The following is a 115,343-nucleotide window of genomic DNA, read 5'->3' on the forward strand; positions in this document are numbered from 1 at the left end:
CAAAGCCCTGGGCTATGGCGGCATGGTGCATGACTTCAAGAACCTCGTGCTGCGTCAGGACCTCGAGCTGATCGGTGAGGTGCAGAACGAAATCGGCGCCGCTCGCAGCGCTTTGAGTCGTTATCAGAATCTTGGGCTGACCCAGGGGGAGGAAAATGCGGTGGCGGGCCTGCGTGCCACCATCAGCCGCTATGAGCTGATGGTGCCCAGAATACGCACGATGATCGAGCAGGGGCGTTCGAGTGCCGATATCGACAAGCTGGTTCAGATCGATGATTTCCAGGCTGTCTCGGGGCTGGATACCCTGCGCCGTATCTCCATCGCGGAGCTGCGTGACAATGACAATCCGCTCGAGAACGGCATGGGCAAGGCTCGCCTGGTGGCCAACCTGCGCCGTGATCTCGGCTACGGCGAGATGATTCACCACTTCAAGAATTACGTGCTGCGCAGCGACGCCATCTACGGTCAGCAGGCGGCGCAGGACATTGAATCGCTGCGCGCCACCTTGGCGGCTTATCGTACGCTGGGGATGAACACCGCCGAGCAACGTGCCATCCGCGATATCGCCGATGTCGTCCAGTCCTACGGTGACCGCTTGAACAAGGTCAACCAGCTGCATGACGAGCAGGCAGACCTTTCACCGCGTGAGATCGATCAGCTGGTCAAGGTCAATGATGCGCCGGCGCTTGACGCACTGGCGGTGCTGGATCATGAAAGCCGCATGCGGATCGCGGCCACCTCTGCTGCGGTCGGCAAGACGCTCAAGCTGCTGGCCACGGTGGCCCCGGTGGTCAATGGCCTGGCGCTGGCGATGATCGTGGTGCTGATCGGCATCTCGATGTGGTTGTTCGGGCGTTATGTGCTGGTACCGATCCGTCGTCTGACCCAGACCATGAATACCCTGGCCAATGACGATGTCAGCGTGGTGATCGACAGCACCCAGCACACCAATGAAGTGGGCCAGATGGCGCGGGCGCTGCAGAAGTTCAAGTACAACATCATCGAGAGCAACAACTACAAGAAGCGCATCACCCAACTGGCGATGCATGATTCTCTGACGGGGCTGCCCAATCGACAGCATTTCTATGAGCGGGTCGAGCATTGGCTCGAAAGCGTCAGTGGCGAAGGCGGGCAGCTGGCGTGTCTGATGCTGGACATCGACAAGTTCAAGCCCATCAATGACACCCATGGCCATGCCGCCGGAGATGTGGCGCTCAAGGTGATCGCGGAGCGACTCAATCAGGTGGTGCGCAAGGGCGATTTCGTCGCGCGTCTGGGAGGCGATGAGTTCGTGGTGCTGGTCCACAATGCCGACATCCAGGCGAATCTGGGTCGCCATGGGGAGCTGGCCCAGCTGGCCCAGCGCATCATCGACAGTCTGGGCAAGCCCTTCCTGTATGAAGAGCACAAGCTGGAAGTGGGCTGCAGCATCGGGATTGCCATCGCCCCTCAGCATGGCAGCGACCGTGAACAGCTATCACACAATGCGGACATGGCGCTCTACGCTGCCAAGCACGAGGGACGCAATTGCGCGGTGCAGTTCAGCCGCCATGATGAGCTGGGCCAGATTGTCGCGATCGCCAGCAAGAAGCGTGAGGGGCAGAAACAGCAGTGACGGAAGCCCAGGGCTTCAAGCACTAGAGCAGAAGCCGCCTTTACGGCAACGGAAAGGCAGCGGCAACGCAAGCAAGGCCAGATGCCGCATGAGCAGCCAAACAGACGGCGCCCCTCGGGGCGCCGTCTTGCGTCTGGTGGGGACAAATCATCAGCGGGCGGTGGGCAAGGGCGAGAGTTGCCCGGTACTGGTACTGGCCTGCACGCTCACCGATACGGGGCTTTGGATAATTCTACGTTATCCATACGCTTCACGAGAATAATTTATGGTTTGCGACATCCATAACGGTTTGTTATGGTTTATAGCGAATTCGCCAACTGCGAAATATTTTATGAAAACCATGACAATGACTTCCACGATTCAGGGCCTGGCCCACCACACCCACGATGCCGTGATCAACCGCGCCAGCGCGCCGTTGTTCATCCGTCAGCCGACTACCGATGATGGCTGGGGCATCTACGAGCTGGTCAAGGCCTGCCCGCCGCTGGACCTCAATTCAGGGTATTCGTACGTTTTGCTGGCCACGCAGTTCCGTGACAGCTGCGCCATCGCGACAGATGAGGAAGGTGAGGTCGTCGGCTTCGTTTCCGGTTACACCCGCAACGACGCCCCGCAGACCTTCTTCCTGTGGCAGATCGCCGTCGGTGAGAAGGCGCGTGGTACTGGCCTGGCACGTCGCTTGATCGAAGCCGTGATGAAGCGTCCCGAAATGGCGCACGTGCGTCATCTCGAGACCACCATCACGCCGGACAACGAGGCGTCCTGGGCATTGTTCACTCGCCTCGCCGAGCGCTGGCAGGTGCCGCTGCACTCGCGTGAATACTTCTCTTCAGACCAGCTGGGTGGCGAGCACCTTGCCGAAAACCTGGTGCGCATCGGCCCGTTTCTGCCGAGCGACATCTGAGTGCTCGACGCGCTCAAGGCTCTTATGCAGCCAGAGCCCATGTGCAGCACGGGCGAATAGCAATCCGCAAGAAGTCCCGGACGGGACGCCGTCATGATTCTTGTGTCGGTCGTCGAGAAGAATCACGTCCCGTCCGGCAGATGTTCACGACAGGAAGGTTGTGACATCTCCTGCTGACCCCATGTGTGAGTGAGGTAGGGTCAGTGTCATTCGTTGGATCGTCTTTACATTCTGGTATGGCCATTTCAGTAGTCGGCCATCCATCACCAGGGAGGTGACAGCATGAATACGCAGATTCTCGAACAGATGGAATCCGAGGTACGCACTTATTCGCGTTCTTTCCCGACCGTTTTCACCAAGGCGCAGAATGCCCACCTGTTCACCGAGGACGGCAAGCGCTACATCGATTTCCTCGCCGGTGCCGGTGTGCTCAACTATGGGCATAACCATCCGGTACTCAAGAAGGCACTGGTCGATTACATCAGCAATGATGGCATCATCCACGGCCTCGATATGTGGACTTCCGCCAAGCGCGATTTCCTCGAAGCGCTGGAGGAAGTGATCCTCAAGCCGCGTGGTCTGGACTACAAGGTCCACTTCCCGGGGCCGACCGGCACCAACGCGGTCGAAGCTGCCATTCGTCTGGCGCGCAAGGTTTCCGGCCGCCACAACATCGTGTCGTTCACCAACGGCTTCCATGGTGTGACCATGGGTGCGCTGGCCACCACCGGTAACGCCAAGTTCCGTGATGCGGCGGGCCTGCCGGCGCAGGGTGCGCAATTCGTGCCTTACGATGGCTACATGGGTGAGGGCATCGACACCGTTGCCTACCTCGACAAGCTGCTCAAGGATTCCTCCAGCGGTCTGGATCGCCCGGCAGCAGTGCTGGTCGAGACCGTGCAGGGTGAGGGCGGTATCAACCCGGCCTCCATCGAATGGCTCCAGCGTCTGGATGCCTTGTGCAAGGAGCACAAGATCCTGCTGATCGTCGATGATATCCAGGCGGGTTGTGGTCGTACCGGCAAGTTCTTCAGCTTCGAGCACGCCAACATCGTGCCGGACATCGTCTGCAACTCGAAGTCGCTGTCTGCCTCCGGTGTGCCGTTCGCGATGGTGATGATGCGTCCCGAGCTGGACCAGTGGAAGCCGAGCCAGTACAACGGCACCTTCCGTGGCCACGCCCTGGCCTTCGTGACCGGCGCCGCCGCGCTGCGCCACTTCTGGAGCGATGACAAGTTCGAGCGTGATATCCAGCGCAAGGGCCGTATCGTCGAAGACCGCTTCCAGAAGATTGCCGCCAAGGCCCGCGAGAACGGCTTCGAAGCGCACGAGAAGGGCCGTGGCCTGATGCGCGGTATCGATGTCCGTGACGGTGAGCTGGCCGATGCCATCACCTCACGCTGCTTCGAGCAGGGCTTGATCATCGAGACCAGTGGTCACTCCGGTCAGGTCGTCAAGTGCCTGTGCCCGCTGACCATCCGCGACGAAGACCTGCTGGAAGCCCTCGATATCATCGAGGAAAACGCTGCCGCAGTGCTGTCCAAGTAACGCTGTCTTCCCGCGGGGCGCCCGGTCATCGGCGCCCCGCGGGTCGTTGGTGAGCCTCTGGCTTGCCATCCCCGCCGATTGCCCATCCAGGTCACCCCTTCGTTACGGTAATCGCCATCTGTCAGCTGTCGATGTCAGGCAGCCTAGTGAGGAAAACACATGATCGTTCGCAATCTCGAAGAAGCCCGCAGCACCGATCGTCTGGTCAAGGCCGAGAATGGCAACTGGGATAGCACGCGCCTGCTGCTTGATGAAGATGGTGGCAAGTGTTCGTTCCACATCACTCGCATCTTTGAAGGTACCGAGACCCACATCCATTACAAGCATCACTATGAAGTGGTGTATTGCATGGAAGGTGAGGGTGAAGTCGAAACCCTGGCTGATGGCAAGATCTGGCCAATCAAGCCGGGCGACATCTATATCCTCAACGAGCATGATGATCACCTGCTGCGTGCCACCAAGACCATGCACCTGGCCTGTGTGTTCACCCCGGGCCTGACCGGCAAGGAAGTCCATCGTGAAGATGGCTCCTATGCACCTGCCGAAGCCTGATACTCTGTCTCGTCGTGAGTGAGGCGCGAAGCGTCTGACCTCAAAGGGACAAGCGTCATCCAGAAAGCCCCGTAGCCTTGCTGCGGGGCTTTCTGCGTCGTGGTGGTGAGAAACCGCTCCGTGAGGTTGCCGCGCAGCAGTGCGCGCAGGGGTTTCCACGCTCAATTATCGTTAGTGGTGCGCAGCTTGCCGGCTCTGCCAGTCAACAGTCGAGACGAGTATGCTCAAGTACGAACATGCGGTTATATCTCCTGGAAATTCCAACGAGGCAGTAGGCCATGGCAGATTCCACCCCAAAGACAACCCTCGCGCCAAGTGGCCGGCCCGGCTTCAGGCCGGCAGCACCTCATCCGCGCGAAGAAGAGCGTCTCAATAGCCTGCATTCTCTGCATGTATTGGATAGTGATCATGAAAAGCGCTATGACGATCTGACGCGCCTGGTCGCCGATATCTTTGATGTGCCCATCTGCCTCGTATCGCTGGTGGATGAAGACCGCCAGTGGTTCAAGGCCCATTGCGGGCTGGATGCACGGCAGACGGGCAGGGATCTCGCCTTCTGCGCCCACGCGCTGCATGAAGAGCGCTTTCTGGTCATCAATGATGCGCGCCAGGATGAGCGCTTCTTTGATAACGCCCTGGTGTCGGGGCCACCGCATGTCTGCTTCTACGCGGGTGCCGTGCTGCGCGACAGCAGCGGGCTGCCGCTGGGGACTCTGTGCCTGATCGACCACAAGCCCCGTCAACTGGATACGGCCCAGCTGGAGCGGCTGGAGCGCTGTGCACTGCTGGTCGAGAACGAGCTCATCCAGCGTGATGCACTGCTGGCAGAACGTGCACGCGCCACCCTGCAAGCCAATATCGACCCGATCACCGGCTACAGTCTGCGTCGCCGCTACCTGCAGCGAATGACGGCCTGGTTGCAGGAGCGCGCCAGCCAGGGGGAGCTGCAGGTCATTCTGGTCAAGCTGCAGAACGCCGAAAGGCTGCGCAAGCAGCAGGGCGTCGACTTCTACGAAGGCGTGCTGCAATCCCTGTCCCACCAGCTCAATGAAAACTTCGATGATGAGGGCCTGCTCAAGGGGCGCATCAGTCACGACACTCTGATGATCCTGTTGCCGCGTGACCAGGCATTGCACGGCATGCGCTGGCATCGCTTCGTGGAGCAACCCTGGCTGCTGCATCTCTCCGCCAACAGCCGGCCTGATCTGTTGATCGGGGCGGGCACCTTCGTAAGCGACAGCATGTCAGCAGCGGAGCTGGTCGAGGTGGTGGAAGAGGAGCTTGTCTGTGCCAGTGAATGGGCGCCAAAAGAGAAGGGCGTCCAGTTCGCGGATCTCACGGACAACCTCAATCTGCGCCTCGAGATGAACAACCGCTTTGCCCAGGCGCTGCGCGACAATGAGCTGTGCATCCACCTGCAGCCCATCGTCACTGCGGGCAGCCAAGGCCTCAGCGGCCAGGAAGTGCTGCTGCGCTGGCAGGACAAGAACCGCTGGATCACACCCCATCAGATGTTGCGCATCGCCAGACACGCGGGGCTGGATGAGGAGCTCGATATCTGGGTGCTGCGCAGAAGCTGCGCCTTGCTGAGCCAATGGCTGGCGACCAGGAAGGGCAACGACAGTCTGTTGCCGCTATCGCTGAACATCACGGCGTCGCGCCTGATCGAAACCGAATACATGGATGCCCTGCGCCGTGTCCTGCGCCTTTACCGGCTCAAGGGGGATTGCCTGCGCCTTGATGTCAGCGGTGTCGAGAGTTTTTCCGCGACGCCCGAGCCATTGGTGCTGGCGATGAAATCGCTGGCCAATGACGGCATCAGCTTCTGTGTCGACCGTTTCGGCCCTGAGCATGACAGCCTGCGCCTGTTGAGCATGCTGCCCATCACCAGCGTGAAACTGCATCCGCGCTGGATCAGTCTGCTGCAGACGGATCCACGTCAGGCGCGCCTGTTGAAAGCCTGGACGGCGGCCTTGCATGCGTTGGAGATCTCCGCCGTGGCAGTGGGTATCGAGCACTCACGCCAGCGCCAGAGCATGATGGATCTGGGCTTTGACCAGTTGCAGGGATACGCCTTCGGAGAGCCCATGGCGCCAGAAGAGGATTACGGCAAGTGGCTGTCCAAGGTGGAGACATCGCTCGAGCAGCATGCTGGTGACTCCGCCGCCTCATGAGGGTTGGGCTGTCAGGCGCTGGAACCGACAAAGGCTGGCGCTATCAAGGGGGGAAGCCATCAAACAAGGCTTGAAGCCATCAGCGGCTTACGTCATTGCCGCGCACGAGCTGTCATTTCGGCTCAGCTGCCGGTGGATCACAGGGACAGCGCTGAAATGCCAGGGTGATATTGGCGGCTTCGAGGCCCAGTTTGCGCATCGAGGTCCGGTTCAGGATGCGACCATCCGGTTGCAGATACATCCAGTCATCCATGCTGAACTCCCAGGTACTGTCGTCGATTGGTACCTGAAGCACGTAGTTCATGCGCAAGGCGTTACCGCGGGTCGTCGCTGTCGCTTCGCCCGTCACATCCGCCGCTCGACCAGTCCATTGGCGCTCACCCGCCGGGGTAAAGGTCCAGCGGCGGTGTTGCGTCTCGCCATCGGCATAGACGAAGTCTTCCTCCAGAATCAGCTGGTTGCCTTGCATGCTGCCGATGACATCGACCACGAACCGCCGCGTCACCTTGCCACGGTAATCCTGCACCATGCCCCAGCCACGTGTGTGGCCCAGGAAGTAGTCATCGATGCGAAGCTCAGGGCCGCTGCCCGCATAATCCTCTATCTGAGGTCCGCTACAGGCTGACAATCCCGCTGCCATGATCAACACGGCTGCGCGGCCGCTGATGCGCCGAAGGCGTCGAATGCCGTTGTGCATGAATCCAGCGCTAGCTGACATACAGGATGGGAAGGAGGGCATCGCTGACTCCGGTTCGCGCCGACCCGTGAGTCATCACGGCGCGCGGCAAGGTTGAGTGACAAGGTGTGCGGTGTGGGTCACGTGTGGTCCGAATTATTCTACAACACTTGTGCATGAGTGCTATCAAGGATAAGTTTGTTCGCGTTCCTGGGCAACGGGCAGTTTGGCACCTGGATCGTGAAACAGGCCATCGCTGATGCAAGCCGACAGGTTCAACTCGCTGGACTTGGCCCGACGACTCGACCTGATTGACCTGACCTGATGGACCTGACCTGATGGATCAAGGCAACTGACTCTACGGGCGCCCAGGATCACTGATGAAACCTGCATACCCTTTGGTTCGTATAATATATATTATGTTAAATACGGTAGTTCGTGAGCGTGCTCAAGCTGCATACGTCGGTGCCTTGTTCATCCGGGCTGTGTTCATCCGGGCTTTGTACGTCAATGCTTGAGCGTCGATCTTCAGGCACCTGACTTCAGGCACCTGACCTCCTCCGCGCGAATGACAGCATCTGCATGCCTGCTTGTGAACCTCAGGTTCTGCTCGTCAATGAAGTCAGTCGATAAAGTCAGCCGATGGAGTCAGTCGACGTTCCCGCCTATCTTTTGCTGAGTGGCCTGCATTTGATCAGTTTGGCGACAGTCTGACTCGCTGTGCCGGCGGGCTCGCATCCGAGATCGTGTCGTTGCCATGTTGTGATCCCGCGCTGATGATGCAGTGACATCCTGAACAATGCGCAAACAGTGAGGTCTGGCTGTGCAAACTGCCGCGAAGGCTGCTCCTGTCCGGAGGCTGGGTTCCATCGAGGTTTTCGTCACCTGAAGGCGACGCAAGCCAAGCTGGCGTTATATCTCCAGCCGGCTGACAGCGGCCCTGACCCACGCCTGGCGGGATCTCGTGTGGTCTGTCCTCGACTGGCGACAGAAAGTGATCGCTACGTTGGTGAATCGCAGGAAATGGCTCGGCGTCAGGTGCTGAAACATGGACAGTCACCATTCGGGCTACGTATGATCGCCCCCAGTAACGCTTCGGTGCTAGAACGCCCAAGCTATACAAGGGAATACCCAGGCATCGTCGGATCAGTGTGCTGACTGACTGACGATGGACAAGAATTATGTCTGCCGTTCACACAGGTTGTAGAGCGGCAGCAAGGCTGAACAGGAACCTTCTCCCCTATGCTGATCCGCAAGCTGCTATTGCCTGTTACCTTGACCAGTGTCGTCGTCATGGCCGGCTGCGTCCCGGCACAACCGCAACCGCAGAAACCGGTATTGACGCCAGATGCCTTTTCACAGCGCATCGATGCCCTGCAGGAACAGCTGGCAGGCCAATGCAACGTCCAACAGCAGCAACTTGCCGACCAGCAGGCGCTGAGCCGCTCTCTGCGTCGTGACGTGCGAGAAGTCGGCAGTCAGCTGCGTCAGATCCATGCCGAGATGGAACAGCCCGCACAGCCGCAGGCCGTGGAAGCCTGCAAGGCCGTGACCGACAATCCCATCCTCGACAAGACCCTGCTTGGGCGCGTCGAGTGGGTCGGCTTCCCGACCATCAGCAGCTACTTCAAGGCACGCATCGATACCGGTGCCAATACCTCTTCGCTGTCGGCGCGTGATATCACCGAATTCGAGCGCGACGGCGCCAAGTGGGTCAAGTTCAAGCTCGCGCTGCGGGATGACGGCAAGTATTTCGTGTCAGGCGATCGTGACAAGTGGGTCGAAGCCCAGGTCAGCCGCACGGTGACCATCATCCAGGCCTCCGGCCGCGAAGAGCGTCCCGTCGTCAGCCTGCTGATGACACTGGGTGACATCAAGCAGAAGGTCGAGTTCACCCTCAATGATCGTCGTGATCTCACCTATCCGGTATTGCTGGGCCGTCGCTTCATGATGGACATCGCTGCGGTGGACGTCAGCCGTACCTTCATCAATGCACGTCCGGAGTACCCGGGCAGTGCACCCAGTAACGAAGCGGCCAAGGACGAGGACCCGAACGAAGGCAACCGCGACTGAGTGGCAAGCGCCCTCCTGTCTCCTCTGCCCGGCTTCGCTGCCTGACATGGCTCGGTGCGCCACCGAGCCATCATGACTGCTCCAGACATTTCAAGGACTCCCATGTCGCGTTTTGCTTTCTATCTTCTGGTCGGCCTGTTGATGCTGATCGGTGTGGGCCTGACCGCCTATCGCCATATTTCGTTTGATGTGCCCTGGGTGCCCGGTGCACAGCAGAAAGTGTGGGATATCGAAGCCCAGGTGGCCTTCACGGCCACTGGCGGCCCGGTCAAGGCGTCGCTGGCGCTGCCGGAAAACCAGAAAGGCTACAGCGTCCTGACCGAGAACACGGCGTCCTCGGGCTTCGGGCTGTCCTATCTGGATGACCTGCCGGGCCGTCGTGCCGAATGGTCGATCCGTGAAGCGGCAGGCTCGCAGCTGCTGTATTACACCGTGACCATGCTGGAGTCCGACAACGCGACGCCTGCGGCCATCAAGCGCCTGCCGGCCCCTCAGGAAGTCTCCTGGGAGCGTCCCTACGATACCGCCGCGGCTCAGGTCATCGATCAGGCCCGTGAGCGCAGTGCCGATTCGTTCACCTTCGCACGTGAGTTGATCAAGCAGTTCGACAATCAGCGTCAGGGCGAGAATGCGCGCCTGCTGCTGACCCAGTTCGAGCGTCCCGAGTTGATGCTGCGCCTGCTCAATGAGTCCGGTGTCAGTGCTCGTCTGGTCAGCGGCCTGAGTCTGGAAGACGGCCGTCGCCGCCAGACGGTCTCGTCTTGGTTGCAGGTCTTCGCCGAAACGCCGCAAGGCAACGAAGCAGTGGATGTCGAGGCCGCCGACGCTGAAGACATAAACACCGACTGGGTGCTGATCAACCCGGAAACCGGCAAGCAAGGTGAGCCGGACAACCTGCTGCTGTGGGAAGGTCGTGGCGCGCCGATGCTGGAAGTCGAAGGCGGTGTGAACTCCCGTGTCAGCTTCTCGATGATCCGTCACAACGAGCCGGCGGCCGTCGCGGTTCGCAACAAGCTGGCCAATGACGAGCTGCTCAACTTCTCGATCCACTCCTTGCCGTTGGAAGAGCAGGCGCTGTTCAAGACCATCCTGCTGATCCCGATCGGCGCGTTGGTCGTGGTGCTGCTGCGTGTGCTGGTTGGTCTCAAGACCTCCGGTACCTTCATGCCGGTATTGATCGCCCTCGCCTTCATCCAGACAAGTCTGGTGACCGGCTTGATCGGCTTCCTGCTGATCGTCGCGACGGGCCTGGTGATCCGCAGTTACCTGTCGCGGCTCAATCTGCTGCTGGTGGCGAGGGTCTCGGTGGTGATCATCACGGTGATCGCGATCATCTCCATCTTCTCGGTACTCGCCTATCGCTTCGGTCTGAACGCCGGCCTGACCATCACCTTCTTCCCGATGATCATCCTGTCGTGGACCGTCGAGCGCATGTCGATCCTGTGGGAAGAAGAAGGTCCCAAGGAAGTGCTCAAGCAAGGTGGTGGTAGCCTTCTGACCGCTGTGCTGGCCTATCTGGCGATGAACAATCCGTGGGTGCGTCACCTGACCTTCAACTTCCTCGGTCTGCAACTGGTGCTGATGGCCTTCATCCTGCTGCTCGGCAACTACACCGGCTATCGTCTGCTGGAATTGCGCCGCTTCAAGCCGCTGACGGAGGATTGAGATGCTCTCGTCATGGCTGAATCGCTGGTCACGCAACTGGACCACGCCGGGCGCCTTGCGCGCCCGGGGGGTTGTCGGCATGAATCGCCGCAACATCGGGTATATCTCGAAATACAACGACCGCCGTCTCTATCCGCTGGTCGATGACAAGCTGCAGACCAAGCTGTTGTGTCAGAAGTACGGCCTGGCCTCGCCGGAGATGATCGGCAAGGTCGCCAGTCAGTTCGAGGTCGAGCGCGTCGTCGACATGGTGCGTGATCACGCGGGTTTCGTGATCAAGCCGGCCAAGGGCTCAGGCGGCAAGGGGATCCTCGTCATCGAGCACCATGATGGCGAAGAGTATGTGAAGCCCAGCGGCGCGCGCATCACGCGTGCCGACATGGAGCGCCACGTCTCCAATATCCTGTCAGGGCTCTATTCGCTGGGCGGCTCGCCGGATGTGGCGCTGGTCGAAGGCTTGATCTCCTTCGATCAGGCCTTCGCCGAGTTCACCTATGAGGGTGTGCCGGACATTCGTGTCATCGTCTTCAAGGGCTATCCCGTGATGGCGATGATGCGCCTGTCGACGGCGGCCTCGGATGGCAAGGCCAACCTGCACCAGGGCGCGGTCGGTGTCGGGCTGGATATCGGCAGTGGTTGGGCGGTGCGCGGCGTGCAGTACGATCGTCCGCAGTTCGCGCACCCCGATACCGGGCACGATATCTTCTCGCTCAAGGTGCCGCAGTGGGACACCCTGCTCGAGCTGGCTGCCGGCTGTTACGAGATGACGGGACTGGGGTATCTGGGCACCGACATGGTGCTGGATCGTCGCCATGGCCCGATGCTGCTGGAGCTCAACGCCCGACCGGGGCTCGCCATCCAGATGGCCAATGGCGAGGGCCTGCGCAAGCGGCTCGAGCTGATCGAGCGTCAGCCCGACGGCGTGCCGGTCGCCGAGCGTGTCGCCTTTGCGCGCAAGCATTTCTCGCGCAGCAAGGAAGATGTCGCCAATGTCGGCATGGCGCCCATCGCGGACTGATATCGGTCCTGAAGGTCTGCTGAATGAATGATCAAGCAGCCTGACAACCCGCAAACAGAAACACCCCGCCTTGGCGGGGTGTTTCTGTTTGGTGAGTCGCAAGCGAAGCCTCGGCTCAGCCGGGGTCCATGCTCAACATCAGGCGACTGCCATTGGGCACCACCGGTGAGCGATGGATTAGCCCTCGCCCTTCATTGCCCGGCCAGCACTCGCCCTTGAGCAACGCCAGGCTGCCCGGGCGCAGCTCATGTATCTCGCCGGGGGACAGGCAGATGTCCTGATGGCCGGGTTGGCCGTGGCCCAGCGCCAGTCTGTCGGCGGCATGTTCCGGCAGCCACTGGGTGCCCGGGCCGTCGTAGGTCGTCACCAATCTGACCGGGATGCGATCGACATGAAAGCGCGGGCACATGGCGCTCTGGGTCATCTCCAGTCGCATGCCGATATCCTTGACCTCGAAGAGCTCGCCCATGGCTTCACCCAGCACACAGACATCCTCTATCAGCGCAGCCCCGGCATCCGGTGCGGGAAGGTAGCGCTCCAGCGCCTCACGCAGATCACTGATCGGGCCGCGCCAGCGCATGCGCAGCGGGTAGGCACCCGAGGATTGAGCCTTCACCGCCATCTTCAATGCCGCATCGATGCGGCGTTGCATCACGGCCAGGCTGATGTCGGGGTCGAAGATCGCCCCCAGGTCATGTGCCTCGTGACCGATATGCCAATGGGTTGTGGGCCTTGGCGCCGACGCGAGGGTCGAAGGTGACGAACTGGCTGCCAGGCGTGGCTTGGGCCGTGTGTGAAGGGGTGGGTGCAGCGCCTCGAACTGGGCCATGAATTCCTCCTGTCAGGGATGGTCGCGGGTCTATCACCGCGACCAAAAAGCGATAATTGTTATGTTATATCATATTGGTCGCTTGTCCACGCTTTCATGTCGGCTCCGCACCGTGCGTTGCCTTTGAGTGACTCACGCAGCCCCGATGCCTTTGTCGGTGGCCCGTCATGGCCCATTTGCCCTAGAATAAGCATCTGGTCATTCAGGCTGCGCGCTGACGCACTTGCCCTCATCGCGCTTGACGCCTTTTGACATCCGGGATTCACGACACTCAGGATTCTTCATGCCAGAGCCACTTTCGCTGATCGACCAGGCCGAACGTCAATGTCTGGCGCGCGGTGTGCGATTTACGCCGATTCGGCGACGTGTACTGGAAATGATCGCGACCAGTCATGGCGCACTCAAGGCGTATGACCTGCTGGATCAGCTCGCCAAGGAACATGGCGCTGCCCGCCCCCCCACGATCTATCGTGCGCTGGATTTCCTGCTCGAACAGGGCCTTGTCCATCGCATCGAATCACTCAATGCCTACCTTGCCTGCCACTGCCCGGAACATCAGCACGGCTTTCAGCTGTTGATCTGCCGCGGCTGCGGTCGTGTCGAGGAAATGCATGATGACGATCTCGGCACTCGGCTTGTCGCCAGCGCCGATCGCCATGGTTTCTCGATCGAACGCCAGACCATCGAACTCGAGGGGCGTTGCCAGGATTGCACCTCTCAAGCAGCTGCCATGGCAGAAAACGCTCAGTGAACGGCGCTTGCGAGCGCTTTTGATACGATATAACATTTGCTTCCCACGGAGGACGTCACATGCTGGACATCCGCATCTCACAGGCGCAAGTCGTCAATGAAGGCACCATTTCCACTCAGGATGTGGGCATCAAGGACGGGCGTATTCACGCCATCGGCAGCGACCTGTCTCACCTCGATGCACGTGAAGTGATTGATGCCGCCGGCCGCCATCTGCTGCCGGGCATGATCGATGATCAGGTGCACTTCCGTGAGCCAGGCCTGACCGCCAAGGGCAACATCGCCACCGAGTCTGCTGCTGCCGTGGCCGGGGGGATCACCACCTTCTTCGACATGCCCAACGTCAAGCCGGCGACCCTGGACAGCGATGCACTGGAAGCCAAGTTTGCCGTGGCGGCCGGCCGTGCCCATGCCAACCACGCCTTCTATCTGGGTGCCAGCAACGACAACCTGGAAGCGATCAAGACGCTGGATCCGAACCAGACCTGCGGCATCAAGATCTTCATGGGCGCCTCTACCGGCAACATGCTGGTCGATGACCCGGAGATTCTCGAAGGCATCTTCAAGCATGCACCGACGCCCATCGTCACGCATTGCGAAGACACGCCGATGATTCTCGAGAACGAGGCGCGCTGGCGTGAGCGCTTCGGGGAAGACGTGCCCTTCTCCGAACACGGCCTGATCCGCTCGCGCGAAGCCTGTATCAAGAGCTCGCGTCTGGCGATCGATCTGGCGACCCGCAACGGTACCCAGCTGCATGTCCTGCACCTGACCACTGCCGAGGAAATGGCGCTGTTCAAGGCTGGCCCGATGAAGGGCAAGCAGATTACCGCCGAAGTCTGCGCGCACCACCTGTGGTTCAGCGACGCCGATTACGACACCCGTGGCAGCCTGATCAAGTGCAACCCGGCAGTGAAGACCGCCGCAGACCGCGCCGCCCTGCGCGCTGCCGTGATGGATGGCCGTATCGACATCATCGCCACCGATCACGCACCGCATACCTGGGAAGAGAAGCAGAACCCGTACTTCAAGGCGCCTTCCGGCCTGCCGCTGGTACAGCATGCCCTGCTGTCACTGCTCGATCAGGTCCAGGATGGCATCTACGACCTGGCGACCCTGGTGCAGAAGACCAGCCACAACGTGGCGGATCGCTTCTCCATCGTCGATCGCGGCTACATCCGTGAAGGGGCCTTTGCTGACCTGGTGCTGGTCGACCTCAATGGCGAGACCAGCGTCACGCGTGACAACGTGCTCTACAAGTGTGGCTGGAGCCCCTTCGATGGCGTGACCTTCAAGGCACGTATCGATGCGACCTTCGTCAACGGCGTGAAAGCCTATGACGGCAAGACCGTCAATCCGGTGGCCAACGGCCAGCGACTCTCGTTCAACCGCGGCTGATGGCGGTCCTGGCGTGCCGGTTCTCGGCACGCCCTGCCCGCATCATGCCGTGATCACTAGCAAAGGAAGTGGTGTCATGAGTATGCATGCGGGCTCTCCCCTGGCGTCTCGCCAAGTGTTGTGTGAAAAGCTGCTGTCCCGGGTCCAGCGCACGCTGGGTCCGCGGGCTGCGCGTGCCCTGCCGCTGAGTGTGCTGGGCGCGCTTGCCGCGTTCGCGACGCCTGCCGCCCACGCCCAGGACGGCGCTCCTTTGCATGTGGCCGTCAGCGTGCCGCCCATCGCGTGGATGGTCGATCAGCTGGCCGGTGAGCATGTCGAGATCACCACGCTGGTCAAGCCGGGCGACAGCCCGCACGCCTACGATCCGACCCCGCGCCAGGTGGCCGAGCTGTCGACAGTCCCGCTCTATCTCGCCATCGGTGTGCCCTTCGAGCAGGTGTGGTTGCCGCGCCTGGTGAAGAACAACGCCGAGATGCAGGTCGTGCATCTGGAAGAGGGTCTCAACACACGCCACTTCGGCAGTGGTGAGGCGCATGACCACGGCCATGATGAAGCGCATGCTCATGAGCAGGACGCGCATCACGATCATGATGAGCACGACGAGCATCATGACGAGCATGCTGATCATGAGGCCCACGAAGAGCATCACGGCGAGCATGAAGGTCACGAAGAACATCATGACGAGCACCATGATGAGCATGCTGATCATCAGGCGTATGGTGCCCAGCATGACGAGGATGAGGACCTCGGCGAAGCCGACCCCCACCTCTGGCTGGACCCGCAGCGCATGCAGACCGTCGTCGAGCGTGCCGCCGTGGTGCTCGAGGCCCGCCTGCCGCAGCATGCCGGCGAGATCGATGCCAATGAGCAGCGTCTGCTCAAGACCCTGAGCGAGCTGGATGAGCAGATCGCTCAGACGCTGGCGCCCTACAAGGGCCGCAACTTCCTGATCTTCCATCCCAGCTTCGGCTACTTCGCGGACCGCTACTCGCTCGAGCAGCATGCCATTGAAGTCAGTGGTCGTGAGCCCACGCCGCGCGAGATGGCCACGCTGATCACGCGTGCCAAGGATGAGAATATCGGCACCATCTTCGTCTCGGGGCAGTTCTCCCAGACGGCGGCCAAGCGGATCGCGAGCTCCCTGGGGGCCGAAGTGGCCGTGCTGGACCCGCTGGCAGAGGACTATCTCGACAATCTGAAGCACGCCACCGAAGCGCTGAAGGCGGGTTTTAAGTTGACTGACAGCCAGTAATTGCCGGCCGGGGTATTGCGCATATCGCTTGATCTTGCACAATGCCCTGCCCCATCGAAAAGTCAGACGGGCGCTCATGCGCCCGTCTGCGTTGCAACGAGGTACCTTACGTCATGGTCAGCCCCATCTCCGTCGCGCGCCCGCGCACGGACAGCCATCCGGAGGCGTCAGCCACTGGGCGCAGTGTCGGACCGGTCTTTCGCCCGGTGCCGGCAGATGCACCGGATGCCATTGATATTCGCGGCGTGACCTTCCGGTATGGCGAGCAGGTCATTCTCGACGATGTCGACTTTCAGGTCGGCGCGCGCGAGATCGTGGGACTGATCGGGCCCAACGGTGGTGGCAAGAGCACGCTGCTCAAGCTGATACTCGGTCTTCACAAGCCGGCGGCTGGCTGTGTCCGCGTGCTGGGGCGCACGCCCAAGGCCGCCGCGCGCCATATCGGCTATGTGCCGCAGTTTGCCAACTTCGTGAAGCGCTTCCCCATCCGCGTGGAAGACGTCGTGCTGATGGGGCGCCAGGGGCGTCGTCGTCAGTGGGGCCCCTGGCCACGCGCGGACCGTGAGGCGATTGGTGCGGTGCTGGAAGAAGTCGGTATCAGTCATCTTCGCCGTCGGCACATCGATGCTCTTTCCGGCGGTCAGCTGCAGCGTGTGCTGATCGCCCGCGCCCTGGCGGCCGAGCCTCAGTTGCTGCTGCTGGATGAGCCCACCGCGAGTGTCGACAGCGATGGCGAGCGCTCCCTGTTCGAGCTGTTCAATCGCCTGGCCAATCGCATGAGCGTGGTGGTGATCAGTCACGATCTCGGTTTCATCAGCGATTACGTCGATCGGGTCGCCTGCCTCAACCGCAAGATGATCGTCCATGACACCGAGACGCTCACCGCTGAATCGATCGAGCGGCTCTATGGTGAAAACGTCCAGATGATCCATCACCATCACTGATGCCGCGGCCGGTGACTGTCCGTCTGGCCTGTTTCACTTCCTTCACGTCGCCCGCTCTGCGCTCTAGGCTTACATTACATGAATTTCATCACCGCCCTGGGCAGCCAGGATTTTCTCCAGAACGCCCTCTTCGCCGGCCTGCTGGCCAGTCTTGCGGCCGGTCTGGTCGGCCCCTATGTCGTGGTACGCCGCATCGGATATCTGGCCGGGGGGATCGCTCATACCGTGCTTGCCGGCATGGGGATCGCGTACTTCATGGGCGCAAGCCCGCTGGTCGGCGCCTTCATCAGCGCCATTCTCGCCGCCCTGCTGATCGGTTACATCAGTCTCAAGGGCTTTGATCAGGAAGACACCGTCATCGGTGCGCTGTGGGCCATCGGCATGGCTACCGGCATCCTGTTCATCAGTCAGACCCCGGGTTACAAGGTCGACCTGATGAGCTACCTGTTCGGCAACCTGCTGCTGGTGCCTGCGGATGCCATCGGTACCCTCGCCTGGATGGTGGGAGGCCTGGCACTGGTGTTGCTGCTGGTGCATCGCCCGCTGACTGCGGTGATCTTCGATGAAGAGTTCGCGCGTCTGCGGGGCGTGCCGGTCAAGACGCTCTACCTGCTGCTGCTGGTGATGGTGGCGATTACCGTCGTGCTGCTGTTGCAGGCCGTGGGCTTGATCATGGTGCTGGCCCTGCTGTCCTTGCCTGCCGCGCTTGCCGGCCATCATGCGCGCTCACTGGGCATGATGATCGTGATCGCGAGTCTGGCGGCCATGGCCTTCACCACCGGCGGCCTGGCGCTCTCCTGGCAGTTCGACCTGCCCGCCGGCGCGACCATCGTGCTGGTGGCCGGTGTCGCCTACCTGCTGTCGCTCATCTGGCGCAGCGCCCGTGGCGGACTGCGTCGCTGATTCGCGGCTTGTGATACTGATACTGCGTGAGCCCCTGCCAGCGTGACATCACGCTGGCAGGGGCTTCGATATGAACTCTGCAAGGAACCCCCTCAATGGCACAGGATGGACTGCTCAAGTCGCTGGAGAATGCCGATATCGGTGAGAAGGTCGCGCTGGAGGCGCTGATCGCCGCCTTGCCCTGGAATGGTGACGGCCTGATTCCCGCCATCGCGCAACAGCATGACAGCGGCGAGGTATTGATGATGGCGTGGATGAACGCCGAAGCCCTGCGCGAGACGCTCTCCACCGGTCGCGTGTGCTACTTCTCGCGCTCGCGCAGCAAGCTGTGGCGCAAGGGCGAAAGCTCGGGCCAACAGCAGAAGCTGGTCAGTACGCATCTGGACTGCGATGGCGACACCCTGCTGGTCAAGGTCGATCAGACAGGCCCTGCCTGCCATACCGGCCGCAAGAGCTGCTTCTACTGGCGCCTGGATGCTGAAGGTGCCGAGATTACCGATGCACCGATCATTGACCCGAACACCCTGTATGGCAACGCCTGAACGTCGCCACTCCCTCAAGCGCGGCGTGACGTCGTTCATGACGCGCCTGCTGACCGGCTTGCTGCGCGGCTATCAGTTGGTGCTCAGCCCGCTTCTGGGACCGCGCTGTCGCTTCTACCCTTCCTGCTCCAGTTACGGACTGGAGGCCATCAAGGTGCATGGGCCCCTCAAGGGGTGCTGGCTCACGGCGAGGCGTCTGTCACGCTGCCACCCGCTGGGCGGGCCGGGTGGCGTGGACCCCGTGCCACCGCGCAAGGGGCACGCCTCGTCTGCCAGTTGCTGTGATGCGCATGATGAGGACGACGCCCCCAGGCCTTGAGGGCGTATACCTTGCGAGTGACTAGGTCGTGTGCTTTGTGAACGGCTAAGCCTTGCGGATGGCTGTGCGCATGTGAAGTGTTTGTGTGTTATCATTCACATGTGTATGGCGTCAGTTGTGACGCCATCGTCAGTCAGCAGGAGAATGTCATGTCCACCGCAGCCGCCCTCGATCGTGTGTCCCCGACCAGCCCCAGTGCGGGCCGCGTTGCCCTCAAGTCCTTCTTCAACATCATGGAGAAGTGGCAGTGCAGCGCGGCGGATCAGCGCGTGCTGTTGGGGGGCATCGGTACCACTACCTATCACAAGTATCGCAAGTTGCCGGAAGTGCGCCTGCCCAACGACACCCTGGAGCGTATCTCCTACGTGATGGGGATTCACAAGGCCCTGCGCATCCTGTTCAGCAATACGCCCGAGATGGCCCATGAATGGGTGCGTCGCCCCAATCGTGCGGCGCCCTTCAATGGCCAGAGTGCGCTGGACTACATGCTGGCCGGACAGGTGGTTTCGCTGGCCGACACTCGCCGTTATCTCGACGGAGTGCGTGGATGAGCGAATGGACGAGCGAAGGCAAGCATGCCGATGACTCCGCCCTGCCCGCGCTGACGCTGCCGGACTGGCAGAACGCCTGGCGCGTGATCTCCAGTGCCTTCCCGCCCATTTCGGTATTCGAGGACATTCTCGAGCCTGATGAGCTGGAGATGGCGTTTGCCATCGAGGCGCTGACCAATGACCGCCTGCGTGAAGAAGCCGGCGAGCTGAGTCGCGTCGCGCCGCAAGATCGCATCAGCGGGCCGAGTTCCACGCCGGTGATGGCGGCCTTCACGCACATAGGGCGTGCCTCGCGCTTTACTGATGGCAGTTTCGGGGTCTATTACTGCGCGAGTACGCTGGATACCGCGATTAGCGAGACCCGCTTCCACATGGCACGCTTTCTGGCCGATACCGCGCAGCCCAGTCAGGAAATGACCATGCGCAGTTACGTCAATCGCGTGACGCAGCCACTGCATGACATTCGCGAGGGCCATGACGCCCTCTGTCAGCCAGACATGGCCAGCTACCCAGCCGGCCAAGCCTTTGCCGCCAGGTTGCGAGAAGCTGGCAGCTTCGGTTTGCTCTACCCCAGCGTGCGCCACGCTCAGGTGGATGCAAGCGCCGAGTGCGCGGCTATCCTGCGTCCGCCGGCGGTCAGTATTCCCATTCAGGGGCCGCATCTGCGGTATGTCTGGGATGGTCAGCATCAGGCCATGACGCATGTTCTGGAGGTGAAGGAACATCGGAAAGGGTGAGCCCGGTGCCAGTTTATCTCCTGAGAATTCGCGTTATCACGCGCCAATGGCATCCTGCGCCTCGAGGCGATGATTCCTGAGTGGGCACCTTGTGACTGAAACGTTGTCAGACGCATTTGCGTCACGATTCATGCAGCAAGGCCCCGCGACACCAGCTTGCCAAGTTGATGCATGCACCGACCAATGATTCAAAGCCGGAGTCATACATGAAGTTTCGTTCCCTACTTTTCGCCGTTGTCACGGCTGTCGTCGCCTGGGTGCCTGTCGCCCAGGCTGGGGCCATCACGATCAACGACGGTAGCCACGACGTCACCATTCCCGAGACTCCTGAGCGCGTGGTCGTGCTGGAATTCTCCTTCGCGGACTCCCTCGCCTCCATCGGTGTTCCCGCCGTAGGCGTCGCGGACGACAATGACCCGAAGCGGTTGCCAGCGGAAGTGCGCAATGTGCTGGGGGACTTCGCTTCCGTGGGTAAGCGTGCCCAGCCAAGTATCGAGGCTATTGCAGCGCTCAAGCCGGATTTGATCATCGCGGATGTCAATCGTCACACCAAGATGTATGACCAGCTGGCAGCTATCGCACCGACCTTGCTACTGCCATCGCGTGGTGAGGATTATGCCGAAAGCCTGGAATCGGCCCGCATCGTGGCCAAATCGGTCGGCAAGCGCGATGCCATGCAGGCGCGCCTTGAAAAGCATGCCGACATCATGGCGAGCTATGCCGAGAAGGTTCCCGATGGCGCCAGTGCCGTGTTTGCGGTAGCGCGCGAAGACAGCCTGTCTCTGCACGGCCCGGACTCCTATGACGGCTCTGTCCTCGAGGCTCTAGGCCTGGAGGTGCCGGATGCGGGGTCTGATTCCCAGAACTTCGTCGGGCTGGAGCAGTTCCTGTCCGTCAATCCGCAATACTTCATGGTGGGCGATTATCGTCATCCCTCCATTGTGGACAAATGGCAGAAAGAGCCACTCTGGCAAATGCTGACGGCCGTCAAACAGCAGCATGTCTATCATGTTGCCCCCAATGCCTGGGCCCGAAATCGCGGCATCATGGCCGCTGAGAAGATCGCTGCCGATGTTGCTGCGATGTTTGATGACCGTTATCAGGATGTCCAAAGCCGATAATGTCGCCCATATCACGTACCTCGAGCAGCCCCGCGCCTCGCGGGGTGTCTTCAGCCCTCTATGCCTTGCTGTCACTGATGGCACTGCTTGTGTTGAGCTGGTGGTCCTTATGGGCCTTCTCGACCTTTACTCTGACACCAGCCAACATCTGGCACTTTCTCCTGCAACGCCAAACTGGGGGCATGACCTCACAGATCATCGGTCAGATCCGTCTGCCGCGAACCCTGGCAACAATCCTGATCGGCGCTCTGCTGGGCATGGCAGGACTCTTGATGCAGGGCATCTCACGCAACAATCTCGCCTCTCCCAGCATGTTGGGCGTAACAGGTGGCGCAAGCCTTGGGCTGGCATTGGTCTCCAGCGGCGTGCTGCCCTTCTCTCTCCCGCTTGGTAATGCGCTGATTTCCGTGATTGGTGGCGGCGCTGCCTGGTTGATCGTCTTCATGCTGGGCGCTGCATGGTCGGCACAGGCCTCACGTGCGCGATTGGTGCTGGCAGGCATCACCGTGGCAGCACTTTGCGCCAGCATGACGAGACTCGTGGTACTGCTGGCGGAAGAGCGTGCCATGGGCGTATTGAACTGGCTGGCCGGCTCGATGGTAGGAGTGCGATGGCCAGAAGTATGGCTGCTGTGCGTCGTGTTCGTGCCAGCCTTCCTGCTGTGCATCGTGCTGGCCAAGCCGCTCAATTTGTTGAACCTCGGGGATGAGAATGCCCAATCACTGGGCGTGTCCCTGACGCGCCTGCGCGTTCTTGCCTTCACCGCTGGCACGATCATGGTAGGCGTCACGGTAGCCGTGGTTGGACCTATCGGCTTCATCGGCTTGATGGCACCCAATATCGCGCGACGCCTGATTGGTGTGGACTATCGCCCGCTGGTGCTGGGCAGCTCGCTGTGTGGTGCCATCCTTCTGCTCGTCTCCGATATCATTGGTCGCTGGGTCGCGTTCCCTTCCGAGACACCTGCAGGCGCGATTACCGCCTTGATCGGCGCGCCTTTCTTCCTCCTGATGGCGAGGAAGCTGTGATGACTGCCACATGGAAACTGAGCCTCCTGTCTGTCACATCGGCGATGATGCTGCTGCTGGCACTGATGCTGGGAGAGCATACCGTCAGCCTGCCCGACATCACGCGAATGCTGCTGCAGCACGATGCGCAGGATTTCGTGGTCTGGAACCACCGTTTGCCGAGAAGCCTGATCGCACTGCTGACTGGCGCGGCGATGGGAGTTTCCGGCGCACTGGTTCAAGGCATCATCCGCAACCCATTGGCATCACCGGATATCTTGGGCGTGACGCAAGGTGCTGGCTTGGCACTCAGCATTGCCCTGCTCATCTTTCCTACCACACCTCCCGAACTTCTCCCGCTGGTGGCAGGCATTGGCGGCTTCTGCGGCGCCGCACTGTTGATGTCCTACCATATCGATGATTTCGAGCCGGTCCGCTTTGCGTTGACTGGCATCGCGATCTCGGTAACGTTCTCCGGGATCACCGAGTTCCTGTTACTGACCCACCCTACCGAGGTCAACACCGCTCTGCTGTCACTCACGGGCAGCCTCTGGGCACGTGGCTGGGAGCAGATCTGGCCTGCGGCGTCTCTGGTGCCGATGCTGATCGCCTCGTTGCTGCTAGCCAAGCCTCTGGATCTGACGGCACTAGGTGATCAGTCCGCCGCCGCACTGGGCGTGCGGATGAGCTGTCTTCGCTGGTGTGCTCTAGGGCTTGCGGTGATGATGGTCTCGGTCTCGGTATCCATCGTCGGGCCGATCACTTTCGTGGGGCTGGTCTCGCCACATATCGCACGCAGGATCGTGGGTGGCAGACACCTTCAGGTACTGCCTGCCGCGGCGATCATTGGTGCGATGATTCTGCTGCTGTCGGACACCGTGGGGCGAGCACTGATGCCACCTTCAGAAATCCCCGCTGGAGTACTTACCGCCATCGTCGGTGCGCCGTACTTCCTGTGGTTGCTTTACAAGGTCAAATAGATGACAAGCGCGACGATTCTCGAGATCAACGACCTCAAGCTGGGCTATGGCAATAGCGTTATCATCGATGGACTGGATGTCGAGATCCCCAAGGGTAAGTTCACTGCACTGGTTGGCCCGAATGGCTGCGGCAAGTCCACACTGCTCAAGAGTCTCGCACGGACTCTGCCACCGTCTCGCGGCACCATCACATTGAAGGGCAAGTCGATTCACAAGACATCGGCCAAGGCATTGGCGCGCGAGATCGCCTTCCTGCCGCAGGTGCTGACCATTCCAGAGGGGATCAGCGTACGCGAGCTGGTGGGGTATGGACGAAGCCCTTACAACGACCTCTGGGGCCGACTGAAAGCCAGCGACCGCAGGATCGTCGATGAGGCAATCGAACGCGTTCAGATAGGCGAGCTGGCCGATCGATGGCTGCACGATCTGTCCGGTGGCCAACGACAGCGCGCATGGCTGGCAATGGTGCTCGCACAGCGTGCGCCCCTGGTACTGCTGGATGAGCCGACAACTTATCTGGACATCAATCACCAGGTGGAGTTAATGGACATGATCCGTGACATGGTCGCGCAGGGACAGACGGTCATCGCCGTGCTGCATGACTTGAACCAGGCCTTTCGTCATGCCGATCACATCATCATGCTCAAGGAGGGGCGTTTGGCGATCAGCGCCTCTCCCGAAGAAGCCGCGACGTCAGAGTTGATGCAGCAGGTCTTCTCGGTGGAAGCGGAGATTCATCCCGACCCGCTGGCAGGTTCGCCAATGGTCATCGTTCGACAATCGCCCTGTGAACGGCAGCCGTCCCCCGCAGCCTGACACCTCGAGACTCTGATGACACAACGCCCGCGCTGCCAATGGAAATCTGTGTGGCAGCGCGGGCGTTGTGTCTCTATCTTTCAGCTCAGCGCTCAGTGGGCAAAATTACGCGTTGGCATGCAGCTCGGCCACACCGTAGATGCGCTTGAGCATCGCATGCAGGCCGTTGGAACGTGTCGGCGAGAGGTGCTTGTCGAGGCCGAGCTCATTGAGGAAGGTCGGCTGGGTGGCGACGATTTCCTGCGGCGTCCGGTCGTTGTAGATGCGCAGTACCACGGCGATCAGGCCTGCCACAATGGCGGCGTCCGAGGTCGCCTGGAAATGCAGGCGCTGCTCGCTGCCTTCGCCACGCACTTCAGGATGAATCCAGACGTTGGACTGGCAGCCGTCGATCTTGGTCTCAGGGCCTTTCAGTGCTTCCGGGTATTCCGGCAGCGCCTTGCCCATGTCGATGATGTACTGATAGCGGTCCATCCAGTTGTCGAAGAAGCTGAATTCCTCGACCAGTTCCGCCTGCGCTTGTTGCGCGTCGCTCATGCTGACTCCCGATGATGTCACTGCAAATGTCTGAAGATACGCTGTCGCCATGATAACGCCTGACCTCGCCGGACGCACGGCGCCTTCGGGCCTGAGCGTGTGTGACAACGCTCATTGGTCGTGCTCTGGCGCCTCAGGCGGATGGCCTGGCGTCGCCAGCGAATGTCTGGTCATCTGCTGCTGCCACTCGCTGTCCTCGGCGTGCAGGTAGCGAGATGTTGTATCCAGTCGCGAGTGTCTGGCGGAGCGCGACAGAAAGCGCAGCTCTACCCCGGCCTGTGCCTGATGGGTGATCGCGGTGTGGCGCAGCCAGTGAGGGCTTGCCTGATCGAGGGTGCGTGCCATCAGCTCGCTGGCATCGCCGGGGCTCTGGATTCGCTGGCGCATGTCGTTGGCGGCCTGGGAAAAAGCCTGCTTGATCAAGCGGTAGAGCTGGTTGTCGCCGAGCGGTGTCGTGCCATCCAGACGTGCCAGCAACGGCAGCGACTCATCGGTGGGCAGTGCCTGCGGCAGATCACTGAGCCCGCGCAGGCGTCGCCAGCGAACCAACGCCTCGAGCATCGGCGGCGGCAACGGAATCTCGGCTAGCTTGGCGCCCTTGCCTATCACCCGCCACCACCACTGACCTTCCCGCTTGACGATATCGCCCATCCTCGCGGCGGCCATTTCCGCGATGCGGGGCGCCATCAGATAGGCGAATGCGAACAGAAAGCGCTGGCGCTCGGCCATGAAGCGCTCGCGGGACACTCCGTCCTCAGGTGAAGCGCCGACCGGTGTCAGCTCCTCGCAATGCGCTTCGATACGCCCCCACAGCCAGTCCCACAAGGGGCGCTCGAGATAGCGTTCGATGCGCAGCGTGCGGTTGTCCATCCGGCGCTTGTCGCGCATCAGGCGGAACGGGTTGCGTGACAGGTAGCCAGCCTCGATCAGCCAGGCATACATGCCCTGTAGAATCACCAGGCTCTGACGGCGGCTGGCGGGGGCCAGCGGGCCGCGAAAGGGTCGCCACTGCGGATGCTTGCGGGCGCGCACGCTGCCGATCCAGACCTCTGCAGGCTGAGGGTCGGCCAGAAACGCCTCGAAGTGCTCAAGGCGTTCGCGATCCAGACTGGTCAGGGCAGATCCTCTGCCCTGCTCTCCCTCGGCCTTGAGCCATAGCAGCAGGCGCTCCGCTTCCTTGCGATAGGCACGAAGCGTCTGAGCGCTGTGGCGATATTCGTTGAGCCAAGAGGCCACGGCCTCGACATCCGTCCGGGCGCGAATCAGTGAGCGATCATCAGTGGTCGTTAGCTGGGCATGCTGCTGCGCTCTGGATAGCTCGCCCTCCAGATGCCCGACCAGCGCCGTGATGCCGTCATGTGTGCTTTCTTCCACCGATCAACTCCCGTTGCTGCCTCTCGGCTGTATATCGCCCGTCGGCGTGTCATAACAGGCGTGCGCCGCTCTGTGGCGCCCCTGTCCTTCTCTTGTCTGCCCTTTCCTGCTCTGTCCTTCTCTGTTCTATCCAGGCTTGCCCTGTCCTCGGGGCTGATTGTGACGTTATGGCCATGATAATTCAAGATAAGGCGCGTAATCATGAATTTATAAGTCCTCCTGTATCGTAAATTACGCATTACGTAATATGTAATTATCTTTATCTTGTCAAAAAACATCGCTAAGATGGGCACCAGGCTGGGGGTGGACTGATGGCAGAAGAAGGCGAGCGGCATCCAAGGTATTGCTCTCGTCAGATGGTGTGGTCCATCCGCTGCCTTTACGTGTACGAGAGCGCGTGCTGGAGAGTGGTAGTTGGCCGCGCTTCGTGGCGTAATGGCGGTCAAGCAGCAACGACTGACGACGTATCAATGACGGACTACGGACGGAGATTCCCATGGCGCGCACTGGCGTCCAGTACGAGGATGTACAACGAGCCATCGAGTCACTGATGGCACGGGGCGAGGCCCCGAGCGTGCAGAAGATTCGTGAAGTGCTGGGGACCGGCAGCTTCACCACCATCAGCGATCACCTGCGTGACTGGCGCCAGCGGCGCGCCGAGAAACGTGACGAACCGCTGAGTCAGGCCATGCCTGACAGTCTCACCGAGACCCTGGCCACGGTCTGGAAGGAGGCGCAGTCACTGGCCAATGAAAGCCTGGTGCACTATCGCCAGGAAGCGGACAAGCAGACCGTCGAGGCGCGTGAGGCCGAAGCGCAGGCACAGCGCCGCGCGGAAGATGCCGAACAGCGTCTCAGCGCCCTGTCCGAGCAATTGGCCCAGGTGCAGGCGCGCCTTGAAGAGCGTGTGCAGGCCTTGGCGACGTTGACCAATGAGCAGGAGCATTGGCAGCAGCTGCAGGACAAGCTCGAAAAGCGTCTGTCCCTGGCCCAGGAAGACATCGCGGCCATGGAGCGCACGCGCGAAGTGGACCACGAGCGCCATCAGCAGGCGATTCAGGCGCAGGAAAGCGAGTGGAAGGAGCGCCTCGCACAGGAAGAGGCGCGCCATGAGGCCAGTGAAACGCGCCTGATGAAGATGCTGGATGATGCGCGCCTCGAGAAGAGCGAGCTCGACAAGCAGCATCGACGCCGTCAGGAGCAGCTCGAGAAGCGCGTCGAGCGTCTCGATGCCCAGGCAGCCGAGCAACGCAAGCAGCTGCAGGAAGAAGAGCGTCGCCGCTTTGAGGAGAGCTCGGCTCGCCAGCAGCGCGAGACGGAGCTCAAGGACATGCGCGCGCAGCTGGAGCACTCCTCGGCGGAATACTCACGCCTGGAGGCCCAGCTGGGGCAGCTGACGCATGAGAACAAGCTGCTCAAGGAACGCCTGGCCTTTGCGCCCTTGCCGCCCTTCGTATGCTGAAAGCCTTGCCGAGTGATCGCCACGCACTTGCGGCGTGATGATCTCCATGACTGACGTGATGCAATGCACACGAAAACGCCGCCCTGATGGGCGGCGTTTTTTGTCAGTGCTGTTGAGATATCAAAACCGTCAGTGTCGTGATGGCGACGCCATCGGGTGAACCAGGTTGTCAAAAGTGTGGCGAACATCTCACAGCAGCTCTTCCGCGACCAGCGCCAGACGTGAGCGCTCGACACACTTGAGTGTCACGTGACTGGCATGCGGCCACGAGCTGAAGCGCTGCACTGCCACCGCCAGGCCGCAGGTGTTGGCGGTCAGATAGGGAGTGTCTATCTGGCCCACATTGCCCAGCAGTACCACCTTGGTGTTGGCGCCCGCCCGTGTCAGCAGGCCCTTGAGCTGCTTGGGCGTCAGGTTCTGGGCTTCATCGATGATCAGGAAGGTATCGCTCAGCGTGCGGCCACGCATGAAGGATGGTGAACGAATCTGGACACGATTGCCGATCCAGGCGCGCGTGGCCTCCTCGTTCCAGGCGCTGGTGCCTTCTCCCTCCTTGCGCAGCAGGTTGTCCATGTTGTCATGGAAGGCTCCCATCCACGGCGACATCTTCTCTTCTTCGGTGCCGGGCAGAAAGCCGATCTCTTCGCCCATCGCGATCGGCGCGCGGGTGAAGATGATGCGCTCGAAACGCTTCTTCTCCAGTGTCTGCTCGAACGCGGCAGCCAGCGTCATGTAAGTCTTGCCGGTGCCTGCACTGCCCGCGATCGACACCATGTCGACGCTGTCGTCCATCAGCAGGTTGAGGGCGAAGTTCTGGCGACTGTCATGGGCATTCACCCCCCAGGCGCTGCGCTCGTTGCGATAGTTCTGCAGCACTTCCAGGCGTGCATAGTCGTGCTCCAGCTCGCGCACGATGGCCTCGAAGCTGGCGCCATCATCCCCATCACAATCCGCGATCAGCATGCCCGGGTACCAGTCCTTGGGCATCTGGCCTGACAGCTCATAGAAGGTGCGATGGTGCTCGCGCGTGACGGTGACATCGACCTGCATGTCGTCCCAGACGCCCTGGCCGTCGTGGCCGGCCTCATGAAAGAGCTTGACGCCCTCGATCATGGCGTCGCTGTCGGTGAAGGCGCGATCCGTTAGATAGTCTTCCACCGCCATGCCCAGGGCGGCGGCCTTGATGCGTAGGTTGATGTCCTTGGTCACCAGGATGACCGAGGCGTCCTGACAGCGTGCAGACAGGCTGCGAGTCTCGGCGAGAATACGATTGTCGGCGCAGGCGTCGCTCTGATCGACATGGCCGGAGAGGAAGTGAAGGTTGCCCGCGCCATTCATGGAAGGCGGGAGCGGAATTCCACGCAGGATTTCCTGAGGTGTGACATCCGCGGTGAGATCGGACAGCGTGCGGCTGATCTGGCGGGCGGTATGGGCAATCTCCTTGTTGCCATTCTTGTGCTTGTCCAGCTCCTCCAGCACCGTCATCGGGATGACGACATCATGCTCGTCAAACTGGAACAGGGCTGAGGGGTCGTGAATCAGCACGTTGGTATCGAGGACGTACAGACGACGGGACTGCTTCTCGACTCTTACCATTGGCGACATGCCTTCCGTTGGAGTGTGCCCCTTGAAGCTAGCATGATGAATATGTCGATCGTGTTGCAAAAACGCGTTCATATTTCACGCTAGCCTTGCAGACAGGTCACGCAAGGCAGGCGCATACTGTTGCTCCCTCATGAAATGCCCTCTTGCCTGGCGCCTGACAGCATCATGCTGAGCAGCGCCAACCTGTAGCAGAGAGAGCCAGCCGCGCCGCACGCAAAGTCAGCGCCTCAGGTATAAGACAGCGCCGCAGGCATGAAAAAGCCGCCCACCGAGCATCTCGGGGGCGGCTTTTGTTTATCCCCTCACGGCATCCGCCGTGAGGGTTGGCGCTGAAACGCTATCTTGTCGAGCGGATAGCGCTGCGGCGTCAGGCAACAGCGGGGTGCTGACGACGTCGACGTACCTGCAGGAAGCCGATCAGCCACAGCAATGCCAGTGCCGGCAGCATGGCGATTTCCTTCGGCGGACGCTCAGCCGTCTGCTGGATGCCATCGATGGTGTAGTCGAAATCGATGCCGGCCTGCTGTGCCACGCTGCCGTACTCGATCATGCTGACCAGTACCTGCTCGTCGCTGATATCCAGCGTCAGGCCGACATCGGTCAGACGGGCTTCGCCACTCTCGGCGTCAGAGACCGGCAGCAACACGGTCTTGGAGACCTCGTCGCCGTCCAGATTGATGCCCGAGACGTGAATCGGCAGCTTGCTGTCCACCGGCGCTTCGGCGATCAGCGTCTCGATCTGCTGCGGCGCGGCCATGGTGGTCGGCGGATAGATCATGTCCCACCAGTAGCCCGGACGGAACAACGTGAAGGTGATCAGCAGCAGACCGATGGTCTCGTACCAGCGCGTACGCGTCAGCCAGTAGCCTTGCGTCGCCGCCGCGAAGACCAGCATCGCCGCGACGGCCGAGGCCACCGTGATCGCCAGGTGCCAGTAGCTGTCGATGTTCATCAGCAACAGGTTGGTATTGAAGATGAACATGAACGGCAGGATCGCGGTGCGGATATCGTAGGTGAAACCCTGGATACCGGTCTTGATCGGGTCTGCCTTGGCGATCGCGGCCGCCGCGAAGGCGGCTAGCCCCACCGGTGGCGTGTCATCGGCCAATATCCCGAAGTAGAACACGAACAGGTGCACGGCGATCAGCGGCACGATCAGGCCGTTTTCCGCGCCCAGATTGACGATGACAGGTGCCATCAGCGTCGAGACGACGATGTAGTTGGCAGTCGTCGGCAGGCCCATGCCCAGGATAAGGCTGATCACGGCGGTGAAGATCAGGATCAGCATCAGGTTGCCGGCCGAGATGAACTCGACGAAGGCGGTCATCTTGAGGCCCAGCCCGGTCAGGGTCACGGTGCCCACGACGATACCTGCCGCCGCGGTGGCCACACCGATGCCGATCATGTTCTTGGCACCGATCACTAGGCCATGGAAGAGGTCTTCGCCACCGCGTTGTGCGGCGCCGCCGACATTGCCTTCCTTGCGGAAGATGGCCACCAGCGGACGCTGGGTCACGGTGATGAAGATCATGAACAGCACGGCCCAGAAGGCCGATAGCCCCGGTGACATGCGTTCGACGGTCAGGCACCACACCAGTACCACGACCGGCAACAGGAAGTAGAGACCGACCTTGACGGTCGGGCCGACCGGCGGCAGTTCATCGATGTCGCCTTCCCCAAGCTCCGGGAAGCGTGCCGAATAGGCGATCAGTGCCACATAGGAAGCCAGCAGCAGCGGCAGCACGATCCAGACCGCGCCATCCCCCGCCAGGGTCTTGATCCAGCCGATGCCGTAGTAGACGACCAGCGTGAGTATCCCCATGCCAATGAAGACGGTCAGGAAGGTCAGCAAGGTCGCGATCATGCTGGTCTTCTGGGTGCGCTTGAGGCCTTCCATGCCGGCCTTGCACGCTTCCAGGTGCACGATGTAGATCAGGGCGATGTAGGAGATCAATGCCGGCAGCAAGGCATGCTTGATGACGTCAAGGTAAGGAATGCCGACATATTCGACCATCAGGAAGGCCGCGGCGCCCATGATCGGCGGCGTCAGCTGGCCATTGGTGGACGCAGCCACTTCCACGGCGCCCGCCTTGGTGGCCGGGAAGCCGACCTTCTTCATCAGCGGGATGGTGAAGGTGCCGGTGGTGACGACGTTGGCGATGGAGGAGCCGGAGATGATGCCGGACAGGCCAGAGGCGACGACGGCGGCCTTGGCCGGTCCGCCCCGCATGTGGCCGAGCATGGAGAAGGCCATGCGGATGAAGTAGTTGCCGGCGCCAGCACGTTCCAGCAAGGCACCGAACAGCACGAACAGGAACACGAAGTCGGTGGAAACGCCGAGCGCGACCCCGAATACCCCTTCCGTGGTCAGCCACTGGTGGCCGAGCAGCTTGTTGAGGCTGGCCCCGGCATGCGCGATGACATCGGGCATGTAGGCGCCGAACAGGCTGTAGAGTAGAAAGACGCTGGCGACGACCGCAAGGGGCGGCCCGAGTGCGCGACGCGTGGCTTCCAGCAGCAGGACCAGGCCGATTCCCGAGAACACCAGGTCCACGGTGGTATAGGCGCCAGCGCGACGTGCCAGTTCATCACTGAAGATCAGCACATAGGCGACACCCGCCACGGCGAAGATCGCCAGGGCCCAGTCATAGAGGGGAATGCGATTGGCGGGAGCACCCTTGTAGGCCGGGTACGCCACGAAGGCCAACGAGATAGCAAAACAGAGATGCACGGCGCGCGCGGTGTCGGAATTGAGCAGTGACAGCGGCGAGGCGTGATAAAGCTGGAACAACGACCATGCCAGTGGAATCAGCCACATGAAGTGGCGGCCCACGAAGCCCACGGGATGACGGCCGCCGGTTTCCGACTCCAGCATCTCGAGGACTTCAGCATCATGATGCGTCTCGGCGTCTGGCGCCTGAGACGTTGCTGCAGTTTGGGTTTTGGTCATTTTTTGTGATCCGGTACGCGAGTCAGGCGATGGCTGACAGGTCACCTTCTTGCTCGACCAGAAGGCCCTGCTCAACCACATGCTTATCAAGCTGGTTACGTCTTCAGTATGTCCGGCCTGACAGATGTTTCCATTGATTCACCCGTTCAGGGCGTAAATTTCCTGAACGATTCCTTGAACGGGCAGCGAGCTAGGCTCGTGACGAGCGTGAGACCTTGCCTGGTCACGCTTGTCCATGCTGCGGCTGCCGTCACGCCACTTGCCACTCGCAGGCAAGTCCTGGCGGCGCGCTGACGGCGGGTGTCTCTGCTGTGCTTTCCCTGCTCGGCCTTTTCCTGGTTGGCCTTTTCCTGCTCGACCTGAGTGGCCGCCCGGGAATGCAGACTTTCCACAAGCACGGAGACCGCAACGAGTGCGGTCTCCGGGAATTCCCTGTGCTCCCTGTGCTCGGATCCCTGAGCGCAGGGTGAGCGTTCATGCACGGCGCCTCGCAGGCGAGGCGCGCAGGGCATATCACTCGCTCAGCAGGCCAGCTTCCTTGTAGTACTGCTTGGCGCCATCGTGCAGCGGCGCCGTCAGGGAAGCATTGACCATCTCTTCCTTCTTCAGGACCTGGAACGCCGGGTGCAGGCGCTGGAACTGATCGAAGTTGTCGAACACGGCCTTGACCACTTCGTAGGCGACGCGGTCTTCGACTTCGGCACTGGAGACGATGGTTGCGCGGACACCGAAGGTGGTCACGTCGTCATCGTTGCCGCGGTACATGCCACCCGGGATGGTCGCGACGGAGAAGTAAGGCTTCTCTTCGACCAGCTTGGTGACGGCGTCGCCGGTGACATTGACGATATTCGCGTCACAGGTGGTGGTCGCTTCCTTGATGGAGCCGGACGGGTGACCCACGACGTAGACGTAACCGTCGATCTTGTTGTCACACAGTGCGGAAGACATCTCGGAGGCCTTGAGCTCGGAGGCCACGGAATACACGCTGGTGTCCTTGTCCTGCGAGGACAGCAGAGTGTCGATGGTCGAGCGCTGACCGGAACCCGGGTTGCCGATGTTCATGCGCTTGCCTTCCAGCTGGTCGAACTCGGTCACGCCGCTGTCCTTGCGAGCGACGACGGTGAACGGTTCCGGGTGCAGGGAGAACAGTGAACGCAGGTCCTTGTTCGGGCCGAAGTCTTCGAAATCGCCCTTGCCTTCATAGGCATTGTAATGCGCGTCAGACTGGGCAACGCCCATGTCCAGCTCGCCGGTACGGATGCTGTTCAGGTTGTAGCCCGAACCGCCCGTGGACTCGACGCTGCAGCGAATGCCGTGTTCGGCCTTGCCACGGTTGACCAAGCGGCAGATTGCACCACCAGCCGGATAGTAAACGCCTGTTACACCGCCGGTGCCGATGGTTACGAAGGTCTGCTCGGCGGCGCTGGCGCCTCCGGAGATCCCCATCAGGCCAAGACCTGCGGTCGCGACCGCCGCTGTCAGCGACTTCTTGATCATGGTCATGTTGAAACTCCCTTTGCTGGCTTGTTATTGGTCTTGCCGTCGTGCACCTCGATACCTGCCAGACCCTTGCTTGTATCGCGTGTGAAACAGGCCGATTTTCAGGCTTATCCACTGCCACATGGCTGATATTTCAGTAATTTGAGGTGCATAACGCTGCACTGAGACTAGCATAGCTGAAGTGCGCGAGTACCAGCTTGTCATGCTTTATGCTACGAAAGGTGTAGGTGTTGGCAGTGAACTGCGCAGACAGCGACTTGTCCCTCGCCTATCGAGGATTGCCACTTCCTCATTGCGTGCAACTTTCAGCGCGGATTGAGATAGTCGCTGCTGCTGACTGTGTAACCTGCACCGTTACTCAGTAACCATGGCTCCCCTTTCGCAGTTGATTTGCGCCTGGGAGCACGCAGAAGACGCATGCAAAAACGCCCCACGGCAAGGCCGTGGGGCGTTCTGTTTTCGATGTTCTGTTTCGACGTTCAGTCTTTTCGAAGCTCAGTCATTTCGACGAACCGTCTTTGCGACTGGCTTGTCAGGTGCGCGTGACACTGCGCATGGTGACGAACTCTTCCGCTGCCGTCGGGTGAATGCCCACGGTCAGGTCGAAGTCGGCCTTGGTCAGGCCGGCACGCACGGCGATGCCGATGCCCTGCATGATCTCACCCGCTTCATCACCGACCATGTGCACGCCGACGACCTTGTCGCTGGCGTCATCGACGATCAGCTTCATCAGGCTGCGCTCATCGCTGCCGGACAGGGTGTGCTTGAGCGGACGGAAGTCAGCGGTGTAGACGCGGATGCTGTCGAACTTCTCGCGCGCCGCTTCCTCGCTGAGGCCGACGGTACCGATGTTCGGATGACAGAATACCGCTGTCGCGATGCTGTCGTAGTCCAGACCACCCACGACGCCGTCGCCGAAGTGCGCACGTACCAGGTGCATGGCTTCTTCAAGTGCCACCGGCGTCAGTTCCGGACCGCCGATGATGTCGCCCAGCGCGAGGATGGACGGGGTGGTGGTCTCGAAGCGCTCGTTGACGCGCACGGTGCCATCGACATTCAGCGCCACATCGACATTCTCCAGCCCCAGGCCTTCGATGTTCGGCTTGCGACCGGTGGCAGCGAGGATGCAGTCCACTTCCAGCACCTGGCCATCGCTCAGGCGCACGCTGTAGACGTCGCCCTGCTTGTCGATGGACTCGACCGTGGTGTTGAAGTGCAGGTTGACGCCCTTCTTGGCCATCTCGTCACGCGTGAACTCGCGCACTTCGTTGTCGAAGCCGCGCAGGAACAGGTCGCCGCGATAGCTCAGATGCGTCTCGGCACCCAGACCATTGAAGATGCTGGCGAACTCGACGGCGATATAGCCACCACCGATGACGAAGAAGCGCTTCGGGAAGCTTTCCAGATCGAAGATGCGGTTGGAATCCAGCGCATGTTCACGACCCGGGAAGTCCGGCAGGAACGGCCAGCCACCGGTGGCGACCAGAATCTTGGCCGCAGTGTGACGCTCGCCATTGACGACGACGGTGTTGGCATCGGCGATGCTGGCACGGCCTTCGATCAGCGTGGCGCCGGAATTGTTGAGCAGATTGCGATAGATGCCGTTCAGACGAGAGATCTCGGCGGTCTTGCGATCACGCAGGGTCGCCCAGTCAAAGCGCGGGGCGTCGCCCAGATCCCAACCGAAGCCGGCGCTGTCCTTGAAGGAGTCATGATAGTGGGCAGCGTAGGAGTAGAGCTTCTTGGGCACGCAACCGACATTGACACAGGTACCGCCGAGGTAGCGGTCTTCTGCCACGGCAACGCGGGCGCCGGTCGCGGCGGCGGTCCGGGCAGCGCGAACGCCGCCGGAGCCGGCACCAATGACGAACAGGTCGAAGTCAAACTGGCCTGTCGCAGGCTGATGGGTCTGATCGGTCACGGGAATCTCCTTGATGAATTGGCCACATGGTATCAGGACTCGCGCGGCCTCGGGAGTCCCGTGTCGCTGGGCACGGTTACCCGCGTATCGGCCTTCAGGTTGACCCTGTGGCCTCTGACACGGTAAATATGTCCAACAAGCATGTTAGACAAAAGTTACAACGTGCTGGCACAGGGGCTAGCACCGTCATTGGCGAAGCGCTCTGCGGGCGCGTAACATTGTTGCTCGTAACACTGTCGCTCGTAGCATTAGCGCTCTGACGTCTTGCCTGACGCTGCCGTGAATGCCTGCCTCATGGGCCTGAGCCAAGAGGCTCTGCGCCCGAGAGGCACCACGGCCAACGCCCCTGTGCGACAACCGTCCCCTGCCCCCGTCATTTGAAAAGTGGTCTCCCTGCCATGAGCAATATCGAAAAGCTGCTTGAGCAAAACAAGGTCTGGGCTGAATCCATGACCGAGCGCGACCCTGAGTTCTTCAAGCGCCTATCGGACCAGCAGAATCCTGACTTTCTGTGGATCGGCTGCTCGGATTCCCGCGTACCGGCCAACCAGATCATCGACCTGCCGCCCGGCGAAGTCTTCGTTCATCGCAATGTCGCCAACCTGATCCACTACAACGACATGAACGCGTTGTCGGTGATCCAGTACGCTGTCGATGTCCTGAAGGTCGAGCACATCATGATCGTCGGCCATTACGGTTGTGGTGGCGTGCGTGCCTCGATCACCGGCGGTGACAATGGCATGGTCGACTACTGGCTGCACACCCTGCGTGAGCTCTACAACCTGCACTATGACGAGCTCAAGGACCTGCCGCTGGATGAGCAGGTCGACCGCATGTGCGAACTCAATGTCCGCTCTCAGGTGCAGAACCTGGCCAGAACCAAGATCCTGCAGCGTGCCTGGGAGCGCGGTCAGAAGCTGGAAGTGCACGGCTGGGTCTACGGCCTGTCCGATGGTCGAGTGAACAACCTCGATTGCACCATCAGCAACCTGTCACAGGTGCCGCAGCTGTATCGTGTGGACCGCATCGAGCCTTTGCCGCAGCAGGACTGATCAGGCCGACCTGATCCAGCTGCCGGTGCCGCAGGATGCCGGTAGCAACATCAGCGCCCTCCGACGCGCCTCCCACCCGGGAGGCGCGTCGCGTTTCAGGCCTCGCGTGCGCGATCGCGCCTAACTGGGTCTGCTTTCTGCTCTTTGTCTCCCTCCCTGTTACTGTCCCTTTTTGCAATATCCTTGCTTGCCTCCTCGGCAACCCTTCGTCGGTTCTGATCACCTAGGGTTTGGCGTCCATTGAATGGAATCAGACCTGGCAGTCACCGGCGCTGGAAAGTCTTTCACGTGTTTTCAGCGCAGCGTTTGGGGATTTTACAGCGCAGTATCGACTCTGCAGGCCCTCGTGGAGGGCCTCTGAGGCGCAACTTTGGTCGCAGAACGCTAGGCGCACCAATCAAGTGCAGAGACTGCACGCAGTGAAGAATCACCGCCTATCCTGTCGGCTTTTCTACTGCTGATGGTGTCTGTTTATCGCTAGGTGGCGTGAAGCCGGATTGGCGGTATTCAGCGTACGCAATGTCTCTCAACCAGGCGCTGTCGGCTGATGGAACTGATATACACCACCGCCACACCGCCTCCCAAAAACTTGCAAGAACTCGATTATCACATCTATCTCAGGTGATTGATTCTATTGGGATCTTCTTGTCATGAAGGCTTGCAGCGTGAACGAGGCAGACCAGTGTCACGGTGGCTTGCCCAGCATATGGCAGGGCTGAATCGCTCCGTATTGCCCTGAGAGGAAGCGCGCGCAGTTTGCGGGGTTATTGAGGTGACAAATGGTGACGCTGTGTGACATCCGGGGTGTCGCTTCGTCGATCTCGCGCCCTGCACCAGCCTGGATGACGTTGCGTGGTCAGGAAAAGGCTATTCACCACCTGCATCCGGCTACTCAACATTTCGATTGTCCCGCGACCAAGTGACTCTCTACTGTTAGAACGCATCCTGCGTGTCTGCCTCGACAGCCGCGCAGGATCGCCACAACAACAATCAAACTACACAAGCAAAGGGATGCTCATGACCCGTCAGAATGCCCTCCAGTCTTTCTTGCCCAAGAAGACCCTGTGTGCGCTGATCGGCAGCGCGACATTGGCCATGGCGGCTCCGGCAATGGCCGAAGACGTCACCCTGCGCATGGCCTACGACGCTGACCCCGTGACCCTCGATATCCACGAGCAGCTTTCCGGCGGCACCCTGCAGCTGTCGCACATGGTCTACGACCCGCTGATTCGCTGGAACAAGGACCTCGGCTTCGATGGCCGCCTGGCCAAGAGCTGGGAGCGTGTCGATGACAACACCATGCGCTTCCATCTGCGCGAAGGCGTCAAGTTCCACTCCGGCAATGACTTCTCCGCCAAGGATGTGGTCTGGACCATCGAGCGCCTCAAGAAGAGTGCTGACTTCAAGGCCATCTTCGCACCCTTCACCGACGTCAAGGCCGTCGATGACTACACCGTGGACCTGGTAACCGACAAGCCGTTCCCGCTGGTGCTGAATGCCGCCACCTATATCTTCCCGATGGACAGCGCGTTCTATTCCGGTGAGACCGAAGACGGCAAGGCCAAGGATGAGATCGCCAAGGCGGCCAACACCTTCGCCTCACGTAACGAGTCCGGCACCGGCCCCTACAAGGTCGCGGACCGTCAGCAGGGCGTGAAGATCAGTTTCGAGCGCTTCGAGGATTACTGGGATACCGAATCGCCGGGTAACGTCGATGACATCGTGCTGACGCCGATCAAGGAAAACGCCACGCGTGTCGCGGCGCTGCTGTCGGGTGACATGGACTTCATCGCGCCGGTACCGCCGACCGACCTGGAACGTATTCGCAAGCAGGACGGCGTGCACCTGGTCGAGATGGGCGGCACCCGCATCATCACCTTCCAGATGAACCAGGAGCGTGTCGAAGCCTTCAAGGACAAGCGTGTCCGTCAGGCCGTCAACTACGCCATCAATCAGGAAGGCATCGCCCAGAAGCTGATGAAAGGCTTTGCGACCCCCGCCGCCCAGATGTCGCCGGATGGCTATCAGGGCCACAATCCTGAGCTGACGCCGCGCTATGACGTGGCCAAGGCCAAGGAGCTGATGAAGGAAGCCGGATACGAGGATGGCTTCGAGATCAGCATGATGGCGCCCAACAACCGCTATGTGAACGACGCCAAGATCGCCCAGGCCGTGGCCTCGATGCTGGCCAGGATCAACATCACGGTCGACCTGAAGACCCTGCCCAAGGCCCAGTACTGGCCGGAATATGATGCGCGCGCCGCCGACATGATGATGATCGGTTGGCACTCGGACACCGAAGACAGTGCCAACTTCTTCGAATTCCTGACCTTCTGCCCGGATGCCGACAGCGGTGTCGGTCAGTACAACTCCGGCAACTACTGCAATCCGGACGTCGACAAGATGGTCACCGAGGCCAACCTGGAAACCGACACCGAGAAGCGCGCCAAGATGTTGCAGGCCGCCGAGAAAGCCGTCTACGACGATGCCGGTTTCGTGCCGCTGCACTGGCAGAACCTGGCCTGGGGCGCGCGTGATGGCGTCAACATCGAGCCGGTGCTGAACGTGATGAACTTCCCGTACCTGGGGGATCTGGTCATCGACCAGAAGTGATCCCGCCGCGTGAGTGAGAGACAGGCACTGAACCGCCTTGCATCGTTCAGCGCCATGTTCCTGGCCACGCACCCCTCGCGACAGGCAAGTCAGGCAACCGGAGACAGCCTAAGCGAACTCTCTGGTTGCCCTGCTGACCTGAACGCGACGACTTACCCCCGCCTGTTCTTCCCCCTTGGTCATCGCCTCTCGGTGATGGGTTGGGGAGCCTGTGCCCGATGGCAGGCCAGCGACTGGCGGGATACCTGACACCCAGCGTGATCGGCCAGCATGGATAAGGCCGACGCGCGCGAGACCGTGATGTTCACGAGGAAGGTGGCGATCCATGATTGCCTTTCTGATCAAACGCCTGATGCACGCCGTACTGGTCATGTTCGTGATCAGCATCATCAGCTTCGCCATCCAGGACAACCTGGGCGACCCGCTGCGCGAGATGACCGGCCAGGCCGTGTCGGAAGCCCAGCGTGAAGTCATGCGCGATGAAATGGGCCTCAACGACCCCTTCATCACCCAATATCTGCGTTTTGCCGGCAATGCCCTGCAGGGCGATCTCGGCAACTCGTACTTCTACAAGCAGCCAGCGACCGAGGTGATTCTCAAGCACCTGCCCGCCACGCTGGAGCTGGTGATGGCCTCGAGCCTGATCATCATCCTGCTCTCGGCGCCCATCGGGGTGTTCGCGGCGATTCGCCCGCGCAACTGGCTGTCACGCCTGTTCATGGGTACCTCGATCATCGGTATCTCGGTGCCGGTCTTCCTGACCGCCATCGTGTTGATCCAGCTGTTCGCGATCGGCGTGACAGTGGACTGGTTCCCCAGCGACACCACCTGGGGCAGTGTCCTGAACGGCATGCTGTCCACCGATGGCGGCATGCCCTCCTACGGACGTGGTGAGCTGGTGCACGTCGCGGGCACCTGGTCGAGCGGCTTCTTCACCGCCGACGGCCTCTGGCACCTGGTGCTGCCGGCCATCTCGCTGGCCTCGATCATGCTGCCGCTGTTCATCCGCCTGATTCGTGCCGAGATGATGGAAGTGCTGCAGTCGGACTACATCAAGTTCGCGCGCGCCAAGGGTATCGGCCTCAAGCGTATCTACTTCCTGCACGCACTGAAGAACACCATGCTGCCGGTGATCACCGTCGGCGGAGTGCAGATCGGCACCATGGTCGCCTACACCATCCTGACCGAGACCGTCTTCCAGTGGCCGGGCATGGGCCTGATGTTCCTCGAGGCCATCACCCGCTCCGACATCCCGCTGATCGTGGCCTACCTGATGATGGTCGGCGTGATCTTCGTGATCACCAACACCCTCGTCGATCTGATCTACGGACTGGTCAACCCCACCGTCAAGCTTGCGGGGAAACCGGCATGAGCCAATCCAATACCCAATCGAGCAACGCGCCCGTCACCCCGAAGACCAGCTCCATCGTGGTCCCTGGCCGTTGGCAGCGTTTCCGCGAGTCCTACCTGGTCTACAGCTTCAAACGTGACTGGATGGCTCAGGCCTGTCTGCTGGTGTTCATCGCCATGGTGCTCGGGGCCTTCCTCGCGCCGTGGATTGCCCCGGCTGACCCCTATGACCTGGCCAGTATCGACATCATGAACTCGGAGCTGCCGCCGGCGTGGATGGCGGGCGGTGATCCGGCCTTCCTGCTGGGCACCGATGCCCAGGGGCGTGATCTGCTCTCCACCATCCTCTACGGCACGCGCGTGTCGCTGTTGATCGGCTTCGGCGCGGTCATCCTGCAGGCACTGCTCGGCGTGACCTTCGGGCTGCTGGCGGGCTATCTGGGCGGGCGCATCGATGCCTTCCTGATGCGCATGGCCGATATCCAGCTGTCATTCTCGACCCTGATGGTGGCCATCGTGGTGGGCGCCATCATCAAGGCGACCTTCGGCGGCGCCGCCTTCTCGGATTACGCGCTGATCCTGTTGATCCTGATCATCGGGCTGGCGGAATGGCCGCAGTATGCGCGTACCGTTCGCGCCTCGGTGCTGGCGGAGAAGAACAAGGAATACGTCGATGCCGCGCGGGTAATGGGCTTCCGCTCCCGTCGCATCATGTTCCGTCACATCCTGCCCAACACCCTGTCGCCGATCTTCGTCATCTCCACGGTGCAGATCGCCAACGCGATCATCTCGGAGGCGGCGCTGTCCTTCCTCGGTCTCGGCATGCCGGAGACCCAGCCGTCGCTGGGGTCACTGATCAAGTCCGGCTTCGACTACCTGCAGTCAGGCAGCTGGTGGATCACGCTGATCCCCGGTGGCGTGCTGATCGTGCTGGTCCTGGTCATCAACCTGCTGGGCGACTGGCTGCGTGATGTCATGAACCCGCGTCTCTACAAGGGCTGAAGCCGAGAGGAGTCAAGACAATGGCACTACTTGAAGTCAACAACCTCGACGTCCGCTTCGCCATGCGAGGCGGTGAGGTGCGCGCCCTGCGCGACGTCAGTTTCACTCTGGAACGCGGTGAGCGCCTGGGGATCGTCGGTGAATCGGGGGCCGGCAAGTCGGTCGCGGCCTTCACCATCCTGAATCTGATCGCCAAGCCCGGCTACATCGCCGGCGGCGAGATCAAGTTCGATGGTGAAGTGCTCAACACCCTCAAGCCCAAGGCGATGCAGTCGATTCGCGGCAACCGCATCTCGATGATCTTCCAGGACCCGATGATGACGCTCAATCCGGTGCTGACCATCGGCGAGCAGATGATCGAGTGCCTGAAGGCGCACCGCCGCATCTCGCGCAAGGATGCGCGCGCCATCGCCCTGCACAAGCTCAATCAGGTCTTCATTCCCTCACCGGAAAAGCGCCTGGATCAGTACCCCCATGAGCTGTCCGGCGGCATGCGTCAGCGCATCATCATCGCCATCGCGCTGCTGCTGGACCCGGACATCATCGTCGCCGATGAGCCGACCACCGCGCTGGATGTGACCATCCAGGCCGAGATCATGGAGCTGTTGCTGCTGCTGTGCGAGAAGCACAACGTCGGGCTGATCCTGATCACCCACGACCTGGGCGTGGTCAGCCAGGTCACCCAGCGCACCCTGGTGATGTATGCCGGGCGCGTCATCGAACAGGGGCCGACCCGCGAGATCATCAATGATGCTCAGCACCCCTACACCCAGGGGCTGATCAACGCCCTGCCCCAGATGGCCACTCCGGGCAGCCGTCTGAACCAGATTCGTGGCTCGATGCCGACCCTGACCAAGATTCCGGCCGGTTGCGCCTTCAATCCGCGCTGTGACTTCGCGGCGAATATCTGCCTCGAGAAGGTGCCGGCCTTTGCCCATTCCGGCAACTGCAAGGTGGCCTGTCATATGGTCGATGCCATGGTGGCCGGCGAGCGCTGGACCCCGATCATCACCGATGCCAACGGCAATGGCGCCACTCCCACTGACAGCCACCGCACGGAGGTGAACGCATGAGCGCGGCAATTCTGAAGGACGCTCAGTCCTCCTCCCAGGCCTCCACCCGTGTAGATAGCGCCGAGCTTGGCGAAACCCTGGTGGAAATCCGTGATCTCGAGAAGCGCTTCTCGTTGTCCGGCGACTTTCTCGAACAGCTGACCTTCGAGAAGGGACGCCTGAGTCGCAAGCAGGAATACGTGCACGCCATCAATGGCGTCACACTGGACGTCAAACGCGGTGAGGCGCTGTGCGTGGTCGGGGAATCCGGCTGTGGCAAGTCGACGGTCGCGCGCACGGTGATGGGGCTGCTCAAGCCCAGTGGTGGCGAGGTTCGTTTTGACGGCACCCGCATCGACAATATGGCCCCGCGGGACCTGCTGCCCTACCGCCGTCGCATGCAGATGATCTTCCAGAATCCCTATGCGTCGCTGAATCCGCGCATGACCATCCAGCAGACGCTGGAGGAGCCGCTGCGCTTCCATCAGCCGACGCTCAAGGATGGCGAGGTGCGCGACAAGATCGAGGAGGTGATGCGCTCGGTGGGCATCGACCCGGACTGGGGCAAGCGCTTCGCCCACGAATTCTCCGGCGGTCAGCGTCAGCGAATCTCCATCGCCCGCGCGCTGGCGGTGGACCCGGAGTTCATCGTCGCCGATGAGCCGATCTCGGCGCTGGACGTGTCGATCCAGGCGCAGGTGCTCAACCTGATGATGGAGGCGCAGGAGCAACGCAACCTGACGTATCTGTTCATCACCCACGACCTGGCCGTGGTCGAGCACTTCGGCACCCGTGTCGCGGTGATGTATCTGGGCACGCTGTGCGAGCTGGCGGACACCCGTTCACTGTTCGCCCGCCCGCGTCACCCCTACACCCAGGCATTGATGTCGGCGATCCCGCGGCTGCACGATGACAAGCCCAATCACATTCGCCTCGAGGGCGAGGTGCCGACACCGGTCAATCTGCCTTCGGGCTGTGTCTTCCATGGCCGTTGTCCGCATGCCAATCAGCGTTGCCGCACGGAGATTCCGCGCCTGATCGCCACGGACACCGGTCAGGTCGCCTGCCACGCCGTGGAAGAAGGCCGCATCGACTGATGTGATGGCAGTGACGAAAGTGATGACGGCGATGTGATGGGCGCCATCGATCATTGTGTTTCCGGCCCCAAGCAAGGAAAGACCGCGCAAGGTTGCCATTGTCATCGGCAACCTTGCGTCTTGCGCTCATTGACGATTGCATCTCGCGTTTTGTGTGGGCAAGATTTCGCACATCCGCTACTGACCAACAGGTCAATTGGCGCCATTGCCCACGATGCTTAGAAGAAAATTCAGCGTGGCACCGGGCCCCGATGACGCATCCCCAAGATACTCTGGTGTGACACGTCCGAAGAGATGTGCGCCCGACCTCCTGACATGGCCTGTTCCCAGGCCGACGAGGCACTCCGATTACATGGAAATTCGCTGGCTCGAAGATTTCATCGTTCTGGCTCAGACCCGACATTTCTCGCGGGCAGCCGATGCACAGAATGTCTCTCAGCCCACCTTTTCCCGCCGCATCAAGTTGCTGGAAGAGGAGATGGGCACCACCTTGATCAATCGTCAGACCCTGCCGCTGTCGCTGACTCCCGCCGGAGACGAGTTTCTCCAGCTGTGCGAGCAGATCACCGAGCGCGTGCGCATCACACGCGAACGCCTGCAGGACATGGCCCAGCAGCAAGCCAGCAAGATATCGCTGGGGGCACCGCAGTCTCTGGTATCCCACTTCTTGCCCGATTGGCTCGATCAGCTTCAGCTGCGTGAACAGGTGCTGCCCTATCTGCGTGCCACCGGCTGGCTGGCGGCCGACTATTTCCACGGTCTGGATCGCGGCGAATGTGATCTGGCGCTGTGCTATTGGCCTCAGGCACGTGTGGACCTGGGCTTTGAGCTGGACAGTTACCAATACCTGGTGGTCGGCGAAGAAACCTTCATTCCGCTGTGCGCGCCCGGCGCGGATGGCAATCCTCGCCATCAGTTGCCGGGCACGCGGCGCAATCCGCTGCCGTTCATCAGCCCGCATCCGCGCGCCGTCATCGCCACCTCGCTGATGGCCCATCTCGCTCAGGTCCCGATTCAGGCGCATCTGGTCACCATGAACGAGAATATCCAGGCGGCCAACATCAAGGCACTGGTGTTGCAGGGCTATGGCATCGGCTGGTTGCCGCAGCGTCTGGCCGCAGAGGAAATCGCCAGCGGCAAGCTGGTACGTGCCGGTGACTCGCGCTGGGACCTGAGTCTTCATATCCGCCTGTATCGCCCGCGCGTGCCGCGCCACGACAGTGTCAGTGAACTCTGGCACCAGCTGGAAGCCCATTTCTCGTGAGTCACCCGGGCAGGAGGGTCGACGGCGCCGACTCAGCGGCGCTTTACCCTTCATTCCTACATTCTCCATCACCTCACGCCATTGACGTTCACTCCTCCAGGTCAGGCGTGCCGACCGTTTTCAAGGAAACATGATGTCTGACAGCCAGCTCAACGACCCGACTATCACCCACGCCGCGGCACATCGTGCGCATCTGGCGGCGCTGCAATCCGGCTACGAAGTTGCCATGCAGCAGCATGATATGGACGCCATCGTGCTGCACAGTGGCAAACCGAAGCGGCATTTCGCCGACGATCAGGATGCCAGCTTCAAATCCCATGCCCATTTCCTGCACTGGGTGCCGATGGCGGGTCTCAGCGATAGCTGGCTGGTGATTCGCCCGAGCGAGCGCCCGACACTTTACCTCTATGCCCCCGATGACTTCTGGCATCTGTCACCTAGTCTGCCGACGCCGGACACTGCGCCCTGGGCCGAGCAGTTCGAGATCGTCCATCTGCGCAAGCCGACACTGCCACAGCGTCCCGAGGGCCGCGTGGCGCTGCTGGGCGAGATCGCCGAGCTTCAGCCGCAGGTGGTCAGCGAACTTGAGGCACTGCCCAACCCGGTCGGCCTGGTGCGCCAGCTCGACGAGGGACGCGTCTGCAAGAGCGAATTCGAGATCGCCTGTCTTAAAGAAGCCAGCCTGCGCGCCGCGCGTGGCCATCTGGCTGCCCGGCGCACTTTCATGGAGGGCGGCGCGGAGCTCGATATCCAGCTGGCCTATCTTGGCGCGTCGCGCCAACGGGAATCGGATGTGCCTTACGGCAACATCGTCGGTCTCAACGCGCATGCCGCGGTTTTGCATTACCAGCATTATGCTTTGCGGGCCCCCGCCGCCCGTCACAGCCTGCTGGTGGATGCCGGCGCCAGCGTGCACGGCTATGCCTCTGACATCACGCGCAGCTGGGCGGGCGATGATGCGCTGCCGCTCTATCGCGCGCTGATCGAGGGCGTGGAGGCGCTGCAGAAGCGTCTGATCGCAAGGCTCGCGCCCGGGGTGGACTACGTCGACCTGCACCTCGAGATGCATCGCGAGCTGGGTGAGCTGCTGCGAGAACTGGGCGTGGTGTCCCTGCCCGCCGAGGAACAGGTCGCACAAGGCATCACGGCAGCCTTCTGCCCGCATGGCCTCGGGCACCTGCTGGGACTGCAAGTCCATGATGTGGCGGGTCGCATTCCTGATCACACCACCGGCGACATCCGTCAGCCGCCGCAAGGTCACCCGATGCTGCGCCTGACGCGTGTGCTCGAGACCGGCATGGCCATCACCATCGAACCGGGCTGCTACATCATTCCCATGCTGCTGGAGCCGCTGCGCAACGATGCACGCGGTGAGCATATCGACTGGAAGCTGGTCGAGGCGCTGGCACCGCATGGTGGTGTGCGTATCGAGGACAATCTGGTCATCACTGCAGACGGCGCTCTCAATCTGACGCGCAGCCTGGCGACTGGCCTGTAATCAGGCCTGTCACAACACTGTCTGGGCCTTTTCGCTGTGACGCTTGCCGTCACACGCCTGATTCAAGCCGCCATGGGCCCTGTGCCGATGGCGGCTTTTTGTCGCGTATCCCGGGGCGGCGTATTCGAGCACCAGGCCAATAATGTGATCCAGGGTCGAGCTATCACCGTTGGCGTCGATGCGTATGCTGCACTGCGACTAGCGATTGGCGTCGCCAAGTGAAATGATGCCAACGATATCCGTGCAGAAATTCCTGTCAGATCTTGCTGTAGGCCACCGCCATCAAGGGCATGTCCATCACCCGACCACCAACGTCATCGCCCTGGCCTGCCACTGGAGCTACCTCACATGCCGCACTCCATCTTCACGTCAGAGTTTCGCCCTGCCCTTGGCCTGCGCAATCGCCATGTCCAGACCTTGTTGCCGCGATTTCTGCCCCGCGCGCCCCTGAGTCGTCGCACCGAGATTCTCAATCTCCCCGATGGTGACTTCGTCGAGCTCGCCTGGGTCATCAGTGACGGTCATGAAAAGCGGGAGCGTACGACGGCCCTGAGCGACGATGCGCCCCTGTTCGTGCTGTTTCATGGCCTTGAGGGTGACTTGAGCTCGCCCTACGCCCGTGAGCTGCTCAATGCAGCCGCCCGGATGGGCTGGCGACCGGTGATGATGCATTTCCGTGGCTGCGGGCAATCTCCCAACCGCCTGCCACGCGCCTATCACAGCGGAGATACCGCAGACGCCTATTGGGTGCTCGGCGAGCTGGGGCGACGCTATCCGCACGCCATCAAGGTCGCCTGTGGCGTATCGCTGGGCGCCAACATGCTGCTCAAGCTGGTGGCTGAGCAAGGCGGTGATGGTCTGGACCTGGCCGGCGCGATCGCCATCAGCGCCCCGCTGGACCTAGCGGCCAGCGCGGACGTGCTCAATCAGGGCTTCTCGCGCCTCTACCAGCGCCATCTGCTCAAGGGCTTGAAGGCCAAGGTGGCGGCGAAGCTTGCCAATGGCCCGCTACCCATCTCGATCGGAGCGCATCAGCTTACGCAGCTCAACAGTTTCTGGGCCTATGACAATGAAGTTACCGCACCCCTGCATGGCTTCACCTCGGCGAGTGATTACTACACGCGCTCCTCGGCGGGCCGTCTGCTGAGCGAGATCGAACTGCCGACGCTGATACTGCAATCACTGGATGACCCCTTCATGCCACGCGATCTGTTCGCACGCTTCCACCAACCTTCCGAGGCCGTGCGTATCGAGCTCAGTGAGCGCGGTGGGCATGTCGGCTTCGTCGAATGGCGCCGTGGGCGACTGAGCTCCTGGCTGGCTCGCCGTGTCAGTCAGCAGCTGGATGCCTGGAGCGGGCTGCCCAAGCCGCAAGCGCAGGCCGAGGTGCAGAGCGAAGCGCACTGAGCTGCCTGCATCGAACTGGCGGCATTGTTCGCCACTCAGGCGCCAACACGCTTCCCCTCTTTGGCTTTCTTGTCCTTGGCTTTCCTCGCCTCTTTTCGTCTCTCCCACCCTTGCTTGCCTTCCCACCCTCAGATCAGGTGGGAAGCCCTGAGCCCTGACTACGACCGTATGCGTTTTGGGATAGCTTAATTTAGAGCATTAAAAATGATAACGGTATAAAGGATGTATGGTGTGAAGGGTGACACGGATCACTGTCACGATTCAGGGAGAATGGTAGACTGCGCGCCCATCCTACGTTCAAGACTCTACTGGCCTGATAATGAACCTGATTTTTCGCCTGGTGCTCGGCATCGTGGCTGGCATACTGCTGGGACAATGGGCTCCCGAATCCCTGATACGCGCCCTGCTGACCTTCAAGGTACTGTTCGGTGAGCTGATGGAATACGCCATTCCGCTGATCATCCTGTTCTTCATCATGAGCGGGATCGCACGTCTCGAGCGCTCCTCGGGCCGTCTGCTGACCCTGACCATCGTGCTGGCCTATGCCTCGACGACGCTGGCAGGACTGTTGGCGGGCATCGTCGGGCTGGAGGTCGTGCCGCATATCGTGCAACAGGACCAGCTGCCGGTCAGTCATGCCATCAAGCACTTGAGCCCCTACTTCACGCTGGATATTCCGCCGCTGACCGATATCAGCACCGCCCTGGTGACGGCCTTCCTGTTCGGCATCGGTATTTCCGCCACCGAGCATGACGGCATGCGTCAGCTGGCCGACGGCGGCCGCGACATCGTCGAGCGCTTCATCGCCAAGGCGTTGATTCCTGCCCTGCCGTTCTATATCGCCGGCCTGTTCTGCGAGATGACGATCGCCGGCACGGTGGCCAATACCCTCAAGAGCTTCGGCATGATCCTGCTGCTGGCGCTGACCCTGCACTGGCTGTGGCTGAGCTTGCTCTACGTCACCAGCGGCACCAGCACCGGCCGCTCGCCCATGAAGGCGCTGGCCCACATGCTGCCCGCCTACTTCACCGCCGCCGGTACCATGTCTTCCGCGGCCACGATTCCGGTCACCGTGCGCCAGATGCACCTCAATCACATCTCGCCGTCCGTGGCGAGCTTTGCGGTGCCGTTGCTGGCCACCATCCACATGTGCGGCAGTGCCATCACGCTGACCGTGTGCGCCATTGGCGTGATGCTGGTCACTCCCTCACTGGCAACGCCCGAGCTCACCACCCTTCTGCCGTTCATCGCCGCGCTGGGCGTGACCATCATTGCCGCGCCCGGCTCGCCCGGCGGGGCCGCGATGACCTCGGTGGGCGTATTGCAGAGCCTGCTGGGCTTCGATGCCGCCGCCGTCGGCCTGATGATGGCGCTCTATCTGGCGCAGGACAGCTTCGGCACCGCGTGCAACGTCACCGGCGATGGTGCCCTGGTGCAGTGGATCGATCGCTTTGCAGAAGCCGAGCAGGATCGACAGCGCTACCGCTGACACTGTGCTTCGCCACATCTGACCGATAGCGGTTTCTTACAAAAGCTGTTTCTGAAAGAACAAAGCCTCATGGCGGCCGTGTACTGCGCGGCGACCATGAGGCTTTCGTGTCTCTCAGCGGCAATCTGTCACCAACAGGCTCATGACGGCATGCCCTGCCTGTCATGACTGCCGAGCTGTCAGCCGATGGGGCAACTGATTCCCGTGCCTTTCAGGCCGCAGTAGCCGCCCGGATTCTTGGCCAGATACTGCTGGTGATATTCCTCGGCGTAGTAGAACTCGCGCAGCGGTGCGACCTCGGTGGTGATGCGGCCGAGACCGGACTGGTCCAGCGCCTGCTGGTAGTCGGCCATGCTTTTCTCGACGATGGCGCGCTGGTCTTCGCGGGTGTAATAGATCGCGCTGCGGTACTGGTTGCCGATGTCATTGCCCTGACGCATGCCCTGGGTCGGGTCATGGGCCTCGAAGCTGGCCCGCAGGATCTCCGGCAGGCCGATCACCGTCGGATCAAAGATCACACGCACGACCTCGGTGTGGCCTGTCTTGCCGGTGCAGGTCTCTTCATAGCTCGGATTCGGCGTATGGCCGCCGGCATAACCGACCGCCGTCACCTTGACGCCTGGCAGCTGCCAGAAGAGGCGCTCGGCTCCCCAGAAGCAGCCCAGTCCCAGCACGATCTCCTCACACTCACTGTCGAACGGCGGTACAATCGAGCGGCCATTGACGTGATGAACGCCGCTGATGCGAACCGCTTCACTGCGCCCTGGCAAGCTGTCCTGCGCTGAAGGAATGGTCTGCTTATCTTCCGTTATCCACATGGCGGACTCTCTCCTGTGTCGCGTCGTGCAATCGTGTATAGGTTCAATGATGTCATCTCTGCCCCCCAAGATCTGCCCCTGTCAGCCCAACAGCGCCCAGGCGCGACGCTACGTCGATTGCTGTCAGCCGATTCATGCTGACATCACCCGCGCCGAACGCCCCGAGCAATTGATGCGCGCCCGCTACAGTGCCTTCTGCCTGTCGCTCGCCGACTTTCTGATCGACAGCTGGGACCCGGCCCATTGCCCGGCACGCGCCGATCTCGAAGGTGCTGGCCCGCAGTGGCTGGCATTGGAGATTCTGGACAGCGGACAAGACGCCGATACCGGCATGGTACGCTTTCATGCCACCTTCTTCGAGCAGGGAAAGTTCCAACAATTGCAGGAACTTAGCCGCTTTCATCACGATGGCCATCACTGGCGTTATGTCGACGGTGATGCCGAGTGGCATACACTGACGCCGGGGCGCAACAGCCTGTGTCCCTGTGGCAGCGGCAAGAAGATCAAGCGTTGCTGCACTGCGTGACCGTCAGCGTCTTGTGCTGACGCGCGTGCGCTTGAGCTCTCAAGCATAAGCGAAACTAGCACCTCTGAAATGCCCCCTCCATAACGAGACAGCCCCCACCTAACCTGTCGATGGGGGCTGAGTTTGTGGCAATCAATTGGCCTGACGTGTCATCTGTCCTTGCCGACTCTGGGCGCCAGCTCGCTGCGACCCAGCGAGAAGCTGTAGAGCAGATCCACGGCCTGCGCCGTGCCGGACACCGCTTCGGCATACAGATTGCGGAACAGCTTGTAGCGCAGCGTCAGTTCCGCGATCGGCGAGAACAGCCCGACGCCGTAACTGAGCTTCAGGTCCGGGGCGATATAGCCGCTGACCACCACCTGGCTGTCATCCCCGCTGCCGGAGCTGTCCAGACTCAGGTCACGCACGCCGAAGGTTTCCCCGATCTGGCCGACCACTTGGCCACTTTGCGCCAGTGACATGCCGATCAAGGCGGACGTGACCGCACTGTCACTGCTGGTGTCGCTGTCCAGGCCTTCGCCGCGCAGCAGATAACTCAGTGCCGAGGACTCATCCATCGACGGGTCCGAGAAGATCTCGACGCTGGGTGACGAGGCAAGTCCCGTCACACGCACCCCTGCGGTCACGTCGTCCTCGGTGTTGTCAGGATCACGGATCGCCTCGATATTCAGACGCGGGCTCGAGGGCGGTCCGGCCAGCAAGACCTGCCCCTTGCTGATCTGCAGGTCCTGTCCGAAGCTCTTGTAGGTTCCGTCGACCAGATTGACCTCACCGAAGACCTGCACGCCGCCCTTGGACTGACGCACATCGAGATCGCCTCTGAGCTTGGTCTTCAGCCCCATCGCCTCCAGGCGTGCATCCGGTCCGATATGGATGCCGATACGCACATCCAACGCCATGCCGGCCTCATTGAGCGCCTTGGCAGTATCGCTGCCATCGGCAAGCTCGGCCGGGTTGGAGGTGTCCTCATCACTGGGACGCTCGATGATGATGGTGTCACTGGAGGGTGACACGGCAGACGGCGGCACCTGGTCCACTTCGATGCGTGTCCACGGCACCTTGACGTCACCCCGCAGCTTGAGAAGCGTGGGGCTGGCATTGATCTCGAGATCCGGCGCGACGCGCATGCGGCCGATCCCGGCGATATGCAGTTCGAGCGGATTCTTCGCACCGTCGAGGTTCAATGACGCCGTCCAGTCCTCAAGCGTCGGCCAGGCCGCCTCGCCATCGATGCCCCAGCGCGCATCATTGCCCACCAGATAGCCATCGATATCGGCACTATTGCCATCGAAGTCGACGGTGAACTGGGCATCCGACAGCGACACCGGCAGGCCTTCGCCCTGGACCTTGACGCCGGTCAGCGCGATCGGGCCGGTCAACGACGGCAGGCTGAGATTGCCGCCGACCTCGACATCACCCGCCAGCTTGCCTTCCAGTTGGGTCATGCCCGCCACCAGCGGACGATACGGCGAGAGGTCGATGTCGCGGATGGCAAGCGAGCCATCCAGCTGACCTGCGCCCGCCGGGTCGAGGACCGACGCGGTGAGACCGATGCCGCCAGCGCTGTCGAGGCGAATCTGGGTATCGAGATCGGCCTTGTCGGGTGTGGCCTCCAGCGCCAGTTGCAGGGTGGTCTCGGGCAGTGACCAGGCATTGCCGTCGGCGTCTTCGCCGGCCAGCGTCAACTTGCCCGCCAGCTCCGCGTCAGCATTCCAGCGTTGGCCACCCTGCTTCCAGCTTGCCGTGATCTTGCCGCCCGTGGCACCGCCGATGGTCCAGCTCTCCGGCATGGCGCTCTGGGCCATGTCCAGCGGAATCCCCTCAAGAGTCACCACGGCCTGACCGTCATTGCCCGCGCTCAAGGGCTCGGCGACACAGATCTGGCCGCCCTGTTCGCGACTCAGGCAGAACGGCTGCACCAGCACGCTGCCCTTGGCGAGATTGGCATCGAAGCTCGCCGGCGTGTCGAAGTTGAAGTCCCCGAAGTCGGTATTCGCCGTCAGCGGAGACAGTGCACCACGATAATGCTCACGCGCCTTGTCGAGCCCCCCCTTGAGGGTCAGTCCCAGACGAGAAAGCGGCATCTCACCGGCCATCTCGGTATCGAACTGCAGGGTGTGATCGCTCAGGAAGCCTCCCAGCGTCAGCGCAACCGTCGCGATCTGCTGTCCGCCAGCTCTGACATCATCGGCATTCAGGGCGATATCCAGTGCCGGGTCATCAATGCCCCGCTTGCGAGCATCGACCCCGGCCGACAGCGCCATGTCGGAGATACGGTTCTCACCGATCTGCAGGCGTCGTGCGCTGAAGTTGCTGGCCAGCTGGGGCTTGTCGAGCGTGCCCGAGGCATCGATCTTGCCCTTGAGCTCACCCGCGATATCCGGCATCAGGGTCGAGAGCGCCGGGAAATCGATGTTGGCCGCCAGAGTGATGGTCTTGGCAATCTTGCCATTGGCGCTCAGACGGTTCTGGCCCTGGCGCAGCTCCAGCGCATTGACGTCCCACTGCATGTCGGCATTGCCTGAAAGCTTGCCGGTCAGCGTGAGCGGACGCTCGAGCAAGGTGCCGTGGATATCCAGCTTGCTGACATCGACGGCCCACGGTCCTTGCTGCGGCTGTTGGAAGCTGGCCACGAGATTGCCGCTCAGCTCACCACGCACGGCTTTCTGACCGCCCCCGGTCGGGGCCGGCAGCAAGTCTTCGGGATGCAGCTTGTCGAGGGCCAGCTCGGCGGCGACCTGGATACCTTCCTGCCAGTGAATCTCGCCACGGGTGGTCGCGGAGCCACGCTTGAGCGCGATCTTGAGCGGCTGCCAGCGGTAATGCGCGAGATCGCCGTCGCCTGCCAATGACAAGGTGGCGCGCGGAATGTCACGCCCCTCGATGATGGCGTCCAGCGTGGTCGTATACCCCGACAGTGAGCCCTTGGCGACCAGCGCTAGATTCTCGACGCTATAGTCAGGCGTGAAGGAGGCAGCGGCAGCGGTGCCGGACGTATTCTTGCCATCCTTGGCTTGGGTCGCTGTCTGAGCGCCTTTCTGCGCATCAGCGGAGGTGTCATCAGAGGCATCAGTGACGGCAGCAAAGGGCCAGGTGATCCGCTCGGAGCTCAGGCGCGCCTCGAAGGGCAGATCGTTGTCCAGTACATCCGCGCTCGCCACCAGCTCAGCGGCCAGCGGACCGTCGGCCTTGAGAGAGGCTTCAAGATCCGCCAGCGAACCCTCCAGAGTCAGGCGGAGCTTTTCATGACGCACGGGATCAATCAGGGTCTCGGCATTGAGCGTGGCGCTCAGGGGATACTCGTCCTTCAAGGTGACCTGCGCCACGAGATCGGCGTTCACGTCACGGGAATCGACCTCGAGACGCGAGAGCGTGATGTCATGTCCTTCCGCCTTGAGCGCCAGCGACAGGCGACTGACCTCATACGGGCTTGGCCCCTCGAGCGCAAAGTCTTCAATGGCGAGATCGGGAACCTCGATGGTCAGCGGAATATAGACTTCCGGCAAGGCGATGCGTCCGGCCTGTGCTGTCTGATCCGTGGTTTCAGCGGCAGTCTTGCCAGACACTTCTGCGGCGTCATCAGTGACGGTCTTATTCGAGATGGCCTTGGCGGCGCTCTCGGCTTGAGACGCCACGACTTGAGCATTGACCACTGCACTTGCCGCTTGCTGAGCCTCAGGCGTGATGCTCACTCCCTCGAGACTGACGGCATCTGACGCCGTTTGAGCCGCGGCGGCATCGGCCGGAATGAAACGACTGGTGATCAGGCGTGTCTCGCCCAGCGTCAGCGTACTCACTGACAGCGCAGCCGAGGTATGGAAATGATCAAAGGTGACGCGACTGCCATCCGCCAGCGCCAGGGCGAAGTCATCAATGGCGACCTTGCGCACCTCGATGGGAATCGGCACCACGATGGGCACGTTGAGGCTCTCACCGCTCTCCGCTTCCGGCTCAGTGCTGGCACCGTTTTCGCTCAGGGTGATCGCGAGACCACTGGACTCCAGCGACTCGAGACACAGCTTGCCCTTGAGCAGACAGTCCTCGCCCCAGGCCAACGACAGCGAGTCGGCATTGACGGCCAGCCCCGGCAGATCCAGCGAGACGTCCTTGAGCGACAGTGCTTCCAGCGGTGAGCCGGAGGCCTGGGAATAATCGATGAAGCCACGCGAGCGCGCCTGATCGAGCACCAGCCCGGTGCCCCACGGGGACAGCACGCCCCCGACCAGCAGCATCGTCAGCCCGATCAGGAACACGAGCAGCCATATCAGCAACCGGATGACCAGGCCGCCCCGACGTACATAGGGATTAGACAATTCCAACATCTCCATATCTTTTTTATCAGCTCACTCGCTCAGCTGATGGTCCTTTGCTGGCGCTTGATCCGCACGACACTCGTTTTAGAGACGCGGCCCGCTCAGAATTCCGGCCCGATCGAGAAGTGAATACGGTAATCGTTGTCATCGTCATCGAAGGGATGGGCGATATCGAGACGAATCGGCCCCACCGGCGAGATCCAGCGAATCCCCATGCCGGCCGCCGTCTTGAGCTCGAGTGCGTCCCAGCCATTGAAGGCGTTACCGGCGTCGTAGAAGGTCGCGCCCCACCAGTCGCCGGTCAGGCGGTAATCGTATTCCAGGCTGCTGGTGAGCAACGAGCTACCGCCTTCCAGATCGCCGTCATCATCTTCCGGGGCGAGTGTCTCGTAGGAATAGCCACGCACACTGTTGTCACCCCCGGTGAAGAAGCGCATCGAGGGCGGCATGTCATCAAAGTTGTCGGTATCGACGTGGCCGACGCCCATGCGCGCCACGAAACGATGGTTGTCGCCGATGGAGCGTATCCAGTTGGTGTTGAACTGGGAGCGCAGGAAGGTCACGTCCGAGCCCCACATCTGATCGCCGTACTCGAAGGTCAGCTGTTGGCGGTCGCCCCACATCGGGAAGGTCTTGGGACGGGTGCGGGTACGGTTCCAGCTCACGCCGGGATACAGCAGCAGCACGGCTCCGGATTCGTCCGCCTGGGTGTAGTCCTCATAGGTGGACCCGAAGAACACCCGCTGGGTCCAGCCATTGTCGAACTTCCACTCGCGGGTGAAGCGCACGGTGGTCTCGAGACTCTCGGTATCTTCATCATCGGTGTTCGACATCCCGTACTCGAGGACATAGCTATCCTTGAGCGGGTCTTCGAGCGGCATGCGGTATTCGCCCTCGAAGGTCTGTTCCGGTGAGGACAGGAACAGGCTGTTGGTCAGGCTATGGCCATAGCGATTGACCCACGGCATCTCCCAGCTGAACTGCAGGCGTGGCCCGACATCCGTCGCGTAGCCGATACCGGTCTCGAACTTGTGACGGTCAGCGGGAATCAGGCTGATGTCCACGGGGATGATGGGGCCGTTGGCCGTCTTGACCGCTGCCTCCAATGCATCGCCCGTCAGCACCGGCGTGTCGTTGCCGGCGGCTACGGTAGCGCCAGCCACAGCGGAGCCAGCGTCATCAGCCTCCACGGTGGCCTGCGCAGCAGAGGCCGTCGTGTCCGAGGGTGACGAGGCGTCAGCGCGGCGGCTCTCATCCCCCGTCTGCTCGCCCTCAGTACCCTCAACTTCAGCTCTCTCGACATCGGCAAGCCATGACCCCTCATAGCCCTGTGCCTCGGCATAGGAGGTCTTGATCTCGCTGTCGGGGCTGGTGGTCTTGAGTTCGGCGCCCGGGTTGAGCTGTGGCTTGATCGCGGCCGAGCGGAACCAGCCGGCCTCACTCAGCCGCTGGTTGAACTGGGTCAACTTGCCGGCTTCGTAATAATCGCCAGTCTCGAACGGCTGCATGGCCTTGACGCGATCCAGCTCTATCTGACTGTTGAGGTAGGTGATATCGCCGAAGCGGTAGCGCTGACCGCTCTGCATGACCAGATAGATGCGTGCCGAGTGCAGCCAGGGGCGTACCTCGATGCGCTGCTGGGAGAAGGAGGTGTCGAAATAGCCGCGCTCGAGACTGAGTGACGTCAGGGTCGACTTGAGACTGTCATAGCGAGAGTGACGCAGCACATCGCCTTCCTCGAGGTCGGCGTCGGCCAGCACCTTCTTCATGACCTTGTCGCGTGCGGCGTCGCCCTCGAGTCGCAGCTCCAGCCTCTCGATGGTGACCGGCTCACCGGCATCCACCGTCACGACCACATCATCGCCGCCCAGCAGCCCCTTCTCGGGATAGCTGAGCGTGATCTGGGCATCGTAGTAACCGAAGGCCTGCAGGGCTTCCTGGGTGCGCCGGATGATCTCATCCTCATAGCGCTCGGCCGGTGCATCGCCCTCAAGCGTCATCCCGGCCAGGAAGTTGACCACATTGGTCGCCGTCGCGCCCTTGACGCCCTTGACGGCGGCATCGATCGCCAGCGCCTGCGGCGCGAAGCACAGGCCGCCACACACGATCAGCGGCGTCAGATAGCGATGCGGCAAACCGCGCGTCCTGGTCGCTCGAGCAGACTCTTTGTTGTCGCCACTCATGATTCGTCCTTTGTTGAGTGCTGGTGGAAAGCACTGTCCATCGTTCCCATTCATCATGTCGTGCGGCGCTCGGTCATCACGGGGCGTGTCACATGGCCCGCCAGAGTGGCGGACCACGCCATATCTCGTTGCTTACTATCCATGCTGCGCCGGCTCAGCGACGTTCCAGTCGACTGACGCGCTGCTCAAGCTCAGATACCTGGCCCAGCAGCGACGCGACACGGCCACTCAGCTGACGGCGGCTGGCATCCAGCGAGCGCAACTGCTCTCGCGTGTCCTCTGACGCCCCCTGTGAGTTGGCCTCCAGACCGGCACTGAGCGCTGTCTGCTGACGGCGCAGCTCACCCAGCTGGGAGTCCAGTGAGCGTTGCGCGGTTTCAAGCGCTGCCAGCTCGTCAAGCGGCGCGAAACGGCCCTTGAGCTTGATGGCCAGTTCATCGCCATCAGCGGCGGCCACCGGCTCCGGCAGTGCCTTCAGCGTCTCGCTCAGTTGCTGCTGCGATTGCTGCAAGTCACGCGTCTGGGTCTGTTGCGTGGCCAGGTCCGTCTTGAGTGCCGTGAGGCGAGTCTCGAGCGAGGCCAACTGCTCGGCGCTATTGTTCTCAATATCGCTCTGCAAGCTCTCGATGCGGGTAGCCAGCGCGTCCAGGGTGCTGGAGGTCTTGTCCACCAGCGGCTCGAGGTGCTCAAGCGTGGCCGACTGGGCATCCAGACGCGCGCCCAGCGCTGCACGGCCATCACGGCTGAGGGATTCCAGTGCCGCCATCGAGCCTTGCAGCGCCGTGATCAGGGTCGCGTGATTGTCATCTGTCTGGGCAAGCGTCGTGACGCGACCATCCAGATGTTCAAGCGCCTCGTCCATGGCGGTCAGACGCTCTTGAGCGCCATCCGCGTCCTTCGCCACCTTGTCTTCCAGTGTCTCGAGGCGCGCGACGGCCTCACTCGACAGGGACGCCTTGTCCTCCTGCAGGGTGGTCAGCGCCGGCACGACAGTGTCATTCAACTGGCTGTCCAGGGCGCTGAGTTGCTCACCCAGTGCATCACGCAGTTCGCTCAGGCGCTCATCGCCCTGCTGCTCAAGCTGGGACACGGAACGTTCGAGCTGGCTGACACGCGCGCCGAGCTGATCGCGTTGATCGCCCCCGAGGGTCTGCAGGTCATGCAGCTGCCACTGTTGCCAGCCCACCACGCCCCCCAGGGCGAGGAGGCAAAGCCACGTCGGCCAGCGTCTGGGCGCGGGGGGACGGGTGTGATGCACGCCAAGCGCATCGTCGGGACGCGCGACCAGCGCATCGTCCGGTGAGTCATTGAGAGACGGTTCAGCGTTGTGCGGCCGCATTCTGGCTCCAGGTCCGGCAAACGATCAGCAGCGAAAGGTTCAGCGCAGCATCTTCAGGGCGGCGCAAGACGACCGGAAGTGCGCTTTTTCGCCTTGCTGTATAAAAATACAGTCATGCAGGTTCTGCAAAAGATAAGTCACGGTTCACGTACAGGAAATCGAGTCTAACAGCTGACCTCGGTCATCTCATCAGGTTCCCGCCACGGCCCGTCATCGTGGGCAGAGTGGCAGGAATGTGGCAAAAGTCTGGCAATGAACGTGAGCCCTACAAGACGCTTGAGAGGATCCCGCGGTCAGTGCCCACCAGCGTTGGCCTGTCGGTGTCTGGGTGCTATAGTGCCAGACACTGCGATACGCGCAGCCTCTGTCTTCGTAGCTATCTGGATTCACAAGGTTTTTCACGCTGATTGCACATTTCATGCGCGTAGCCACGGCATGAAGGATGCACGGCGAGTCATGCACTTTCGCCCTTGCCCGCTGCCTGAGCGGGTGGCCAGTTTCAGGGCCGGGAGTGATACTGGTCGCGGAGCTTGAGTCTGTGCTTGTCTGACCCTCTTCCATCGCGCGATGGCAGGTCAGGCATTGAAATACTCAGCCCCAAGCCCCACGAAGGCAGAGTACGACCCAATTGGTGAGGAAAAGGAGCTGATCCCCATGGCATTTGAACTTCCAGCACTGCCGTACGAAAAGAACGCACTCGAGCCAACCATCTCTGCCGAGACCCTTGAGTACCATTACGGCAAGCATCACCAAGCCTACGTCACCAAGCTGAACAGCATGGTCGAAGGCACTGCTGACGCAGAAAAATCTCTCGAAGAGATCATCCAGAGCGCCCAGGGTGGTCTGTTCAACCAGGCAGCTCAGGTGTGGAACCACACCTTCTACTGGCACTGCCTGTCCCCGAATGGTGGTGGCGAGCCGTCCGGCCCGCTGGCAGACGCCATCGTGGCCAAGTGGGGCTCCGTTGCTGACTTCAAGGAAGCCTTCAACACTTCCGCCGCTGGCAACTTCGGTTCCGGTTGGACCTGGCTGGTCAAGAACGCCCAGGGCGAGCTGGAAATCGTCAACACTGACGACGCTGACACCCCGATCGCCAAGTCTGGTCAGACTCCTCTGCTGACCGTCGACGTCTGGGAGCACGCCTACTACGTCGACTACCGCAACGCGCGTCCGAAGTACCTGGAAAGCATCTGGAACATCATCAACTGGGAATTCGCTGCACAGAACTTCGCAGCCTGAGCTTTTCCAGATTGAATTTGGCTAGATCGAGATTGGCTAGCCTCAGGAGGCCGAGTCGTTTACCGCTCGAGACTCCAGCTGAGCCAAGGCATTCAACGTCACCCTGATATGACGCCTGGATGCCCCGCTCTGAAAACCCCGCCACCTGGCGGGGTTTTTTTCGTTCAAGACAACGTCACCCAGCCACGAGCCTGCTACACGAAAGGCTTGGCTACGCTGTATGCACCACCAGGAGAAGAACCTCGTCTGTCGACTTGCAAATGACGGCGGTGCCCCTACCTAATGACTGATAAGGAGAACGTATGCTCTACCTCGTTGCGTACCCTTGATCGCTCACAGGGATTCGACGACAAGAGACTCGACGACATTGTTGGCACACACTGCTTGAAATGCATTCTTTGACTGCCTGAAATACATACTTGGAAAAAAGGGAATACCGATGCCCACTGACACCTCGACCTCCTCACTGCCCGACTCCATGCTGGCGATCGTGACCACCGGCCATGGGGGTTATGAATGCCTCGAGACGCAGCAGCGCCCGGTGCCGACACCCGGTGAAGGCGAGGTGCTGATCAAGGTGCTGGCGGCTGGCATGAACAACACCGAGATCAATACGCGTCTGGGCTGGTATTCCTCCACGATCACTACCGCGACCCAACAGGCCAGCAGCGTGCATGACAACGCGGATGCAGACGCGACGACCGACAAGCCGGCGCCGCCGGAAGGTGGCTGGAAGGGAGAGACGCCCTTCCCCCTGATACAGGGCACGGATTGCTGTGGCGAGGTGGTGGCATTGGGCCCGAATGCGGATGCCAGCCTGCTGGGCAAGCGCGTGCTGGTACGCTCCTGCATGCGCAGCGAGGGCTGGGACTCACTGGAGAATGAATGGATGGGCTCCGACTTCGACGGCGCCTTCGCGCAATTCGTCAGCGTGCGCGCCAGTGAAGTGTTCGCGGTGGACTGTGACTGGAGCGACGTCGAGCTTGGCTCCCTGCCCTGTGCCTACGGCACGGCGGAGAACATGCTCGAACAGGCAGAGCTCAAGGCGGGCGAGCGTGTGCTGATTCTGGGCGCCTCGGGCGGGGTCGGTTCCGCTGCTCTGCAGCTGGCCAAGCGCCGCGGCGCGACGGTGTATGCCGTGGCGGGCGTCGCCAAGCATGAGGCTCTTGCAGAACTTGGCGCCGACAAGCTTCTGGACCGCAAGGCCGACCTGCTCGAGCTGCTGGGCCACGAAAGCGTCGACCTGGTGGTCGACAACGTCGCGGGCGACAACTTCCCGGTCATGATGAAGTTGCTTGCGCGTGGCGGCCGTCTGGTGACCACCGGCGCCATCGCCGGCCCGATGGTGACGCTGGACCTGCGCGATCTTTACCTCAAGAACCTGCACCTGCTGGGCACCACTGCCTGGTGTGAAGCCACCTTCCCCAATCTTATCCGCTATGTGGAGCAAGGCGAGATTCGCCCGCTGATCGCGGCCAGCTTCCCGTTGACCGAGATCGTCACTGCCCAACAGCAGTTTCTGAGCAAGGGCCACGTGGGCAAGTTCGTGCTCGAGCCCTGAGCCTGAGACAGCCTGTCGGTCATCATGAAAAGCGTGGCGCTCTAGATTTCAAACCTGAGCCCCACGACAGAAAGCCCTCATCCGGAACCGGATGAGGGCTTTTGCATACTGAGCACGCAAGGGTCAGCCTGAAGGAGCGTCAGTCTGAGAGAACATCAACTTCAGAGCCCGTGAGACTGACCCACCGAGTTGCCCATCAGGGGCTGGCACGGCGGCCGATGCCGCGATAGACCAGTCCCTGGCTTGCCACGTAACGCGGGTCGAAGATGTTGCGACCATCGAGCACCAGACCCGCGCCTAGTTCACGTTTCAGACGCTGCCAGTCCGGGTTCCAGTAGCACTTCCACTCGGTGACCAGCATCAGGGCATCAGCGCCCTCCAGGGCGTCATACATGTTGCCATCGACCAGCTCCAGCAACGGATGCGCACCACAGGCCTCCCCCAGCGCCGACAAGGCCGCGGGATCATGCACGCGAACGCGCACGCCCTGGGCCCACAGCGCCTCAAGCAGAGTCAAGACCGGCGCATGGTCGATACGCGCGGTACCCGGCTTGAAGGCCGCGCCCCAGATCGCCACGGTACGACCGCGCAATTCACCATCGAAGTGCTGCCACAGCTTGCGGAACAGCGTCTCCTTCTTGGCCTCGTTGATGTCGAGCACATGCTCGAGCAACATCGATTCCCGCCCTGTCTGGTGCTGGACATCGGCCAGACGCATCAGATCACGCGAGAAGTTCGGGCCACCGAACCCACAACCCGGATAGAGATAGCCGAAGCCGATACGCGGGTCGGCGCCCATGCCCTGACGCACATATTCCACATCGACGCCGAGGGAGTCGGACAGACCCGCCACTTCGTTCATGTAGCTGATACGCGTCGCGAGCATGCCGTTGATGGCCAGCTTGGTCAGTTCGGCGGCGCGGCGCGGCATGATCTGGAAGACATCTTCACGCCGGTTGAAGGCACGCAGCAGCTCCTGCACCCGCAGGGTGGCAGGTTCCGCTTCACTGCCCAGCAACCAGCGGGCCGGACGCTCGAAGGTGGCCAGTGAACGGCCCTCCTCCAGCATGTCCGGCAAGGCGACGGCGTACTGGTCGTCACGCGGCAGCAACGCCTCGAAACGCTCGGTCGTGCCCACCGGGAAGGTCGAGTTGTTGACCAGCACCAGCGGCTCATCCAGGGTCACCACCAGCTGCTCGACACGGCTCAGCGCGCTTTCGCGCTGGTCCGGCGAGACGGCGATCCAGTGGATATCGATGCGCCGCAGTGACTCGAGGTCCTCGATGAGAGTGAGATCGCCCCTCTCCCGATGGCGATCAAGACGTTCGCGCAGGCCTGGCTCACTGTTCAACCAGTCGACGCGTTCCAGGGCAGCCCAGTCCATGTCCTCATGTGGCCACCACCAGACACGGTGACCCACGCTCGCCAGAGCGGCGCTGGCCGTTGCCGCCGCCAGTTCGCTTCCGTGCACCAGCACCTGCATGGCTTATTTCTCCTGGTAGCGAGTCAGCAGCTCGCGGAAGCCTTCACCGAAGGTCGGGTGACGCTTGGCGAAGGAAAGAGTCGCTTCAAGATAGCCCAGCTGGTGGCCGCAATCGTAGGTATCACCGGCCATGCGGTAGGCCGCGACGGCCTTGTCGTCACGCAGGGTGTCGATAGCATCGGTCAGCTGGATCTCACCACCCGCGCCCGGCGGAGTGTTCTCCAGAAGCTCGAAGATACGGCCCGGCAACAGATAACGGCCGATGACCGCCAGGGTCGACGGCTCGGTGCCCGGGGCCGGCTTTTCGACCATGCCATTGATCAGGGCGGACTTGCCGGCTTCCGGCGTGTCACCGTCGATCGCGACGATACCGTACTTGTAGGCCATGTCCTGCGGGACATTCTCGACCATGATCTGGGCGGCGTTGGTGGCTTCGTAGGCCTCCATCATGCGCGCCAGGTCATTCTTCTCGAGCCCTTCGCCATCGACCAGCACGTCCGGCAACATGACGATGAACGGCTCATCACCGACGATCGGCTTGGCACACAGCACGGCGTGGCCCAGGCCCAGCGGCTCCGGCTGGCGCACGCTGATGATCTTGACGTCATCCGGGATGATGTTACGCAGCTGTTCGAGCAGCTCGAGCTTGCCCTTGGCTTCCAGGGTGGTTTCCAGCTCGAAGTGCTTGTCGAAGTGGTTCTCGATGGCATTCTTGCTGGAATGGGTGACCAGCACGATTTCCTTGATACCGGCTGCGACCGCTTCTTCCACCACATATTGGATCACCGGCTTGTCGACGATGGTGATCATTTCCTTGGGGATGGCCTTGGAGGCCGGGAGGCAACGTGTGCCGAGACCGGCAACAGGCAGAACAGCCTTGCGTATCATGTAGCGTCTTCCTTGTGTCTATGTCGTGGTGAAGCCCGTCGAAGGACCTCCACCGGGTTACTGTCGTCGAAGCCAATCAACGACCATCCTTCATCATAGGCAGAGATTATGCCAGTTTGATCAAGGAGTGCGAAATTCCTGCACTATCCGAGGCTTGGTAAACGCTACCACCCTGTGAAACGCCATCAGCGGCGCATGGCGCGCCCGAGCAGCGCACCGACACTGTCGCTATCGGGCGACTCTACCACGCCATGTTCGGTGACGATGGCATCAATATACTCATGCGGTGTGACATCAAAGACCGGATTGAAGACATCGATATCCTGCGGCGCGATCTGACGACCGCCCGCCTCGCGCAGCTCGGCGGCGTCGCGCGTCTCGATGGGGATGTCCGCGCCACTGGCCAGGCTGCCATCGAAGGTGGCCAGCGGGGCCACCACCATGACCTTGATGCCGTGGGCGCGCGCCTGAACGGCCAGCGAGAAGGTACCGATCTTGTTGGCCGTGTCGCCGTTGGCGGCAATGCGGTCCGCGCCGACGATCAACCAGCGCACCCCTTCCGGCGTCCGGACACCCTGCTGCATGATCAGCGAGGCTGCGCCTTCCACGGCCAGACGCGCGGGAATCTTCTCCTGCACCAGCTCCCACGCCGTCAGGCGAGAGCCTTGCCACCAGGGACGCGTCTCGTTGACATGCACACGGCCGAGAATGCCCTGGGCGTAGGCGGTACGAATCACGCCCAACGCCGTGCCGTGGCCGCCGGTGGCCAGCGCGCCGGTATTGCAGTGGGTCATGACCTCGCACCGCGTCTCGCATTGCGAGAGAGAGGCCGCAATCACCTGAGCGCCAAACTCGGCCATGCGCAGATTGTCGTCCAGATCCTGCTCATGAATGCGCACGGCCTCCTTCAGCAAGGCCTCATACGGGGCCTGCGACCGGGTGGCGTGTGCGGCAATCACCGTGCGCATGCGATCCAACGCCCAGAACAGGTTGACCGCTGTCGGGCGCGAGGCAGCCAGCACATCACAGGCGCTGGCCAGGCGTGACTGCCAGACTCCGCCCTCGCGGTTGATGACGAAAGCCTCCAGCGCCACGCCATAGGCGGCGGCGATCCCGATGGCCGGTGCACCGCGGACCACCATGTCGGTAATGGCAGTCGCGACCCCGCGTGCATCCTCGAGCAGCACCTCGCGGGTCTCACCCGGCAGCAGGCGCTGGTCGAGCAGTGCAAGCTTCACCGCCGGCTGAGTGATATCAGAAGTGACATCATGAGTGACGTCAGCGCTGGCATCGGGCGGGGTGCCTGCCGTGTCTTCTTCCCGCGACGCACACTCTTGCTGGCTTACCCAGCGAATCGGAACCAGGCTCATGACCACTCCCCGTTGCTACATGACAATAATGACGACTGGTCATCGCGCGTGGCGCGACGCCCCGCCCCATCGTAACGCAAGTGCCCGTCATGATGAGTTTTTTGCGCTGGACGCTGACCCGCGACGGCAGTCGGATTAGAATGGTGGAATCGTGCCCGAGGGTAAGGTGCCTGTACAGGCCTGCCACTTCCCGAACAGCACTTCCGTAACGGTAAGGATGCAAAGATGAGCGATAACGACACCCAGCAAGATGCCCAGCCCCAGGACCATCTGGGCAATGTCGATGCCAGCGAGATCGCCAAGTTCTCGGCATTGGCCAGTCGCTGGTGGGACCGTGACAGTGAATTCAAGCCGCTGCATGACATCAATCCGTTGCGGGTCGACTATATCGACACCCACGCTGGCCTGGCAGGCAAGCGAGTGATCGACGTCGGCTGCGGCGGCGGCATTCTCTCCGAAGCCATGGCGCATCGTGGCGCCCAGGTGACGGGCATCGACATGGGTGAGGCGCCGCTGTCCGTTGCCCGCCTGCATCAGCTGGAGTCCGGTGTCGAGGTGGACTATCGCCAGACCACCGCCGAAGCCGCCGCAGAAGAGATGGCCGGCCAGTTCGACGTCGTCACCTGTCTGGAAATGCTCGAGCACGTGCCGGACCCATCCTCGGTGATCGCGGCCTGCGCACGGCTGGTCAAGCCCGGCGGCATGGTGTTCTTCTCGACCATCAACCGCAATCCCAAGGCGTATGCCTTCGCGATTCTCGGCGCGGAATATGTGCTGCAGATGCTGCCGCGTGGCACACACGAGTATCGCAAGTTCATCCGTCCGGCCGAGCTGGGTCGCTGGACCCGCGATGCGGGCCTCAAGATGGAAGGCTCCACCGGCATGACCTACAACCCGCTGACGCGCAAATATCGCCTGAATTCCTCCGACCTGACCGTCAACTATCTGATGCACACGCGTCGCCCGACCGAGGAAGAGCTTGCGTGAGCCTGCCGGCAGCGCTACCTCGTCCCGCCGCCTTGATCTTCGATCTCGATGGCACCCTGGTGGACACCGCGCCAGACCTGGCGCGCGCCACCAATGAGCTGCGTCAGCATCACACCCTGCCGGCGCTGGACTACGACGTGATTCGCGCCGAAGTCTCGCATGGTGGCAGCGCTCTGGTGACCCTGGCCCTAGGCCATGAGCTCGATCACCCCGAGCATGCCAGCGAGCGCACTCGCCTACTGGAATTCTATGCCCGTGATGTCGCGGCTCACAGTGTGCTGTTCCCGGGCTATGACGCCCTGATCGAGATCTGTCAGCGCGCAGGCCTGCCGTGGGGCATCGTGACCAACAAGCCCCGTCAGTTCGCCGAGCCGCTGATCGCCGCGCTCGAGCTCACGCCCGGCTGCCTGCTGTGTGCCGATGACCTGCCGGTCAAGAAGCCGCATCCAGAGCCGCTGTGGGAGGCGGCACGCTGCCTCGGTGTCGACGCCTCCGAATGCTGGTATCTGGGGGATCACGGCCGTGACATGCAGGCGGCGCGCGCGGCGGGCATGCTGGCGGTCGCGGTGCGCTACGGTTATGTCCGCGAAGGCGACGATGTAGACGCCTGGCCTGCCGATGTGTGGTTTGACACCTCGGAAGAAGTCATCAATGCCGCGTTGCGGGCAGCAGACCTGCGCTGACCGAGCGACACGGACACAGCTCGCACGAAGCTCGCACAAACCAGCCCCCACGAGCGAGTGATGCGCAGATGAATATCAGAAGATAGACACAAGCCGCTAGAAACAAACAGCTAGACACAAGAACGCCGACGGCCAATGCCGTCGGCGTTCTTGTTGCGGGGTATGGCGACTGACCCGCCTGGCGGCGTCCCTCGTCATCCAGTGAGGAGATGACAGCTGACAATGGCTCAGACTTTCGGCGGCTGAGCGTCGAACATCTCGCCGGTATGACCACGACTGTCCGGCCCCATCAACCACAGATAGGTCGGCATGATGTCGGCGGGCGTACGCAGGGTATCGGGGTCTTCGGCCGGAAACGCCGACTTGCGCATCGGGGTTCGCGTCCCACCGGGATTGAGCGTATTGACGCGCACCTGGCTGGTATTCTCCAGTTCCTGAGCCAACATCTGCGAGAAGCCTTCCGTAGCGAACTTGGAGACACTGTAGGCGCCCCAGAAGGCACGCCCCTTGCGCCCGACACTGGAGCTTGTCAGCACGACGGAGGCATCCTTCGAGGCCTTGAGCAACGGTAGCAATGCCTGGACCATCCAGATAGGGCCATTGATATTGACCTGCATGACCTGCTCCCACAGCGCCGGATCATACTGCTCGAACGGAGTGATCTTGCCCAGCAGGCTCGCGTTGTGCAGCAGGCCATCCAGACGACCGAACTCGCTGTGCAGGGTATCAGCCATCTGCTGATAATCCTTGAGGGATGCCCCTTCGAAGTTGAGCGGATAGATGGCCGGTTGTGGTGCCCCCAATGCCTCGATCTCGTCGTAGACTTCTTCCAGCTTGGCAATGGTTCTGCCCAGCAATATCACCGTCGCCCCATGGCGCGCGTATTCGACTGCCGCTTCACGCCCAATGCCGGACCCCGCCCCGGTCACCAGAATGATCCGCCCTTTCAGCATGTCGTCCGGGGCCTGATAGTCGATCTTGCACTCTGCCATGGTGATATCCCTGTCTGAGATCTGTCGTCAACCGCCGATGAGAGTCACTGTCTCTTCACCGACATTATTACTTGCTCGGCCACATGAAGCGCGCCCGGGTTGCCTGCCGATGGCATGAGGCGCCGAGCGCCACATAACACAAAGCCCGCACCTGGTAGAATACCAAGCGCGGGCTTTGGGGAATACAGGTGGCCAATGGCCACGGGCACTCAGGCGCCGGAGGACAGGAAGTCCTTGGCCATGGTGCCAGCCTTGCTGTCCGGATACTGCTGGACCAGCTTCTCGAGCAAGGAGCGACTTTCCTGCGCCTTGCCTTGACGCGCCTTGACCAGACCCAGCTTGTACATCGCATCCGGCACCTTGCTGGATTGCGAGAATTCGCTGATCACGGTGTCGAAGGCCTGGGCAGAAGCATCCAGCTGGTTCTTGGCCGAATACAGCTCGCCCAGCCAGTAATGGGCATTGGCTGCGAGGTTGGAATCCCCATGGTCGACCACGAAGGCTTCAAAGGCGACAATGGCACCGTCGAAGTCGCGAGACTGCACCTTGGCGAAGGCATTCTCGTAATCCTTCTGGGCAGCTGCACCGCTGTCGGCATTGCTGGCGCCATTGGTGCTGGCTGCACCACCGGCACTTGCGCCGCCAGTGACTGCCGTTGCTGCCTGTGAATCGACAACCTGACCGTTCTCCCCGGCGGAAGCGCCGCCAGAAACCCGCTGTTCCAGATCCAGGTAGCGTTGCTGTGACATCTCGGTCAGGCGCTTGAACTGGTATTCCAGCTCATCGATCCGGCCGCGAAGTCGGGCAATTTCCTGTGCCTGTTCGTCGAGTTGATTGAGAAGGGTCAGGGTGCCGCCGCCACTCAAACGAGTATTGGCCTGCTGATAGAGCGAGTTTGATTGCCCAGTGAGGTCCTCGACCGTCGGTGCGGCCAAAACGGACAACGGGAGCAACAAGGCTCCCGCACCGAACAACCCTTTCAGGCTGTGTTTCATGCTGTCGGCTCCGCCGAATCATCATGGTATCGCGCAAGCAAGCCCGGGGTTCAAGGTCACGCCTCTTGCCCGGGCCAGCTCAACACAAGTTTCTAGCGTCTCCGCGCCTCATTGAAGAGTCGCGGAGATGAACCGTACTTAGTAGTCGAAGACCACACGACGGTTCTTGGCATAGGAAGACTCGCCGTGGCCCTGGACTGCCGGACGCTCTTCACCGTAGGAGACGATCTCGATCTGTGACGGAGACACGCCCTGGACAGTCAGGAAGCGTGCGACAGACTTGGCACGACGCTCGCCCAGACCCAGGTTGTATTCACGAGTACCGCGCTCATCAGCGTGGCCTTCCAGAACGACATTGGCGCTGGTGTTGGCTTTCAGGTACTGAGCGTGACCCATCAGGACGCTTTCGAACTCAGGACGGATGGTGTCCTTGTTGAAGGCGAAGTAGATGGTACGCACGTCAGGCATGGTGGCGTTGCTCATCTGATTGGCGTTGCTGTTGGCACCAGTGTTCATGCCGGCAGTGTTCGCACCGCTGTTGGCTGAATCCATGTCGCCGTCCTGAGCGCCGCCGCTGCTGGAACAACCTGCCATGACGCTCAGGGACAGGGCAACCAACAGACCTTTTGCATACGGGGTGAACTGCATTGTGAAACTCCTTGCTCTAATGGGTACGAATGCCAAGCCTTTCTTGGTGGCTCAGTTGCATTCTAGTGGTTTAGTTCAGGAACGGCGACCACGCAGGTTCACGCACGTCGCCTTGTGCTGACGGCAGGGAGAATTGTGCCCTTCCGTCTGCCGACACCTGGCCCAGGACCCCGCGGGTTCCTTGCTGAGTGGCATATATCACCATAGTGCCATTCGGCGCAACACTTGGTGATTCATCCCACTGAGTATCGGTCAGGGAGGTAACCCGACCGCTCTTCAGATCTTGCTTGGCAACCTGATAACCGTTGCCTGCGCGGTTGATCATGAACAGGTTCTCTCCATCGGGTGAGATGCGCCCGCGGGAGTTGTAATTGCCGGTATATGTCACACGTTCCGTGCCGCCGGACAGATCAAGACGATAGATCTGTGGGGAGCCTGCACGATCAGAGGTGAACACCATACCGCTGCCATCCGGCAACCAATCCGGCTCGGTATCGATCGCAGGATTGTTGGTCAGACGCTGGAACTGACGGCTGGCAATATCCATCACATAGATTTCCGGCTGGCCATCCTTTGACAAGGCCATTGCCAGTTTACGTCCGTCCGGCGACCAGGCCGGGGCACCATTGATGCCTCGGAAACCTGTCAGTTTTGCACGACGACCACTGCCCAGTTCCTGCACATAGATAGCGGGACGTTCGGCTTCAAAACTGACATAGGCCAGCTTCTTGCCATCCGGCGACCATGCCGGTGACATGATCGGTTCATCGGAGGCCAGAATCTCCTGACTATTGTGGCCATCTGAATCCGCCACGTACAGGGCAAAACGAATATTGTCGCCAACACCATTGGCGGTAATGTATGCGATTTTTGTCGAGAAAGCACCGCGAATTCCAGTGATTTCCTCAAATATTTCATCGCTCATATAATGGCCGCGCGCGCGCAGCTCACCATTGCTTCCGGTGATGACTTCGCCAAGCATGCGCTTGTTGCCCAGCACATCCATCAGCTCATACTGGATGCTATAACCGCCATTGCTGGCCGTCTTTACCTGACCCACCACGAGGTAACTGGCCCCCAGACGCTTCCAGTCATTGACGAAGACGTCCTGCGTCGTGCCCGGCAACGCGATCAGATTGTCGCGCTTGATCGGGTCGAACTGGCCACTGCGCGCCAGGTCATCGGAGATGATGCGTGCGAGGTCCTGCGGCAGACTTCCCCCGGTCAGATTCTCGAACGGCACGACAGCGATAGGTGTGGCGCTGTCATTGCCCTTGGTGATCTCGATGGTCAGGTCAGCTCTTGCCATGCTGGTCACTGCCAGCAAGGCGGCTGCCATCATCCATGCGGTCAATCGTCTCATCGGCCCAGGTCCTCTGGATTGAAGTACAGGTTGAAGTTTCGGAACTGGCTCTTGGCGCCAGCCGGCAGGTCCTGCATCTCGGTAAACGGCGCGGCTTTCTGGATCGCCTGAATCGCGGAGCGATCAAAGGCGGCGTTACCACTGCTCTTGCTGACCGCTGCCGTTACCAATTCGCCTGTCGGCAACAATGACACTCTCAGCGTGACCGTCATACCGGGAACAGAGCCCGAGGGCCGATTCCAATTTTGTCCGACATACTTCTTGAGCAGGTTCTCGAAGCTGTTGGCAGCCTGAGCGGCCTGTTTGGCGCCGCTGATGGCGTCGCTTTCATTGTCTATCAGGCTATCCAGCGAACCGGCAGAGGCCTGCGCCGCTTTCTCGGCAAGTGCCTTCTGACGTGCGGCTTCAGCGGCTGCCTTCTTGCGCGCTTCTTCCGCCGCCTTGGCCTTGGCTGCCTTCTCCTTGGCGGCCTTGTCGGCTGCCGCCTTGGCCGCCTTTTCCTTCTCGGCCTTCTCCGCTGCTGCCTTGGCCTTGGCTGCCTTTTCGGCTTCCGCCTTCTTGGCTTCAGCGTCTGCCTTGGCCTTGGCCGCCTTCTCTGCTTCGGCTTTCTTGCGCGCTTCTTCTGCGGCTTTTTCCTTGGCGGCCTTTTCGGCATCCGCCTTGGCCTTGGCAGCCTTCTCGGCTTCCGCCTTCTTCAAGGCATCGGCCTTGGCCTGCTTTTCCGCTTCGGCTTTCTTGCGATCAAGAGCAATCGCCTTGGCTTCCTCTGCACGCCTGGCCGCTTCTGCCTTGGCCTTTTCGGCCGCCGCCTGCTCAGCCTTCAACTGCTTCGCTGCCTTGGCCTGCTCAGCCGCCTTTTGCTGTTGCACCTTCTGGGCAGCCGCCTTTTCCTCGGCGGCGCTGCGTTGCTGTTCCGCTGCAAGCTCTGCCTCTCTGGCCGCCTCTTCCTTGGCGCTCTGGCGCTGATCGGATTCTTCGGCCGCATCACGCGCCTTGCTGGACTTCGCCTGCTGGGCCTGATTGGTCGTGGTCTCGGTACTGACCAGTGTCGCGTTGACGATGGTGGTGTTGGTCTTCTCCGGTTCGGATTCTGGCCAACTCACCAGAGTCAGAATCAGGATGCCTAGGTGCAGGCCAACGGCCAGCACCACAGGCAATCCCAACCCGACCCGCTGTTCTATCTCTGGCTGACTCATCCATCAGCCCTCGGTCGGTGGTTCTGAAATCAGCCCGACATTGGGGACACCGGCACCCTGCAGCGTGCTCATCAGCCCCATGACATCGCCGTAGGGCGCCGTCTTGGCACCCTTGACCAGCACGGGCGTCTTGGGCTTCTCGGCCACGATGGACGCGACCTTGCTGCCCAGTTCATCCAGTGCCACCGGCGTGCGCTTGTCTTCATCCGACCCCAGATCGATGTAGTAATTGCCGCTATCGTCCAGCGAGACGATCAATGGCGTCACATCATCGGGATTGTCGATCGGCTTGGAGGTGACCTTGGGCAATTCGACCTGAACCCCCTGCGTCATCATCGGCGCGGTGATCATGAAGATGACCAGCAACACCAACATGACGTCGATGAAGGGCACCACATTGATCTCGGAGGACAGCTTGCGCTTGTGGCCTCTGCTATACGGTCCTTTCATTGACTCGCCTCCCTTCAAGCGTCGTTGCTGCCACGACCGTGCAGATTACGATGCAGAATGGAGTGAAGTTCTTCGGCGAAGTCTTCATAGCGACCCAGCAGCTGATCAGCACGGCTGGCCAGACGGTTGTAGAAGATGACGGCCGGGATTGCCGCGAACAGGCCCATGGCAGTCGCGACCAGTGCTTCGGCAATCCAGGGGGCGACGGTGGTCAGAGTTGCCTGCTGAGCCGTACCCAGTGCCTGGAAGGAGCCCATGATGCCCCACACGGTACCGAACAGGCCGACATAGGGGCTGACGGAGCTGACCGTGGCCAGAAACGGCAGGTGAATGTTCAGGCGCTCTTCTTCACGTGACAGCGTGACGCGCATGCTGCGTTGCACACCGTCCATCACCGCATCGGCATTGCTGGACTTGGGCTTGAGGCGGCTGTACTCGCGGAAGCCGGCACGGAAGACGCCAGAGGCTCCCGGGGTGGATTCTTCATCCGTCGGCAATTCACGATAGAGGTGATTGAGGTCGACCCCGGACCAGAAGCGCTTTTCAAAGGCCGCGTAAGCCTGCTTGGCACGGGACAATGCCATCCCGCGCTGAAAGATCACCACCCAGGATGCAATGGAAGCTGCCAGCAACAGCAACATGACTGCCTGAACGACCAGACTGGCGTTCACGAACAGCGAAATGATCGACATCGAATCTTCCACGGAAATCCCTCTTTACTTGGTTCAGTCTGTGCCACCGTCAATCAGTGACACGATAAATAATCTGTTCATCAGCCAGGCGTCTCGGCACCTGACTGGCAGCGGCCTCATCTGCGCCTTGCGATCTCAGACCTCAAGAGCCGCAAGCAATTCCCCGGGCCAGCGTCTGGGGCGCAAGGTCGTGGCATCGACGCAAGCGATCACGACTTCCGCTTCGCTCAAGATCTGCTCACCGCGCAGCGCCTGCTGGGTGAACGTCAAGCGTGCACCGCGCAAGGCGCCTGCCGTTGCCGTCACGGTCAGCAGGTCATCCAGATGCGCAGGACGAAGATAACGATTTGTTACACTGTGTACTACCAACTGAATGCCTTTTTCAAGCAAGGCTTGCTGCGTGAAGCCCTTCGCTCGCAACCATTCACTGCGCGCGCGCTCCATGAAGCGCAGATAATTCACGTAGTAGACGATGCCACCGGCATCAGTATCCTCGATGTAGACGCGCACAGTGTGGTGAAAACATGCAGCTTCACCCTTCAACGTATTTCCTGCGTCTTCAGATGTCATGACGCGTCATTTCCTTCCTGTCCCAGGCGCGCCTGCTCTTCACGTGGGGTGATCCCGAAGTGCAGATAGGCCGAGCGCGTGACCAGTCGCCCACGCGCCGTGCGCATCATGAAGCCCTGCTGAATCAGGTAGGGCTCCAGCACATCCTCGATGGTATCGCGCTCTTCCCCGATGGCCGCCGCCAGTGAATCGACCCCGACCGGCCCGCCATCGAACTTCTCGATCATCGCCAGCAGCAGTCGACGGTCCATGTGATCCAGGCCGTGGCTGTCGACATTGAGCATGTTGAGCGCCTTGTCGGCCACTTCCAGCGTCAAGCGACCATCCGAGCGCACTTCGGCGAAGTCACGCACCCGGCGCAGCAGGCGATTGGCGATACGCGGCGTGCCGCGGGAGCGACGCGCAATCTCCAGCGCCCCTTCCATCTCGACTTCCATGCCGGAAAGCCTGGCACTGCGCGCCACGATGTCGGTGAGTGACTCGATATCGTAGAACTCGAGGCGTTGGACGATGCCGAAGCGATCGCGCAGCGGCGCCGTCAGCAGTCCTGCACGCGTCGTCGCGCCCACCAGGGTGAATCGTGGCAGCTCAAGCTTGATCGAGCGGGCCGCGGGGCCTTCACCGATCATGATGTCGAGCTGATAATCTTCCATCGCCGGATAGAGCACTTCCTCGACGGCCGGTGACAGGCGGTGAATCTCGTCGATGAACAGGACATCGCCTTCCTGCAGGTTGGTCAGCATCGCTGCCAGGTCCCCTGCCCGTTCCAGCACCGGCCCGGAGGTCGACTTGATATCGACACTCATCTCGCTGGCGATGATATGCGCCAGCGTCGTCTTGCCGAGACCGGGCGGGCCGAAGACCAGGGTGTGATCCAGACTATCGCCTCGTCCTCGCGCGGCACTGATGAAGATTTCCATCTGCTCGCGGACGATGGGCTGTCCGATGTAGTCACTCAGCGTGCGTGGCCGGTTGGCGCGATCGATCCGCTCTTCCGGATCATGCGTCGCCGCGGAGATCAGTCGGTCCGACTCCATCATGATGCTTGCTCAACTCCTGATGACGCAGGTCACGCACATGACGCGGGTCATGGGCCATGAACGTGCGTCAGTGGCAGGTGGCAAGGTTTGCCAGGGCGGTGCAACGATCTAGCGCATCTGCGTTCAAGCGCGCACTTTCTACCCCAGTAACCTGCCAACCCCTAGTCAATAAATCCAATCACGATGCGCCGTTTCCTTCACGGAAACTATAGGGCGCATGTTTGCTGCCCTGGCGGGGCTTCAGCTGGCCATCTTGCGCGCCAGCGCCGCCTTGATGAGCGCTTCCGTGGAGGCACCGGTCTCGAGCCCGGAGAGCATCTTGGCCGCCTCGACAGGCTTGTAGCCCAGAGATACCAGCGCGGCTTCGGCATCCGCCAGAGGATGGGTGACCGGCGGTTGCGGCTGGGAGGCACGCGCCATTTCATCCAGCCCATCATCCGACGGCAGCGTCCAATGCTTGAGGCGATCACGCATCTCGATGATCAGGCGATCCGCCGTCTTCTTGCCGACGCCCGGCAATCGTGTCAGCGCCCGGCTGTCTTCATCGTGAACACAGCGAATGAAATCGGACTGCTCCATTCCCGACAGAATCGCTAGCGCCAGTCGCGGACCGACACCGGAGATCTTGATCAATTCACGGAACAGACGACGCTCGGGCTCCTTGCCGAAGCCATACAGCAACTGCGCGTCTTCGCGCACCACCAGGTGGGTGTAGAGCTGGCAATGTTCGCCCACGGACGGCAAGCCCAACAGGGTGTTCATCGAAGCTTCCAGTTCATAACCGACACCCTGTACATCAAGCACCAGCTGCGGCGGTTGTTTTTCCAGCAATGTCCCGGTCAGGCGTCCAATCATGTTGCGGCTGTCCTTGCTCGGCAGAGAACGTGTTCGGTGGGATCGTGCTGCTCGCAGACCCGATTCTCTGCACGGATTGTTACAATGCGGGCAAGCCTACCAAAGATGAAGCGTAGGCGGCATGTCCCAGTGTCACGACGAATTTGTCGCATCTTTCTGACAGTCATACCTTGGGTGATGGCACGAAGCCTGATGCCACGCGGCTTGGCGCATCACGCAATCGGCTGCTGTCAGGCTCGGCAGACACTCTACAAGTGACTGAAAAATCGCTATTAATTGAGCACAATACCGTATTTGTCGCTCAGCGGCATGTCAGGCGTCGGGCTCGAAGTCTCGCCAACTGCTGCTACGTCGCACGCGAGTTCCCTTGCGTCGACTGGTATTCCCCAACCCCAAGGCTTCCAGCTGATCATTGCCGGGCGTCAGGCGTCGACGCGCGAAACAATGCGTCAGGGCAATGGCCAGCGCATCGGCGGCATCGGCCTGCGGCGTGGCGGAGAGCTTGAGCGTATGCGTGACCATATGCTGCACCTGGGACTTCTCGGCGGCACCGGTACCGGTCACGGCCTGCTTGATCTGCCGCGGCCCATATTCGAACACCGGCAAGCCGTGATTGGCCGCACACACGATGGCAGCCCCGCGCGCCTGGCCTAGCTTGAGCGCCGAATCGGCGTTCTTGGACATGAAGACCTGCTCGATGGCGAATTCCGCGGGGCGATGCAGGGCGATCACCTCGCTGATACCGGCATAGATCTGCGCCAGGCGCTGATCCAGGCTGACCTGTGACATGCGAATGCAGCCACTGTCCACATAGCGAGGCTGAGCCGCAGAGGCATCCAATACCCCATACCCGGTCAGACGTGAGCCCGGGTCGATGCCAAGAATGATCATGCTGCCGCCTCGCTTCTCACACCTTGCGTCTTCGCTGTCGTCATCGCGCCATCGCCCTTACTGTGTATATAACCAGCCACCATGCCACAAAAAAGGCGGTGCGACACTGTCATGGCCTGACGTGAACGCCAGCAAACAGTCTCGCACCGCCTTGTCGGGCTTGCTCGCCCCTTTGCCTACCAGGCCAAAGGGGCAAACCTGCCACCGCGGAACCGCCCTTGTCTGATCAAATCAGTCCAGACAGCCCCACCAGTCACTCTCTCGGTCATGCGCCGCTGAATCAGGCCTGACCGCTTTCGTCCTCGACCTTGACCTTCTGACGCAGACGGATGTTCAGCTCCTTGAGCTGCTCACCGCTGACCACGCCCGGGGCGTCGGTCATCATGCAGCCGGCGCTCTGGGTTTTCGGGAAGGCAATCACTTCACGAATGGTCTTGGCACCGGTCATCAGCATCACCAGACGGTCGAGACCGAAGGCCAGACCACCATGGGGCGGCGCGCCGAACTTCAGGGCGTCGAGGAGGAAGCCGAACTTCTCTTCCGCTTCTTCTTCACCGATGCCCAGCACTTCGAACACGGTACGCTGCATGGCCTGATCGTGGATACGGATGGAGCCGCCACCCAGCTCGGTGCCGTTGATGACCATGTCGTAGGCGCGAGACAGTGCCGCTTCCGGGTTGGCCTTGAGCTCTTCCGGCGTGCAGGACGGCGCGGTGAACGGGTGGTGCAACGCGCTCAGGCGGCCGTTGGCATCGGCTTCGAACATCGGGAAGTCGACGACCCACAGCGGTGCCCACTCGCGGGTGTAGAGGTTGAGGTCTTCACCCAGCTTGACGCGCAGCGCACCGATGGCCTCGGCCACGATGTTGGCCTTGTCAGCGCCGAAGAACACGATGTCGCCATCGACGGCGCCACAGCGGTCCAGCACTTCATCCACGACGTCTTCCATGAACTTGACGATCGGCGACTGCAGACCCTCGATGCCCTTGGCACGTTCGTTGACCTTGATCCACGCCAGGCCCTTGGCACCGTAGATGCCGACGAACTTGGTGTAGGCGTCGATTTCCTTGCGTGACAGGCTGGCACCGCCCGGGACACGCAGTGCGGCGACACGGCCCTTGTCGTCCTTGGCCGGACCGGAGAAGACCTTGAAGTCCACGCCGCTCATCAGGTCATCGACATCGACCAGTTCCAACGGGATGCGCAGGTCCGGCTTGTCGGAACCGAAGCGGCTGATGGCCTCGGAGTACGGCATGGTCGGGAAGTCGCCCAGCTCGACATCGAGCACTTCCTTGTAGAGGCCACGGATCATGGTCTCGGTCATGCCCATGATGTCCTGCTCGTCGACGAAGCTGGCTTCGAGGTCGATCTGGGTGAACTCCGGCTGACGGTCAGCACGCAGGTCTTCATCACGGAAGCATTTGGCGATCTGGTAGTAACGATCGACACCGGCGACCATCAGCAGCTGCTTGAACAGCTGCGGAGACTGCGGCAGTGCGAAGAAGCTGCCGGCGTAGGTGCGGCTCGGCACCAGATAGTCACGTGCGCCTTCCGGCGTGGCACGTGTCAGGATCGGGGTTTCGATGTCGAGGAAGCCCAGGGCTTCGAGCTGGGCGCGCACGCTGTGAGTGATGCGCGAGCGCAGACGCAGCTTCTCGATCATGTCGGGACGACGCAGGTCGACATAACGATACTTGAGGCGAACTTCCTCACCGACCTTGTTGTGGTCGTCGAGCTGGAACGGCGGCGTCTGTGCGGTGTTGAGCACTTCGACGTCCTTGGCCAGCACTTCGATCATGCCTGTCGGCATGTTCGGGTTCTGGGTGCCTTCCGGGCGCAGACGGATACGGCCCTTGATACGCAGCACGAACTCGCTGCGCGCCTTGTCGGCAGTGGCGAAGGCATCGACGGTGTCCGGATCGACGACGATCTGGGCGATGCCATCACGGTCGCGCATGTCGAGGAAGATGACGCCACCGTGGTCGCGACGGCGGTGCACCCACCCGCACAGAGTGACATCCTGATCGATCAGGGTCTCGTTCAGTTTGCCGCAATAGTGGCTGCGCATGTTGATTCCTTGTTGCTCAAATTCATGATCGACGCGCTGATGCGCATCTGTCTCAGAGGGCCTGCCGTTGGCGATGAGGGTCAAGGGTACCCGCTGGGCGCCCTTGACCCTCATCACGCTGATGCCTGACGCACTATCCCAGCTGTGTCAGGCGGTGCTGTCGCTACCACCGGCCAGATTCTTCTTGCTGCCGGACTTGAAATCCGTCTCGTACCAGCCACTGCCTGCCAGACGGAACCCGGCGGCGGAGACCAGCTTCTCGAGCTGGTCCGTCTTGCATTCCGGGCACTCCGTCAGCGGCGCAGCGCTGATCTTCTGCAACTTGTCCATCCGATGGCCACAGGCCTTGCAGTGGTATTCATAGATCGGCATGGTTTTCTTTCCTGACAATACTGGTCACGGGGCTGTCTGAGCACCGTGAACCATGACAATGTTATGCCTTGCGGCGCGTCTTGCGTTCAGCGCACCTGCGGCCCCAACATGAGAGCTTTCGCAAGCACCAGCAAGAGACGCCTACAATAAGGCCAGTTGAGCGGCTTTCAAGTCAAAGCGAAAGGGGCACATTATAGCGTGCTCGGCCCCGTGCGGGGCAACACCCAAGCACAAACCGGCCCAGACGCTACGTACTCGTCATTTCCGGGCCAGCCTTTCTGTCTTCCTATCTATCTTCCTACGCCATCATGAGGCACCTATGTCCGATCACGATCGTACTGCGCAGTCTCCCTCTCATTCTTCCACGCCCGCTTCCTCTCAGTGTGAACCTGCCTCGTCCACCAGCGCCCCGCAGGCCGTCATGCTAGATGCCGGCTCCGTCGGTGACGGACTGGACTTCTCGCGCCTCGAGGCCCGCCTGGAAGGATTGGTTTGCCATGACGCGACCGCGCCCGAGGAAGTGGTGCCACGGCTGAGCGGTGCCCCCATCGTGCTGGTCAACAAGGTACGCATCGAGGCGCACCACATGGATGAGCTACCGACCCTCAAGCTGATCGCGGTGATGGCGACCGGCACCAACAATATCGACATGGCGGCCGCCGAAGCACGCGGCATTCGGGTCATGAACGTCAATGCCTATGGCACTCATTCGGTGGCGCAGCACACCTGGATGCTGCTGCTGGCACTGGCAGGCCGCCTGCCGGAATACCAGACCGACATCGCCGCGGGCGAGTGGCAACGCAGCGCGACCTTCTGCCTGATGGGCCGCCCCGTGGTGCAGCTGTCCGGCAAGCATCTGGTCATCATCGGCAAGGGGGAGCTGGGCACTGCGGTGGGCAGGCTGGCCGAGGCGTTCGGCATGCGCGTGACCTTTGCCGCCCGTCCGGGCACCGCCCCCACCGCCGAGCGCCCCGCGCTGGAAAGCCTGCTGCCCCAGGCTGACGCCATCAGCCTGCACTGCCCGCTGACCCCAGAGACGCAGCATCTGATCGATGAGCAGGCGCTCGCCGCCATGAAGCCCGGTGCACTGCTGGTCAATTGCGCCCGCGGGGGCATCATCGACGAGGACGCAGCCCTGGAGGCACTGGCCACCGGACAGCTCGGCGGCCTGGCGGTGGATAGCCTGCCGGAGGAGCCGCCACGTGAAGGCCACTCGCTGCTCTCGGCCCTGGAAAGCCAGCACCATTCGGCGAGTGCGCCCTTGAACCTGATCGTCACGCCCCACAATGCCTGGATCAGCCAGGAGGCGCGCCAGAACATGCTCGATCTCAGTCTGGCCAATATCGAGACATTCCTGAGCGAACACGCCTGACACGGCCTCAACCTCGCGGTGACAGCCACTGACGCTGAGTGGCAAGTGTGATAGGCACGTCACGAAAAAAGCCCCCGAACCGGCATATGCGCCGAGTCGGGGGCTTCTTATGAGTGGCCTGGCGTCAGCGGATGCGGATATGCATGCCCGCCGCCTTGAGGGCGTTGCCTTCAGCGTCCCACGACACCACACGACCGCGTGAGCTCAACAGTACCCACCGGGTGCCGCTCGCTCGTTCGCCGTCCTCATGCTCACCGTCATCGTCAGCGCTCAGGCTCCGCTGTTGCAGGAACTTGTCGCCAGCCTTGCCTGTGGCGTCCGCCATGCCTGCCTCGTTCATTCCCATCGCCTCGATCTGCTGAAGGTCCTCTTCCTGCGGCGCACGCATCCGGTACTGGCACTCACAGCTTTCGCCATAGGTAGTGATGATCTTGTGTCTGAGCGCATGTACCTGCTCGAGATCCTCCGGGTGAATCAAGCGATCGAAGTCCATTTCGCGCATCGCCAACGGCTCGTGGCCCGAAGCGCCGAGCATCTTCCAGAGATTGGGATGGATCTGGACGATGCGCTCAGGAATGTCCATTTCCCACAGGCTATCGCCACTGGCTTCGAGGGAATCCAGCAAGCGACGCTCGCTGGACTGCAATTCCCTCTGCGTCTGGCGCAGCCGCTGGTACATCTCTTCGGCGGTGGCGTTGGCATCATCCAGCTCGACGATGCCACTGCCACCCGCGGACTCGACTTCCGCGCCCATGCCGATGCGATGCAGTCGCTCACGCAGCTCGGCCAGCGGCACCGAAAGGCGACGGCTGATGTGGTGCGTGCGCCAGCTCATGAGAATGAAGAAGGTGAAATAGAACAGGATCAGGCCACCGACCAGCGCCATGCCGACCAGCTGGAAGTTACGCCCGATCTCGGCGGTACGAAAGAAGACGGCACTCTCCTCGACCATGCTCAACATGATCCAGCCATTGCCCGGCAAGCGCTCCCACGCCACCTTGTAGGGTGCACCTGCCACACTGACGCTCTCCAGGCCACGCCGCTGCTCGAGGATACGGGGCGCGAGTCTCTTGAAGACCTCATGACCTTTCAGCTCCAGCTGGGCGGGCCGAATGACATCCTCTTCCTGGAGGTCATTGGCATCGGGAATCTCCAGCGGCAGCAGCGACAACAACTGCTCACCGGCGCGCGGGACGGCGAGTGAGCGCCCCTCGGCATCGAACAGCATCGCGAAGCCTTGCCAGGGCAGCTCCATCGCCAGCACCTGATTGACGATCACGTCCAGGGTCATGTCGACGCCGGCGACGCCGAGAAATTCGCCTTGCTCGGAATAGAAAGGACTGACGGCCGACGTCATCCAGCCATTGCCGGCCGGGTCTTCGTAGATGTCGGTCCAGATGGTGTTTCGCGAGGGATTTGCCTCTGGCGCGGCCAGATAGAAGAAGGAGAAGTCACGACAGTCGTGGTCGGCTGGCACCAGCGAGGCCAGATCGACATAGGGGAAAAGGCGGACATAGCAGTCGGCCATCGTGACGAAGGACTGCACTACGGCCGAGTGCGAGGACACGACACTGCGCATGATCGGGTCGACCGCCGTCATGCGCAGCGCCATGGGGATGTCCTGCTCGAGGCCTGGCAAGGCGGGATAGAAGCCGCTGCCTTGATTGTCCGCCGTCTGCTGACTGGCCCAGACACCGCTGGGCAGGCTTGCGTGACGGGCAACCTCGCGCGCCGCTACCCCGGTACCGGTGTCGCCCATGGCCAGTTCGCCTGCCTGGGCACCGAGCCCGCGCGACAGGTTCTGAACATGCTCCAGCTGCTGGCTGAGTGACTTGGCCTCCCGCAGCATCGCCAGGTTGAGCTCACTGCTCGACTGGGATTGCAGGTAATTGAGGTTGGCATCACGAATCTCGTCATTGGACACGAAATACACCGCCACCAGGGCGGTCTCGACCAACAGCAACGGAATCATGGTACTGGTGAAGAGCGCTCGCCAGACCCACTTCTTGATCGTGACGGCGGGTTGCTTCGACTCCGACATGGGCGACTATCCTGAATCCAGCGAGATGACAGGAAGTATGCACTTTCTCTTGCGTTCCAAGAGGCTAATAGCTTCAACGCTTAAACATGACCTGAAGGTCAGACCTTGGTGATACGACTGGGGACAGGCGGCCAAGGCTTTGCTAGGATGCTCGACCCCAAGGAGGCTGCATGCTTTACAACTACGGTTCTATCAATATCGATCACGTCTATCGGGTACCTCACCTGGTACGACCGGGTGAAACCCTGGCGAGTCTCTCCTACCGTCAGGTACTGGGTGGCAAGGGTGCCAACCAGTCGCTCGCACTTGCGCGCGCCGGAGGCGACGTCACGCACTGGGGCCGCCTTGGCAACAGTGATCGCTGGGCACTTGAGCCGCTGGAAAGCGCCGGTGTCATCACCTCGCAGGTCGAGCTGAGCGCCAGCGCCAGTGGCCACGCCATCATCCAGGTGGACGACCACGCCGAGAACAGCATCATTCTGCATCCGGGCGCCAACCACGGCTTCACCGATGAACATCTCGCGACGCTGTTCTCCGGCGTGACGCAGGGAGATTGGCTGCTGCTGCAAAATGAGTGCAACGCGCTGGGCAAGGTCATCGAGCTGGCGCACGCCAAGGGCATGAAGATCGCGTTCAATCCGGCCCCGATGGGCGCTGATGTCCTGCGCCTGCCGCTGGAACACTGCCAGGTGCTGTTCCTCAATCGCGGTGAAGCGGCACAGCTGGTCGAGCTGGAAGAAAGTGCGCCTGTCGCCACCCTGCTCGCCGCGCTGCACACTCGCCTGCCTGACACCGAAGTGGTGATGACCCTGGGCAGCGAAGGCGTCTGCTACCAGCTGGGGGAACAGCGCATCCAGCTGCCGGCGCACCGCGTCAATGCCGTGGACACCACTGCAGCAGGCGACACCTTCATCGGCTATTACCTGGCAAGCCAGATCGAAGGCCAGAGCATCGAGGAAAGCCTGCGTCGTGCCAGCACCGCCTCTGCTTTGTGCGTGAGCCGCGAAGGCGCAGCGCCGAGCATTCCGCTGGCCAGTGATGTCGCCGCTGCCCTGGCCGAATGGCCGACGCTCGACGTCCTGAGCAACTGAACAACTGAGCTACCTGCACGGGCCACCACCACGTGGCCCGTGCCGTGCCCGTGTCACCTCATGGGCACCTTGTCGGCGTAACGCCCTCTATTGCAGGTCACTTCTTTCACGAGGTCAGCATGAAAACACCGATTATCTTTGATACCGATCCGGGCGTGGATGATGCCCAGGCGATTGCCATCTGTCTGGCGCATCCGGACATCGAATTCCTCGGCATGACCACCACCTTCGGCAACGTCACCATCGAGACGGCCACCTCCAACGCCCTGCTGCTGGGCGAACTGGCGGGTCAGGAGATTCCGGTCGCCCAGGGCGCTGCCCAGCCGCTGGTCAAGGACAAGTTCCCGGCGCCGGCGCACATCCACGGCGCCAATGGCCTGGGCAACATGGAGATCCCGGAGCCCAAGGGCAAGGCGCTGTCCATCAGCGCACCGCAGTTCATCGTCGAGCAGGTCAATGCGCGTCCTGGCGAGATCACCCTCGTCGCCGTCGGCCCGCTGGGCAATCTGGCTACCGCACTGCAGCTGGACCCGAGCATCATCAGCAAGGTCAAGCAGGTCGTCATCATGGGCGGTTCCATCCGTGAAGGCGGCAACGTCTCACCGGTCGCCGAAGCCAACATCTTCAATGACCCGCATGCCGCCGCCAAGGTGCTGACCGCCGGCTGGCCGCTGACCATGGTCGGTCTCGATGCGACGCACCGCTGCGTGCTGTCTCCGGCCCATGTCGAGCGCATCCGTGTCGCGCAAGGCGCACTCGGCGAAGTGCTGTCCGGCAGCTATCAGTTCTACAAGGCCTTCTATCAGGAAGCGCGCGGCATCGATGGTTGCTGCCCGCACGACAGCTGCGCCCTCGCCTGGCTGATGAAGCCGGAGCTGTTCACTACCGAGCGCGGCCACCTGAATGTCGAAGTCGAAGGCCTGTCCGAAGGTCAGACGCTGTTCGCCCCTGAGGGTCGCGAATTCCTCGGCAATCAGTGGTCCCAAACGCCGCTGGTCGACGTCTGCGTCAATGCCCAGGGCGACAAGGTCGTCGAGTGGATCACCGACGTGCTGACCGCCAAGGCATCCTGATCGGCGCCCGGCAGGCCCGCCTGGGCCTGCCACAAACCGAGACAACGCTCGTCAGCGTCATTGCTGGTCGGCGTTGTCTCGGTTTGTGCATTCGCGCTTGTTCACTTTTCCCTTTCCCTTTCCTTCCTCCTTCCCTCTTCTCCTCTTTGGCGTCTCTCCTTTACCGCAACGGCCTTCCCACGCCCCGAAGACTGAGAAGTTGCTGGGTTATGGAGATTCTTTCAGCAAGATAACGGGATAAACTTTTGAACAACCCTTACCAGACGAGAGTGAATGGCGAGCCGTTCGGCGCATGCACATAATCTGATACGCTAGCGGAATCTCACTGGGCAAGCGCCTCATACGCCGTCCCATCCTGCCTGCCACGGAGCTCATCATGCCTTCGACGACAACGTTGCCCTCTGCACCCGCTGCAACGCTTCGCACTCAGGATTCTCACGCGATCGCCGACACCCAGTACGATTGCCTGGTCTTCATCGGTCGCTTCCAGCCCGTGCACCATGGCCATGTTGCCGTGATGGAAGAGGCCCTGCGCCTCGCGCGGCAGGTCATCGTGCTGGTCGGTTCTGCCTGGCAGGCACGTTCACTGCGCAACCCGTTCACCTTCTCTGAACGCACGCGCATGATCCGCAGTTGCTTTGACGATGCCGACAATGCGCGCCTGGAAATCGTGCCGTTGCTGGATGCCCTCTACAACGACGATGTCTGGGTACGTGATGTGCAGCGCAAGGTACGCGATATCGCGCGTCCGCAGGCCAACCGGATGCCGAGAATCGCGCTGATCGGTGCCAATCGTCGTGACAGCAACAGCCAGTCAAGCTACTACCTGAGCCTCTTCCCGCAGTGGGAGTCGGTAGCGGTGCCGCTGCGCGAGGGGATGGAGGCCAGCCGTATTCGTGAGGTCATCTTCACCGAGCGCGCCCGCGCCGAGGATTGGCTGGACAATGAGGGACTGGAGCTGCTGCCACCGCCGGTGGCTCAGCACCTGCATGGCTTCCTGGATGAGACCGCGTGGCAAGGGTTGGTCGAGGAACGTCGCCTGCTGGAGCAATATCGCGCCGCCTGGAGCGATGCGCCCTACCCGCCACTGTTCATCACGGTCAACGCCGTGGTGGTGCAGTCCGGCCATGTGCTGCTCACCACGCGGCGCGCGGCACCCGGCAAGGGGCTTTACGCCCTGCCTGGCGGCTTCGTGCAACCCCAGGAGCGCCTGCTGGATGCCTGTCTGCGTGAGCTCAAGGAGCGTGTGCGCCTCAAGGTGCCGGAACCAGTCCTGCGTGGCTCTCTGCGCGGACAGCGTCTGTTTGACGCGCCGCATCGCAGCTGGCGCGGACGCACCCTGGCAGAGGCCTTCTACTTCGCCCTGCGCCCGGAGCAGCAGCTTCCCAAGCTCAGAAGCGGCGGCGGCGAGAACGAGGAGCAGGCACGCTGGGTCGCGCTGGCGGATCTGGAGCCCGACACTCTCTTCGAGGACCACTTCTTCATCATTCAGAATTTCCTCGGCCTGCATGCAGGCCAAAGCAGTTTCTGACTACTCGAAACGGCCTATGCAGGCGCGCACACTTCCCTGCATCAGCACAACGAAAACGGCAGCCCAAGGGGCTGCCGTTTTCATCACAAGACACCTGGCTTTCTTTTGTCTTCGCCTTTGTCTTTGTCTTCGCCTGCAACACTCAGACTCAGGCTTCGAGGAAATCTCGCGGCAGATTCATCAGCTGCTTCCACAGCTTGTCGATGCCGGGCTTGTGGACAAGGGAGCAACGATAGAGACGAATCTCCAGCGGGATATCCCACGCCTCGTTGCCCGCGCGCACCAGCTTGCCGCTTTCCAGCTCATCGCGAATGCAGAAATCCGGAATCCACGCCATGCCGACGCCCTGCAGGGCCATGCCCTTGAGGCCCTCGGCCATCGCCATCTCATAGACGGTGCGCAGGCGCAGGCGCAGCGGATCATTCTTCAGAAGCATCTTCACGCTACGGCCCAGAAATGCGCCCTGGGTATAGGACAGCAGGGGAATCGCATCCTGGCTGGTCTCGCTCTGCCCGGTCAGCGGGAAGCGGGGTTCGCCATTCTCCAGCGGCACGCATACCGGCAGCATGTTGACCTTGGCGACCGAGAAGGACGGGAAGGCCTCGGCGTCCAGCTGCATGCTGGCGTAAGGGTCGTAATAGGCGAGCATCAAGTCGCAGTTGCCTTCGCGCAACGAGTGAATGGCGTCGCCGACATTCATCGCGGACAGGCGTGTCGGCAACTCCCCCAGGCCCTGCTGGAGACGCGAGATCCACTTGGGGAAGAAGGCCAGCGCCAGCGAATGCGCGGCCGCGATATCCAGGGTCTCGTTGGCCATGCCCAGCCCGCGCAGGTGGGCGAGACACTCTGACAGCTGCTCTGTCAGGTTGCGCGCGGTGACCAGGAACAGCTGGCCCTCCGGCGTCAGACTGACCGGGGTCGTCGAGCGGTCGACCAGCGTAGTGCCCACGGCCTGTTCAAGCGCACGGATGCGGCGACTGAACGCAGGCTGGGTAACGTGTCGCAGGCGAGCCGAGGTGGAGAAGCTGCGGGTATTGGACAGCGCAACGAAATCTTCCAACCACTTAGTTTCCAGGTTCACCCGAACTCCCAAAAATGTCGAACATGCCCAAGCGAGGCTTGCCTGGCCGGTCATGCAGGGTCTTGTCATGGAGAATGGTGCGTCGCGGCGCACCACCACCTTCGTCTTATGCGTTTGACGTATACGGCAGCGTTGAATGGCATTGGCCGCCGAGGGGCTGCGCTGGTTACCCTTGTCCACCTAGCCGCCATTCAAGCGCCACAGTGTACTTCAGCCAGGAGTTCCGCCCAAGTGAACCATCTCTCGGAAACCCCCATCGCCGCCAATGCCACCCCGGCAACTTCCACGCCGGCCGACCTGAGCCATGCCGAGCGTGAGGCACTGGCCAACGGCTTCCGACTTGAAAAGGATCTCCTCGGGCGCGAGCCGGTGCCGGCTGATGCCTACTACGGTGTGCAGACCCAACGCGCGCTGAACAACTTCCACCTCTCCGGCGTGCCGTTGTCGCACTTCCCGCGTCTCGTCGAAGGGCTCGCGCTGGTCAAGGCCGCCGCCGCCGAAGCCAACCATGCGCTGGGCTATCTCGAGACGCGCGAGCACGATGCCATCCAGCACGCCTGTGCGCGTCTGATGAATGGCGACCATCACGATCAGTTCGTGGTCGACATGATCCAGGGCGGCGCCGGCACCTCGACCAACATGAATGCCAACGAAGTGATCGCCAATCTTGGCCTGGAATTCCTCGGCTACGAGAAAGGCGATTACCAGCAGCTGCACCCCAACAATCACGTCAACATGGCGCAGTCCACCAACGACGCCTACCCGACCGCCATCCGTGTCGGCCTGCTGCGCAGCCACTCGGTGCTGGTGGACGCGCTGAGCGAACTGGCCAATGCCTTCGCCAGCAAGGCACTGGAATTCGATGACGTGGTCAAGATGGGTCGCACCCAGCTGCAGGACGCGGTGCCGATGACGCTGGGCCAGGAATTCCGCGCCTTTGCCAACACCCTGCGTGAAGACGTCGATCGCATCGCCAACCTCAATGAGTTGCTCAAGGAGGTCAATCTGGGCGGGACCGCGATCGGTACCGGCATCAATGCCGACCCGCGCTACAGCGCACTGGCGATCGAGGCTCTGGCGCGTCGTTCCGGCATCGACTTTCGCCCGGCGTCGGACCTAGTCGAAGCGACCAGCGACATGGGCGCCTTCGTGCTGTTCCACGGCATGCTCAAGCGCCTGGCGGTCAAGCTGTCCAAGATCTGCAACGACCTGCGCCTGCTGTCCTCGGGCCCGCGCACCGGCTTCAACGAGATCAACCTGCCGCCTCAGCAGCCGGGCAGCTCGATCATGCCGGGCAAGGTCAACCCGGTGATTCCAGAAGCCGTCAATCAGGTCGCCTTCGATGTCATCGGCAACGACACCGCGCTGACCATGGCGGCGGAAGCCGGCCAGCTGCAACTCAACGTGATGGAGCCGCTGATCGCCTACAAGCTGCTCGACTCCATCCGCCAGCTGAGCCGTGCCATGACCATGCTCAAGAATCGCTGCGTGATCGGCATCACCGCCAACCGTGATCGCTGCGCCGAGCTGGTCAACAACTCCATCGGCCTGATCACCGCGCTCAACCCGTATATCGGCTATGACAATGCCACCCGCATCGCCAAGGAAGCCCTGGTCAGCGGTCGCAGCGTGCTGGAACTGGTACGTGAGGAAGGCCTACTGGACGAAGCGCGCCTGGAGGCACTGCTATCCCCGCAGGCCATGACGCGCCCGCGTCAGATGAAGGACTGACAGCTCGCTGAAGCATGGCCAGCAGTGCGTTGGACCTTCAGTGAAGCCACCTAAGTGAGCCACCTAAGTGAGCCACCTAAGTGAAGAAACCCGCCTGAGCCTGTCTCAGGCGGGTTTTTCTTTGCCTTCACACCGCATGCGGACCACGCGGCCAGGCACGCGGATCCCGTGGATAGAAGCGTTCGGGTTGCGCCTCGATATGATCGAAATGCTTGGTGTTCTTGTAGGGCATCTTCATGAAGCCGGAGATACCCAACCCGGAGATCAGCGGCACGGCATCGAGAATGTCCGCCAGCAGACGCGCGAATTCCTGCTCGCGCGAGGGGTCCAGCAGTCGGTAGTAACTGTGAATCTTGAGGTGGTGTGGCAGGGCTTCGAAGATCAGCATGCCGGTGTGGTGGATGGCATTGAGTGACTCCAGTGCCTTCAATATCTTCTCGGGCAGCACCAGCAGTTCTTCAGGGTCCGGGCCATCCTCGAAGTAGGAGTGCACACGCGTGTCATCCTCAAGCTCCGGCACCGCGCTGACCTCATAGCTCAAGCGAGGTCTGGCCTCCCCGTCTGCCGGCGGCGCGAAGACGAAGGCGGCCTCCGGGTCTTCTCGCTCCAGATGCAGGGTATCGCGAGCATTGAACAGACACGCCTTGAACACGCCCTGGCGATAGATGGCACGCGCCAGAGCGACCATGTTGTTGATCGCGACGACGAAGGCGGCCTTCAAGGCAGGGTCATGCAGGTGCAGCGCAGTATCCACGAAGATGCCCTGTGGCTCCCAGCGAATCGCCAGGCCGCCGACGATCGGGTATTTGCCCAGACGACTGACCGCGGCCAGGAAGGCTTTTTCGGTGCCGCCCATGCCTTGCATGAAGTTCTTGTAGTAACGATCCAGCTGGACATCATCGACGGCGTCCAGCGCGTTGCCAGCGTGTTCGCCGGTCTCGTCCGCCTCGAAGGCCTCACGCAGGAAGGATTTGCGCGAGGTATAGACGACCGTATCGATCTCGCGCGTTGCCGGCCTCACCCAGACCGGCAGCAGAGACTGTGGCGGCTCGAGAGGCAATTCCGGCATCACCAGCCGTGCGATCCTGCCCATCTCGCGCAGAAAATAGTCGCCGGCCTGCATACGCAGCTGCGGGTCATCCGCCAGCATGCCATCGAGCAGACGCGCGAATTCTCGGGGCAACCCCAATGACACCGCCGGGATGGCACGCACGCCAAAGCGACACGACTGGCCAGACGCCAGCGCGTAAAGTGTGGCGGCCACGCCCTGCTCATCGAAGCGCGGCGACGAAAGCGCACCATTGAGCTGCTCCTCGCCGATGAAATAGACGTCGCCCAGACGCGCATTGGTCTGTTGCAGGTTATCCGACATCAGCTGCATCACGTTGGTAGTGATGAACTGCTGATGCTCATCGAGCTGAGCGAATACCGAACTGCCCCAGTCGATCAATGCCACCTGTTCCCGCTCGACATCGAAGACCAGATTCGACGGCTTGATGTCGCCATGCACGACCGGTGGCGTGCCCGCTCCCGTCGATGCCCCGCGCAGCGACTTGAGAATGTCGGCCAGCTGACTGGCGATCTTGACCACCAGACGCGGCGACATCCGCCCGTGACGCAGTGAATACTCCTCGAGATTGATACCCGGCGCGCGCTGCATGACCAGAATCGACTGCCGCCGTACCCGCTGATAGCTGACCAGACGCGGAATCAGCGGGTGGGCGACCTGGTCGAGCATGTAGGCCTCTTCCTCCAGGCGGTCCTGCAGTGCCTGGGGCAGAGTCACCCGCGTGAACTTGAAGACGTGCTCTTCACGCGTGCGCCGGTCTTCGCCCAGGCGCCAGCCTGCGAACACGAAACCATAGGCGCCCTTGCCGACCAGATGGATATCCCGGTAGCCAAGCCCCTCGAGCTGGGCGATGCACAGCGCCACCCAGTCCTTGAGCTTCTTGGCATCATGATGCGAGAGCAGATAGATCGACTGCTCTTCCGGGATATAGAACTGTTGCAGGCGCTCGTGGGCGCGCGCATCAATCATGCAGGATGCTCTCTAGCCGGGGCCCCTGGAGCAAGCAACGCCTCATGACAGCGACAGCAGCATTTCGTCAGGGTGCTCGAGATAGTGCTTCCACAGATTGCTGAAGCGCGCGATGGTCCCGCCGTCGATGATGCGATGATCCCCCGCCCAGGTGATGGTCATGATGTCACGCGCACAGACATTGCCCTCGCCATCGAAGCGCGGCAGACGCTGAGTGCGCCCCAGCGCGACGATGGCGACCTCCGGCTGGTTGATGATCGGCGCGGCGTAGGTGCCACCCAGCGCCCCGATATTGGAGATCGACAGGGTGCCGCCCTTGAGGTCCGCCTGGGCAACGCGCCCGCTGCGCGCAGCTTCGGTCAGCCGACCGACCTCACGCGCGATCTCGAGAATGCTCAGACGTTCGACGCCCTTCACGTTCGGCACCATCAGCCCGCTGGCACTGTCCACCGCCATGCCGATGTTGCAGGCGCCCTGATAGAGAATCTCGCTCTCATCCTCACTGAGGCGCGCATTGAGAATCGGCTCCTCGATGACCGCCAGCGCCATGGCCTTCATGATGAACGGCATCAGGGTCAGGCGAATGCCCTGCTGCTCGGCGCGTACCTTGAGGCGGGCCCGCAACACCAGCAGGTCGGTGATATCGAGCTCATCGCCGTAATGGAAATGCGGGATCTGCGTGCTGGCCTGCACCATGCGCCTGGCCATCACCGCCGCGACACCCTTGAGCGGTACCGCTTTTGACTCAAGGCGTGACGATCGCACCTCGTGACTGGCCACAGCACACGCCTGGGCAGGTGCCTTGTCGGTCTCGGCGGCCGCGCCGACCTTGTGAGAGTCATCAGGTGTCACGTCAGTCTCGTGAGCCTCGGATTGTTTGAGATAAGCCAGCACGTCTTCCTTCAGCACCCGGCCGTTACGCCCCGAGCCTGCAATGGCCTGGATATCGAGCTGATGCTCGCGCAATAAGCGGCGCACGGCAGGGGTCGCGGGTATGCGAGGCCGGCTCTCCTGGTGACACCCGTCTTGCCCACTCTTGTTGTCGCTCTTGTCGTCGCCCTCCTGGCGGTTCTCCGACAGACGCTCTGACTGCTCCTGCTTGCGTTCAGGCGCGGTGACTTCGCTATCAGCGCTCTCAGTGCTCTCAGCGCTTTCAGCCTCTGCCTCCTCATCAGGCACATAGGCATACAGCGGCGTATGCACTCGGGCATTTTCGCCCTGGGCGTAATGGAAGCGCACGATACGCCCGGGCTCCGAGGCGGTGATCTCGACCAGCGCCTTGTCGGTCATCACATCGACGATCGTCTGGTCTTCTTCCACCGTGTCGCCTTCCGCGACGTGCCAGGTGACCACTTCACATTCGACGATGCCTTCGCCGATATCCGGCAGGATGAAATCACGCGAGCGGCGCTCAAGGGCCGCGGCTGTCGGTGTGGTAGCTGCCCCATTGCTGCCTGACAGCGCGACATCCGACTGACTGCTGGTCGCCTGGCTGGCAGCTGACTGAGTCTGTGCCGTCGAGCGAGCAGGCGCTGCAACCGCCATGACATCGCCGGCATGGTCATCCTCACGCTCGCCGTGTCCGGTCTTGTCACTATCACTATCACTGCCAACGCCATCATCCACCGCAAACAGCGGCGCATGGACACGGGCAATCTCGCCTTCGTGACAGTAAAGCTTGACCACGGTGCCGGCGTGGGGCGCGGGGATTTCCACCAACGCCTTGTCTGTCATGACCTCGGCCACCGGCTGATCTTCCTCGATCACGTCGCCTTCCTTGATCAACCACTTGACCAGCTCGCACTCGACGATGCCTTCGCCGATATCGGGCAGGATGAAATCATTCATGGCGCGCATCACTCCCTGTCATCAGTAATTCAAGCTTTGCTTGATGGCCTCGTAGATCTTGAGCTCGTCCGGCAGATGCTCCTTCTCGAGCACCAGCGGGAACGGCGTATCAAGGCCTGTGACGCGTCGGATCGGTGCCTCGAGATACAAAAAGCAACGCTCCTGCACGGTGGCGGCGATCTCGCTGGCAAAGCCTCCCGTCAGCGGCGCTTCATGACTGACCACCAGGCGTCCCGTCTTGAGCACCGAATTACACACCGTCTCGATGTCCCAGGGCAGAATGCTGCGCAGGTCGATGATCTCGCAGTCGATGCCATCCTGCTCGGCGAGCGCAGCGGCCTTCTCGATGACCTCCATCTGAGCGCCCCAGCCGAGCAGCGTGATATCGCGGCCTTCACGAATGACGTCGGCCACGCCCAGGGGCAGTTCGTAATCGGCTTCTGGCACCTCGCCCACCGAGGCGCGATAGAGCCGCTTGGGCTCCATGAACAGCACCGGATTAGGATCGCGAATCGCCGCCAGCAAGAGCCCCTTGGCCTGGTGGGGATTGCGTGGCATCACGATCTTGAGGCCCGGGGTATGCGCGAAATAGGCCTCGGGCGACTGGGAGTGATAGAGCCCGCCTGCGATGCCGCCACCATAGGGCGTGCGAATCGTCAGGCCGCCGACATCGAACAGATCACCGGAGCGATAGCGGAACTTGGCCGCCTCGTTCACGATCTGGTCAAAGGCGGGGAAGATGTAGTCGGCGAACTGGATCTCGGCCACCGGCGTCGAGCCCTGCGCCGCCAGCCCGTTGGCGAACCCGATGATGCCCTGCTCGGTGAGTGGCGTATTGAAGCAGCGCTCTCGACCGTATTTGTCCTGCAGGTGGCTGGTAGCCCGGAAGACACCACCGAATACCCCGACGTCCTCCCCGAACAGCACCACACGGGGATTGGCGGCCATGGCGATATCCAACGCATTGTTGATCGCCTGCAGCATGTTCATCTGTTTCTTGCCCGAGGCCGAGGCTGCTCCATCCTTGCTGCCAGTCGCCGCAGACGCTTCTTTCGCCGCTGAACCCGCCGCAGCTGAGTCGCTTGCAGCTGAGTCTGTCACTGGCGTTTTCTCCAACGGCTGTTCACTCATCTGCTCGCTCATGATGTCTGGCCTCCATCCACAGGCTGATGGCTCTGCATGCGCTGCTGACGTGCCTGATACGCCTTGCGACTGACTTCCAATTCCTGCGCAGTGAACCCCATGCTGGCGGCGCCCTTGGGATAGGCATGCGGATACTTGCGAATATGCTGTTTCACGTCTTCGAGCTGCTGCGTGAGCAACGGCGTCGGCGTGTCGTAGACATCACTGATCAGCGTGTCCAGCGCCGGTGGCGCCAGTTTCTCGGCACGCTTCATCGACTCAAGCACTTCGCGACGCAGTTGATCGCCAGTGGCCTTTTCCTCCTCCTCGCTCCACCAGCCTTGCGCCTCCAGCCAGTTGCGCATGCGCAGGATGGGGTCCTTGTCACGCCAGATGGCCTCCTCCTTCTTGCTGCGATACCCGGAGGGGTCATCCGAAGAAGAGTGCGCCGCCAGACGGTAGGTCATCGCCTCGATCAATATCGGCTGATTGGTCTCGACCGCGATCTTGCGCGCCGCCAGGGTGGCTTCGTAGACGGCGATCACGTCATTGCCATCCACCCGGATGCTCTGCATGTGATAGCCGAAGGCACGGGGCGCGATGCCATCGGCGGCGAATTGCTCGCATGACGGGGTGGAAATGGCATAGCCATTGTTGCGACACAGGAAGATGCACGGCACCCGATGCACGGAGGCCATGTTGAGGGCAGCATGGAAATCGCCCTCGGAGGCGGCCCCTTCCCCGAAGATGGTGATGGTGCACTGCCCCTTGCCCGCCAGCTTCTGGCCGTAGGCATAGCCGGTCGCCTGGGGAATCTGGGTCGCCAACGGCGAGGAGATGGTCATGTAGTGCAGGTCACGCGATCCATAGTGGATCGGCATCTGACGGCCCTTGCCGTAGTCGCGCTCGTTGCCGAACATCTGGTTCATGAATTCGTCACAGCTGAAGCCGCGCCAGGCCAGCGCCCCCTGCTCACGGTATTGCGCCATGATCATGTCATCGTCTTGAAGCGCCGCCGCACTGCCGATCACCGTGGCTTCCTCGCCGGTGCATTGCATGTAGAAGCTCAAGCGCCCCTGGCGTTGGGCGGCCAGCATGCGCTCATCCAGCACCCGGGTGAACAGCATCGTCCGGTAGATCTTGAGCGCCGTGTCACGCTCGATGGGGTCGCGCTGAATGGGTGAAGCGTCCTGCGACTTGTCTCCCTGAGAGACATTTCCCTGCCCCTGTGGCGTATCGTCGGGATAAAGGGTGCCGTCCTGACGCAGGCGCTTGAAGATCGGGATGCAGAGCTCATCGCCGGTCATGAAGGCCAGGTGATGCAGCACCGTCGGCCCCTGCGGCGCGATCTGGTCTGCCGTCGGCATGGCGGTCAGGTCATCGAGCTCTGGCTGTGAGCCATCGGGCGGCGCGGTCCCCGGGGAAACGGGTCCGCGTGTTGTTGTATCGGACATGCTCAGCGTCCTCTCTTACCGATCAGGCGTTTGAGGGATTACCCAGCCCTCGTGAGGCCGGGCAGGCAATGGCGTACCTTCAGGGATGTCGAACCGGAAGCTGTCGAACCGGAAGCTGTCGATTCGGCGATGACATCAGTGCCTACCATCAGACTAGTGGAAAGTCGCTCTGGCGGCCTAACAGTTAACGTTAACGTCAAGGTAACGCAAAGACAGACGATATGCCTGCCTGACAACTACTTCTTTGGTGGAACCTTTTGCGGCATGAGCGCATGCGCGTCCGGCATGGAAAGCTGAATTCGCGTGAAAGAACGCTTTTTTGCGACTAAAGGTGCAGAGGGTGAGTGCAGGCTGACTGTTAATCTTCCCGCACCAAAAAAGTGCTTAATGCAGTGCGCAATCGTGACAAGGCATCGAGACGACAGACTCGGGCGCGCCCTGAGCATCATCAGCGATGATCATCGCTAGACACCTAAGGACAGTTCCATGAGTGATTCCTCCCGCCCTAACCTGTGGCGCCGTTTGCCGTTGTGGCAGAAGATCCTGGGCGGCCTCGCCCTGGGGGTACTCGCTGGTGCCCTGATGGGAGAAAGCGCCAGCATGTTCAAGCCGCTGGGCGATATCTTCATCAATGCGATCAAGATGCTGATCGTGCCGCTGGTCTTCAGCACCCTGGTGGTCGGTATCACCTCGATGCGTGACCCGCAGAAGATGGGCCGCATCGGCGGTAAGACCATCGCCCTCTACCTGCTGACGACCGCCTTCGCGATCGCCATCGGCATGCTGGCCTCCAGCATCTTCCAGCCGGGTGCCGGCTTCGAGTTCAACTTCGACAAGGCGATGGAAACCAAGGACGCGCCTTCGCTGGTGCAGATTCTGGTCGACCTGGTGCCGAGCAACCCGATCGATGCGCTGGCCAATGGCAACATCATGCAGATCATCGTCTTCGCCATCGGGATCGGCATCTCGCTGATCATGATCGGCGACAAAGGCGAGCCGGTCGTGCGCGTCTTCGATAGCTTCGCCGAAGTGATGTACAAGCTGACCGAATTCGTGATGGCCTTCGCGCCGTTCGGTGTCTTCGGTCTGATGGCGCATGTCTCCGGCAACTACGGCCTGGATGTGCTGCTGCCGCTGGCCAAGGTGATCGGCGTGGCCTATCTGGCGAGCATCGTGCACGTGCTGGTGGTCTACTCCGGCCTGCTGGCGACACTGGGCAAGCTGAACCCGGTGCGCTATCTGCGCGGTATCGTCGATGCACTGGTCGTGGCCTTCTCCTCGGCCTCCAGCTCCGGCACCCTGCCGATCTCGATTCGCTGCGCCCAGAAGAACCTCGGCGTCTCGGAAGGTGTCTCCGGCTTCGTGCTGCCGGTCGGCGCGACCATCAACATGGATGGCACCGCCATCTACCAAGGCGTGGTGGCACTGTTCATCGCCCAGATGACCGGCATCGAGCTGTCGATGATGGATTACGGCATGATCGTGCTGACCGGTACGCTGGCCTCCATCGGCACCGCCGGTGTGCCGGGCGCCGGCCTGATCATGCTGTCCATCGTGCTGAGCCAGGTCGGCCTGCCGCTGGAAGCCATCGCGGTGATCGCCGGTATCGACCGTATCCTCGACATGGCGCGTACCACCGTGAATGTCGCGGGCGACCTGATGGTCACCACCCTGGTCGGCAAGTCCGAGAACGAGCTGGACCTCGAGGTCTACAACGCGACCCAGCCCAAGAAGGACGCCTGACGCCAGGCGCAGGCCTTCTCGCCTGCGCCTTGCCTTGAAACACGAACGCCCCGCTCATTGAGCGGGGCGTTCGTGTTTCAAGGGCTATGATTCAGGGCTGTGTATACCGTCTGTGATTACGGCCCGAGTTTCAGGCTGTAACAGGGAGAAAACACAGGCAAGGTCAGGCAGATTCCGGCGGCGAGTCGCGCAGTTCACGTCTGAGCACCTTGCCGACATTGGTCTTGGGCAGCTCGTCGATGAAGACCACCTGACGCGGCACCTTGTAGCTGGCCAGTTCCTTGCGCGACCAGTCTCGCAGCGCATCCGCCTCGAGCTCTGCGCCGTCCTTGAGCACGACATACAGTTTGATCGCCTCACCACTGCGCTCATCCACCACCGAGACGGCGGCCGCCTCGAGCACGTCCGGGTGACGCACGATGACGTCCTCGACCTCATTGGGATACACGTTGAAGCCGGAGACGATGATCATGTCCTTCTTGCGATCGACGATGCGCATATAGCCATCGTCCTGGAAGACCGCGATATCCCCGGTGCGCAGGAAGCCATCGGCAGTGAAGCTGTCCTTGGTTGCCTGCTCACGCTGCCAATACCCCTTCATCACCTGCGGCCCCTTCACGCACAGCTCGCCCGGCTCCCCCATCGCGACCAGCGCACCCTCATCGTCATATAAGCGCACCTCGGTGGAGGGCATCGGCCGACCGATGGTGCCGAGCTGAATGGCATCCAGCGGGTTGAACGACACGATCGGCGAGGTCTCGGTCATGCCGTAGCCCTCGGAGATATCGCTGCCGGTGACCCGCTTCCACTCTTCTGCCGCCTTGCGCGTCAACGCCACGCCCCCTGAGGTGGTGATCTTGAGCTTCGAGAAGTCCAGTGCCTGGAAGCCGGGGTTGTTGCACAGCGCCACGAACAGCGTATTGAGACCGACGAACATCGTGAAGTCGTGCTTTTGCAGCGTCTTGACGAAGCCCGGGATATCGCGCGGATTGGGAATCAACAGGGTGTGATTGCCTTCACTGAGCATGCAGGCCAGATGAATGGTGAAAGCGTAGATGTGATAGAGCGGCAACGGCGCCACCAGCGTCTCGTGGCCGGGGTTCAAACCCTGCGTGAGGGCCATCTTGCCTTGCAGCATGTTGGCGAGCAGGTTGCGGTGAGTCAGCATCGCGCCCTTGGCGACCCCGGTGGTGCCGCCGGTGTACTGCAGCACAGCGACATCATCGAGTGCCAGTGTCGGCCGCTCCCAGCGCTCGGCCTTGCCCTGCGAAATGGCCGTGCGCAGCGGGATGGCGTCGGGCAGGTGATAGCTCGGCACCAGTTTCTTGACGTGCTTGACCACGGTGTTGATCAACAGCCGCTTGAAGGCCGGGTGCATGTCGCCCAACTCACAGACCAGCACGTACTCGAGGCCAGTGCGCTCCCGCACGCGTTCGACCTTGTCCGCCATGTTGGCCAGCACCACCAACGCCCGCGCGCCGGAATCATTGAACTGATGCTCCATCTCACGTTCGGTATACAGCGGATTGGTATTCACCAGCACCAGGCCTGCTCGCAGCACGGCGAAGGCCACCACCGGAAACATCAGCGTATTGGGCAGCTGGATGGCGACCCGATCGCCCGGCTTGAGGTCGGTCTCATGCTGGAACCAGTCCGCCAGCTGGCGACTGGTGGCATCCAGCTCCGCAAAGGTCATGGTGCGGTCCATGCAGGTAAAGGCAGGACGCTCGCCATGCGCCGAGCAGGCCTTCTCCAGCATGTCCATCAGGGAGTCGTAGCCGCTGAAATCCACCTCCTGAGAAGACCGCAGGCACGACATGCCACTCATGTCGCCTGCCGTTGGCTGTGCTCTCGAAGCGTCGGGCGAGGCATCGGCCATGTGGGAAGGTTCTGTAGTGGAATCGGCAGTGGTATCGGTAGTGGACTTGCCTGACTCATCGGGTCGAGCCGCTAGGGGATCATGCATGGCGTTGCTCCTTGATCAGTACGTGGGGCGCTCGGCGTCACTGCCCCCGCTACCTTGTTGTTGTAGACGTCGTTGCAAGACATCGTTGTGAGACCAGATCGAAAGACATCGTGGTGAGATGCGTGGTGAGGCGCTTTCGGGACTCCGTCGGGTGGGTGTCAGCCTGTGGGCCCTTCACTGTCGACAGCATAGCCGCAAACCGATGCTGCGCGCCGTTGGCGGAATCGATGGACCTGTCAGCATTGGAACATACGTACGTTTGATATTGCCTTGCGACCTTGGTGACATGCGCAGGCCTGCTCTGGAGCAGGGAAACAGCCCTGAGCCCAAGGAGGTAAACAGCCCTGTCCCGAAAGCGAGAAACAACGAGGCCCCTGCCCAGGGGCAGAGGCCTCATGTCTTGCACACCAAACGCATACGCCTGGCAAACGGCAACTCAGGAGAGGTCGCGGACCTCGTTCTCGATCATCTTGCGGATATGCTCCTCGTTCTCGATCATCGTTTCGCCGTCCTCGCGCAGCGATTTCAACAGCCCGATCATCATGGCGATCAGCACGAAGGTGAACGGCAAGGCGCCGGCGATCGAAGCAGCCTGCAGGGACTTGAGCGCCTGATCGCCCCCCAGCAACAGCAGGATCAAGGTCACGGCGCCCAGCATCATGCCCCAGATGATGCGTTGCTGAACCGGAGGACGACGACCGAAGGCCAGCAAGCGTCCCAGCACCAGGGTGCCGGAATCCGCAGACGTGACGAAGAAGATGATCACCACGACCAGCGCGGCCACCTTGGCCACGGTCGCAGCGATGCCGGGTGTGAGCACCTCGAACGAGTGGTAGAGGGTGCCGGCGTAGTCCCAGTTGGTGACCGCAGCCGTGTAGATGCCCATGTCGGCCCCGTACAGGGACTGATAGATCCCAGCCGAGCCGATGACGCCGAACCAGACCAGCGCCACGATGGAGGGGATGACCATCACCCCGAGTATGAATTCACGGATGGTCCGGCCGCGCGAGATGCGGGCAATGAACATGCCGACGAAACCGGCCCAGGCGATCCACCAGCCCCAGTAGAAGATGGTCCAACCGCCCTGCCACACTTGCTCGTCCGGCGTGCGCGCCGTCCACAGTGTCATCGAGACGCCATCGGTGAGGTAATCCCCGAGCGCGGTGATGGAGCTCGCGATCAGATAGTTGGCGTCGCTTGCCAGCAGGAAGTAGGCAAGGATGCCGAGGCAGACCCAGGTATTGAAGGTGGAAAGCAGCTTGATGCCACGTGCCACGCCGCTGGTCGCTGACAGGGTAGCGATGACGCTGATCAACACGATGGAGACCACGGTCACCATGCGTGACTTCTCTTCGATGAGGCCCAGTGACATCAGGCCGGAGCCGATCTGCTCGACGCCCAGACCGAGCGTGGTAGCGATGCCGAAAATGGTGCCGAATACGGTCAGGATATCGACGGTATGCCCGATGGGCCCGTAGATCCGGTTGCCGATCAGCGGATAGAGGGCCGAGCGCATCGAGAGCGGCAGGCCCTTGCGGAAGGCGAAATAGGCCAGTGACAGCCCGACGATGGCATACATGGCCCAGGCGATCGTGCCCCAGTGGAAGACGGTGAGCTTGATGCCACCGGCGGCCGCTTCCGCGACGCGGCTGTCAGGCACCGGGAAGCCTTCGTCCCCCGGCATGAGACCACTCGCCAGGGCGGCCTGCTTGGCTTCGAAGAAGGCGGCGACGGCCGCCTTGACGTCAGCACTCAGAAACGGATTGCCGCCGCTCCAGTCACTCGCGAAATGGATCATGGGCTCGGACATCGAGAAGAACAGCATGCCCGCGCCGGTCCCGCAGCCGAACAGCATCGAGAACCAGGCAAAATTGCTGAACTCGGGACGCTCATCGTCACGCCCCAGCCGAATCTTGCCGACACGCGAACACATCACGTAAAGACAGACCACGAAGGTCGAGAACATCACCAGCACGTAGTACCAACCCAGGGTGCTCTCTATCCAGGCCTTGATGCCCAGAAACTGATCGCTGGCCGTCTTGCCCAACAGAATCGCATAGAGAATGAAGAACACGGTCATGGTGATCGCGGTGATACCGAGCGTCGAGTTGAGTCCCTTCAAGACACCTCGCTGCTCGATGAGTGCATCCAGTTCCTTTCCTTTCAACATGTTTCTACCTCGTGACGGGTTTTTATTATCATTTTTCATGATGCCGCTATCGTCGTTCGTGACATTGGTACCGTCGTTCATGACATCGGTATCGTCGTTCGTGACATCGGTACCGTCATTCATGACAGCGGTATCGCTGTTCATGACTGCGGATGCCGGGGCTCAAGGAACCCCAGTCGTCATGGGGACATTGCGGGCAGATCGCGTTCACCTTCGGCCAGTCATGGGCGGGAACCCTGGCAGACGACAACACCACGGCATGTCATCTGACCCCAGCCGATATGCGACTTTGTGGGGAGAGTCCATGCTATAGGCCCCCCGCTTGCGAGACCAATAAGATCTCGACGCCGCCTGGATAAGCAGCGCTAATGCCTGAGCCGAGAAAAAGAGGCCTCACATTGCGGCGTCTTTCGGCAGAGGTCCTATCCAGGCCGCTTCCTTCAGGGAACCTCATCCAGACAGACAAAAGCCCCTGGCGGATCTCTCCACAAGGGGCTCTTGCGTCATGACGACGCGTGAAGCGTCACTGACTGCCCGCTCAGATCATTGACCGACGGACTGGCTCAGACGCAGCTGGTGCAGGTAGTGCATATGACGCTCGTACTGCTCGAGCAGATCATTGATGACCTGGTCCTTGCTGTAGCCCATCAGGTCATAGGACTGACCGCCTTCCTTGAGGAAGACTTCGGCACGACAGTAGTCCTCTTCATCCCCCTCGTCTTCCTGGTCCAGATTGAGGTCCGGACGCAGGTGAGAGCGAATGCGCACGCCGTAGATGAAGTCATCTTCCTCACCGTGGCGCGCATTGAAGTAGACGCGATCACGGCTGGTGGTGACGTCGACTTCCAGCCCCTGGCTGCGCAGCTCTTCGGCCAGCTCCTGCATGCCTTCCGCGACAGTGCCGCGCAGGAAGCCACGTACCATGGCGCGCGTCGGGAAGCTCATCAGGTGCTGGGCACGCTTGCGCCAGTTGCCCTTCTCGCCCATCGGCGTCGCGGCTGCGGTGTTCACCGACAGCGAGCGGCGCTTGACGGACTCGAGATTGAGCTGACGCAGCAGACCGAAGATCGCGGCCAGCAGGATCATGCCGAACGGCAAGGCGGTGGCGATGGTGGCGGTCTGCAGTGCCCCCAGCCCACCGGCCAGCATCAGCACGATGGCCAAAAGACCCACCGCGAAGGCCCAGTAGATACGCTGCCAGGTCGGGGTGTCTTCACGACCACCGGAGGCCAGCATGTCGACCACCATCGAGCCGGAATCCGCCGAGGTGACGAAGAACACGATGACCATCACCAGCGCGATCACCGAAGTGATGGACGACAGCGGCAGCTGCTCGAGGAAGGTGAACAGGGCCAGCGAATAGTTGTCGTTGACGGTATCGACCAGCGCCGTGACGTTCTGCTCCAGAATCATCGAGATGGCGGTGTTGCCGAAGATGGTCATCCACAGCAGGGTGAAACCGGCCGGCACGAACAGCACGCCGATCACGAATTCCCGGATGGTACGGCCACGCGAGACACGCGCGATGAACATGCCGACGAACGGAGACCAGGACATCCACCAACCCCAGTAGAGCAGCGTCCAGCCACCGATCCAGTCATTGGGTTCGTAGGCGTAGAGCTCGAAGGTCTTGCCGACGATATCGGCCATGTAGAAGCCGGAATTCTGGACGAACGCCTTGAGCAGGAAGGCGGTCGGGCCGAGCAGCAGCACGAACAGCAACAACACCACGGCAAGGCCGAGGTTGATCTCGGACAGGATGCGGATGCCCTTGTCCAGGCCAGTCACGACCGAGATGGTGGCAAGGCCGGTGATCACGACGATGATCGCGACCTGGGTCCAGTCGTTGTTCGGCATGCCGGTCAGGTGCGAGAGCCCGGCATTGACCTGTGCCACACCGTAGCCCAGCGTGGTGGCGACACCACAGACGGTGCCGACGATGGCGAAGATGTCCACCGCATGGCCGATCGGGCCGTAGATGCGCTTGCCGATCAGAGGATACAAGGCACTGCGCAGCGTCAGCGGCAGGTCATGGCGATAGCTGAAGTAGGCCAGAATCAGCGCGACGATGGCGTAGATCGACCAGGCATGCAGCCCCCAGTGGAAGAAGGTCAGCTTCATCGCTTCACGCGCGGTCTCGACCTGCTCCGGGGTACCCGTCGGCGGGTTGAGAAAGTGCATCACCGGCTCGGCCACGCCGAAGAACATCAGACCGATCCCCATGCCCGCCGAGAACAGCATCGCGAACCAGGTGACGTTGCTGTAGTCCGGCAGTGAGTGGTCTGGCCCCAGGCGAATCTCGCCATGGCGTGAGAAGCCGACATACACCACCGAGATCAGCACGATGGCCACGCACAGGATGTAGAACCAGCTCACGGTGTTGGTGATCCAATGCTGGACCGACTCGAACACGGACATGGCCGTGTCCGAGAACACCGCGGTGAAGATCACCAATAACAGGATGATGGCATTCGCGCCGAAGAAGACCGGCGGGTTGACCTTGGCAAACAAGCCGGTGCGCGGCTCGGCAATGGCATCTTCGCCACCGCCCGCTGCAGGGGTATTGCGCATGGAGATTTCCTTGTGAGTGTCCGGGAGAGACGCCGTGGGCTGTCTCGGCGCCCTGCTGGCAAACAACACTATAATGAAAAAACATGATCAGATTGCGCGCGGATAATATCACCTAATGCCTATATGACCAATGTCTTGTCCAACTACCGTCCAACTTCTTGGCACACACATGGCGCAGGATGCCATTTGTTTTCTTGATGCTTGCACACTGGCACCCAACGTCATCGGCACACTCAAATGCCATGCTGGTCACACAGGAGTAAACGCATGAGTCGCAATCGTCATTCCGGCAAGGGCCCCCTGCGCGCGCTCGCGCTGTCTCTCTCCCTGTTGAGTGCCCTGCCAGCCACGTCCGCCATGGCGGGCCCGGGGCATGGGCGCTTCGATGGGCCGGGCTACATAGGCCCCGATATCGTGATCGGGCATGGTGAGCCCGGTCGGCTGATTCGCTGGGCACCGGGTGGCCCGGGGCACGGTCATGGCCTGCCCGCAGGGGCGCGCGGTGTCTGGGTGGGCGCTACGCTGTATTTCCTGGCGGCAGGCACCTATTACCTGTGGGAGGAGAGCCAGCAGCAGTATCTGCCGGTCCAGGCCCCCGCTCAGGCGACACTCACGGCCGCAGCGGTCGATGTCATCGCCTACCCCACCAAGGGCCAGAGTGAAGACCAGCAAGCGCGTGATCGCTATGAGTGCCATCGCTGGGCCAATCAGCAGAGTGGCGCCGAAGCCAATTCCGCGGCACCGCCCGTGACCGCCAGCAACGCAGACACCTATCGCCGCGCGCTGAGTGCCTGCTTCACCGGTCGCGGTTACAGCGTGCAATAGTCAGCTTGAGCCATGAATATGAAAAAGCCCCGCCAGCTCGCGACAATCGCGGCCTGGCGGGGCTTTCTTGTGTCTGTCTGCTGGTTGCGGATTTGCCTGCTTGCGGGATTTGCTGCTCGCAACGATCAGCCGCGCCGCTTCTGGTGCCGTTCGCGGTTGTTGTCACGCGCCGTGCGGGATTTGCGCAACATCACCAGCGTCGCCCCCAACCCACCGTGGCGTGGCGTGGCACTGCTCCAGGCCTGCACCTCGGGCATCTGCTCCAGCCAGTGCACCAGGTAGGCACGAATCAAGGCGGCATGCGATTCGCTATCACGCCCCTTGCCATGAATCACCAGCAGGCAACGCAACTCAGTGCGCCAGGCTTCCTGAATGAAGCGATGTACCTCACGGCGACACTCGATGAGCGGACGACGCATCAGATTGAGCTGCGCCTCGGGTGGGTAGCCGCCCTGGCGCAAGCGCTCCAGCACACCGGTCTGGATGCCATCGCGGCGAAACTCGACCGGGTCATGCGGCGAGAGATGCTCCACGTAGCTGTCGGACAGCCCGTCCAGTTCATTGCCCAGGGTCTTCTGTGCGTCTTCACGCCGTGCCAGCTGAGCCTCGCTGGGGCCCTTGCGGGCCGTGGTGACATCGGCGCGGTCCTTGCCGCGCGTCAGGGGAGCAACGCCTTGCATCTCACGACTGAACAGATCATCCGCCTCGGCACTGCTCAACTCACGGGCATGCGCCGCCGACATCATTGCAGGGGAAAAACGTGACATGGCACCCTCCAGTCTTCACCAGGACGTGTCAATTACGTGGAGCGCGCAGCCAAGGTCGACAAACGACGACGCCCCGAGACAGAGCATGCCTCGGGGCGTCGGTTCAGCTCAAGTCGCTGACGTGATTTCTTGCGTCATCACGCCTCAAGGGCGGATCAATGCCCGGTCTTGAGCTGCTCCCAGTACTTCTGATAGATCGACAGCGCATCGCCGACATCGGTCTGGAATTCGCCGCGGGCGAGATCCTGCTGAGTCGGGAAGACCACCGGGTTGTCACGCACTTCCGGGTCCATCATGTTCTTGGCCGCCAGGCTCGGCGTGGTGTAACCCACGTACTCGCTGATTTCCTTGCTGACTTCCGGGCTGATCAGGTAATCGATGAACTGATAAGCCGCATCGACGTGACGCGCGTTGGACGGAATCGCCATGGTGTCCATCCACAGGATGATGCCTTCCTTGGGATAGACATACTCGACCGGCACGCCTTCCTGGTTAGCCTGATAGACCTCACCGTTCCAGATCAGGCCGGCATCGACCTCACCCTGCATGAAGGGCACGCGCGCCGCGTCTGAGTTGAAGGCACGCACGTTGGGCATCAGCTGGGTCAGCTTCTCGTAGGCCGCCTTGATCTCGTCCGGGTCCGTGGTGTTGCCACTGAAGCCGAGGCTTGCCAGTGCGACATGGAAGACTTCACGCATGTCATTGGAAAGCAGCAGCTTGTCACGATACTTGTCGTTCCACAGATCGTTCCAGCTGGTCAGTGCGCCCTCTTCGACATAGTCCGGGTTGTAACCGATACCGGCGCTGCCCCACATGTAAGGCACGCTGTACTGGTTGCCCTTGTCGAAGTCACGATCGACCAGGTTGGGGTCGAGGTCCTCGAAATGGTCTAGCTTGCTGACATCCAGCTTCTGCAGCAGGCCTTCACGCGCCATCTTGTCGATGTAATAGGTCGACGGGAAGACGAGATCGTAGCTGTTGTCGCTGTCCAGCAGCTTGAGCTTGGCGTACATCGCTTCGTTGGAATCGAAGGTGGAGTAGACGACATCGATGCCGGTCTGCTCTTCGAAGCGCTCGATGACCTCATCGGGCATGTACTCGGTCCAGTTGTAGACGTAAAGGACCTTGTCGCTGTCATCCGCGGCCAGAACGGGGGCGGATGTGGCCACGGAAGCCAGGCTGATGGCAGCCATCAGGCCAGCGGCGCGCAGCGGGAAACGGGTACCTTGCATGTTATTTTTTCTCCTTGAGCAACAACTGTGAAATCAACAGCAGACAGAGCGACAGCCCCAACAGCAGGGTTGCCAATGCATTCACTTCAGGTTTGAGCCCCAGCCGCACCATCGAGTAGATGCGCAGCGGCAGCACCTCGAAGGTCGGCCCGGTGACGAAGGTCGAGATCACCACATCATCCAGCGACAGGGTGAAGCTCAGCAGCCAGCCGGAGGCGATCGCCGGCATCAGCGCCGGTACCAGCACGTGCCAGACGGCGCGGGCTTCACTGGCACCGAGATCACGCGCCGCTTCCAGCAACTGCGGGTTGATGCCCGTCAGGCGGGAATAGACGGTGATCACCACGAACGGCAGACAGAAGGTGGCGTGCGAGACCAGCAGCGAGAAATAGCCCAGCTGGATCCCCAACGCAATGAACAGCGCCAGGAAGGCGATCGCCATCACGATGTCCGGCATCATCATCACCGTGAACAGCATGCCATTGAGCAGCGGCTTGCCGCGGAAGCGATAGCGATAAAGCGCAGTGGCCGTCAGCGTGCCGATCAGGGTCGCCAGCGTCGCCGCCGTCACCCCGAGCCATAGCGTATTGAGCGCAGCCTCCATCAGATTGCCATTGCCTAGCAGCTTGTCGTACCAGCGCAGGCTGAAGCCGCCCCACACGAAGGGGTTGCGTGAGTCATTGAACGAGATGCCGATCAACACCAGGATCGGCACATACAACAGCGTGAAGATCAGCGTCAGGTAACAGCGGCTGAACCAACGCAGCGCGGCGCTTGCCTTCATAGGGTCACCTCACGCTTGAAGAGCTTGACGCTGCGGTAATAGGCCAGCAGCAGGAACGCCATCACCAGCGTCAGCATCACGCTGATCGCCGCGCCGAAAGTCCAGTTGTTGGCCTCCAGGAACTGGCCCTTGATGATGTTGCCGATCAGCGGATGGCGCGAGCCGCCCAGCAGGTCCGAGACATAGAACATGCCCATCGCCGGCAGGAACACCAGCAGCACGCCCGCGATGATGCCCGGCATGGTCAGCGGCAGCACGATATGGCGGAAGGTGGCCAGGCCATTGGCGCCCAGGTCGCGGGCCGCCTCCAGCGTCGGGCGGCTCAGCTGCTCGAAGACGGCATACAGCGGCAGGATCATGAACGGCAGCAGCATGTAGACCAGCCCCACGATCACTGCCTCCTCGGTATACAGCAGGCGCAGCGGCGCATCGATCAGGCCGAGGTTCATCAGCACATCGTTGAGCAGCCCGCGCGTCGCGATCAGCGTGCGCAGGGCATAGATGCGGATCAGCGAGTTGGTCCAGAACGGAATGATCACCAACAGCAGCAGCAAGGGCTGCAGGCGCGGGCTGGCCCGCGAGATCATCCACGCGAAGGGATAGCCGAGCAGCAGACAGATCAACGTCGTGATCAGGCCGATCCACAGCGAATGGCCGAAGACACTCAGGTACACCGGGCTGATCATCTGGCCATAGTTGGTTAGAAAGCCCTGCCACAGCGTGCTCAGCGACAGCTCACCGCCCAGCAGCTGGCCGGTGTTTTCCGGCATCAGACTGACCAGTACCACCAGCAGCGTCGGGGCCAGCACCAGCACGATCAGCCAGCCCCAGATGATGGTCAGGGTGGCGGTCTTGAAGGGGTTGCGCACCAGACTCATGCACCCGCCCCCGTCACGGCCGGCTCATCATCGGGCAGGATGATCTCCCAGTCCGGCACCCAGCTGACGCGCACGCGCTCGCCGAGGCGGTAATCGAAGTCAGGGTCATCCTCGTCGAAGAACTCGCTGGCCAACAACTGCTGACCGCTGTCCAGCTCCAGCACCGTGTCCAGGGTCATGCCCTTGTAGTTGCGCTCGATGACGCGCGCCGGGAAACCTTCGCTGTCCTCGGTGCCCTTGAGTCGCATGTCTTCCGGGCGCAGCAACACCTGCACCGCCTCTCCGCCCTGATAGGTGCGGCCATGGCTGCTGAGTTCCAGCGTCTGACCGAGCAGCGTTATCTCGATGCGTCCGGCCGTCGCCGCGGGGCGCACGACCTGCGCCGCCAGCTGGTTGATCTCACCGACGAAACGCGCCACGAACAGCGTGCTCGGCGATTCATAGACCTCCCGCGGCGTGCCGATCTGCTCGATGCCGCCTTCGCGCATCACCACCACGCGATCGGACATCGACAGCGCCTCTTCCTGATCGTGGGTGACGAACACGAAGGTGATGCCCAGGCGACGCTGCAGGCGCTTGAGCTCGTTCTGCATCTGCTTGCGCAGCTTGTAATCCAGCGCCGACAGCGGCTCATCGAGCAGCAGGACACGGGGACGCTTGACCACGGCGCGGGCAATCGCGACGCGCTGCTGCTGCCCGCCGGAGAGCTGGTCCGGGCGGCGGTCCGACAGATGGGCCAGTTGCACCATCTCCAGCGCTTCGCGCACCCGCTCATGAATCTCGGCCTTGGCGACCTTTTCCATGCGCAGCCCGAAGGCCACGTTGTCGTAGAGGTTCATATGCGGAAACAGCGCATAGCTCTGAAAGACGGTATTGACCGGGCGCTGGTGAGCGGGACGCTCATGCAAGGCCGTCGACTCGAGCGTGATGGTGCCGCTATCCGGCGATTCGAAGCCGGCGATCATTCTCAGCACGGTGGTCTTGCCGCAACCGGACGGGCCCAGCAGCGTGACGAACTCACCATCGTTCAAATCCAGGTCAAGGCTGTCCAACACCTTGCGATCACCAAAGGTCTTGGAAATGCCACGCAGCTTGACCAGCGGGGCCTTCTCAGGAGCAGAGCTTTTCATCGGCGGGTTGTCACCTCCAGCGGGCGCCGCGAACGGCACCCTCATGCATGTCAGGCGCGCCAGGGACTGGCACGCCACATCGTCAATTCCATCGTGCCTGGCCACCGGCTGACTGCCAGCTCTCGCCTCGCCGCTCGCTGTGGCGCTGGCGCGCAGGTCGCGCAAAGGTCACATCAGTCAGCGGGCAAGGCGCCGTCGCCAGTCTGGCATGCCAACCTTTCACTTGCGTGTCTGCCCGGCGGGCCGCCACCAGCTGACCTGTCTCACTCATACCTCGCCCTTACCTCGCTCACACCTCAGTCAGGCTCTCCAGCGTACAGGCCGAATTGCGGCAAGGCAGGCAAGCGGTTCCGGTTGATGTGCGAGAGACAAAGGAAAAGGCCCGAACAGGTGTCGGGCCTTTTCATTGGCGTCATCGCTTTCGATATCGGGGCATCGGTATCCGCCTCAACCCCCGTCGGGGCGAGCAGACGGCACAGGGTGCGCATTCTGCCCATTCGACTTCAGGCTGTCACCTTGCAATCGCGTTCCAGTGCCGCTCAGGAAGTCGCAAGTCGCGGATCTTGCAGTTCTTTTTCCTCCTGAGCCATGGCCTCATCACCCACCTCACCGACACTGGGCAACACCTCGACCAGGCCACAGGTCATGCGCTCCTTCTCGGCGGCACGCGCGCGCGCCAGCGCCTCACGCAGGGGTTCCAGACGCGGATGCGGCGCTTCGCCCGCCTCGCCGGCCGGCAGTTCCCAAGGCAAGGCGTGCGCCATCTCCCACAGCGAGTAATGGCTGAGATCACGCCCGAGCACCCATTGGCCATCCTGGGTCTGACTGGCGATGTTCTCGGCGATCAGCGGCTTGAGCACACGACGATAACGACTGCCCAGCACTTCCGTGAGGCGATCATCGGACAGCGGCTCACCGCGCTCATGGGCATCCTTGAGCAGCATCACGGCGCCGAGGGTCTGCCAGAACGGCGGCCAGCGATGCCAGTCAGCGTTGGAGCGCTCGCCCATCCAGGCCGCGACTTCCGCCCCCAGCAGCACGATGCACCAGGACAGGAACACCCACAGCAGGAAGAGCGGAACGGCCGCGAAGGCGCCGTAGATGGCCTGATAGGACGGGAAATGCGTCACGTACAGCGAGAAGCCCGCCTTGGCCAGCTCAAGTGCCAGCGCCGTGGTCAGCGCGCCGACCGCGGCGTCACGCAGGCGAACCTTGCAGTTGGGCACCGCGGCATAGATGAAGGTGAAGGCCGCAGCGCTCAACAGCGGCGGCAATAGACGCAGCAACAGGGCCTTTCCGCCCAGCATCTCGGCGGCCGAGTCGAAGAAGGACAGCGAGGTCAGAAAGGACGACAGCAAAAAGCCCGAGCCCAGCATCAGCGGCCCCAGCGTCAGGACGGCCCAGTACATCAGAAAGCTCGACAGTCCCTTGCGCCCTTCCGGCACCTGCCAGATGGCATTGAAGGCGCCTTCGATGGTGATCATCATCATCACCGAGGTCACGAACAGGAAGATCAGACCCACCGAGGTCAGATTGCGCGCCTGACCGGAGAATTCGTTGAGATATTCGAGCACCGTGGCGCCGGTCGAGGGCAGAAACTGGGAGAACACCGTGGTCTGCAGTTGGTCGCCCACGCCGTCGAAACTCGGAATGACGGCGAACATCGCATAGATGACCGTCATCAAGGGCACGATGGCGAAAAGCGTCGTATAGGTCAGTGCCGACGCGGTCTTCTTGCCGTCGTGATAGTTGAAACGTGATACCAGCTTGAGGATGACGCCGATGGCGGGCATGACCCGCGAGATCCCTGGCAGTTGTGGCATTCTTGTGCGCCCCTCTACAATGCGTGCCTGATTCATTCGCCACCGCCGGCCATGGCCAGTAGCGCTTGCGTGAAACCCATCACCTGTCCGGAAACGGAGACAGTCATGTCAATATTGAAACTCTACCATAACCCACGCTGCTCCAAGTCACGGGAAACACTGGCGCTTTTGACCGCGCGCCTCGAGGGCGATGCCTTCGAGACCGTCCGCTACCTGGAAGACCCCCTCGATCGTGAGCAGCTCGAGGCCCTGGCCGCCCGAGTGGAAGGCGGCGCGCGGGCTCTGACCCGTGAGAACGAAGCCGAGTGGAAGGCACTGGGTCTTGTAGACCCCAGCGATGCGCAACGCCTTGACGCGATTGCCGCAACGCCGAAATTGATGCAGCGGCCGATCCTCGATGATGGCACGCGTGCCGTCATCGGTCGCCCGCCCGAAGATGTGCTGGTGCTGTTGAGCGACGCCTGATCCCCTGATGACAGGGTGTGCTCACGCAAGCGCCGCGCTTGCCCCTTTCGATAGATTGTCATCCACCTGAGGAAGCTCATGTCCGCAACGCCCCCCGACGCGACGCCGTACGTCCTCGTCCTCTATTACTCGCGCCATGGTGCGACCCGCACGCTGGCCGAGCAGATTGCCGCCGGCATCGAGTCCATCAGCGGTGTCGAGGCACGCCTGCGCCGGGTGCCCGAGATCTCGGCCACCTGCGAGCAGACCGAGCCGGAAATCCCCGACAGCGGGGCCATGTATGTCGAGCTTGACGACCTGCGTCACTGTTCGGGCCTCGCGCTGGGCAGCCCGACCCGCTTCGGCAACATGGCGGCGCCGCTCAAGTACTTCCTGGACTCCACCAGCGAGCTGTGGATGAACGGCGCCTTGATCGACAAGCCCGCCACTGCCTTCAGTGCCTCAAGCTCTCTGCATGGCGGTCAGGAAACCACGCTGATCACCATGCTGATCCCGCTGCTGCATCATGGCATGGTGTATGCCGGTGTGCCCTACAGCGCCACCGAGTTGCTCGAGACCACCCAGGGCGGCACGCCCTACGGCACGACCCACGTCAGTGGCAAGCGTGGCGACAACGATGTCGATGACAACGAACAGCGCCTGGCACTGGCGCAAGGTAAGCGTATCGCTCGCCTGGCCCTTGCCATGCAACCTATCAGGGAGACGAAATAGATGCGCGCCTGGCTTGAACGACTGGAACGTGAGCAGGGCCTCGACACGCTCGAAGCCAAGAGCCGTCGCGGTGTGATCGCAAGTTTTGCGGCCGTCGCCCTGCTGCTGCTGATCGGCGGCATTCAGCTGATGGCGCAGAGCGAGAACAGCGGCCTGCTGCCGCTGTTGATCCGCCTGCTGCCCATCGCACTGTTTCTGCCCGCCATCTTCACCCGCCGGGCACGTGGTCATGTCTGGCTGGCCTTCGTCAGCCTGCTCTACATCATGCAGGGCGTGATGCTGGCCGGTGTGCCTGGCCACTCCGTCATCGGCGTTCTGGAAGCACTGGCGGCACTGGGGCTGTTCATTTCCAGCATGGCTTACGCCCGTTTCCGCTCGCGCAACCTCAAGCGTCAGCCGCAGGCCTGATCAAGCCCTGGCCTCTCCATTGCCCGCCCTTCTCGTCGTGCCTTGTTCGGCTAGAATAGCCGACTAAAATAAGCGACTAGAATAGCCGTAAAATAGCCGACTAGAATGGCGGGTATCGGTTTGCGCCTTCCCACGGCGGCTTGCCGCTTTCCCTACCGCTACCCACCGCTTCTTCCAGCGTGTCTCCTCAACCATCGCGAGCCGCCCATGCTGTATCGGCTTTGCGAGTTGACCACAGCGAGGCTTTGCCATGATCGGCCTGACAACACATTTGTCTTTTTACTGCCCTGCGGGCATTTCGCGCTACCGCCTGAGCACTGGCGTGCTGGCGGCTGGCGTGGTGCTTGCCAGCCTGTTGGCGTCGCCTGCGGCACTGGCTGACAAGACGGAAGATGCCATCCAGTATCGCCAGGCAGTCTTCCAGACGCTGGCGTGGCAGTTCAGTCCGATGGGCGCGATGGTCAAGGGCAAGCAGGATTATGATGCCGAGGAGTTTCGCACTCGCGCCGAGCGACTGGTGCTGTTGGCGCAGATGCCATGGGAGGGATTCATCGCCGGTTCCTACGACGGTGATACCGACGCGCTGAGCAAGATAGAGAGCGACCGTGCAGGCTTCGACAAGCGTGCAGAGGCGCTGATGACCCAGAGCCGGGCATTGGCCGACGCCGCCGCCAGTCAGGACCTTGACGCCCTGCGCAGCCAGTTCGTCGAGACAGCCAAGACCTGCAAGGGCTGTCATCAGCAGTATCGCGCTGACTGAGATAGCCAAAGCTCCGTCAAGAAGCAAAAGCGCCGCCATGAGATTGCTCGTGGCGGCGCTTTTGCGTCTTGGCATACTTGAGGGCGAGAGCAGGAGTGAGCAGAGCTTACGGCAACTGCGCCCCCTGCCAGATGACCACAACGGCAATACCGATCGCCAACCCCAGCGCGAGCCACCTGCGTGGGCGTGAAGGTGGCACTGGCTCACCCTCGTCTGCCACCGACTCATCGCGCCTGAAATGCTTGCGGCCATGCACCATCGCCCAAATCAACCACTCACCGCGCAGGCCATGCCAGACGATGGCCATCAGATGCAGGGCGATCAGCCCCCACAGCAGCGTGATATTGGTGTGATGCACCCAGGCCAGCCCCTCGGCGACACTCGTTGAGACCCGATCATGCAGGGGCCCTTCGAACAGCAGATCATCGGTGAGAAACAGCCCGCTCGAGGCCTGAATCGCCAGCACCAGCAACATGACCAGGGTCATCCAGCCCCCCAGGGGATTGTGGCCTGCATGGCGTGGCGCGCGCCCCGTCAGGAAATCAGCGGCGTAACGCCAGGTCGTGCGCGGTGACGCCACGAAGCGGCTGAAGCGAGCATGCCCGCTGCCCACCAGCCCCCAGATGACGCGAAACACCACCAGCCCGATCACGCAATATCCCAACCGTGCGTGCCAGACCATCGGGAAATCGAGCCCTGCGCCCACCTCGGCGGTGTACCACATGCCGATGATCGCCAGAATCAGCAGCAGGTGAAACAGCCGGATGGCCAGCCCCCAAATCACGACACTGCGCAGCGGCGAAGGCACGCGCTGATCGGTAAGTAACGTCTCAGACGAGGACTTGCGGGATCGGTTCGAACTCATCCTGATGACTCCCTCAGCGAATGAACTTTTGGTGGCATAGCATGCGGTCAGGCAGTGATGACAGCCAACGAGCGACTACAGGCCAGTATAGGTGGACTCGGTCTGGCGGCTCACGGTAAATCAATCCGCCCTGCCGGCATGAGACATGTGAAATATCAGCAATGAAGCGCTGATTCAGCACTTTCCACTGCCAGCTGCCACCTTGGCAGCATCGCCTGACGCTTGATGACATTATATGCTGCGTAGATTGTCCGCGGCTTACCGGGACTCGGCCTCTTGAAGGCCCCCCTGCATGTGCCGCCCGTCTTCACCTCGCCTGCGCAGAACGGAACTCTCGCCATGTCATCGCCATTCACGGCCAGTACCTCGCACGCCTCCCGGGACGACGACGCCGGTGCGGGCTCGCCTCACCGGCATCCCGTCAGCAGTCGCCACCTATGGCAGCAGGCACTCAACCAGACCCTGCCGGTGATGTTCGGCTATATCCCGCTGGGCGCTGCCTTCGGCGTGCTGTTCACCCAGCTGCCGTTGAGCCCCTGGCTGGGCCTTCTCATGTCACTGGTCATCCTGGCTGGGGCCGGCCAGTTTCTGGCGGTAGCATTGCTCGGTGCAGGCGCCGGCATCACTGAGGTCTTCGTGGCCACGCTGCTGCTCAATTCGCGCCATCTCTTCTACGGCCTGTCGCTGCTGGAGCGCTTCCGCGCGGCGGGCCTTGGCAAGCTTTACCTCATCTTCGGGCTGACCGATGAAACCTACTCGCTGCTGGCCAGCCTGCCGCGCAGCGGCGAACGCGA

93 protein-coding genes and 1 pseudogene (2 of these 94 cut by a window edge) are annotated in these 115,343 nt (G+C 61.6%); 49 read left to right on the forward strand and 45 right to left on the reverse strand.

The annotated features are described in order from the left end of the window. The 5 genes from AOG28_RS12535 to AOG28_RS12555 form a co-directional block, all read left to right on the forward strand. Nucleotides 1-1,615, forward strand: the 3' portion of a protein-coding gene (locus AOG28_RS12535; RefSeq protein ID WP_054556653.1) for a sensor domain-containing diguanylate cyclase. The gene continues 185 nt to the left of window position 1, outside the view; 1,615 of the gene's 1,800 nt are visible here — the last part of the coding sequence; its start codon lies beyond the left edge, outside the window; the stop codon is at nucleotides 1,613-1,615. A 346-nt stretch (nucleotides 1,616-1,961) separates the two neighbouring features. Beyond that, on the forward strand, nucleotides 1,962-2,519 hold the full coding sequence (gene ectA, locus AOG28_RS12540; RefSeq protein WP_082388757.1) for a diaminobutyrate acetyltransferase: 558 nt from the start codon (nucleotides 1,962-1,964) through the stop codon (nucleotides 2,517-2,519). A 282-nt stretch (nucleotides 2,520-2,801) separates the two neighbouring features. After that, nucleotides 2,802-4,067, forward strand: coding sequence for a diaminobutyrate--2-oxoglutarate transaminase (gene ectB / locus AOG28_RS12545; RefSeq protein ID WP_043334231.1), 1,266 nt, complete (start codon nucleotides 2,802-2,804; stop codon nucleotides 4,065-4,067). 159 nt (nucleotides 4,068-4,226) lie between these two features. Then, complete coding sequence (locus AOG28_RS12550; protein WP_043334232.1) at nucleotides 4,227-4,619, forward strand: ectoine synthase; 393 nt, start codon at nucleotides 4,227-4,229, stop codon at nucleotides 4,617-4,619. 278 nt (nucleotides 4,620-4,897) lie between these two features. Next, nucleotides 4,898-6,793, forward strand: a complete 1,896-nt coding sequence (locus AOG28_RS12555) for an EAL domain-containing protein (protein ID WP_082388758.1) — start codon at nucleotides 4,898-4,900, stop codon at nucleotides 6,791-6,793. A 112-nt stretch (nucleotides 6,794-6,905) separates the two neighbouring features. Here the strand turns inward: AOG28_RS12555 and AOG28_RS12560 are convergent, their stop codons facing one another. Continuing rightward, nucleotides 6,906-7,490 carry a DUF3833 domain-containing protein gene (locus AOG28_RS12560; protein ID WP_082388759.1) on the reverse strand — a complete coding sequence of 195 codons (585 nt, stop codon included), beginning with the start codon at nucleotides 7,488-7,490 and terminating at the stop codon, nucleotides 6,906-6,908. A 1,221-nt stretch (nucleotides 7,491-8,711) separates the two neighbouring features. Between AOG28_RS12560 and AOG28_RS12565 the strand changes: the two genes are divergently transcribed. From AOG28_RS12565 to AOG28_RS12575, 3 genes are all read left to right on the forward strand, one after another. Beyond that, nucleotides 8,712-9,542 (forward strand): ATP-dependent zinc protease family protein, encoded by an 831-nt coding sequence (locus tag AOG28_RS12565; protein WP_054556656.1) that lies wholly within the window; start codon nucleotides 8,712-8,714, stop codon nucleotides 9,540-9,542. A 102-nt stretch (nucleotides 9,543-9,644) separates the two neighbouring features. After that, complete coding sequence (locus tag AOG28_RS12570) at nucleotides 9,645-11,207, forward strand: inactive transglutaminase family protein (RefSeq protein WP_054556657.1); 1,563 nt, start codon at nucleotides 9,645-9,647, stop codon at nucleotides 11,205-11,207. A 1-nt stretch (nucleotide 11,208) separates the two neighbouring features. Next, entirely contained in the window at nucleotides 11,209-12,225 is a 1,017-nt protein-coding gene (locus AOG28_RS12575; protein WP_043334235.1) for an alpha-L-glutamate ligase-like protein, read from the forward strand. 115 nt (nucleotides 12,226-12,340) lie between these two features. On the opposite strand, the gene AOG28_RS12580 is transcribed toward AOG28_RS12575, so the two are convergent. After that, nucleotides 12,341-13,054 (reverse strand): DUF1826 domain-containing protein, encoded by a 714-nt coding sequence (locus AOG28_RS12580; protein ID WP_082388760.1) that lies wholly within the window; start codon nucleotides 13,052-13,054, stop codon nucleotides 12,341-12,343. Nucleotides 13,055-13,337: 283 nt separating this feature from the next. Here AOG28_RS12580 and AOG28_RS12585 point away from each other — a divergent pair, with 283 nt between their 5' ends. The 13 genes from AOG28_RS12585 (at nucleotide 13,338) to fecE (ending at nucleotide 24,374) form a co-directional block, all read left to right on the forward strand. After that, nucleotides 13,338-13,805: a Fur family transcriptional regulator gene (locus tag AOG28_RS12585; RefSeq protein WP_043334236.1), complete on the forward strand. Its 468-nt coding sequence runs from the start codon at nucleotides 13,338-13,340 to the stop codon at nucleotides 13,803-13,805. Between the two features lie 59 nt (nucleotides 13,806-13,864). Continuing rightward, a complete protein-coding gene (locus AOG28_RS12590; RefSeq protein ID WP_054556658.1) occupies nucleotides 13,865-15,202 on the forward strand; it encodes a dihydroorotase in 1,338 nt (445 codons plus the stop codon). Between the two features lie 76 nt (nucleotides 15,203-15,278). After that, nucleotides 15,279-16,454 (forward strand): metal ABC transporter solute-binding protein, Zn/Mn family, encoded by a 1,176-nt coding sequence (locus AOG28_RS12595; protein WP_054556659.1) that lies wholly within the window; start codon nucleotides 15,279-15,281, stop codon nucleotides 16,452-16,454. Between the two features lie 113 nt (nucleotides 16,455-16,567). Further along, the gene (locus AOG28_RS12600) at nucleotides 16,568-17,398 is read left to right on the forward strand and encodes a metal ABC transporter ATP-binding protein (RefSeq protein ID WP_082388762.1); all 831 of its coding nucleotides are present in this window, start codon (nucleotides 16,568-16,570) and stop codon (nucleotides 17,396-17,398) included. 78 nt (nucleotides 17,399-17,476) lie between these two features. Beyond that, nucleotides 17,477-18,301: a metal ABC transporter permease gene (locus AOG28_RS12605; RefSeq protein ID WP_043334239.1), complete on the forward strand. Its 825-nt coding sequence runs from the start codon at nucleotides 17,477-17,479 to the stop codon at nucleotides 18,299-18,301. A 95-nt stretch (nucleotides 18,302-18,396) separates the two neighbouring features. Beyond that, nucleotides 18,397-18,843 carry a phosphoribosyl-AMP cyclohydrolase gene (hisI, locus tag AOG28_RS12610; protein ID WP_043334240.1) on the forward strand — a complete coding sequence of 149 codons (447 nt, stop codon included), beginning with the start codon at nucleotides 18,397-18,399 and terminating at the stop codon, nucleotides 18,841-18,843. Beyond that, the gene (yidD, locus tag AOG28_RS12615) at nucleotides 18,830-19,162 is read left to right on the forward strand and encodes a membrane protein insertion efficiency factor YidD (RefSeq protein WP_054556660.1); all 333 of its coding nucleotides are present in this window, start codon (nucleotides 18,830-18,832) and stop codon (nucleotides 19,160-19,162) included. The genes hisI and yidD overlap by 14 nt, the downstream gene beginning before the upstream one ends. Nucleotides 19,163-19,311: 149 nt before the next feature. Continuing rightward, on the forward strand, nucleotides 19,312-19,713 hold the full coding sequence (locus tag AOG28_RS12620) for an MbcA/ParS/Xre antitoxin family protein (RefSeq protein ID WP_052384668.1): 402 nt from the start codon (nucleotides 19,312-19,314) through the stop codon (nucleotides 19,711-19,713). Then, on the forward strand, nucleotides 19,710-20,450 hold the full coding sequence (locus AOG28_RS12625) for an RES family NAD+ phosphorylase (protein ID WP_054556661.1): 741 nt from the start codon (nucleotides 19,710-19,712) through the stop codon (nucleotides 20,448-20,450). Before AOG28_RS12620 ends, AOG28_RS12625 begins: the two co-directional genes overlap by 4 nt. A gap of 206 nt (nucleotides 20,451-20,656) precedes the next feature. After that, a complete protein-coding gene (locus AOG28_RS12630; protein ID WP_054556662.1) occupies nucleotides 20,657-21,571 on the forward strand; it encodes a Fe(3+) dicitrate ABC transporter substrate-binding protein in 915 nt (304 codons plus the stop codon). A 77-nt stretch (nucleotides 21,572-21,648) separates the two neighbouring features. Then, complete coding sequence (locus tag AOG28_RS12635) at nucleotides 21,649-22,599, forward strand: iron chelate uptake ABC transporter family permease subunit (RefSeq protein ID WP_054556727.1); 951 nt, start codon at nucleotides 21,649-21,651, stop codon at nucleotides 22,597-22,599. After that, on the forward strand, nucleotides 22,599-23,558 hold the full coding sequence (locus AOG28_RS12640) for a FecCD family ABC transporter permease (RefSeq protein ID WP_054556663.1): 960 nt from the start codon (nucleotides 22,599-22,601) through the stop codon (nucleotides 23,556-23,558). The genes AOG28_RS12635 and AOG28_RS12640 overlap by 1 nt, the downstream gene beginning before the upstream one ends. Then, nucleotides 23,559-24,374, forward strand: coding sequence for a Fe(3+) dicitrate ABC transporter ATP-binding protein FecE (gene fecE / locus AOG28_RS12645; protein ID WP_054556664.1), 816 nt, complete (start codon nucleotides 23,559-23,561; stop codon nucleotides 24,372-24,374). Nucleotides 24,375-24,479: 105 nt separating this feature from the next. Here the strand turns inward: fecE and AOG28_RS12650 are convergent, their stop codons facing one another. Both AOG28_RS12650 and AOG28_RS12655 read right to left on the reverse strand, forming a co-directional pair. Continuing rightward, the gene (locus AOG28_RS12650) at nucleotides 24,480-24,911 is read right to left on the reverse strand and encodes a SufE family protein (protein WP_054556665.1); all 432 of its coding nucleotides are present in this window, start codon (nucleotides 24,909-24,911) and stop codon (nucleotides 24,480-24,482) included. A 111-nt stretch (nucleotides 24,912-25,022) separates the two neighbouring features. Next, the gene (locus AOG28_RS12655) at nucleotides 25,023-26,285 is read right to left on the reverse strand and encodes a tyrosine-type recombinase/integrase (protein ID WP_082388764.1); all 1,263 of its coding nucleotides are present in this window, start codon (nucleotides 26,283-26,285) and stop codon (nucleotides 25,023-25,025) included. A gap of 496 nt (nucleotides 26,286-26,781) precedes the next feature. Between AOG28_RS12655 and AOG28_RS12660 the strand changes: the two genes are divergently transcribed. Beyond that, nucleotides 26,782-27,747 carry a DNA-binding protein gene (locus tag AOG28_RS12660; protein ID WP_054556666.1) on the forward strand — a complete coding sequence of 322 codons (966 nt, stop codon included), beginning with the start codon at nucleotides 26,782-26,784 and terminating at the stop codon, nucleotides 27,745-27,747. Between the two features lie 189 nt (nucleotides 27,748-27,936). Here the strand turns inward: AOG28_RS12660 and AOG28_RS12665 are convergent, their stop codons facing one another. The 4 genes from AOG28_RS12665 to gorA all read right to left on the reverse strand — a co-directional run bounded on the left by AOG28_RS12665 (nucleotide 27,937) and on the right by gorA (nucleotide 35,723). After that, nucleotides 27,937-29,343: a PhoH family protein gene (locus tag AOG28_RS12665; RefSeq protein WP_043334244.1), complete on the reverse strand. Its 1,407-nt coding sequence runs from the start codon at nucleotides 29,341-29,343 to the stop codon at nucleotides 27,937-27,939. A gap of 376 nt (nucleotides 29,344-29,719) precedes the next feature. Continuing rightward, nucleotides 29,720-32,302 carry a TRAP transporter permease gene (locus AOG28_RS12670; protein WP_054556667.1) on the reverse strand — a complete coding sequence of 861 codons (2,583 nt, stop codon included), beginning with the start codon at nucleotides 32,300-32,302 and terminating at the stop codon, nucleotides 29,720-29,722. Between the two features lie 513 nt (nucleotides 32,303-32,815). Further along, nucleotides 32,816-33,799 (reverse strand): TAXI family TRAP transporter solute-binding subunit, encoded by a 984-nt coding sequence (locus tag AOG28_RS12680; RefSeq protein WP_215824541.1) that lies wholly within the window; start codon nucleotides 33,797-33,799, stop codon nucleotides 32,816-32,818. Nucleotides 33,800-34,334: 535 nt separating this feature from the next. After that, a complete protein-coding gene (gene gorA / locus AOG28_RS12685) occupies nucleotides 34,335-35,723 on the reverse strand; it encodes a glutathione-disulfide reductase (RefSeq protein WP_043334248.1) in 1,389 nt (462 codons plus the stop codon). A gap of 398 nt (nucleotides 35,724-36,121) precedes the next feature. Here gorA and can point away from each other — a divergent pair, with 398 nt between their 5' ends. The 10 genes from can (at nucleotide 36,122) to AOG28_RS12735 (ending at nucleotide 49,547) form a co-directional block, all read left to right on the forward strand. Then, nucleotides 36,122-36,775: a carbonate dehydratase gene (gene can / locus AOG28_RS12690; protein ID WP_043334249.1), complete on the forward strand. Its 654-nt coding sequence runs from the start codon at nucleotides 36,122-36,124 to the stop codon at nucleotides 36,773-36,775. A gap of 1,017 nt (nucleotides 36,776-37,792) precedes the next feature. Further along, on the forward strand, nucleotides 37,793-39,388 hold the full coding sequence (locus tag AOG28_RS12695) for an ABC transporter substrate-binding protein (RefSeq protein ID WP_054556670.1): 1,596 nt from the start codon (nucleotides 37,793-37,795) through the stop codon (nucleotides 39,386-39,388). 325 nt (nucleotides 39,389-39,713) lie between these two features. Then, nucleotides 39,714-40,760, forward strand: a complete 1,047-nt coding sequence (locus AOG28_RS12700; protein ID WP_054556671.1) for an ABC transporter permease — start codon at nucleotides 39,714-39,716, stop codon at nucleotides 40,758-40,760. After that, entirely contained in the window at nucleotides 40,757-41,740 is a 984-nt protein-coding gene (locus AOG28_RS12705) for an ABC transporter permease (RefSeq protein ID WP_052384673.1), read from the forward strand. Before AOG28_RS12700 ends, AOG28_RS12705 begins: the two co-directional genes overlap by 4 nt. Nucleotides 41,741-41,760: 20 nt before the next feature. Continuing rightward, complete coding sequence (locus AOG28_RS12710) at nucleotides 41,761-42,813, forward strand: ABC transporter ATP-binding protein (RefSeq protein ID WP_082388765.1); 1,053 nt, start codon at nucleotides 41,761-41,763, stop codon at nucleotides 42,811-42,813. Continuing rightward, a complete protein-coding gene (locus AOG28_RS12715; protein WP_054556672.1) occupies nucleotides 42,810-43,889 on the forward strand; it encodes an ABC transporter ATP-binding protein in 1,080 nt (359 codons plus the stop codon). Before AOG28_RS12710 ends, AOG28_RS12715 begins: the two co-directional genes overlap by 4 nt. Before the next feature lie 352 nt (nucleotides 43,890-44,241). Next, nucleotides 44,242-45,153, forward strand: coding sequence for a LysR family transcriptional regulator (locus AOG28_RS12720; protein ID WP_054556673.1), 912 nt, complete (start codon nucleotides 44,242-44,244; stop codon nucleotides 45,151-45,153). A gap of 133 nt (nucleotides 45,154-45,286) precedes the next feature. Further along, the gene (pepQ, locus tag AOG28_RS12725) at nucleotides 45,287-46,651 is read left to right on the forward strand and encodes a Xaa-Pro dipeptidase (RefSeq protein WP_054556674.1); all 1,365 of its coding nucleotides are present in this window, start codon (nucleotides 45,287-45,289) and stop codon (nucleotides 46,649-46,651) included. Between the two features lie 348 nt (nucleotides 46,652-46,999). Continuing rightward, nucleotides 47,000-48,058, forward strand: a complete 1,059-nt coding sequence (locus AOG28_RS12730; protein WP_043334253.1) for a hydrolase — start codon at nucleotides 47,000-47,002, stop codon at nucleotides 48,056-48,058. Between the two features lie 319 nt (nucleotides 48,059-48,377). Then, a complete protein-coding gene (locus tag AOG28_RS12735) occupies nucleotides 48,378-49,547 on the forward strand; it encodes a dicarboxylate/amino acid:cation symporter (RefSeq protein WP_054556675.1) in 1,170 nt (389 codons plus the stop codon). Nucleotides 49,548-49,726: 179 nt separating this feature from the next. Here the strand turns inward: AOG28_RS12735 and msrA are convergent, their stop codons facing one another. Beyond that, nucleotides 49,727-50,365, reverse strand: coding sequence for a peptide-methionine (S)-S-oxide reductase MsrA (msrA, locus tag AOG28_RS12740; protein WP_131432038.1), 639 nt, complete (start codon nucleotides 50,363-50,365; stop codon nucleotides 49,727-49,729). A 49-nt stretch (nucleotides 50,366-50,414) separates the two neighbouring features. On the opposite strand from msrA, the gene AOG28_RS12745 reads away from it, so the two are divergent. Continuing rightward, on the forward strand, nucleotides 50,415-50,891 hold the full coding sequence (locus tag AOG28_RS12745) for a YchJ family protein (RefSeq protein ID WP_082388783.1): 477 nt from the start codon (nucleotides 50,415-50,417) through the stop codon (nucleotides 50,889-50,891). Between the two features lie 149 nt (nucleotides 50,892-51,040). Here AOG28_RS12745 and tamB read toward each other — a convergent pair whose 3' ends face one another. The 3 genes from tamB to AOG28_RS12760 all read right to left on the reverse strand — a co-directional run bounded on the left by tamB (nucleotide 51,041) and on the right by AOG28_RS12760 (nucleotide 58,726). After that, entirely contained in the window at nucleotides 51,041-55,213 is a 4,173-nt protein-coding gene (tamB, locus tag AOG28_RS12750) for an autotransporter assembly complex protein TamB (RefSeq protein WP_160317878.1), read from the reverse strand. A 92-nt stretch (nucleotides 55,214-55,305) separates the two neighbouring features. After that, nucleotides 55,306-57,339, reverse strand: coding sequence for an autotransporter assembly complex protein TamA (gene tamA, locus AOG28_RS12755; RefSeq protein ID WP_054556677.1), 2,034 nt, complete (start codon nucleotides 57,337-57,339; stop codon nucleotides 55,306-55,308). Between the two features lie 202 nt (nucleotides 57,340-57,541). Continuing rightward, nucleotides 57,542-58,726 (reverse strand): hypothetical protein, encoded by a 1,185-nt coding sequence (locus AOG28_RS12760; protein WP_054556678.1) that lies wholly within the window; start codon nucleotides 58,724-58,726, stop codon nucleotides 57,542-57,544. Between the two features lie 654 nt (nucleotides 58,727-59,380). On the opposite strand from AOG28_RS12760, the gene AOG28_RS12765 reads away from it, so the two are divergent. Continuing rightward, nucleotides 59,381-59,965, forward strand: a complete 585-nt coding sequence (locus tag AOG28_RS12765) for a superoxide dismutase (protein WP_043334256.1) — start codon at nucleotides 59,381-59,383, stop codon at nucleotides 59,963-59,965. A 439-nt stretch (nucleotides 59,966-60,404) separates the two neighbouring features. Then, on the forward strand, nucleotides 60,405-61,526 hold the full coding sequence (locus AOG28_RS12770) for an alcohol dehydrogenase family protein (protein ID WP_054556679.1): 1,122 nt from the start codon (nucleotides 60,405-60,407) through the stop codon (nucleotides 61,524-61,526). A gap of 196 nt (nucleotides 61,527-61,722) precedes the next feature. On the opposite strand, the gene AOG28_RS12775 is transcribed toward AOG28_RS12770, so the two are convergent. From AOG28_RS12775 to mtnA, 3 genes are all read right to left on the reverse strand, one after another. After that, nucleotides 61,723-63,009 carry a nucleotide sugar dehydrogenase gene (locus AOG28_RS12775; RefSeq protein WP_054556680.1) on the reverse strand — a complete coding sequence of 429 codons (1,287 nt, stop codon included), beginning with the start codon at nucleotides 63,007-63,009 and terminating at the stop codon, nucleotides 61,723-61,725. A gap of 3 nt (nucleotides 63,010-63,012) precedes the next feature. Beyond that, a complete protein-coding gene (gene galU, locus AOG28_RS12780; RefSeq protein WP_054556681.1) occupies nucleotides 63,013-63,897 on the reverse strand; it encodes a UTP--glucose-1-phosphate uridylyltransferase GalU in 885 nt (294 codons plus the stop codon). A gap of 185 nt (nucleotides 63,898-64,082) precedes the next feature. Next, entirely contained in the window at nucleotides 64,083-65,267 is a 1,185-nt protein-coding gene (mtnA, locus tag AOG28_RS12785; RefSeq protein WP_082388766.1) for an S-methyl-5-thioribose-1-phosphate isomerase, read from the reverse strand. A 225-nt stretch (nucleotides 65,268-65,492) separates the two neighbouring features. Between mtnA and ubiG the strand changes: the two genes are divergently transcribed. Both ubiG and AOG28_RS12795 read left to right on the forward strand, forming a co-directional pair. Continuing rightward, nucleotides 65,493-66,254 carry a bifunctional 2-polyprenyl-6-hydroxyphenol methylase/3-demethylubiquinol 3-O-methyltransferase UbiG gene (gene ubiG / locus AOG28_RS12790; RefSeq protein WP_197738737.1) on the forward strand — a complete coding sequence of 254 codons (762 nt, stop codon included), beginning with the start codon at nucleotides 65,493-65,495 and terminating at the stop codon, nucleotides 66,252-66,254. 2 nt (nucleotides 66,255-66,256) lie between these two features. Further along, nucleotides 66,257-66,937, forward strand: a complete 681-nt coding sequence (locus AOG28_RS12795; RefSeq protein WP_054556733.1) for an HAD-IA family hydrolase — start codon at nucleotides 66,257-66,259, stop codon at nucleotides 66,935-66,937. Between the two features lie 227 nt (nucleotides 66,938-67,164). Here AOG28_RS12795 and AOG28_RS12800 read toward each other — a convergent pair whose 3' ends face one another. The 13 genes from AOG28_RS12800 to AOG28_RS12860 all read right to left on the reverse strand — a co-directional run bounded on the left by AOG28_RS12800 (nucleotide 67,165) and on the right by AOG28_RS12860 (nucleotide 79,069). Continuing rightward, a complete protein-coding gene (locus tag AOG28_RS12800; protein ID WP_054556682.1) occupies nucleotides 67,165-67,929 on the reverse strand; it encodes a YciK family oxidoreductase in 765 nt (254 codons plus the stop codon). 209 nt (nucleotides 67,930-68,138) lie between these two features. Next, the gene (ybgF, locus tag AOG28_RS12805) at nucleotides 68,139-68,924 is read right to left on the reverse strand and encodes a tol-pal system protein YbgF (protein WP_054556683.1); all 786 of its coding nucleotides are present in this window, start codon (nucleotides 68,922-68,924) and stop codon (nucleotides 68,139-68,141) included. 138 nt (nucleotides 68,925-69,062) lie between these two features. Beyond that, nucleotides 69,063-69,572: a peptidoglycan-associated lipoprotein Pal gene (pal, locus tag AOG28_RS12810; RefSeq protein WP_054556684.1), complete on the reverse strand. Its 510-nt coding sequence runs from the start codon at nucleotides 69,570-69,572 to the stop codon at nucleotides 69,063-69,065. A 70-nt stretch (nucleotides 69,573-69,642) separates the two neighbouring features. Next, nucleotides 69,643-70,935 (reverse strand): Tol-Pal system beta propeller repeat protein TolB, encoded by a 1,293-nt coding sequence (tolB, locus tag AOG28_RS12815; protein WP_054556685.1) that lies wholly within the window; start codon nucleotides 70,933-70,935, stop codon nucleotides 69,643-69,645. Continuing rightward, nucleotides 70,932-72,131 (reverse strand): cell envelope integrity protein TolA, encoded by a 1,200-nt coding sequence (gene tolA / locus AOG28_RS12820; protein WP_082388768.1) that lies wholly within the window; start codon nucleotides 72,129-72,131, stop codon nucleotides 70,932-70,934. Before tolA ends, tolB begins: the two co-directional genes overlap by 4 nt. 3 nt (nucleotides 72,132-72,134) lie before the next feature. Further along, nucleotides 72,135-72,581, reverse strand: coding sequence for a protein TolR (gene tolR, locus AOG28_RS12825; protein WP_054556687.1), 447 nt, complete (start codon nucleotides 72,579-72,581; stop codon nucleotides 72,135-72,137). Between the two features lie 14 nt (nucleotides 72,582-72,595). Next, the gene (gene tolQ / locus AOG28_RS12830; RefSeq protein ID WP_054556734.1) at nucleotides 72,596-73,273 is read right to left on the reverse strand and encodes a protein TolQ; all 678 of its coding nucleotides are present in this window, start codon (nucleotides 73,271-73,273) and stop codon (nucleotides 72,596-72,598) included. 135 nt (nucleotides 73,274-73,408) lie between these two features. Beyond that, entirely contained in the window at nucleotides 73,409-73,843 is a 435-nt protein-coding gene (gene ybgC / locus AOG28_RS12835; RefSeq protein WP_054556688.1) for a tol-pal system-associated acyl-CoA thioesterase, read from the reverse strand. Further along, a complete protein-coding gene (gene ruvB, locus AOG28_RS12840; RefSeq protein WP_043333609.1) occupies nucleotides 73,840-74,883 on the reverse strand; it encodes a Holliday junction branch migration DNA helicase RuvB in 1,044 nt (347 codons plus the stop codon). The genes ybgC and ruvB overlap by 4 nt, the downstream gene beginning before the upstream one ends. A gap of 240 nt (nucleotides 74,884-75,123) precedes the next feature. Continuing rightward, entirely contained in the window at nucleotides 75,124-75,738 is a 615-nt protein-coding gene (gene ruvA, locus AOG28_RS12845; RefSeq protein WP_054556689.1) for a Holliday junction branch migration protein RuvA, read from the reverse strand. 312 nt (nucleotides 75,739-76,050) lie between these two features. Next, nucleotides 76,051-76,629 carry a crossover junction endodeoxyribonuclease RuvC gene (gene ruvC / locus AOG28_RS12850; RefSeq protein ID WP_054556690.1) on the reverse strand — a complete coding sequence of 193 codons (579 nt, stop codon included), beginning with the start codon at nucleotides 76,627-76,629 and terminating at the stop codon, nucleotides 76,051-76,053. Nucleotides 76,630-76,909: 280 nt separating this feature from the next. Further along, entirely contained in the window at nucleotides 76,910-78,697 is a 1,788-nt protein-coding gene (gene aspS / locus AOG28_RS12855; protein ID WP_043333603.1) for an aspartate--tRNA ligase, read from the reverse strand. A 147-nt stretch (nucleotides 78,698-78,844) separates the two neighbouring features. After that, nucleotides 78,845-79,069 carry an FmdB family zinc ribbon protein gene (locus AOG28_RS12860; protein ID WP_043333602.1) on the reverse strand — a complete coding sequence of 75 codons (225 nt, stop codon included), beginning with the start codon at nucleotides 79,067-79,069 and terminating at the stop codon, nucleotides 78,845-78,847. Nucleotides 79,070-79,388: 319 nt separating this feature from the next. Here AOG28_RS12860 and AOG28_RS12865 point away from each other — a divergent pair, with 319 nt between their 5' ends. Beyond that, a complete protein-coding gene (locus AOG28_RS12865; RefSeq protein WP_082388769.1) occupies nucleotides 79,389-80,441 on the forward strand; it encodes a D-2-hydroxyacid dehydrogenase in 1,053 nt (350 codons plus the stop codon). A gap of 124 nt (nucleotides 80,442-80,565) precedes the next feature. Here the strand turns inward: AOG28_RS12865 and AOG28_RS12870 are convergent, their stop codons facing one another. Continuing rightward, on the reverse strand, nucleotides 80,566-82,482 hold the full coding sequence (locus tag AOG28_RS12870; protein WP_054556691.1) for a PDC sensor domain-containing protein: 1,917 nt from the start codon (nucleotides 82,480-82,482) through the stop codon (nucleotides 80,566-80,568). Between the two features lie 170 nt (nucleotides 82,483-82,652). On the opposite strand from AOG28_RS12870, the gene AOG28_RS12875 reads away from it, so the two are divergent. The 3 genes from AOG28_RS12875 (at nucleotide 82,653) to AOG28_RS12885 (ending at nucleotide 86,177) form a co-directional block, all read left to right on the forward strand. Beyond that, nucleotides 82,653-83,573: a ribokinase gene (locus AOG28_RS12875; protein WP_054556692.1), complete on the forward strand. Its 921-nt coding sequence runs from the start codon at nucleotides 82,653-82,655 to the stop codon at nucleotides 83,571-83,573. Between the two features lie 119 nt (nucleotides 83,574-83,692). Further along, complete coding sequence (locus AOG28_RS12880; protein ID WP_054556693.1) at nucleotides 83,693-84,646, forward strand: nucleoside hydrolase; 954 nt, start codon at nucleotides 83,693-83,695, stop codon at nucleotides 84,644-84,646. A 376-nt stretch (nucleotides 84,647-85,022) separates the two neighbouring features. Next, on the forward strand, nucleotides 85,023-86,177 hold the full coding sequence (locus tag AOG28_RS12885) for a bifunctional nicotinamide-nucleotide adenylyltransferase/Nudix hydroxylase (protein WP_082388770.1): 1,155 nt from the start codon (nucleotides 85,023-85,025) through the stop codon (nucleotides 86,175-86,177). Between the two features lie 148 nt (nucleotides 86,178-86,325). Here AOG28_RS12885 and AOG28_RS12890 read toward each other — a convergent pair whose 3' ends face one another. Further along, nucleotides 86,326-87,258, reverse strand: a complete 933-nt coding sequence (locus AOG28_RS12890) for a LysR substrate-binding domain-containing protein (RefSeq protein ID WP_054556694.1) — start codon at nucleotides 87,256-87,258, stop codon at nucleotides 86,326-86,328. Between the two features lie 321 nt (nucleotides 87,259-87,579). Between AOG28_RS12890 and AOG28_RS12895 the strand changes: the two genes are divergently transcribed. Next, nucleotides 87,580-88,989 (forward strand): aspartate ammonia-lyase, encoded by a 1,410-nt coding sequence (locus tag AOG28_RS12895; protein ID WP_235507031.1) that lies wholly within the window; start codon nucleotides 87,580-87,582, stop codon nucleotides 88,987-88,989. 127 nt (nucleotides 88,990-89,116) lie between these two features. Here the strand turns inward: AOG28_RS12895 and AOG28_RS12900 are convergent, their stop codons facing one another. From AOG28_RS12900 to AOG28_RS12915, 5 genes and pseudogenes are all read right to left on the reverse strand, one after another. Next, a complete protein-coding gene (locus AOG28_RS12900) occupies nucleotides 89,117-91,027 on the reverse strand; it encodes a protein kinase domain-containing protein (protein WP_054556695.1) in 1,911 nt (636 codons plus the stop codon). Between the two features lie 42 nt (nucleotides 91,028-91,069). Further along, complete coding sequence (locus AOG28_RS12905; RefSeq protein ID WP_235507032.1) at nucleotides 91,070-92,419, reverse strand: 2-oxo acid dehydrogenase subunit E2; 1,350 nt, start codon at nucleotides 92,417-92,419, stop codon at nucleotides 91,070-91,072. A gap of 297 nt (nucleotides 92,420-92,716) precedes the next feature. Beyond that, nucleotides 92,717-92,884, reverse strand: a pseudogene (locus tag AOG28_RS18930) (biotin/lipoyl-containing protein); the annotation flags it as partial. Nucleotides 92,885-92,896: 12 nt separating this feature from the next. After that, nucleotides 92,897-93,865, reverse strand: a complete 969-nt coding sequence (locus AOG28_RS12910) for an alpha-ketoacid dehydrogenase subunit beta (RefSeq protein WP_054556696.1) — start codon at nucleotides 93,863-93,865, stop codon at nucleotides 92,897-92,899. A gap of 149 nt (nucleotides 93,866-94,014) precedes the next feature. Further along, nucleotides 94,015-95,364, reverse strand: coding sequence for a thiamine pyrophosphate-dependent dehydrogenase E1 component subunit alpha (locus AOG28_RS12915; protein WP_442854955.1), 1,350 nt, complete (start codon nucleotides 95,362-95,364; stop codon nucleotides 94,015-94,017). Nucleotides 95,365-95,937: 573 nt separating this feature from the next. On the opposite strand from AOG28_RS12915, the gene AOG28_RS12920 reads away from it, so the two are divergent. After that, nucleotides 95,938-97,194, forward strand: coding sequence for a dicarboxylate/amino acid:cation symporter (locus AOG28_RS12920; protein ID WP_054556697.1), 1,257 nt, complete (start codon nucleotides 95,938-95,940; stop codon nucleotides 97,192-97,194). Between the two features lie 163 nt (nucleotides 97,195-97,357). Here the strand turns inward: AOG28_RS12920 and AOG28_RS12925 are convergent, their stop codons facing one another. The 3 genes from AOG28_RS12925 to AOG28_RS12935 form a co-directional block, all read right to left on the reverse strand. Continuing rightward, nucleotides 97,358-99,022: an AMP-binding protein gene (locus AOG28_RS12925; RefSeq protein WP_054556698.1), complete on the reverse strand. Its 1,665-nt coding sequence runs from the start codon at nucleotides 99,020-99,022 to the stop codon at nucleotides 97,358-97,360. Nucleotides 99,023-99,596: 574 nt separating this feature from the next. Next, nucleotides 99,597-101,330, reverse strand: a complete 1,734-nt coding sequence (locus AOG28_RS12930) for a BCCT family transporter (protein ID WP_054556699.1) — start codon at nucleotides 101,328-101,330, stop codon at nucleotides 99,597-99,599. A 543-nt stretch (nucleotides 101,331-101,873) separates the two neighbouring features. Further along, entirely contained in the window at nucleotides 101,874-103,901 is a 2,028-nt protein-coding gene (locus AOG28_RS12935) for a BCCT family transporter (protein WP_082388772.1), read from the reverse strand. Nucleotides 103,902-104,168: 267 nt separating this feature from the next. On the opposite strand from AOG28_RS12935, the gene AOG28_RS12940 reads away from it, so the two are divergent. Further along, nucleotides 104,169-104,726 carry a hypothetical protein gene (locus tag AOG28_RS12940; protein ID WP_054556700.1) on the forward strand — a complete coding sequence of 186 codons (558 nt, stop codon included), beginning with the start codon at nucleotides 104,169-104,171 and terminating at the stop codon, nucleotides 104,724-104,726. A gap of 125 nt (nucleotides 104,727-104,851) precedes the next feature. Here AOG28_RS12940 and smrA read toward each other — a convergent pair whose 3' ends face one another. The 6 genes from smrA to AOG28_RS12970 form a co-directional block, all read right to left on the reverse strand. After that, a complete protein-coding gene (smrA, locus tag AOG28_RS12945; protein ID WP_235507028.1) occupies nucleotides 104,852-105,493 on the reverse strand; it encodes a DNA endonuclease SmrA in 642 nt (213 codons plus the stop codon). Between the two features lie 155 nt (nucleotides 105,494-105,648). After that, nucleotides 105,649-106,725, reverse strand: coding sequence for an extracellular solute-binding protein (locus AOG28_RS12950; protein ID WP_200906786.1), 1,077 nt, complete (start codon nucleotides 106,723-106,725; stop codon nucleotides 105,649-105,651). A 1-nt stretch (nucleotide 106,726) separates the two neighbouring features. Beyond that, nucleotides 106,727-107,509 carry a spermidine/putrescine ABC transporter permease PotC gene (potC, locus tag AOG28_RS12955; RefSeq protein WP_043333579.1) on the reverse strand — a complete coding sequence of 261 codons (783 nt, stop codon included), beginning with the start codon at nucleotides 107,507-107,509 and terminating at the stop codon, nucleotides 106,727-106,729. Next, the gene (gene potB, locus AOG28_RS12960; protein ID WP_043333577.1) at nucleotides 107,506-108,387 is read right to left on the reverse strand and encodes a spermidine/putrescine ABC transporter permease PotB; all 882 of its coding nucleotides are present in this window, start codon (nucleotides 108,385-108,387) and stop codon (nucleotides 107,506-107,508) included. Before potB ends, potC begins: the two co-directional genes overlap by 4 nt. Continuing rightward, nucleotides 108,384-109,517: a spermidine/putrescine ABC transporter ATP-binding protein PotA gene (gene potA / locus AOG28_RS12965; protein ID WP_054556701.1), complete on the reverse strand. Its 1,134-nt coding sequence runs from the start codon at nucleotides 109,515-109,517 to the stop codon at nucleotides 108,384-108,386. The genes potB and potA overlap by 4 nt, the downstream gene beginning before the upstream one ends. Before the next feature lie 539 nt (nucleotides 109,518-110,056). Further along, on the reverse strand, nucleotides 110,057-111,340 hold the full coding sequence (locus tag AOG28_RS12970; RefSeq protein ID WP_160317879.1) for a YihY family inner membrane protein: 1,284 nt from the start codon (nucleotides 111,338-111,340) through the stop codon (nucleotides 110,057-110,059). A 105-nt stretch (nucleotides 111,341-111,445) separates the two neighbouring features. On the opposite strand from AOG28_RS12970, the gene AOG28_RS12975 reads away from it, so the two are divergent. From AOG28_RS12975 to AOG28_RS12990, 4 genes are all read left to right on the forward strand, one after another. Next, the gene (locus AOG28_RS12975; RefSeq protein WP_043333573.1) at nucleotides 111,446-111,805 is read left to right on the forward strand and encodes an arsenate reductase family protein; all 360 of its coding nucleotides are present in this window, start codon (nucleotides 111,446-111,448) and stop codon (nucleotides 111,803-111,805) included. Nucleotides 111,806-111,883: 78 nt separating this feature from the next. Next, entirely contained in the window at nucleotides 111,884-112,516 is a 633-nt protein-coding gene (wrbA, locus tag AOG28_RS12980) for an NAD(P)H:quinone oxidoreductase (RefSeq protein ID WP_054556703.1), read from the forward strand. After that, the gene (locus AOG28_RS12985; RefSeq protein ID WP_054556704.1) at nucleotides 112,517-112,924 is read left to right on the forward strand and encodes a DUF2069 domain-containing protein; all 408 of its coding nucleotides are present in this window, start codon (nucleotides 112,517-112,519) and stop codon (nucleotides 112,922-112,924) included. 250 nt (nucleotides 112,925-113,174) lie between these two features. After that, entirely contained in the window at nucleotides 113,175-113,684 is a 510-nt protein-coding gene (locus AOG28_RS12990; protein WP_082388774.1) for a c-type cytochrome, read from the forward strand. 106 nt (nucleotides 113,685-113,790) lie between these two features. Here AOG28_RS12990 and AOG28_RS12995 read toward each other — a convergent pair whose 3' ends face one another. Continuing rightward, a complete protein-coding gene (locus AOG28_RS12995; protein ID WP_054556706.1) occupies nucleotides 113,791-114,549 on the reverse strand; it encodes a cytochrome b/b6 domain-containing protein in 759 nt (252 codons plus the stop codon). A gap of 339 nt (nucleotides 114,550-114,888) precedes the next feature. On the opposite strand from AOG28_RS12995, the gene AOG28_RS13000 reads away from it, so the two are divergent. After that, nucleotides 114,889-115,343, forward strand: partial view of an AzlC family ABC transporter permease gene (locus tag AOG28_RS13000; RefSeq protein ID WP_082388775.1) — the 5' portion only. The gene runs 436 nt beyond the window's last position; the window shows 455 of its 891 coding nt (coding positions 1-455); the start codon lies at nucleotides 114,889-114,891; the stop codon falls past the right edge of the window.

The sequence above is a fragment of the Cobetia sp. UCD-24C genome (assembly GCF_001306765.1).
Classification (GTDB): Bacteria; Pseudomonadota; Gammaproteobacteria; order Pseudomonadales; family Halomonadaceae; genus Cobetia; species Cobetia amphilecti.

What these genes read in the sequence shown, in the direction of transcription:
- ectB (WP_043334231.1), top strand. Translation starts at nt 2,802, where the DNA reads ATGAATACGCAGATTCTCGAACAGATGGAATCCGAGGTACGCACTTAT.
- tolQ (WP_054556734.1), bottom strand. Translation starts at nt 73,273, where the DNA reads ATGTCGATCATTTCGCTGTTCGTGAACGCCAGTCTGGTCGTTCAGGCA.
- aspS (WP_043333603.1), bottom strand. Translation starts at nt 78,697, where the DNA reads ATGCGCAGCCACTATTGCGGCAAACTGAACGAGACCCTGATCGATCAG.
- AOG28_RS12915 (WP_442854955.1), bottom strand. Translation starts at nt 95,364, where the DNA reads ATGCCGACGGCAGACCAGATCGCGCCGCAGGGGCCGACGGTGCTGCAT.
- AOG28_RS12710 (WP_082388765.1), top strand. Translation starts at nt 41,761, where the DNA reads ATGGCACTACTTGAAGTCAACAACCTCGACGTCCGCTTCGCCATGCGA.
- hisI (WP_043334240.1), top strand. Translation starts at nt 18,397, where the DNA reads ATGGCACAGGATGGACTGCTCAAGTCGCTGGAGAATGCCGATATCGGT.
- AOG28_RS12680 (WP_215824541.1), bottom strand. Translation starts at nt 33,799, where the DNA reads ATGATCAAGAAGTCGCTGACAGCGGCGGTCGCGACCGCAGGTCTTGGC.
- AOG28_RS12700 (WP_054556671.1), top strand. Translation starts at nt 39,714, where the DNA reads ATGATTGCCTTTCTGATCAAACGCCTGATGCACGCCGTACTGGTCATG.
- AOG28_RS12950 (WP_200906786.1), bottom strand. Translation starts at nt 106,725, where the DNA reads ATGCAAGGTACCCGTTTCCCGCTGCGCGCCGCTGGCCTGATGGCTGCC.
- ybgC (WP_054556688.1), bottom strand. Translation starts at nt 73,843, where the DNA reads ATGACATCTGAAGACGCAGGAAATACGTTGAAGGGTGAAGCTGCATGT.
- pepQ (WP_054556674.1), top strand. Translation starts at nt 45,287, where the DNA reads ATGTCTGACAGCCAGCTCAACGACCCGACTATCACCCACGCCGCGGCA.
- AOG28_RS12715 (WP_054556672.1), top strand. Translation starts at nt 42,810, where the DNA reads ATGAGCGCGGCAATTCTGAAGGACGCTCAGTCCTCCTCCCAGGCCTCC.
- AOG28_RS12570 (WP_054556657.1), top strand. Translation starts at nt 9,645, where the DNA reads ATGTCGCGTTTTGCTTTCTATCTTCTGGTCGGCCTGTTGATGCTGATC.
- AOG28_RS12930 (WP_054556699.1), bottom strand. Translation starts at nt 101,330, where the DNA reads ATGTTGAAAGGAAAGGAACTGGATGCACTCATCGAGCAGCGAGGTGTC.
- AOG28_RS12925 (WP_054556698.1), bottom strand. Translation starts at nt 99,022, where the DNA reads ATGAGTGGCATGTCGTGCCTGCGGTCTTCTCAGGAGGTGGATTTCAGC.
- yidD (WP_054556660.1), top strand. Translation starts at nt 18,830, where the DNA reads ATGGCAACGCCTGAACGTCGCCACTCCCTCAAGCGCGGCGTGACGTCG.
- can (WP_043334249.1), top strand. Translation starts at nt 36,122, where the DNA reads ATGAGCAATATCGAAAAGCTGCTTGAGCAAAACAAGGTCTGGGCTGAA.
- AOG28_RS12990 (WP_082388774.1), top strand. Translation starts at nt 113,175, where the DNA reads ATGATCGGCCTGACAACACATTTGTCTTTTTACTGCCCTGCGGGCATT.
- AOG28_RS12900 (WP_054556695.1), bottom strand. Translation starts at nt 91,027, where the DNA reads ATGATTGATGCGCGCGCCCACGAGCGCCTGCAACAGTTCTATATCCCG.
- wrbA (WP_054556703.1), top strand. Translation starts at nt 111,884, where the DNA reads ATGTCCGCAACGCCCCCCGACGCGACGCCGTACGTCCTCGTCCTCTAT.
- AOG28_RS12550 (WP_043334232.1), top strand. Translation starts at nt 4,227, where the DNA reads ATGATCGTTCGCAATCTCGAAGAAGCCCGCAGCACCGATCGTCTGGTC.
- AOG28_RS12695 (WP_054556670.1), top strand. Translation starts at nt 37,793, where the DNA reads ATGACCCGTCAGAATGCCCTCCAGTCTTTCTTGCCCAAGAAGACCCTG.
- AOG28_RS12880 (WP_054556693.1), top strand. Translation starts at nt 83,693, where the DNA reads ATGAAAACACCGATTATCTTTGATACCGATCCGGGCGTGGATGATGCC.
- ubiG (WP_197738737.1), top strand. Translation starts at nt 65,493, where the DNA reads ATGAGCGATAACGACACCCAGCAAGATGCCCAGCCCCAGGACCATCTG.
- ectA (WP_082388757.1), top strand. Translation starts at nt 1,962, where the DNA reads ATGACTTCCACGATTCAGGGCCTGGCCCACCACACCCACGATGCCGTG.
- AOG28_RS12660 (WP_054556666.1), top strand. Translation starts at nt 26,782, where the DNA reads ATGGCGCGCACTGGCGTCCAGTACGAGGATGTACAACGAGCCATCGAG.
- AOG28_RS12575 (WP_043334235.1), top strand. Translation starts at nt 11,209, where the DNA reads ATGCTCTCGTCATGGCTGAATCGCTGGTCACGCAACTGGACCACGCCG.
- potB (WP_043333577.1), bottom strand. Translation starts at nt 108,387, where the DNA reads ATGAGTCTGGTGCGCAACCCCTTCAAGACCGCCACCCTGACCATCATC.
- AOG28_RS12635 (WP_054556727.1), top strand. Translation starts at nt 21,649, where the DNA reads ATGGCACTGCTTGTGTTGAGCTGGTGGTCCTTATGGGCCTTCTCGACC.
- AOG28_RS12985 (WP_054556704.1), top strand. Translation starts at nt 112,517, where the DNA reads ATGCGCGCCTGGCTTGAACGACTGGAACGTGAGCAGGGCCTCGACACG.
- AOG28_RS12865 (WP_082388769.1), top strand. Translation starts at nt 79,389, where the DNA reads ATGTCCGATCACGATCGTACTGCGCAGTCTCCCTCTCATTCTTCCACG.
- AOG28_RS12875 (WP_054556692.1), top strand. Translation starts at nt 82,653, where the DNA reads ATGCTTTACAACTACGGTTCTATCAATATCGATCACGTCTATCGGGTA.
- ybgF (WP_054556683.1), bottom strand. Translation starts at nt 68,924, where the DNA reads ATGAAACACAGCCTGAAAGGGTTGTTCGGTGCGGGAGCCTTGTTGCTC.
- tolB (WP_054556685.1), bottom strand. Translation starts at nt 70,935, where the DNA reads ATGAGACGATTGACCGCATGGATGATGGCAGCCGCCTTGCTGGCAGTG.
- AOG28_RS12630 (WP_054556662.1), top strand. Translation starts at nt 20,657, where the DNA reads ATGAAGTTTCGTTCCCTACTTTTCGCCGTTGTCACGGCTGTCGTCGCC.
- AOG28_RS12765 (WP_043334256.1), top strand. Translation starts at nt 59,381, where the DNA reads ATGGCATTTGAACTTCCAGCACTGCCGTACGAAAAGAACGCACTCGAG.
- AOG28_RS12580 (WP_082388760.1), bottom strand. Translation starts at nt 13,054, where the DNA reads ATGGCCCAGTTCGAGGCGCTGCACCCACCCCTTCACACACGGCCCAAG.
- AOG28_RS12775 (WP_054556680.1), bottom strand. Translation starts at nt 63,009, where the DNA reads ATGCAGGTGCTGGTGCACGGAAGCGAACTGGCGGCGGCAACGGCCAGC.
- AOG28_RS12620 (WP_052384668.1), top strand. Translation starts at nt 19,312, where the DNA reads ATGTCCACCGCAGCCGCCCTCGATCGTGTGTCCCCGACCAGCCCCAGT.
- mtnA (WP_082388766.1), bottom strand. Translation starts at nt 65,267, where the DNA reads ATGAGCCTGGTTCCGATTCGCTGGGTAAGCCAGCAAGAGTGTGCGTCG.
- AOG28_RS12705 (WP_052384673.1), top strand. Translation starts at nt 40,757, where the DNA reads ATGAGCCAATCCAATACCCAATCGAGCAACGCGCCCGTCACCCCGAAG.
- AOG28_RS12975 (WP_043333573.1), top strand. Translation starts at nt 111,446, where the DNA reads ATGTCAATATTGAAACTCTACCATAACCCACGCTGCTCCAAGTCACGG.
- AOG28_RS12585 (WP_043334236.1), top strand. Translation starts at nt 13,338, where the DNA reads ATGCCAGAGCCACTTTCGCTGATCGACCAGGCCGAACGTCAATGTCTG.
- AOG28_RS12910 (WP_054556696.1), bottom strand. Translation starts at nt 93,865, where the DNA reads ATGAACATGCTGCAGGCGATCAACAATGCGTTGGATATCGCCATGGCC.
- AOG28_RS12560 (WP_082388759.1), bottom strand. Translation starts at nt 7,490, where the DNA reads ATGCACAACGGCATTCGACGCCTTCGGCGCATCAGCGGCCGCGCAGCC.
- tolR (WP_054556687.1), bottom strand. Translation starts at nt 72,581, where the DNA reads ATGAAAGGACCGTATAGCAGAGGCCACAAGCGCAAGCTGTCCTCCGAG.
- AOG28_RS12860 (WP_043333602.1), bottom strand. Translation starts at nt 79,069, where the DNA reads ATGCCGATCTATGAATACCACTGCAAGGCCTGTGGCCATCGGATGGAC.
- tamB (WP_160317878.1), bottom strand. Translation starts at nt 55,213, where the DNA reads ATGTTGGAATTGTCTAATCCCTATGTACGTCGGGGCGGCCTGGTCATC.
- AOG28_RS12640 (WP_054556663.1), top strand. Translation starts at nt 22,599, where the DNA reads ATGACTGCCACATGGAAACTGAGCCTCCTGTCTGTCACATCGGCGATG.
- ruvC (WP_054556690.1), bottom strand. Translation starts at nt 76,629, where the DNA reads ATGATCATTCTTGGCATCGACCCGGGCTCACGTCTGACCGGGTATGGG.
- AOG28_RS12625 (WP_054556661.1), top strand. Translation starts at nt 19,710, where the DNA reads ATGAGCGAATGGACGAGCGAAGGCAAGCATGCCGATGACTCCGCCCTG.
- fecE (WP_054556664.1), top strand. Translation starts at nt 23,559, where the DNA reads ATGACAAGCGCGACGATTCTCGAGATCAACGACCTCAAGCTGGGCTAT.
- AOG28_RS12730 (WP_043334253.1), top strand. Translation starts at nt 47,000, where the DNA reads ATGCCGCACTCCATCTTCACGTCAGAGTTTCGCCCTGCCCTTGGCCTG.
- ruvA (WP_054556689.1), bottom strand. Translation starts at nt 75,738, where the DNA reads ATGATTGGACGCCTGACCGGGACATTGCTGGAAAAACAACCGCCGCAG.
- AOG28_RS12870 (WP_054556691.1), bottom strand. Translation starts at nt 82,482, where the DNA reads ATGTCGGAGTCGAAGCAACCCGCCGTCACGATCAAGAAGTGGGTCTGG.
- AOG28_RS12770 (WP_054556679.1), top strand. Translation starts at nt 60,405, where the DNA reads ATGCCCACTGACACCTCGACCTCCTCACTGCCCGACTCCATGCTGGCG.
- AOG28_RS12885 (WP_082388770.1), top strand. Translation starts at nt 85,023, where the DNA reads ATGCCTTCGACGACAACGTTGCCCTCTGCACCCGCTGCAACGCTTCGC.
- AOG28_RS12760 (WP_054556678.1), bottom strand. Translation starts at nt 58,726, where the DNA reads ATGCGGCCGCACAACGCTGAACCGTCTCTCAATGACTCACCGGACGAT.
- AOG28_RS12800 (WP_054556682.1), bottom strand. Translation starts at nt 67,929, where the DNA reads ATGGCAGAGTGCAAGATCGACTATCAGGCCCCGGACGACATGCTGAAA.
- AOG28_RS12920 (WP_054556697.1), top strand. Translation starts at nt 95,938, where the DNA reads ATGAGTGATTCCTCCCGCCCTAACCTGTGGCGCCGTTTGCCGTTGTGG.
- AOG28_RS12745 (WP_082388783.1), top strand. Translation starts at nt 50,415, where the DNA reads ATGTCATCTCTGCCCCCCAAGATCTGCCCCTGTCAGCCCAACAGCGCC.
- potC (WP_043333579.1), bottom strand. Translation starts at nt 107,509, where the DNA reads ATGAAGGCAAGCGCCGCGCTGCGTTGGTTCAGCCGCTGTTACCTGACG.
- ruvB (WP_043333609.1), bottom strand. Translation starts at nt 74,883, where the DNA reads ATGATGGAGTCGGACCGACTGATCTCCGCGGCGACGCATGATCCGGAA.
- pal (WP_054556684.1), bottom strand. Translation starts at nt 69,572, where the DNA reads ATGCAGTTCACCCCGTATGCAAAAGGTCTGTTGGTTGCCCTGTCCCTG.
- galU (WP_054556681.1), bottom strand. Translation starts at nt 63,897, where the DNA reads ATGATACGCAAGGCTGTTCTGCCTGTTGCCGGTCTCGGCACACGTTGC.
- AOG28_RS12595 (WP_054556659.1), top strand. Translation starts at nt 15,279, where the DNA reads ATGAGTATGCATGCGGGCTCTCCCCTGGCGTCTCGCCAAGTGTTGTGT.
- AOG28_RS12670 (WP_054556667.1), bottom strand. Translation starts at nt 32,302, where the DNA reads ATGACCAAAACCCAAACTGCAGCAACGTCTCAGGCGCCAGACGCCGAG.
- AOG28_RS12735 (WP_054556675.1), top strand. Translation starts at nt 48,378, where the DNA reads ATGAACCTGATTTTTCGCCTGGTGCTCGGCATCGTGGCTGGCATACTG.
- AOG28_RS12665 (WP_043334244.1), bottom strand. Translation starts at nt 29,343, where the DNA reads ATGGTAAGAGTCGAGAAGCAGTCCCGTCGTCTGTACGTCCTCGATACC.
- AOG28_RS12970 (WP_160317879.1), bottom strand. Translation starts at nt 111,340, where the DNA reads ATGCCACAACTGCCAGGGATCTCGCGGGTCATGCCCGCCATCGGCGTC.
- potA (WP_054556701.1), bottom strand. Translation starts at nt 109,517, where the DNA reads ATGAAAAGCTCTGCTCCTGAGAAGGCCCCGCTGGTCAAGCTGCGTGGC.
- msrA (WP_131432038.1), bottom strand. Translation starts at nt 50,365, where the DNA reads ATGTGGATAACGGAAGATAAGCAGACCATTCCTTCAGCGCAGGACAGC.
- AOG28_RS12940 (WP_054556700.1), top strand. Translation starts at nt 104,169, where the DNA reads ATGAGTCGCAATCGTCATTCCGGCAAGGGCCCCCTGCGCGCGCTCGCG.
- AOG28_RS12590 (WP_054556658.1), top strand. Translation starts at nt 13,865, where the DNA reads ATGCTGGACATCCGCATCTCACAGGCGCAAGTCGTCAATGAAGGCACC.
- smrA (WP_235507028.1), bottom strand. Translation starts at nt 105,493, where the DNA reads ATGTCACGTTTTTCCCCTGCAATGATGTCGGCGGCGCATGCCCGTGAG.
- AOG28_RS12555 (WP_082388758.1), top strand. Translation starts at nt 4,898, where the DNA reads ATGGCAGATTCCACCCCAAAGACAACCCTCGCGCCAAGTGGCCGGCCC.
- AOG28_RS12650 (WP_054556665.1), bottom strand. Translation starts at nt 24,911, where the DNA reads ATGAGCGACGCGCAACAAGCGCAGGCGGAACTGGTCGAGGAATTCAGC.
- AOG28_RS12935 (WP_082388772.1), bottom strand. Translation starts at nt 103,901, where the DNA reads ATGCGCAATACCCCTGCAGCGGGCGGTGGCGAAGATGCCATTGCCGAG.
- AOG28_RS12565 (WP_054556656.1), top strand. Translation starts at nt 8,712, where the DNA reads ATGCTGATCCGCAAGCTGCTATTGCCTGTTACCTTGACCAGTGTCGTC.
- tolA (WP_082388768.1), bottom strand. Translation starts at nt 72,131, where the DNA reads ATGAGTCAGCCAGAGATAGAACAGCGGGTCGGGTTGGGATTGCCTGTG.
- AOG28_RS12600 (WP_082388762.1), top strand. Translation starts at nt 16,568, where the DNA reads ATGGTCAGCCCCATCTCCGTCGCGCGCCCGCGCACGGACAGCCATCCG.
- AOG28_RS12720 (WP_054556673.1), top strand. Translation starts at nt 44,242, where the DNA reads ATGGAAATTCGCTGGCTCGAAGATTTCATCGTTCTGGCTCAGACCCGA.
- AOG28_RS12995 (WP_054556706.1), bottom strand. Translation starts at nt 114,549, where the DNA reads ATGAGTTCGAACCGATCCCGCAAGTCCTCGTCTGAGACGTTACTTACC.
- AOG28_RS12605 (WP_043334239.1), top strand. Translation starts at nt 17,477, where the DNA reads ATGAATTTCATCACCGCCCTGGGCAGCCAGGATTTTCTCCAGAACGCC.